Origin of the sequence: Stenotrophomonas bentonitica (assembly GCF_013185915.1) — a bacterium.
Lineage (GTDB): Bacteria > Pseudomonadota > Gammaproteobacteria > Xanthomonadales > Xanthomonadaceae > Stenotrophomonas > Stenotrophomonas bentonitica.
Map to the genome: position 1 here is coordinate 1,490,134 of NZ_JAAZUH010000001.1, position 114,337 is coordinate 1,604,470.

The 114,337-nt window shown below is 66.1% G+C and carries 100 protein-coding genes, 1 tRNA gene and 1 pseudogene (2 of these 102 running past the window's edge); 30 read left to right on the forward strand and 72 right to left on the reverse strand.

Going from position 1 to position 114,337, the window contains the following annotated elements; genetic code table 11:
* Together otsA and HGB51_RS06585 are read left to right on the forward strand one after the other, a co-directional pair.
* Positions 1-965, forward strand: the 3' portion of a protein-coding gene (gene otsA, locus HGB51_RS06580) for an alpha,alpha-trehalose-phosphate synthase (UDP-forming) (protein ID WP_070208748.1). Its footprint begins 403 nt before the window's first position; only the last 965 of its 1,368 coding nucleotides appear in the window; its start codon lies off the left edge, out of view; its stop codon occupies positions 963-965.
* A 299-nt stretch (positions 966-1,264) separates the two neighbouring features.
* Positions 1,265-2,527, forward strand: coding sequence for an OmpA family protein (locus HGB51_RS06585; protein ID WP_070208747.1), 1,263 nt, complete (start codon positions 1,265-1,267; stop codon positions 2,525-2,527).
* Position 2,528: 1 nt separating this feature from the next.
* On the opposite strand, the gene pgeF is transcribed toward HGB51_RS06585, so the two are convergent.
* Both pgeF and rluD read right to left on the reverse strand, forming a co-directional pair.
* Positions 2,529-3,323 carry a peptidoglycan editing factor PgeF gene (gene pgeF, locus HGB51_RS06590; protein WP_070208746.1) on the reverse strand — a complete coding sequence of 265 codons (795 nt, stop codon included), beginning with the start codon at positions 3,321-3,323 and terminating at the stop codon, positions 2,529-2,531.
* Positions 3,323-4,318: a 23S rRNA pseudouridine(1911/1915/1917) synthase RluD gene (gene rluD, locus HGB51_RS06595; protein WP_070208745.1), complete on the reverse strand. Its 996-nt coding sequence runs from the start codon at positions 4,316-4,318 to the stop codon at positions 3,323-3,325. Before rluD ends, pgeF begins: the two co-directional genes overlap by 1 nt.
* 116 nt (positions 4,319-4,434) lie before the next feature.
* On the opposite strand from rluD, the gene HGB51_RS06600 reads away from it, so the two are divergent.
* On the forward strand, positions 4,435-5,319 hold the full coding sequence (locus HGB51_RS06600) for an outer membrane protein assembly factor BamD (protein WP_070208744.1): 885 nt from the start codon (positions 4,435-4,437) through the stop codon (positions 5,317-5,319).
* Positions 5,320-5,384: 65 nt separating this feature from the next.
* Here the strand turns inward: HGB51_RS06600 and HGB51_RS06605 are convergent, their stop codons facing one another.
* Positions 5,385-5,660, reverse strand: a complete 276-nt coding sequence (locus HGB51_RS06605; RefSeq protein ID WP_070208743.1) for a hypothetical protein — start codon at positions 5,658-5,660, stop codon at positions 5,385-5,387.
* Positions 5,661-5,948: 288 nt separating this feature from the next.
* On the opposite strand from HGB51_RS06605, the gene HGB51_RS06610 reads away from it, so the two are divergent.
* Complete coding sequence (locus HGB51_RS06610) at positions 5,949-7,079, forward strand: protein kinase family protein (RefSeq protein WP_171966762.1); 1,131 nt, start codon at positions 5,949-5,951, stop codon at positions 7,077-7,079.
* On the opposite strand, the gene HGB51_RS06615 is transcribed toward HGB51_RS06610, so the two are convergent.
* From HGB51_RS06615 to sucC, 3 genes are all read right to left on the reverse strand, one after another.
* Entirely contained in the window at positions 7,067-8,701 is a 1,635-nt protein-coding gene (locus HGB51_RS06615; protein WP_070209516.1) for an NAD+ synthase, read from the reverse strand. The two genes, HGB51_RS06610 and HGB51_RS06615, sit on opposite strands and share 13 nt — an antisense overlap.
* Before the next feature lie 601 nt (positions 8,702-9,302).
* On the reverse strand, positions 9,303-10,178 hold the full coding sequence (gene sucD / locus HGB51_RS06620; protein ID WP_017356169.1) for a succinate--CoA ligase subunit alpha: 876 nt from the start codon (positions 10,176-10,178) through the stop codon (positions 9,303-9,305).
* A 21-nt stretch (positions 10,179-10,199) separates the two neighbouring features.
* Positions 10,200-11,369, reverse strand: coding sequence for an ADP-forming succinate--CoA ligase subunit beta (gene sucC, locus HGB51_RS06625; protein WP_070209517.1), 1,170 nt, complete (start codon positions 11,367-11,369; stop codon positions 10,200-10,202).
* Between the two features lie 276 nt (positions 11,370-11,645).
* Here sucC and HGB51_RS06630 point away from each other — a divergent pair, with 276 nt between their 5' ends.
* The 3 genes from HGB51_RS06630 to HGB51_RS06640 all read left to right on the forward strand — a co-directional run bounded on the left by HGB51_RS06630 (position 11,646) and on the right by HGB51_RS06640 (position 15,785).
* On the forward strand, positions 11,646-13,259 hold the full coding sequence (locus HGB51_RS06630) for a sensor histidine kinase (protein WP_070209518.1): 1,614 nt from the start codon (positions 11,646-11,648) through the stop codon (positions 13,257-13,259).
* A 64-nt stretch (positions 13,260-13,323) separates the two neighbouring features.
* Positions 13,324-14,709 carry a sigma-54-dependent transcriptional regulator gene (locus HGB51_RS06635; protein ID WP_171966763.1) on the forward strand — a complete coding sequence of 462 codons (1,386 nt, stop codon included), beginning with the start codon at positions 13,324-13,326 and terminating at the stop codon, positions 14,707-14,709.
* Positions 14,710-15,236: 527 nt separating this feature from the next.
* The gene (locus tag HGB51_RS06640) at positions 15,237-15,785 is read left to right on the forward strand and encodes a hypothetical protein (protein ID WP_070207514.1); all 549 of its coding nucleotides are present in this window, start codon (positions 15,237-15,239) and stop codon (positions 15,783-15,785) included.
* A 206-nt stretch (positions 15,786-15,991) separates the two neighbouring features.
* Here HGB51_RS06640 and HGB51_RS06645 read toward each other — a convergent pair whose 3' ends face one another.
* The 12 genes from HGB51_RS06645 to HGB51_RS06700 all read right to left on the reverse strand — a co-directional run bounded on the left by HGB51_RS06645 (position 15,992) and on the right by HGB51_RS06700 (position 28,524).
* Complete coding sequence (locus HGB51_RS06645) at positions 15,992-16,204, reverse strand: hypothetical protein (protein WP_070207513.1); 213 nt, start codon at positions 16,202-16,204, stop codon at positions 15,992-15,994.
* A gap of 575 nt (positions 16,205-16,779) precedes the next feature.
* Positions 16,780-16,974 (reverse strand): hypothetical protein, encoded by a 195-nt coding sequence (locus HGB51_RS06650; RefSeq protein WP_141739101.1) that lies wholly within the window; start codon positions 16,972-16,974, stop codon positions 16,780-16,782.
* A 32-nt stretch (positions 16,975-17,006) separates the two neighbouring features.
* Positions 17,007-17,330 (reverse strand): hypothetical protein, encoded by a 324-nt coding sequence (locus HGB51_RS06655; protein ID WP_070207510.1) that lies wholly within the window; start codon positions 17,328-17,330, stop codon positions 17,007-17,009.
* Between the two features lie 72 nt (positions 17,331-17,402).
* Positions 17,403-17,636: a hypothetical protein gene (locus tag HGB51_RS06660; protein WP_070207509.1), complete on the reverse strand. Its 234-nt coding sequence runs from the start codon at positions 17,634-17,636 to the stop codon at positions 17,403-17,405.
* Positions 17,637-17,757: 121 nt separating this feature from the next.
* Entirely contained in the window at positions 17,758-18,459 is a 702-nt protein-coding gene (locus tag HGB51_RS06665; protein WP_070207508.1) for a hypothetical protein, read from the reverse strand.
* Positions 18,460-19,162: 703 nt separating this feature from the next.
* A complete protein-coding gene (locus tag HGB51_RS06670; protein ID WP_070207506.1) occupies positions 19,163-19,546 on the reverse strand; it encodes a DUF6869 domain-containing protein in 384 nt (127 codons plus the stop codon).
* A complete protein-coding gene (locus HGB51_RS06675; protein ID WP_141739100.1) occupies positions 19,536-19,826 on the reverse strand; it encodes a hypothetical protein in 291 nt (96 codons plus the stop codon). The genes HGB51_RS06670 and HGB51_RS06675 overlap by 11 nt, the downstream gene beginning before the upstream one ends.
* 159 nt (positions 19,827-19,985) lie before the next feature.
* Positions 19,986-20,474, reverse strand: coding sequence for a tetratricopeptide repeat protein (locus tag HGB51_RS06680; RefSeq protein WP_141739099.1), 489 nt, complete (start codon positions 20,472-20,474; stop codon positions 19,986-19,988).
* A 294-nt stretch (positions 20,475-20,768) separates the two neighbouring features.
* A complete protein-coding gene (locus tag HGB51_RS06685) occupies positions 20,769-21,425 on the reverse strand; it encodes a hypothetical protein (RefSeq protein WP_070207503.1) in 657 nt (218 codons plus the stop codon).
* Entirely contained in the window at positions 21,416-26,059 is a 4,644-nt protein-coding gene (locus tag HGB51_RS06690; protein WP_171966764.1) for an RHS repeat-associated core domain-containing protein, read from the reverse strand. Before HGB51_RS06690 ends, HGB51_RS06685 begins: the two co-directional genes overlap by 10 nt.
* Before the next feature lie 173 nt (positions 26,060-26,232).
* Positions 26,233-27,957: a type IV-A pilus assembly ATPase PilB gene (gene pilB, locus HGB51_RS06695; protein ID WP_070207501.1), complete on the reverse strand. Its 1,725-nt coding sequence runs from the start codon at positions 27,955-27,957 to the stop codon at positions 26,233-26,235.
* 162 nt (positions 27,958-28,119) lie between these two features.
* Complete coding sequence (locus HGB51_RS06700) at positions 28,120-28,524, reverse strand: pilin (protein WP_070207500.1); 405 nt, start codon at positions 28,522-28,524, stop codon at positions 28,120-28,122.
* Positions 28,525-28,881: 357 nt separating this feature from the next.
* On the opposite strand from HGB51_RS06700, the gene HGB51_RS06705 reads away from it, so the two are divergent.
* The 3 genes from HGB51_RS06705 to coaE are packed head-to-tail and all read left to right on the forward strand — an operon-like array spanning position 28,882 to position 31,645.
* Positions 28,882-30,141 (forward strand): type II secretion system F family protein, encoded by a 1,260-nt coding sequence (locus HGB51_RS06705; RefSeq protein WP_070207499.1) that lies wholly within the window; start codon positions 28,882-28,884, stop codon positions 30,139-30,141.
* Positions 30,142-30,148: 7 nt separating this feature from the next.
* Entirely contained in the window at positions 30,149-31,012 is an 864-nt protein-coding gene (locus HGB51_RS06710; RefSeq protein ID WP_070207498.1) for a prepilin peptidase, read from the forward strand.
* Between the two features lie 24 nt (positions 31,013-31,036).
* A complete protein-coding gene (coaE, locus tag HGB51_RS06715; RefSeq protein WP_070207497.1) occupies positions 31,037-31,645 on the forward strand; it encodes a dephospho-CoA kinase in 609 nt (202 codons plus the stop codon).
* Between the two features lie 75 nt (positions 31,646-31,720).
* Here the strand turns inward: coaE and HGB51_RS06720 are convergent, their stop codons facing one another.
* The 6 genes from HGB51_RS06720 to HGB51_RS06745 form a co-directional block, all read right to left on the reverse strand.
* Positions 31,721-33,085 (reverse strand): sensor histidine kinase, encoded by a 1,365-nt coding sequence (locus HGB51_RS06720; protein WP_070207496.1) that lies wholly within the window; start codon positions 33,083-33,085, stop codon positions 31,721-31,723.
* The gene (locus HGB51_RS06725) at positions 33,048-33,725 is read right to left on the reverse strand and encodes a response regulator transcription factor (RefSeq protein ID WP_070207495.1); all 678 of its coding nucleotides are present in this window, start codon (positions 33,723-33,725) and stop codon (positions 33,048-33,050) included. Before HGB51_RS06725 ends, HGB51_RS06720 begins: the two co-directional genes overlap by 38 nt.
* 7 nt (positions 33,726-33,732) lie before the next feature.
* Complete coding sequence (locus HGB51_RS06730) at positions 33,733-34,209, reverse strand: hypothetical protein (RefSeq protein WP_070207494.1); 477 nt, start codon at positions 34,207-34,209, stop codon at positions 33,733-33,735.
* Positions 34,210-34,442: 233 nt separating this feature from the next.
* Entirely contained in the window at positions 34,443-35,348 is a 906-nt protein-coding gene (gene rimK, locus HGB51_RS06735; protein WP_070207493.1) for a 30S ribosomal protein S6--L-glutamate ligase, read from the reverse strand.
* A gap of 77 nt (positions 35,349-35,425) precedes the next feature.
* Positions 35,426-35,587, reverse strand: coding sequence for a hypothetical protein (locus tag HGB51_RS06740; RefSeq protein WP_171966765.1), 162 nt, complete (start codon positions 35,585-35,587; stop codon positions 35,426-35,428).
* Positions 35,588-35,633: 46 nt separating this feature from the next.
* Positions 35,634-35,996 (reverse strand): hypothetical protein, encoded by a 363-nt coding sequence (locus tag HGB51_RS06745; RefSeq protein ID WP_070207517.1) that lies wholly within the window; start codon positions 35,994-35,996, stop codon positions 35,634-35,636.
* 372 nt (positions 35,997-36,368) lie between these two features.
* On the opposite strand from HGB51_RS06745, the gene HGB51_RS06750 reads away from it, so the two are divergent.
* Complete coding sequence (locus HGB51_RS06750; protein ID WP_070207492.1) at positions 36,369-36,950, forward strand: hypothetical protein; 582 nt, start codon at positions 36,369-36,371, stop codon at positions 36,948-36,950.
* Between the two features lie 55 nt (positions 36,951-37,005).
* Here HGB51_RS06750 and HGB51_RS20275 read toward each other — a convergent pair whose 3' ends face one another.
* The 4 genes and pseudogenes from HGB51_RS20275 to HGB51_RS06765 all read right to left on the reverse strand — a co-directional run bounded on the left by HGB51_RS20275 (position 37,006) and on the right by HGB51_RS06765 (position 39,396).
* Positions 37,006-37,347 (reverse strand): hypothetical protein, encoded by a 342-nt coding sequence (locus tag HGB51_RS20275; RefSeq protein WP_246233549.1) that lies wholly within the window; start codon positions 37,345-37,347, stop codon positions 37,006-37,008.
* A 723-nt stretch (positions 37,348-38,070) separates the two neighbouring features.
* Positions 38,071-38,601: pseudogene (locus HGB51_RS20510) on the reverse strand (type 4 pilus major pilin); the annotation flags it as partial.
* A gap of 10 nt (positions 38,602-38,611) precedes the next feature.
* Entirely contained in the window at positions 38,612-39,034 is a 423-nt protein-coding gene (locus HGB51_RS06760) for an ankyrin repeat domain-containing protein (RefSeq protein ID WP_070207491.1), read from the reverse strand.
* Positions 39,031-39,396, reverse strand: a complete 366-nt coding sequence (locus HGB51_RS06765; RefSeq protein ID WP_070207490.1) for a conjugal transfer protein TraD — start codon at positions 39,394-39,396, stop codon at positions 39,031-39,033. Before HGB51_RS06765 ends, HGB51_RS06760 begins: the two co-directional genes overlap by 4 nt.
* A gap of 362 nt (positions 39,397-39,758) precedes the next feature.
* Between HGB51_RS06765 and mobQ the strand changes: the two genes are divergently transcribed.
* On the forward strand, positions 39,759-41,732 hold the full coding sequence (mobQ, locus tag HGB51_RS06770) for a MobQ family relaxase (protein WP_171966766.1): 1,974 nt from the start codon (positions 39,759-39,761) through the stop codon (positions 41,730-41,732).
* Between the two features lie 15 nt (positions 41,733-41,747).
* Here the strand turns inward: mobQ and HGB51_RS06775 are convergent, their stop codons facing one another.
* Genes HGB51_RS06775 through HGB51_RS20280 form a run of 3 tightly spaced genes read right to left on the reverse strand, consistent with a single transcriptional unit; the run spans position 41,748 to position 43,404 of the window.
* Positions 41,748-42,296: a type II toxin-antitoxin system VapC family toxin gene (locus tag HGB51_RS06775; protein WP_070207488.1), complete on the reverse strand. Its 549-nt coding sequence runs from the start codon at positions 42,294-42,296 to the stop codon at positions 41,748-41,750.
* Entirely contained in the window at positions 42,286-43,119 is an 834-nt protein-coding gene (locus tag HGB51_RS06780) for a hypothetical protein (protein ID WP_070207487.1), read from the reverse strand. Before HGB51_RS06780 ends, HGB51_RS06775 begins: the two co-directional genes overlap by 11 nt.
* 51 nt (positions 43,120-43,170) lie before the next feature.
* Positions 43,171-43,404 carry a transcriptional regulator gene (locus HGB51_RS20280; RefSeq protein WP_070207486.1) on the reverse strand — a complete coding sequence of 78 codons (234 nt, stop codon included), beginning with the start codon at positions 43,402-43,404 and terminating at the stop codon, positions 43,171-43,173.
* A gap of 716 nt (positions 43,405-44,120) precedes the next feature.
* Here HGB51_RS20280 and HGB51_RS06785 point away from each other — a divergent pair.
* The 3 genes from HGB51_RS06785 (at position 44,121) to HGB51_RS06790 (ending at position 46,316) form a co-directional block, all read left to right on the forward strand.
* Positions 44,121-44,933, forward strand: coding sequence for a hypothetical protein (locus HGB51_RS06785; RefSeq protein WP_141739098.1), 813 nt, complete (start codon positions 44,121-44,123; stop codon positions 44,931-44,933).
* Positions 44,934-45,864: 931 nt separating this feature from the next.
* Positions 45,865-45,987 (forward strand): hypothetical protein, encoded by a 123-nt coding sequence (locus HGB51_RS20385; protein ID WP_256123597.1) that lies wholly within the window; start codon positions 45,865-45,867, stop codon positions 45,985-45,987.
* Positions 45,988-46,109: 122 nt separating this feature from the next.
* The gene (locus tag HGB51_RS06790; RefSeq protein ID WP_070207484.1) at positions 46,110-46,316 is read left to right on the forward strand and encodes a hypothetical protein; all 207 of its coding nucleotides are present in this window, start codon (positions 46,110-46,112) and stop codon (positions 46,314-46,316) included.
* Between the two features lie 81 nt (positions 46,317-46,397).
* Here the strand turns inward: HGB51_RS06790 and HGB51_RS06795 are convergent, their stop codons facing one another.
* From HGB51_RS06795 to HGB51_RS06805, 3 genes are all read right to left on the reverse strand, one after another.
* Positions 46,398-47,966: a site-specific integrase gene (locus HGB51_RS06795; RefSeq protein WP_070207483.1), complete on the reverse strand. Its 1,569-nt coding sequence runs from the start codon at positions 47,964-47,966 to the stop codon at positions 46,398-46,400.
* A 103-nt stretch (positions 47,967-48,069) separates the two neighbouring features.
* Positions 48,070-48,143 (reverse strand) — tRNA-Gly (locus HGB51_RS06800).
* Between the two features lie 86 nt (positions 48,144-48,229).
* The gene (locus HGB51_RS06805) at positions 48,230-50,059 is read right to left on the reverse strand and encodes an autotransporter domain-containing esterase (RefSeq protein WP_070207482.1); all 1,830 of its coding nucleotides are present in this window, start codon (positions 50,057-50,059) and stop codon (positions 48,230-48,232) included.
* Positions 50,060-50,218: 159 nt separating this feature from the next.
* Between HGB51_RS06805 and thiS the strand changes: the two genes are divergently transcribed.
* Genes thiS through HGB51_RS06825 form a run of 4 tightly spaced genes read left to right on the forward strand, consistent with a single transcriptional unit; the run spans position 50,219 to position 53,868 of the window.
* Entirely contained in the window at positions 50,219-50,419 is a 201-nt protein-coding gene (gene thiS, locus HGB51_RS06810; protein ID WP_070207481.1) for a sulfur carrier protein ThiS, read from the forward strand.
* A gap of 45 nt (positions 50,420-50,464) precedes the next feature.
* Complete coding sequence (locus HGB51_RS06815; protein ID WP_070207480.1) at positions 50,465-51,259, forward strand: thiazole synthase; 795 nt, start codon at positions 50,465-50,467, stop codon at positions 51,257-51,259.
* Positions 51,259-51,993: a tRNA (guanosine(46)-N7)-methyltransferase TrmB gene (trmB, locus tag HGB51_RS06820; protein WP_070207479.1), complete on the forward strand. Its 735-nt coding sequence runs from the start codon at positions 51,259-51,261 to the stop codon at positions 51,991-51,993. Before HGB51_RS06815 ends, trmB begins: the two co-directional genes overlap by 1 nt.
* 27 nt (positions 51,994-52,020) lie before the next feature.
* Positions 52,021-53,868, forward strand: coding sequence for an SLC13 family permease (locus HGB51_RS06825; protein ID WP_070207478.1), 1,848 nt, complete (start codon positions 52,021-52,023; stop codon positions 53,866-53,868).
* Positions 53,869-53,948: 80 nt separating this feature from the next.
* Here HGB51_RS06825 and HGB51_RS06830 read toward each other — a convergent pair whose 3' ends face one another.
* Positions 53,949-54,296, reverse strand: coding sequence for a Rieske (2Fe-2S) protein (locus HGB51_RS06830; RefSeq protein WP_070207515.1), 348 nt, complete (start codon positions 54,294-54,296; stop codon positions 53,949-53,951).
* A gap of 177 nt (positions 54,297-54,473) precedes the next feature.
* On the opposite strand from HGB51_RS06830, the gene HGB51_RS06835 reads away from it, so the two are divergent.
* The 4 genes from HGB51_RS06835 (at position 54,474) to HGB51_RS06850 (ending at position 57,619) form a co-directional block, all read left to right on the forward strand.
* On the forward strand, positions 54,474-54,749 hold the full coding sequence (locus HGB51_RS06835) for a hypothetical protein (RefSeq protein ID WP_070207477.1): 276 nt from the start codon (positions 54,474-54,476) through the stop codon (positions 54,747-54,749).
* Between the two features lie 79 nt (positions 54,750-54,828).
* Entirely contained in the window at positions 54,829-55,536 is a 708-nt protein-coding gene (locus HGB51_RS06840) for a fumarylacetoacetate hydrolase family protein (protein WP_070207476.1), read from the forward strand.
* Positions 55,537-55,595: 59 nt separating this feature from the next.
* Positions 55,596-56,000, forward strand: coding sequence for a large-conductance mechanosensitive channel protein MscL (gene mscL, locus HGB51_RS06845; protein ID WP_070207475.1), 405 nt, complete (start codon positions 55,596-55,598; stop codon positions 55,998-56,000).
* 197 nt (positions 56,001-56,197) lie between these two features.
* The gene (locus tag HGB51_RS06850) at positions 56,198-57,619 is read left to right on the forward strand and encodes a M28 family peptidase (protein WP_171966767.1); all 1,422 of its coding nucleotides are present in this window, start codon (positions 56,198-56,200) and stop codon (positions 57,617-57,619) included.
* 58 nt (positions 57,620-57,677) lie between these two features.
* Here HGB51_RS06850 and HGB51_RS06855 read toward each other — a convergent pair whose 3' ends face one another.
* The 10 genes from HGB51_RS06855 to HGB51_RS06900 all read right to left on the reverse strand — a co-directional run bounded on the left by HGB51_RS06855 (position 57,678) and on the right by HGB51_RS06900 (position 72,341).
* Positions 57,678-59,123 carry an alanine/glycine:cation symporter family protein gene (locus HGB51_RS06855; RefSeq protein WP_171966820.1) on the reverse strand — a complete coding sequence of 482 codons (1,446 nt, stop codon included), beginning with the start codon at positions 59,121-59,123 and terminating at the stop codon, positions 57,678-57,680.
* A gap of 34 nt (positions 59,124-59,157) precedes the next feature.
* On the reverse strand, positions 59,158-60,153 hold the full coding sequence (locus tag HGB51_RS06860) for a hypothetical protein (RefSeq protein WP_070209043.1): 996 nt from the start codon (positions 60,151-60,153) through the stop codon (positions 59,158-59,160).
* 555 nt (positions 60,154-60,708) lie between these two features.
* Positions 60,709-61,542: a TrmH family RNA methyltransferase gene (locus tag HGB51_RS06865; RefSeq protein WP_070209042.1), complete on the reverse strand. Its 834-nt coding sequence runs from the start codon at positions 61,540-61,542 to the stop codon at positions 60,709-60,711.
* Entirely contained in the window at positions 61,535-63,052 is a 1,518-nt protein-coding gene (locus tag HGB51_RS06870) for an alanine/glycine:cation symporter family protein (RefSeq protein WP_070209041.1), read from the reverse strand. Before HGB51_RS06870 ends, HGB51_RS06865 begins: the two co-directional genes overlap by 8 nt.
* Positions 63,053-63,171: 119 nt before the next feature.
* Positions 63,172-63,711 carry a GNAT family N-acetyltransferase gene (locus tag HGB51_RS06875; protein ID WP_070209040.1) on the reverse strand — a complete coding sequence of 180 codons (540 nt, stop codon included), beginning with the start codon at positions 63,709-63,711 and terminating at the stop codon, positions 63,172-63,174.
* Positions 63,704-66,829 (reverse strand): efflux RND transporter permease subunit, encoded by a 3,126-nt coding sequence (locus HGB51_RS06880; RefSeq protein ID WP_070209039.1) that lies wholly within the window; start codon positions 66,827-66,829, stop codon positions 63,704-63,706. The genes HGB51_RS06875 and HGB51_RS06880 overlap by 8 nt, the downstream gene beginning before the upstream one ends.
* On the reverse strand, positions 66,826-68,016 hold the full coding sequence (locus HGB51_RS06885; RefSeq protein WP_084739080.1) for an efflux RND transporter periplasmic adaptor subunit: 1,191 nt from the start codon (positions 68,014-68,016) through the stop codon (positions 66,826-66,828). The genes HGB51_RS06880 and HGB51_RS06885 overlap by 4 nt, the downstream gene beginning before the upstream one ends.
* A 417-nt stretch (positions 68,017-68,433) precedes the next feature.
* On the reverse strand, positions 68,434-70,500 hold the full coding sequence (locus tag HGB51_RS06890; protein WP_070209038.1) for a TonB-dependent copper receptor: 2,067 nt from the start codon (positions 70,498-70,500) through the stop codon (positions 68,434-68,436).
* A 73-nt stretch (positions 70,501-70,573) separates the two neighbouring features.
* The gene (locus HGB51_RS06895; RefSeq protein ID WP_070209037.1) at positions 70,574-71,065 is read right to left on the reverse strand and encodes a DUF2946 family protein; all 492 of its coding nucleotides are present in this window, start codon (positions 71,063-71,065) and stop codon (positions 70,574-70,576) included.
* Between the two features lie 292 nt (positions 71,066-71,357).
* The gene (locus HGB51_RS06900; protein WP_070209036.1) at positions 71,358-72,341 is read right to left on the reverse strand and encodes a LysR family transcriptional regulator; all 984 of its coding nucleotides are present in this window, start codon (positions 72,339-72,341) and stop codon (positions 71,358-71,360) included.
* 205 nt (positions 72,342-72,546) lie between these two features.
* On the opposite strand from HGB51_RS06900, the gene cysK reads away from it, so the two are divergent.
* Positions 72,547-73,506: a cysteine synthase A gene (gene cysK / locus HGB51_RS06905; protein ID WP_070209035.1), complete on the forward strand. Its 960-nt coding sequence runs from the start codon at positions 72,547-72,549 to the stop codon at positions 73,504-73,506.
* 117 nt (positions 73,507-73,623) lie between these two features.
* Positions 73,624-74,178 (forward strand): O-acetyl-ADP-ribose deacetylase, encoded by a 555-nt coding sequence (locus HGB51_RS06910; protein WP_070209034.1) that lies wholly within the window; start codon positions 73,624-73,626, stop codon positions 74,176-74,178.
* Positions 74,179-74,230: 52 nt separating this feature from the next.
* Here the strand turns inward: HGB51_RS06910 and HGB51_RS06915 are convergent, their stop codons facing one another.
* The 6 genes from HGB51_RS06915 to gap all read right to left on the reverse strand — a co-directional run bounded on the left by HGB51_RS06915 (position 74,231) and on the right by gap (position 83,423).
* Positions 74,231-75,235, reverse strand: coding sequence for a class I fructose-bisphosphate aldolase (locus tag HGB51_RS06915; RefSeq protein WP_017356577.1), 1,005 nt, complete (start codon positions 75,233-75,235; stop codon positions 74,231-74,233).
* Positions 75,236-75,354: 119 nt separating this feature from the next.
* Complete coding sequence (pyk, locus tag HGB51_RS06920; RefSeq protein ID WP_102945197.1) at positions 75,355-76,821, reverse strand: pyruvate kinase; 1,467 nt, start codon at positions 76,819-76,821, stop codon at positions 75,355-75,357.
* A gap of 141 nt (positions 76,822-76,962) precedes the next feature.
* A complete protein-coding gene (locus tag HGB51_RS06925) occupies positions 76,963-78,138 on the reverse strand; it encodes a phosphoglycerate kinase (protein ID WP_070209645.1) in 1,176 nt (391 codons plus the stop codon).
* Between the two features lie 53 nt (positions 78,139-78,191).
* Positions 78,192-79,556, reverse strand: coding sequence for a DUF3999 domain-containing protein (locus HGB51_RS06930; protein ID WP_070209644.1), 1,365 nt, complete (start codon positions 79,554-79,556; stop codon positions 78,192-78,194).
* Positions 79,553-82,216, reverse strand: coding sequence for a DUF2339 domain-containing protein (locus HGB51_RS06935; RefSeq protein WP_171966768.1), 2,664 nt, complete (start codon positions 82,214-82,216; stop codon positions 79,553-79,555). Before HGB51_RS06935 ends, HGB51_RS06930 begins: the two co-directional genes overlap by 4 nt.
* Before the next feature lie 205 nt (positions 82,217-82,421).
* Entirely contained in the window at positions 82,422-83,423 is a 1,002-nt protein-coding gene (gene gap, locus HGB51_RS06940; protein ID WP_070209447.1) for a type I glyceraldehyde-3-phosphate dehydrogenase, read from the reverse strand.
* A 198-nt stretch (positions 83,424-83,621) separates the two neighbouring features.
* On the opposite strand from gap, the gene HGB51_RS06945 reads away from it, so the two are divergent.
* The 3 genes from HGB51_RS06945 (at position 83,622) to HGB51_RS06955 (ending at position 86,019) form a co-directional block, all read left to right on the forward strand.
* Positions 83,622-84,248 (forward strand): OmpW/AlkL family protein, encoded by a 627-nt coding sequence (locus HGB51_RS06945; RefSeq protein ID WP_070209445.1) that lies wholly within the window; start codon positions 83,622-83,624, stop codon positions 84,246-84,248.
* 138 nt (positions 84,249-84,386) lie between these two features.
* The gene (locus tag HGB51_RS06950) at positions 84,387-85,202 is read left to right on the forward strand and encodes a S1/P1 nuclease (protein ID WP_070209444.1); all 816 of its coding nucleotides are present in this window, start codon (positions 84,387-84,389) and stop codon (positions 85,200-85,202) included.
* A 10-nt stretch (positions 85,203-85,212) separates the two neighbouring features.
* On the forward strand, positions 85,213-86,019 hold the full coding sequence (locus tag HGB51_RS06955) for an MBL fold metallo-hydrolase (protein ID WP_070209443.1): 807 nt from the start codon (positions 85,213-85,215) through the stop codon (positions 86,017-86,019).
* 10 nt (positions 86,020-86,029) lie between these two features.
* Here HGB51_RS06955 and HGB51_RS06960 read toward each other — a convergent pair whose 3' ends face one another.
* The 3 genes from HGB51_RS06960 to HGB51_RS06970 are packed head-to-tail and all read right to left on the reverse strand — an operon-like array spanning position 86,030 to position 88,183.
* Positions 86,030-86,584, reverse strand: a complete 555-nt coding sequence (locus HGB51_RS06960) for a hypothetical protein (protein ID WP_070209442.1) — start codon at positions 86,582-86,584, stop codon at positions 86,030-86,032.
* Positions 86,581-87,825 carry a TonB family protein gene (locus tag HGB51_RS06965; RefSeq protein WP_070209441.1) on the reverse strand — a complete coding sequence of 415 codons (1,245 nt, stop codon included), beginning with the start codon at positions 87,823-87,825 and terminating at the stop codon, positions 86,581-86,583. The genes HGB51_RS06960 and HGB51_RS06965 overlap by 4 nt, the downstream gene beginning before the upstream one ends.
* On the reverse strand, positions 87,818-88,183 hold the full coding sequence (locus tag HGB51_RS06970; protein WP_070209446.1) for a BlaI/MecI/CopY family transcriptional regulator: 366 nt from the start codon (positions 88,181-88,183) through the stop codon (positions 87,818-87,820). The genes HGB51_RS06965 and HGB51_RS06970 overlap by 8 nt, the downstream gene beginning before the upstream one ends.
* A gap of 125 nt (positions 88,184-88,308) precedes the next feature.
* Between HGB51_RS06970 and HGB51_RS06975 the strand changes: the two genes are divergently transcribed.
* On the forward strand, positions 88,309-90,261 hold the full coding sequence (locus HGB51_RS06975) for an acetyl-CoA hydrolase/transferase C-terminal domain-containing protein (protein WP_070209440.1): 1,953 nt from the start codon (positions 88,309-88,311) through the stop codon (positions 90,259-90,261).
* A gap of 797 nt (positions 90,262-91,058) precedes the next feature.
* Here HGB51_RS06975 and tkt read toward each other — a convergent pair.
* From tkt to HGB51_RS07040, 13 genes are all read right to left on the reverse strand, one after another.
* Positions 91,059-93,068: a transketolase gene (gene tkt, locus HGB51_RS06980; RefSeq protein WP_070207404.1), complete on the reverse strand. Its 2,010-nt coding sequence runs from the start codon at positions 93,066-93,068 to the stop codon at positions 91,059-91,061.
* Between the two features lie 77 nt (positions 93,069-93,145).
* Positions 93,146-94,468, reverse strand: coding sequence for a dicarboxylate/amino acid:cation symporter (locus tag HGB51_RS06985; RefSeq protein ID WP_084738900.1), 1,323 nt, complete (start codon positions 94,466-94,468; stop codon positions 93,146-93,148).
* Positions 94,469-94,529: 61 nt separating this feature from the next.
* Complete coding sequence (locus tag HGB51_RS06990; protein ID WP_070207402.1) at positions 94,530-96,224, reverse strand: BatD family protein; 1,695 nt, start codon at positions 96,222-96,224, stop codon at positions 94,530-94,532.
* Positions 96,221-97,978 (reverse strand): VWA domain-containing protein, encoded by a 1,758-nt coding sequence (locus HGB51_RS06995; RefSeq protein WP_070207401.1) that lies wholly within the window; start codon positions 97,976-97,978, stop codon positions 96,221-96,223. Before HGB51_RS06995 ends, HGB51_RS06990 begins: the two co-directional genes overlap by 4 nt.
* On the reverse strand, positions 97,975-98,979 hold the full coding sequence (locus tag HGB51_RS07000) for a vWA domain-containing protein (RefSeq protein WP_425505361.1): 1,005 nt from the start codon (positions 98,977-98,979) through the stop codon (positions 97,975-97,977). Before HGB51_RS07000 ends, HGB51_RS06995 begins: the two co-directional genes overlap by 4 nt.
* Positions 98,979-99,440 carry a DUF4381 domain-containing protein gene (locus HGB51_RS07005; RefSeq protein ID WP_070207399.1) on the reverse strand — a complete coding sequence of 154 codons (462 nt, stop codon included), beginning with the start codon at positions 99,438-99,440 and terminating at the stop codon, positions 98,979-98,981. The genes HGB51_RS07000 and HGB51_RS07005 overlap by 1 nt, the downstream gene beginning before the upstream one ends.
* Entirely contained in the window at positions 99,437-100,363 is a 927-nt protein-coding gene (locus HGB51_RS07010) for a DUF58 domain-containing protein (RefSeq protein WP_070207398.1), read from the reverse strand. Before HGB51_RS07010 ends, HGB51_RS07005 begins: the two co-directional genes overlap by 4 nt.
* Positions 100,364-100,370: 7 nt before the next feature.
* Positions 100,371-101,402, reverse strand: coding sequence for an AAA family ATPase (locus tag HGB51_RS07015; protein WP_070207397.1), 1,032 nt, complete (start codon positions 101,400-101,402; stop codon positions 100,371-100,373).
* Positions 101,403-101,540: 138 nt separating this feature from the next.
* On the reverse strand, positions 101,541-103,520 hold the full coding sequence (locus HGB51_RS07020; RefSeq protein ID WP_070207396.1) for a type IV pilus secretin PilQ: 1,980 nt from the start codon (positions 103,518-103,520) through the stop codon (positions 101,541-101,543).
* 20 nt (positions 103,521-103,540) lie between these two features.
* The gene (locus HGB51_RS07025) at positions 103,541-104,038 is read right to left on the reverse strand and encodes a pilus assembly protein PilP (protein WP_246233493.1); all 498 of its coding nucleotides are present in this window, start codon (positions 104,036-104,038) and stop codon (positions 103,541-103,543) included.
* A 35-nt stretch (positions 104,039-104,073) separates the two neighbouring features.
* Positions 104,074-104,745 carry a type IV pilus inner membrane component PilO gene (locus tag HGB51_RS07030; protein ID WP_070207394.1) on the reverse strand — a complete coding sequence of 224 codons (672 nt, stop codon included), beginning with the start codon at positions 104,743-104,745 and terminating at the stop codon, positions 104,074-104,076.
* A complete protein-coding gene (locus tag HGB51_RS07035; protein ID WP_070207393.1) occupies positions 104,742-105,581 on the reverse strand; it encodes a PilN domain-containing protein in 840 nt (279 codons plus the stop codon). The genes HGB51_RS07030 and HGB51_RS07035 overlap by 4 nt, the downstream gene beginning before the upstream one ends.
* Complete coding sequence (locus HGB51_RS07040; RefSeq protein WP_038686523.1) at positions 105,581-106,639, reverse strand: pilus assembly protein PilM; 1,059 nt, start codon at positions 106,637-106,639, stop codon at positions 105,581-105,583. The genes HGB51_RS07035 and HGB51_RS07040 overlap by 1 nt, the downstream gene beginning before the upstream one ends.
* A 224-nt stretch (positions 106,640-106,863) precedes the next feature.
* On the opposite strand from HGB51_RS07040, the gene HGB51_RS07045 reads away from it, so the two are divergent.
* Positions 106,864-109,284: a penicillin-binding protein 1A gene (locus tag HGB51_RS07045; protein ID WP_070207392.1), complete on the forward strand. Its 2,421-nt coding sequence runs from the start codon at positions 106,864-106,866 to the stop codon at positions 109,282-109,284.
* 3 nt (positions 109,285-109,287) lie between these two features.
* Here the strand turns inward: HGB51_RS07045 and HGB51_RS07050 are convergent, their stop codons facing one another.
* The 5 genes from HGB51_RS07050 to HGB51_RS07070 all read right to left on the reverse strand — a co-directional run.
* Positions 109,288-109,935, reverse strand: coding sequence for a hypothetical protein (locus tag HGB51_RS07050; RefSeq protein WP_070207391.1), 648 nt, complete (start codon positions 109,933-109,935; stop codon positions 109,288-109,290).
* 276 nt (positions 109,936-110,211) lie between these two features.
* On the reverse strand, positions 110,212-111,915 hold the full coding sequence (locus HGB51_RS07055) for a YadA-like family protein (protein WP_084738899.1): 1,704 nt from the start codon (positions 111,913-111,915) through the stop codon (positions 110,212-110,214).
* Between the two features lie 11 nt (positions 111,916-111,926).
* The gene (locus HGB51_RS07060; protein ID WP_070207390.1) at positions 111,927-112,628 is read right to left on the reverse strand and encodes a pilus assembly protein; all 702 of its coding nucleotides are present in this window, start codon (positions 112,626-112,628) and stop codon (positions 111,927-111,929) included.
* 17 nt (positions 112,629-112,645) lie between these two features.
* Positions 112,646-113,782, reverse strand: a complete 1,137-nt coding sequence (locus HGB51_RS20460; RefSeq protein WP_070207389.1) for a CfaE/CblD family pilus tip adhesin — start codon at positions 113,780-113,782, stop codon at positions 112,646-112,648.
* On the reverse strand, positions 113,779-114,337 hold the final stretch of the coding sequence (locus tag HGB51_RS07070; RefSeq protein ID WP_070207388.1) for a CS1-pili formation C-terminal domain-containing protein. It continues 2,045 nt past the right edge of the window; 559 of the gene's 2,604 nt are visible here — the last part of the coding sequence; its start codon lies off the right edge, out of view; its stop codon occupies positions 113,779-113,781. Before HGB51_RS07070 ends, HGB51_RS20460 begins: the two co-directional genes overlap by 4 nt.

Sequence of the window (114,337 nt, forward strand, 5' to 3'; positions counted from 1 at the left end):
CGCTGGCTTCGCTGCTGCGCGAGCGGGGCATCGGCTGCCGCATCGGTTTCTTCCTGCACGTGCCGATGCCCTCGGCCGACCTGCTGCAGGCCATGCCCGACCACCTGCGCCTGTTCTCCAGCCTCTACGCCTACGACCTGGTCGGCTTCCAGACCCAGCGCGACGCAGACCGCTTCCAGTCCTACGTGCGCCTGTTCGCCGGCGGCCGCGTGCTGCCCGACGGCATGCTGGAAGCACCGGGCGGGCGCCGCTTCCGCGCGGCGGCGTTCCCGATCGGCATCGACACCGCGCACATCGAACGCCAGGCCAAGGCCGGCGCCAGCAAGCCGGCCGTGCGCGACCTGCGCAACAGCCTGCGCGACCGCCAGCTCGCCATCGGCGTGGACCGCCTGGACTACTCCAAGGGCCTGCCCGAGCGCTTCCTCGGCTTCGAACGCTACCTGCAGCGCCACCCGGACCAGCGCGGCAGCCTGACCTACCTGCAGATCGCCCCGGTCTCGCGCGGCGACGTCACCGAGTACCGCCAGCTGCGCAGCCAGCTCGAGCAGATCGCCGGGCACATCAACGGCGGGTTCGCCGCGCCGGACTGGACCCCGCTGCGCTACGTGAACCAGAACTTCGCCCACGCCACCCTCACCGGCTTCTACCGCGCCGCAGCCGTAGGGCTGGTCACGCCGCTGCGTGACGGCATGAACCTGGTGGCCAAGGAGTACGTCGCCTCGCAGGACCCGGAAAATCCCGGCGTGCTGGTGCTGTCGCTATTGGCAGGTGCGGCCGACGAGCTCAAACAGGCCCTTCTGGTGAATCCGCACGACCTCGACGGCGTCGCCGACGCCATCGCCACCGCCGCCACCATGCCGCTGCGCAAGCGGGTGGAGCGCTGGCAGGCGATGATGGAACACCTGCGTACGTACGACATCAACCATTGGCGCCAGTCGTACCTGCAGGCGCTGGAAAACGGCTGATTACGACAGATTTGAAGGGGTCAACCGTGTCGCTTTCGGCACGGAATCGCTTTTGGCCTGTGCATCATTCGGTGTGATGCAGATTTTTTAGGAGTGTGTCGTTTTTCGCACACTCCTTGCGCAAGACCGCGCAGGGGTCTGCCCTCGATATCGATAGGCATCCTAAATCGCCGAAATCAGGGCCGGATTCGCAACCTTCGGCCCCTGCGACTTTCATTTCGCATTGACAGCGCGTCCCGACATTGACGCCCGCAGAGCCCGTGCATGCCGCATGGGTCGTGCATTCGGGAATCAGATTGATGTCACTGCTGGAACGCTTCGTCGAAGACACCGCCCTGCACATGGGCCTGGGCCACCGCGCGCGCAGCCTGGTGGACGTGCTGGTCGACTACATCCGCAGCCTGCCGGACGGCGTGCACGGCCTGCGCCGACGCTTCGATGCGGTGGGCCTGGGCTTCCCCGGCGACGGCCGCCCGCCGCGCCTGCTGGCCAGCCAGCTGGAAGCGGTAGTGGGCCGCGAGGAACTGGCCGTGCTGGCCCGTCGCGCCGCCTTCCCCACCGGCATGTTCGCGGTGGTGGCCTCCGACCTGCTGCCAGGCCTGCTCGACGTGCTGGAACAGGAAGCACGCAGCCCGCAGGCGCCGCCCAGCGCAGCGCGCCAACCGCGCCACGGCCCCACCCTGCGCCTGGTGCGCGGCACCGCCCTGCGTGGCGTGCTGTGGGTGATGGTGGCCGGCGCCCTGCTCTGCCTGACCGGCTGGATCCACCAGAAGACCCGGGTCAGTGCCGGTGCACCGGTGGCCCATGCCGAACAGAAGACCCCGCCGAGGCTGTCGCTGGCCAACAACGACGGGGTGATCGACGTGCGCGGCCGCCTGCCCGGCGAAGCGGACCGGCGCAAGGTGTGGAGCGCGCTGGTGGCCCAGTACGGCCAGCGCGGGGTCAGCGGCGACATCCTGCGCGACCCGCTGGCCGGCGAGCCGCGCTGGCTGGACCGGCTGGTCAGCCTGGCCCCGGTGCTGCGCCACCCCGGCCTGTCGCTGTCGTTCAACGGCGACACCCTGCACGTGGAGATGGCCCGGCTGCCGGAACAGGACCGCATTGCGGTCTCCACGACCTTGCGTCGCGGCTTCGGCCACATGCAGGTCACCGGCCTGTGGGACGCCGGCCGCGTGGCGCTATCGCAGCTGCCTGCCATGCCCGAGCCGGCCGAACTGGTGGCCGCGTTGAACCAGGGCAAGGTGAAGTTCGAACACAAGTCGCCCACCCTGCGCGCCGACGGCCACGACATGCTGCGCGCCAGCGCGCAGGCGATACTGGCGGCCGACCCGGGCGTGAAGCTGGAAGTGGGCAGCCACACCGACAGCCTTGGCAGCGCCGAGACCAACCTGCACCTGAGCCAGCAGCGCGCGGAAATGGTGGTGGCCGAACTGCAGGCGCAGGGCGTGCCGCTGGGCATGCTGGTGCCGCGGGGCTATGGGGAGGAACAGCCGGTGGCCGACAACCGGTGGGAATCGGGGCGGGACCGTAACCGGCGGATCGAGTATTCGATTTTGCAGTGAATCACCGGCGTGGCGCGATCCAGGCCAACGTGGCCATGCGCCCCGTCCGACGATCCCGCCGATGCGAATAGAACCGCCCCGGCTCGGCAATGGTGCACAACTGCCCACCACTGATCGCCGCCGGGTCCACCCCAGCCGCCACCAGCCGGCGCCGTGCCAGCGCGTACAGGTCCACCTTCCAGTGTCCTGGACGGGTCGCAACGAATGCCCCCGCCGCGCCCGCATCGCGCTCCACGAACGCGTTGAACACGTCTTCACCAATCTCGTAATCGGCCGGCCCGGCCGCGGGCCCCAGCCACGCCTGCAGCTCACCCGGCGCCGCCTCCATCGCCGCCACGGTCGCCTCCAGCATGCCGTCGGCCAGCCCGCGCCACCCGGCATGGGCGGCGCCGATCTCGCGGCCGTCGCGCGCCGCCAGCACCACCGGCAGGCAGTCCGCCGTGAGGATGGCCAGCACCACGCCCGGCACAGAGGTCACCGCCGCATCGGCAGTGGGCTCGAACTCAATCCCCTGCCCGGCAGGCGCCGCCTCGAAACGCAGCACCGCCGTACCGTGCACCTGGCGCAGCCAGTGCGGCGCAGAGGGCAGCCCCAACCCTTCCTCCAGCAGCGCGCGGTTGCGCGCCACCTGGGCCGGGTGGTCGCCGTCGGCGGCGGTGCGGTTGCCCATGTTGAACTGGTCGAACGGCGCCACCGAGCCCCCCGCGCCGTAGCGCAGGGTGGTCAGCGCATGCACGCCGGGCGCCGCCGGCCAGTCGGCCGCCAGCACCGGCAGCGGGGCAGACGGCGTGGCCATCAGCGGCGCCCGCGTTCCAGTTCGGCGATGCGCTTGGTGTCCTCACGCAGCGCGTCCATCAGCGCCACCATGTCGGCCGGCACCGGTGCGCTGTTGCGGATCGGCTCACCGGTGATCGGGTGGGCGAACTCCAGCGTTTCCGCATGCAGCGCCTGGCGCTTGAAGCCGCGCAACTGGGCCACCAGCTCGTCGCTGGCGCCCTTGGGCAGCTTCAGCGCGCCGCCGTACAGCGAATCGCCCACGATGGCGTGCTTGAGGTGTGCCATGTGCACGCGGATCTGGTGGGTACGGCCAGTTTCCAGGCGGCACTCCAGCGCGGTGTGCGCGCGGAAGCGCTCGCGCAGGCGGTAATGGGTCACCGCGTCCTTGCCGTCTTCGCGCACCGCCATGCGGATGCGGTCGCGCGGGTGGCGGTCGATCGGCGCATCGGCGGTACCGCCGGAGACCAGCGCGCCCACCACCACCGCCAGGTACTGGCGGTGCACGTTGCGCGCGGCCAACTGCTCCACCAGCGCGGTCTGCGCCTGGATCGTACGGGCCACCACCATCACCCCGCTGGTGTCCTTGTCCAGGCGGTGCACGATGCCCGCACGCGGCAGCACCGACAGGCCCGGGTCGCGGAACAGCAGCGCGTTGACCAGGGTGCCGCTGGGGTTGCCGGCGCCCGGGTGGACCACCAGGCCGACCGGCTTGTTGATCACGTAAACGTGTTCATCCTCGTACAGGATGTCCAGCGGGATGTCCTCGGGCTCGGCGTGGGTCTGGGTGTCGAGCACGACATGCAGGCTGGCCACCTCGCCGCCGCGGACCGGGTCGCGGCCGCGCACCGGGTTGCCGTCCAGCAGGACGTCGCCGGACTTGATCCACTCGGTCAGCTTGGACCGGGAGAACTCCGGGAACAGTTCGGCCAGCACGGCGTCGAAACGCCGCCCGGCGGCGGTATCAGGCACGATGGCCTGGCGGTTGGAGTCGGTTTCTGAAGGGGTATCGGACATGGGGGGCACACCGCAGGAAGACAATTTTGGGGTCCGGGCGACCACTTTCAGTCGCAGGACAGGCCACTAGGCTATCATCGACCCTTCGTATTCCAGCCGCGTCCCGCCCTGACCCCATGATCCGACGCTCTTCCCTGCTGTCCGCGCCCGTCCGCACCGCGGCCCTGATGCTGGTCCTGGCCCTTGTTTCCACCGGCTGCCACCGTGGCGCCAAGGGTGACAACCCGGAAGAAGGCCAGCCGGTCGAAACGATCTACGAAAAGAGCCACGGCCTGATGGAGAAGGGCAACTGGAGCGGGGCCGAGGCCACCTTCCGCCGCCTGATCGCCCAGTACCCGTATGGTCCGTACACCGAGCAGGCGATGATCGAAACCGCCTACGCCCAGTACAAGGCCGGCAAGCACGACGACGCGGTGTCCAGCATCGACCGCTTCATCCGTACCTACCCGACCCACCGCAACATCGCCTACATGTACTACCTGCGTGGCCTGGCCAACAGCAACCGCAACACGGTGTTCCTCCGCCGCGTGTGGTCGCTGGACCCGAGCCGCCGCGACCTGTCCACCCCGCGCCAGGCCTACTCCGACTTCAACGTCGTGGTCGAGCGCTACCCCAACAGCCGCTACGCCGCCGACGCGCGCAGCCGCATGCTGGAGCTGCGCGACGTGTTCGCCCAGCACGAGCTGGACAACGCCCTGTACTACCTGCGCCGCGAGGCCTACGTCTCCGCCGCCGGCCGTGCCAACTACCTGCTGGAAACCTACCCGCAGAGCGCCTTCCAGTACGACGCGGTGGCCGCCCTCGGTGAGGCCTACACCCACCTGGGCAACAAGACCCTGGCCGACGACGCGCGCCGCGTGCTCGAGCTGAACCAGCCGGAGCACCCGTGGCTGCAGGGCAACTGGCCGAAGTACCCGTGGATGGTCCGCAAGCTGAACCCGTTCGCCGGCGAGAAGTCCGCCAGCACCGGCCAGCGCAACGCCACCATGAACCGCCGTTGATTCCAGCGGCCGGTTGAAACGAAGAAGGGTCCTTTGCGGGACCCTTTTTTGTTGCCGGTGGCAGCTCAGAGGCGCGGAGGCGGCGCCTGCTGCACGGTGGCCTCTGAGACAGGCGACACCTGGAAGCGCATGCCCTCGAAGTCGCTGGCGGGGGGCGCGGGTGCAACCTGCACCTCGGAGGAGAACGTCACCCGCCGGGGCTGCAGCGCCGGACCATTGGCAACCGATACCGGGCTGGGGCGCGTGATTTCCTGTACTCCGGGTTGCTGCGGTTCTGCGGCGGCGGGAACCCGGTAGGGCGCGTGGCCGGGAGTGAGGGTTAAGGCGGTAGGAAGCTGCATCGGGGTGTCTCCAACGGAAAAACCTGACTCTATCCAGCTGCGACCGGCGCGCTTTCGCATTTCGCGCGGATTCGGGCGACGACGGCGTAGCCGCCCTGGGCGAGGCCTGCACCCACCTGGGCAACAAGGTCCTGGCCGACGATGCCCGCCGCGTGCTGGAACTGAACCAGCCCGAGCACCCGTGGAACGCCACCTCGAATGCAGAGGGGGCTGTATGCATGGATCTTGAAAGCTTGTGCCGGTGAAGGCGGGTATTTCTAGAATCCTTTCCCAACCGGCCCTTTCGCCATGCCACACCCGCGCATCCAGCCCGCCACGTCTTTGGTCCCGCAAGGCTTCACCCACGCGCGACGCACCGAAAACACGGGCGTGCCGGGGCGGCTGGACATCAAGGAAATCGAGAATCGCTTGGCGGTCCCAACACCCACCACAGTTCCGAAGCTGCCCACACCAAGCCGCGACATTGCCCGGACGCTTCTGGCGGCGCGCAGCACTGCGCCTGTGTATGCCGCCCCCAACCCGCGCACTGTCGACCCTTGCTGGCAACCGGGTACGTTGATCGCGAGTGGGGCTGAGGCAGAGATTCGCGAGGCCGCTCACATGCACGGGCAAGTACTGAAACTGTTCAAACCCGGCATTGCCGCCATCGACATCCGCGCCGAGCTCGATGCGATGAACGGGTACCACGGCGCCGGATTCGTCCATGTGTCGCCCGATGGACGCGTGCTGCGCATGCCGAGGATCGACGGCGTACCGCTGCACTGTTTGACGCCGGGACAGGCCCTGCCCGACCTGAGGGACCGGATACTGGCGTGTGTTGAGCGGATCATCGATGCGGGTATCTACCCGGAAGATCTATGCGAAGCCAACTTCATCTATGACATCCGTACGGGCAATCTGGCGCCGATAGACCTGAAGAGCCGCGCCCCTGCGGCAGGTCAGTGGCAAAGCTGGATTGAGAGCTTCCGCGGCGAAGTGAGGAACCTGATGGCGGTGGCAGAGCGTGCTGCGGCGCCCGATCATGCCGACAAAAGCGTGCGCTTCGCACAGCAGCCACAGGGAGGAATCACCGGCGGCTCCTGGCGCGATGTCTCCAGCCGTGTCGCCGTGCGCTTCCGCACGTTGACCAAAGCACTATCGGTACTCAACAGCGGCCTGCCGATCCCCACCCGGAACCTGCGCAAGCTGCTGCTGATGTCGCTTGCGGTAAACACCGACCATCAGCTGGTTTCGCCACGGTCGGAGAAATTTTTGCTGAAGGCGCTGGATGAGGTACATGAGGGCACGAAGGATACGTACGCTGCGGGGTCGCTTCCCATCGACGTACTTCAAAGCTTCGTCCGGCGTGGTCAGCAGGTGCGCCCGGACCTGTTCCCGATAGAACCGGGCGTGCCCAGGGCTTCCGCTCAGCCCTTATAGCCATTGCTGATCGGGTAACGCCGCTCGCGCCCGAACGCGCGGCGCGACACCTTCGGCCCCGGTGCGGCCTGGTGGCGCTTCCACTCGCTGGTGCGCACCAGCCGCAGCACGCGGTCCACCACTTCGGCGGCATACCCCGCCGCCACGATCTCCTCGCGCGACTGTTCCTGGTCCACGTAGCGGTACAGGATGCCGTCCAGCACATCGTAGGCCGGCAGCGAGTCCTGGTCGGTCTGGTTGGCGCGCAGCTCGGCCGATGGCGGGCGGGCGATCACCGCCGGCGGAATCACCGGGGCGCCGCCGACCGTGTTGCGCCACTTGGACAGGCCGAACACTTCGGTCTTGTACAGATCCTTCAACGGCGCGTAGCCGCCGCACATGTCGCCGTAGATGGTGGCGTAACCCACCGCGTATTCGCTCTTGTTGCCGGTGGTGAGCAGCAGCCCGCCGAACTTGTTGGACAGCGCCATCAGGATCACGCCGCGCGCGCGCGACTGCAGGTTCTCCTCGGTGACATCCGCTGCCTGGCCTTCGAACATCGGGCCCAGCGCGGTCATCAGGCCTTCGAACACCGGTTCGATCGACACCGCTTCCAGCTTCACGCCCAGCGCGCGGCACTGCTCGGCGGCCAGGTCGTTGGACATGTCCGCCGTGTAGCGCGAAGGCAGGCGCACCGCCGTGACGTTGTCCGCGCCCAGCGCGTCCACCGCCATCGCCAGCACCAGCGCCGAGTCGATGCCGCCGGACAGGCCCAGCCACACCTTCTTGAAACCGTTCTTGCCGCAGTAATCGCGAATGCCCCGGGTGACCGCGCGCCAGGCCAGCGCGTCCATGCTTTCGTCGCCGTCGTCCATCCACTCGCGCGGCAGGAAGCGGCGGCTCTCGGCGTCGTAGTCCACCACCAGCCACTGGTCGGTGAACGCGGCCGCAGCGGGGTGCACGGTGCCGTCACCATCGGCCACGACCGAGGCGCCGTCGAACGTCAGTGCGTCCTGCCCGCCCACCATGTTGAGGTACAGCAGTGCCGCACCGCTTTCGCGGGTGCGCTCGGCCAGCAGCGCATCGCGCTGGGCGTGCTTGCCGCGCTCATACGGCGACGCGTTGGGAATCACCACCAGCTCGGCGCCATTGCGCACGGTATCGGCCAGCGGTTCGGGGAACCACAGGTCCTCGCAGACCAGCACGCCCACCGGCACGCCCTTCAGCTCGAACACACAGCTGCCGCCGTCCGGGTCGATGTCGAAATAGCGGCGCTCGTCGAACACCGCGTAGTTGGGCAGTTCGCGCTTGCGGTAGGTGTGCAGGATCCTGCCGTCGCGCAGCACGTTGGCCGCGTTGTACACCACCGCCCCGGTCGCCTCGGGCCAACCGACCACCGCGGTGATGCCGTGGGTGCTGGCCGCAATGCGGGCCATGGCCTGCTGGCAGTCGTACAGGAAGCGCGGGCGCAGCAGCAGGTCTTCCGGCGGGTAGCCGCTGATCGCCAGTTCCGGGAACACCACCAGCTCCGCCCCGAACTCATCGCGCGCCTCGGCGATCATCTCGATGATGGTGTCGGTATTGCGCTCGACCGCCCCCACCGGGAAATCGAACTGGGCCATCGCAATGCGGATCGAGGTCATGGGTGCGGCCTGTGGATGCAGTGGCCCATTGTAACGCTGGTGGTTTGACCGGTACGAACAGTGCGGGACCGCCTGGGTCGGCCAACGGCCGACGTTACCGGACTGGGGACTCGGCCGGGGGCCATGAATCAGGCGCTGCGCATCCCCGGTAGGTCGGTCCCCAGACGACTGCCGATAACGGTGATCGGTGCAAGTGACGCATGAACCTCGTCGGAGAAGCGCGCGACCCCAGTGACGGTCATGCGTCCCAGCTTCGATCATTGCTGTCGGCGGTCGTCTGGGGACCGACCCTACCAAATCAGCCTCTGCGCGCGTCAAACCTGAAAGCGCCGGCATCGCTCGTACCGTATCCAAGGCGAGGGTGATCGTCCTATTGGAGGTGCGTTGTGAAAAGCATTATCGAGTCCCTGCGCGATGACCTGGCTGCGCTGCAGGAAACGGGGGCAGTCAGCGACGAGACTGTGCGCGTATTCGATGCGCGGTGCCTTCCACGGGAAATTTCGAACCCCGAAAACAAACAACGCCCCTGACGGGGCGTTGTTTGTTTCTGGCTACGTAAAGCCAGGCAGGGCCTGGCTCTACCCGTAAGGCGCGTTGCGCCTTACTTGACCAGCTTGGCGATGGCGGCGCCCAGGTCGCCCGGGGAGCGGACGGTGACGACACCGGCGGCTTCCATGGCGGCGAACTTGCCTTCTGCCGTGCCCTTGCCGCCCGATGCGATCGCACCGGCGTGGCCCATGCGCTTGCCGGCCGGAGCCGAGGCGCCCGCGATGAAACCGACAACCGGCTTCTTCACGTGGTTCTTGATGTACTCCGCACCGGCTTCTTCAGCGTCGCCGCCGATTTCGCCGACCATGATGATGCCTTCGGTCTGCGGGTCTTCGTTGAACAGCTTGAGGCAGTCAACGAAGTTCAGGCCGTTGATCGGGTCGCCGCCGATACCGATGCAGGTCGACTGGCCCAGGCCCACTTCCGTGGTCTGCTTGACCGCTTCATAGGTCAGGGTGCCCGAACGCGACACGATGCCGATCTTGCCCGGCTTGTGGATGTGGCCCGGCATGATGCCGATCTTGCACTCGCCCGGGGTGATCACGCCGGGGCAGTTCGGCCCGATCAGCACGGTGTCCGGATGCGAACGGGTCAGCACGTTCTTCACGCGCAGCATGTCCAGCACCGGAATGCCTTCGGTGATGCACACGATGACCTTGATGCCGGCAGCCGCAGCTTCCAGGATCGCGTCAGCCGCGTACGGCGGCGGGACGTAGATGACCGACGCGTTGGCGCCGGTGCTCTGCACCGCATCGGCCACGGTGTTGAACACCGGCAGGTCGATATGGGTGGTGCCGCCCTTGCCCGGCGTCACGCCGCCAACGACCTGGGTGCCGTACTCGATCATCTGAGTGGCGTGGAAGGTGCCCTGCTGGCCGGTGAAGCCCTGCACGATCACCTTGGTGTTCTTATTGATCAAAACAGACATTGTTTTTCCTTCGGTGTCGGATCAGGCGGCGTTCTTGACAGCTTCGACGACCTTCTTGGCACCGTCGTTGATGTTGTCAGCCGGGATGATGGCCATGCCGCTGTCGCGCAGCAGCTGCTTGCCTTCTTCCACGTTGGTGCCTTCCAGGCGCACCACGACCGGAACCTTGACGCCCACTTCCTTCACCGCGGCGATGATGCCCTCGGCGATCATGTCGCAGCGGACGATGCCGCCGAAGATGTTGACGAAGATGCCTTCGACCTTGTCCGAGGACAGGATCAGCTTGAAGGCTTCAATGACGCGCTGCTTGTTCGCACCGCCGCCCACGTCCAGGAAGTTCGCCGGCTCGCCGCCGTTGAGCTTGATCACGTCCATGGTGGCCATGGCCAGGCCGGCGCCGTTGACCATGCAGCCGATGTTGCCGTCCATGGTGACGTAGTTGATGTCCAGCTCCGAAGCGGTCACTTCGGTTTCGTCTTCCTGGGTCTTGTCGCGCATGGCGACCAGGGCCTTCTGACGGAACGCGGCGTTGTCGTCGCTGTCGAACTTGCCGTCCAGCGCGTACAGGTTGCCGTCGTCCAGGATGGCCAGCGGGTTGATTTCAACCAGCGCCAGGTCCTTTTCGTTGAACAGGCGGTACAGGTTCACCATGATGCTGGCGAACTGGCCGGCCTGCTTGGCGGTCAGGCCGAGCTTGAAGCCGAAATCGCGGCCGTGGTAACCCTGCACGCCTTCAACGAAGTCGACGTTGAGCGAGTGGATCAGCTCCGGGGTTTCAGCAGCAACCTGCTCGATCTCCACGCCGCCTTCCGAAGAGGCGATGTAGGTGATGGTCTTGGTGCCACGGTCGACCAGCACCGACAGGTACAGTTCCTTGACGATCTCACCGGCGGTGGTCACCAGCACCAGGTTGACCGGCAGTTCAACGCCAGCGGTCTGGTAGGTGGCCATCTTGGTGCCGAGCATCTTGGCCGCAGCGGCCTTGACGTCGTCGGTGGTCTTGCAGAACTTGACGCCGCCAGCCTTGCCGCGACCGCCCGCATGGATCTGCGCCTTCACCATCCAGGGGCCCTGGCCCAGGGAGTTGGCCGCTTCGACCGCTTCATCGGGAGTCGCTGCGACCTTGCCGGCCGGGACCGGAATGCCGTACTCGGCAAGCAGCTGTTTTGACTGGTATTCGTGGAAATTCATGCGTCACCGTGGGAATAGGAACGACCGCACGCACGGACCGCGGCGGGCCCACTATTGTGGACGACCCAGCCGCGTGGCGCAAAGACACGGCCCCCCAACGGCCGCCCCGGCCAGTTTTCCAACGCCATTCAGGCAGTTGCGAGCCCCACCCGACCCGCCCCCCGGGGTCGTGAATGGGCAAACTGCGCAGCTTCGGGCCATACTGGCCGGACCAACGGTAGAGCCGGGCCCTGCCCGGCTGCACCACCACCCGACAGCCAGAAGGGGAGTTCCGGCGTGTCACCCAGCGCTTCATTGATCGACCGCATCGAGTCCCTGCCGAAGCGGGAGCTGTACTTCTTTGCCCTGTACCGGGTGCTGATCGCCGCGGTCATTGCCGCCCTGCTGTTCAGCCCGTTGAGCGGAATGGTGGGCGAATCCACCCACCCCGAACTGGCCGGCGTGGTCAGCGTCAGCTACCTGGTGATCTCGCTGATCATCCTGGTCATCGGCCGCAACGACCGCTGGCTGCGCCGCACCGTGGTCACCAGCCTGCTGGTGGACATCACCGCTACCGTCCTGCTGGCCCACGCGCTGCCCGGCGCGAGTGCGGGCCTGTCCATGGCCCTGCTGTTCAACATTGCCGCCGCCGCCACCCTGCTGCCGCTGTCCTGGGGCATGGCCATTGCGGTTACCGCGGGCGCCGCTACCGCCGGCGAGTACGCCTGGAACCTGCTGGAAACCGGCCAGCCCACCCGCACCCTGGCCGAGCTGGCCATGTTCATCACCAGCTTCCTGGCCCTGGCCTTCGTCAGCTACCAGGTGGGCAACCGCGCCCGCCGCAACCAGCAGCTGGCCAACCAGCGCGGCGACGAAGTGGCCAACCTGTTCCAGATCAACGAACTCATCATCCGCCGCATGCGCACCGGCGTGCTGGTGGTGGACGCGGGCAACCGCATCACCCTGGCCAACGAAGCGGCCTCCACCCTGATCGGCGACAACGAAGGCAACAGCGGCACCGGCCAGCTCGAACTGGGCAGCGCCGCGCCCGACCTCAGCCGCCGCCTGCAGCGCTGGCGCAATGGCTGGAGCAACGAAGAAACCCCGCTGCAGCTCTCGCCCGACCAGCCCGAAGTGCAGCCACGTTTCGCCCGCCTGCTGGCCGGCAGCGACCTCACCATCATCTTCCTGGACGACTCCAGCGTGGTCTCCCGCCGCGCCGAGTCGCTCACCCTCTCGGCCATGGGCCGGTTCTCGGCCAGCTTGGCCCATGAAATCCGCAACCCGCTGGCCGCCATCAACTACGCCGCCCAGCTGCTGGAAGAGTCCACTGCCATCGGCGACACCGACCGCCGCCTGCTGCAGATCATCCACCAGCAGTGCCAGCGCACCAACGGCATCGTCGAAAGCGTGCTCGGCCTGGCCCGGCGCGAGCGGGCCAACCCCGAAAACCTGGACCTGGCCGCCTTCGTGCGCCGCTTCGTGCTGGAGTACAAACAGAGCCTGACCCTGGAAACGGACAGCATCGAGCCGATCATCAACGAATCGTCCGTGCATGGCCTGGTCGACCCGCGCCACCTGCACCAGATCCTCACCGTGCTGGTCCACAACGCCCTCAAGTACGGCCGCACCGGCCAGGACCCGGCCCGGGTGCGCCTGCGCGTGGCCCGCCAGGACCGCTCGGCGGTGATCGACGTGATGGACCGCGGCCCCGGCATTCCCGAAAGCGTGGCCCAACAGCTGTTCCGGCCGTTCTTCACCACCTCCGAGCACGGCACCGGGCTGGGCCTCTACATTGCCCGCGAGCTGTGTCGCGCCAACCAGGCCAATCTTGAATACGTGTCCGTGCCGGCCGGCGGTGCCTGCTTCCGGCTGGTCCTGCTGGGCCCGCACACAATGCTGCCGCAATGACGCGCTACCCTGCGGGCGTCAAGTATTTGTCGTTTTCAACCGCTCTCGGCTATCTTCCCCCCATATGAACGAAAACCGCAGCGCCCTCGTCGTAGACGACGAACGCGACATCCGCGAACTGCTGGTACTGACCCTGGGCCGCATGGGCCTGCGCATCAGTACCGCAGCCAATCTCGCCGAAGCGCGCGAGCTGCTGGCCAGCAACCCGTACGACCTGTGCATCACCGACATGCGGCTGCCCGACGGCAACGGCATCGAGCTGGTCACCGAGATCGCCCAGAACTACCCGCGCACCCCGGTGGCCATGATCACCGCCTTCGGCAGCATGGACCTGGCGGTGGAAGCGCTGAAGGCCGGCGCGTTCGACTTCGTCAGCAAGCCGGTGGACATCGCCGTGCTGCGCGGCCTGGTCAAGCACGCGCTGGAACTCAACAACACCGAGCGCCCCGCCCCCGCCCCGCTCACCAGCGACACCACCGCCCGCCTGCTCGGCGAATCGGCCGCGATGGACGGCCTGCGCGCCACCATCAGCAAGGTCGCGCGCAGCCAGGCGCCGGTGTACATCCTGGGCGAATCGGGCGTGGGCAAGGAGCTGGTGGCACGCACCATCCACGACCAGAGCGCACGTGCCCCGGGCCCGTTCGTGCCGGTCAACTGCGGCGCCATTCCGTCCGAGCTGATGGAAAGCGAATTCTTCGGCCACAAGAAGGGCAGCTTCAGCGGCGCGCATGCCGACAAGCCCGGCCTGTTCCAGGCCGCGCATGGCGGCACCCTGTTCCTGGACGAAGTGGCCGAACTGCCGCTGCAGATGCAGGTGAAGCTGCTGCGCGCCATCCAGGAGAAGTCGATCCGCCCGGTGGGTTCGGCCACGGAAGTGGCGGTGGACGTGCGCATTCTTTCGGCCACGCACAAAGACCTGGGCGACCTGGTGGAAGACGGGCGCTTCCGGCACGACCTGTATTACCGCATCAACGTGATCGAACTGCGCGTGCCGCCGCTGCGCGAGCGTCGCAGCGATCTGCCGCAGCTGGCCGCTTCGATCCTTGCCCGCCTGGCGCGTACGCATGGCCGCCCTACCCCGCTGCTGGCGCCCTCGGCGCTGGAAGCGATGGGCACGTATCACTTCCCCGGCAACGTGCGCGAGCTGGAGAACATCCTGGAGCGTGCGCTGGCGTTGGCCGAGGGTGACAGCATCGGCGCCGGCGATCTACGCCTGCCGCAGCCGGGCGCTGCGCGGCAGACCGGTGCGGCGGTTGCGCACCATGAAGAAGCCGTGGTGGATCTGCCCGCGGGCAGTGGCGCGCTGCCTTCGTACATCGAGCAGATGGAACGTACTGCGATCCAGAAGGCGCTGGAAGAGAACCGCTGGAACAAGACCAAGACGGCCGCGCAGCTGGGGATTACGTTCCGGGCGTTGCGGTACAAGTTGAAAAAGTTGGGGATGGATTGAGGGAAGCGGCGGTGTGTTGCGCCGCCACGCACCGCGGATGACACGCATGGCGTGTCACTACCCCTGCCACGGTCGAACCGCGTAGCGACACGCCATGCGTGTCCCACGCACCGCCCGACCCCCGCGCAAACCCACCGCCATCGCACCACCCGACACCCCGCTGGACACGCGCGGCGTGTTTTTTCACCTCAAAACGCATGACGTGTACAACCCGTCCTGACCGCAACTCCGTCGCACTTCCGCAAAAACCCGTGCCGCTAGCGTCACGTGTTAGGCAATGCCTATCGAAACCCGCAAAACCAACAGAAACAATCAACTAGTCATCCAAGGCATCGCCACGCAAGGTGTGCCACGGAGCTTCAAATCTCCAAGTGTGAGCAAAATTATGGAAGTCCCATGTCGGGAGGGTGGCTAATACAAGACCCCTCAACGGGGGAAATACTCCACGCCGCATGCTCACACGCGGATTTGAACCTCCCGGCTCCCTTGCCCTACCGGCAAGGGAGATTTCCCCTTGGAGGACCGCCATGCACATATCACGCCACACCCCCATGTTTCCCGAGCTCGGCATGCCCACGGCCGAACAACCGCGCCACTACACCGTGCGTGCGCACACCTACCCCTGGATGGACACCTTCGACGGCGGCCTCGTGCCCTGCATAGCCGCACACGGCAGCTGGTTGTACAACGCGGGGTTCAAGCCTGGCGCAAGGGTAACCGTGCAGGCAGTCGAGGGCCGGCTGATCTTCGACCTGGTGGACCCACCCAAAGAGCCCCGCCTGCGCCGCTGCAACGCGTTCGAAAAATACATCGCGGACCGCTACGAACCCAAGCCGGGACATGTCATCCACTACGAACACCCGGGTGTACTCGTCCGCGAGCACATCCTCGCCCCCATGGGCGCCTCAACCCAGGACTTCGCCCATGCCATCGGCGTCTCACAGGACTTGGCCGAATGCTTCTTGGCCGGCGACTACGACGTAGACATGGACCTGGCCGAGCGGCTAGCCCCCTTCGCCAGCACCTCGCAGTGGTTCTGGTGGGAGCTGCAGCAGAAGTACCTCGCCCCCCGGTAACGTCGGGCTCAACCGGTCACCGCACACCCGGGCCGCATCCCGCGAGGTAGAGCCGGGCCCTGCCCGGCTGCTCTGCGGGAGCCGATCACCTACCGCAGCCAGCGAAGTGTCCAGCGAAGACGGATCAAAGCCGTCCACCTCTACCGTCAGTAGAAGATCATACGAAGAGCCGGGACTGAAGAATGACCTTACGGCAAGAGACTCACCTACTCGCGAACCAAATGCGGACCGTGGTTGGAGTGGCACGACACCCAGTCATTCTCTGCGTCAGAGGCGTACGTGCGCAGCACCGCTACAAACGCAAGAAGCCCCGCCGGGGATCCAGTGACGTTCCAGTGTTTGGCGCAATGGTTCAGGTCGTAGTAGAAACCGAGCTTCATCCAATCAGCCCCGTACCAATCATCTGAGAACTTCTTCATACGTATGACGTTCCGCGACTCAGGTAATGATCATCCACCAACGACAGCACTTCCCGCCCCTGCGCGCCTTCACCGCCGGCCAAGCTGCCTCAGGTCAAGGCCCTATCTGCGACGAATGAGAACAAGGTCCTGATCAGGGACAGGGTAATGGACCAGCCCGGCATCGGGCGAGATGACCAATGTGCCCGCCGACAGGTATGACCAGTCTTCGACCAGGTAACCCTGTGAGTACTCCCCGGTATCGATTACCGCAACGACACTCCCTGCCATCTCTCCCCCAAGACTGACGTGATCTCCGAGTAAGACTTCTTGGCCATCGTAATACTTCATACAAACCCCTCAAATGGCAAGGTGACTGATCGGAGCCACTCCGCAGGTGGGGAAGAGACATAAGCACCAGCTGGCTGCCAGAAGCACCGACGACTGCTTCGATTCTGATACCAGTGTCGCCAGGCAGGCGCCGGCAGTAGCGAGACTGACCTGGCGGAAGACCACAGCAAGGCAGAGCCCGGATCCACCCGGCCCATCTACCGCAGCCTGTGTACCACCACAGAGCCCGCCAGCCATGTACCCATCTAGCGGGTCATGAACTTGCTGCAAACAATCAACGCTATCAACCACGCAACGACGGGGTAGACTCCGCTCCAGACTTCATCTGCTGCATCGAGACCTGCGACTGCCAGCACAACAAGGAAGGCAATCAAGAGAGCAGCAAATGCCATTGCGCTCGCCGCGAACACCACGACCGAGTACGCCTTGAGTTTCGCCACGCGGCTCCGGACACGCTCCACATTCGCCCCTTTCAATCAGCGCCAAGAAAATGCTGAATCAAAGGCACGAATCCGATCGCAAGCAACAGCAGGACAAAAACTCCGAGCGAAGCCACGTGAACGAAAGAAACCACCGTGATCAGCTTCGACGCACCCCGCTCTTTCATCACGGCAATGCTCCCATGGAAGCCATCCCGCGCAACTGTCAGATCGCGCGTCGGCATGACGGGAAGCGAAGCCATGACCATCTCGCCGGCCGTTCGATTTAACTCTCGCCTGGCCAGAAAAACAACCCATGATCGACTGATCATATGAGCGACCATACTGTAGAAGAGTCCGGGCACGAGTTCATCCATGACTGCTACGTTACACGCTTGCACCCGATCAAGGGAGGGGTGCCATCGAGGTTCGAAACCCTCCACCAGCGGTCAGCCGATCCGCGAATTCTTCTCCGACTCCCTCTTCTTGGCTCTTCGCCGCCTGATCAGATAGACCGGCCAAAATAGAACCACCCATGTAATGAGCGTGTACTGGTTGATCCGATAGATGGCAAGCTGACCGTCGATGAACACCGGACCAAACGCGAAGTACCCGATCATCAACACGTACGAAATGAAGAGTGACTGGAACAACGAGACGAGAACTTCCTTGATGGTCTTCATTGCAACTCCTGGAGTATTCGTTGAAACAGCTGAACCTCATCGCCCGCACGAACACATGACGCCAGCTGCTTCGGATTGACCCTGCCTTCTGCACGCCTCCCGCTCAAAGCCCTATTCCGTCCTATCCAAACTTCCTCAGCATCACCTGCTCAGCAACGACCTCTACAAAGCCTTCCCTGCAGTAAATCCAGACGATCCCGCCCTTCACGTTCACGCGCAAGGATGCAATGTTCCCGAACCGGACCGAATCCCTCATGGCAGCGACGTCCAATCTCAGATTGCAGGACTTCACTCCGTAGAAGGATAGAACTGCAGGAACGAGGTCAGACGATAGATCACCAACGCGCATCAGGACATGAGCCGTCACCATCCCTAGTGCCGGCAATATGCCTACATGCTGCAGAAACCCAAAATCGAAGTCTACGTCGTACAGCGCTTTATAGTCCGAAAGCAGGACGGGCATCGACTCGCCGGAGTCACTGTCATCTAAAGGCGTCGAATCCCCCAGCGTCAGATTCGTCGCGCCTGCTTCCAGCATCCCTCCTGTCACGTAGGCACGAAAGAGGCCGCTCGCGTAGTAGTGACCATCCTGCACGTTACCTGGCCAGGCGTTGTCCAGCATCTCTGCGAAGTTGAACGACGCAAAGAACGAGTGCAGCCCCTGACAGGTGATCACTACCCGCTCGCCCTTCGGCATCTGGCCGCCAGATCCCTCAACCTCAACCGTGCACACCAGCCGATCAAGCGCGAGTTGGACAGACGTCAGCGCCGTGTCGTGGAGCGCAACGCCCTTCAGAGGATTCCCGGCTTGCCCAGCAACCATAATTCCTCACTCCCAATCAGCAAAAGCTAAGTTACCTACAGCGCTATCGACCATCTGGACCCTATGTGCAGAATCCCGGTGTCCACCGAACATTGCGTGCAAGCTTGAATCTTAATCTAACCGCCGCCCTCCGCCTCCGGGAACACCCTGTCGTCGCCGAACTCCCTGCACAACGCCTGCCTGACCAACCCAGTAACTGCGTACCAGGATGTGTTCGAATGAGAGTCCACTCCATTGGGATAGGACGTCTCCAGCAGATGAAGTGTCTCTGCCCTGGGCATCTTTCGCCTTTCCTCTACAAGGATGGAGCGACGGTGCTTCTTCATCAGTAGTCGAAACTGCTTGAGATTTTCTACACCGAACCCGCGCAACTGGTTGATGACGCCTGAAACGTCAAAGCTCCCATAGTCATTGCGTCTACGGAACAGCGACAGCACGACTCTCCGTAGGGCCGGCGGGTCCAGCGCTTGCAGATCTTTCCTCGCCCTTGCATTCGATCGCCTCATATCCTTCCCCTTCCTACGGCCCGCAAGCCTGTCGCACACTTCTCGAGATGTTCGCATGGGCCAAGCCAAAGGTACGCCAGAATGGCACCCCGGTAGAGCCGGGCTCTGCCCGGCTGCCTCGACGGATCAAGTCACATAACGATCAGAATCCAAAGGCTCAAAGCCGCACCCTTCCGACGAGACCAGAGCCCCCCCCTCTACCAAGACGGCGCGGCAACAGCCCTGATATGCGCCCACAACGCATCGGCCATACCGTTCCGCCAAGTCGCCCCGAGTACCTTCCTAAACTGCTGGTCGCGCCTGCAGGTTGCTTCAATACGGTCTACAAACCGCTCACCGTGAGCAACCAACAGGTCTTCTAGGGGCCCAGCAGCCAGATTGGAAAGAATCAGGTCGCTTCCATCCAGCCGCCGGATCTCCTCAATCATCTCCCACGCCTTCTCCGGATCCTCGAGGACCAGCTCATGGGCACTGCAGAATGCCCAAAACAGCGCTTCGCGTTCCGGCGACGCCTCTGCAAGGCGATGAAGCGCTATCCAGGCAGCAGCGATCTCGCCAATGCCCCGCTCTTCAATGGCCATGTTCGCCCTGTTCATCGTCACCAAGCCCTACGCCCGCTCGGGCAACGAACTCAATTTCATCATCGAGCTCCGGGTAGTGGACCATACCAGCGCCCGCGGTTTCGATCATCACGCCGCTCGACAGAAAGCCACCGCCCACCAATTCTTCCTTGGTAAGCCAGCCTTCGTAGCCGCTCAGGCACTCCCACTGGTCGTAATCGCAGACCACGATGCCCTTATCACCCTCAAGAAGAACGAAGTCTCCGATGCGAATCCTGCGACCATTGCTCACGTAGTTCACAGCACCCTCCAAGCAACTGAGACGTGCATCCACAGGGCGCACCGACTTCCATCCCCTACGGATTCGACACCGCACCACATGGGCCTCGAACGAACGGGCACTCTGTTCACAGCTGGAAAGTAGCAGACCGGAACGTGCATCCGCGTGCGTCCCTGACCTTCAGGCCAAGCCTTCCCTTTCCTGCAGGAACTCCAAGGCTACCTCATTCCCGGCCGCCGCAGCTTTGCGAATCAGCCGCAGCCCCTCTTCCTCGTCCTTGGCAACGCCCATTCCACGGAGGAGCGCGAAACCGTACTCGTACTCGCCTGGTGGGTAGCCGTGAGCTGCGGCGGGAGCCATGAAGCTCATGGCGAGGCCCGGATCCAACCGAACCCTGTCTCCGAACAGGTGGTACATGCCCAGGGTGAACTGCGCGGGCGCATACCCTTTGCCTGCTGCCTCAGCCAAGAGGCGCAGGTGGCGCGCCTCGAACTCGCTGTTGTCCTCGCCGGGGTAACTCGACATCGACGACAGGTAGATAGCCTCAGGGTTGCCTGACTCGACCAACGGTGCCAGTAGTAGCGAAACACTTTGCCAGTCGTTGGACGCTACCAGGCGATCATACTCACCGGTCAGATCGGTAGGGAGGTTACTCGTCAGACTATTCACTCTCACGACCTCTAGCCTTCTGGCGCCGGCCAACGCCTTTGGAACGCAGATGCCGGCGCGCAGTCACGAACAGGACAAATGCGGCGCCGGAGACTACCCACGCCCCACCAATGACCCGATGAGCCGCGACTTCGCCGAATAGGAGCCGAAGTGCACTATTCATCTGGCAGTCCGCCCTGCAGGGCACTGCTTCTGGAGGCACGCCCGTCATCATGAGCAGGGTAGTTCGGCATAGGGTCGCATATCCTTCTGTCGGAAGGTGTCGTGAGTTGCCCATCCAAGAAACACCGAACGTCACACGTATGGATCAAAGTCCAACGATGCACCGCACGACGCAATAGCTTGAATCAGTTCAGCGGGAAGATAGAGGGCTGCATGGATGCCGCGTTCACTGGAGAGACGAACGCCAACCTGCGGGTCCCACAATGCAATGTCTTCCCCCACCTGTTGAGTCGCGCCGGCGATTGCCTCAGCTACAGTGGCTTGTAGATCGTCTAGCGTGTACCACTGACGACTCAAACGAGAGAGGACAACCTCCTTTCCAGAGGTAGGCGAGTCGCCAACAAAAACTACGACGAGTTCCGGCCGTGCTACGGACTCCCCTCGATATGCTTCTTGTGCCTCGTCTTCCTCGATTATTGTGGCAACGGAGCAATGGTCGAAGTCCAAGGAGGCGGAGGCGTACGCTATCTGACGAATCCTCGCTGCGGAAAGGTTAAGGCAAGGCCTGAGCCCCTCGTCGCTCCGGACACGAACTTTAAGGCGTGGGCTAAGCGTTCGCAGCCCGTCTGCCAGAGTTGCGACAGCGTTCCCAAGTACGCACCCAACCAACGACGCCACATTCTCAATCGTGTATTTGTCGCTGTCCATCTGGGCGATGATTACTTCCTGATCACTAGCTGGATGAGTCCCGAGTAACTCTACGAGCACCTCATGACTATTCACTTCCATCGGTAGTTTGTCTCCTCGACTACAGCCCCCCTACATCCCATACGCTTGACAACTATACGCCCGTCGTCGCAACCACATAGATCGTAGAAGGAGATACCCTTGTTGGTCCCGAGCCAATCCTCTTTAACCGCGTGCCCATCAATTCCTGCACGCCGCAGCAATGCCGTATCAAGCTTTTTGTCGCACCGCTCACCATCCTCCGGGCAGAAGGCTTCACCAGCGGCTCTTCCGGCCTTCTGACCTGCAATTCCCCCGACGAATCCACCCGCTGCAGCCCCCGAAAGTCCGCCTGCACCCGCACAAACCAAGGCGCCAGGCCCGGTGACACTACATGCGGCCCCACCACCTGCGGCACCGAGATTGCCACCAAGAACTGCTCCTCCGAGTGTCCCGCAGACCACTCCTACAACCTCTGCCGCAACTACGCACCGCTTGTTTTTCTCGAGTCCGAGCGGATCAGCGAAGCTCAGCGGGGCTGAGCCAACGTATGCATATGTACTCGGGCCACCTTGCAAGCCAATGGGATCACTTTGTGAATAGCGCCCCGACTTGGCCTCGTAGTCTCTGAAATAGTTGTAGCTCAGCCCTGACGTCAACTCGTATCGCTGCCCAGGAAAGCGAAGGTCGAACGTCACCGCTATTCCATTCTGATCAGGATCCTCGGACGGGGCGGCTGATCCGAACGCCTCAGCCAGCATGCTCCAACTCCAAACTGCCACATCACGCTGCGGATCGATTACAGCGCGTGGCGAACCCAGATGGTCGGATTCGATGTAGAGGATTCTTCCGGCTTGTAACAGCCCCACCGGCCGCGATCCGAGCCATACGACCTGCTGGGCAGGGGCACCGCTCTCTGCATATCTGCCCAACCACTCACCACCCTGCCCATGCAGGTGCAGCGCTCTTTCAGCGCCCGCCTGCTGCAGGACACGCTGTCTAGCGGCGTTGTGGCGGTAGGTGGCCTGCACGGAAGCCGCATCGGTCGAACTACTCAGCTGACCAGCAAGGTCATAGGCGTACTGCCACTCACTCCCGATTGTCAGGGTATTGCCCGCTGTATCGTACGTGCGAGTAGCTCCATGCACTGACGTTAAGCGGTGACTATCAGCCGCGTAGACATACAACTGGGTTCCCGCCGAGTTGGCAAAGCTCAGCCGATTGCCAGTAGCGTCATAACTGTACTGCTCAATCGCCACGCCAGTCCGCGCGTCCTTGAACGCAGTCAGGCGCCCCAGTGCGTCATAGTCCAGCGTCGCACCCTGCCCTTGCTGACCCACATCGGTCAGCGAGGTCATGTTGCCCACCGGATCGAACCCAAACGCAACATTCAGCCCATCGCGCGCGTCGCTGATGGCGACCGGGCGATAGTCCTGGTCGTAGCTGCGATCCAGCCGGCGACCATTGCCGAAGGTCCAGGTCGTCACCGGGCCGAAAGGCAGCGTCTTCAGGCCCTGCAGCAGTACTTCGCGGCTACCACCGGCCGGGGTGACCCCCATGCTGATGACCTGGCCAAGCGCATCGTAGCCATAGTCGACCAGACTGCCGTCCGGGTAGGTCATGGACTGCAGTCGGCCAGAGGCCTCGTAGGCATAGCGCAGCGTCAACGCCTGCCCGTCCGTAACCTGCACGCGGCGGACAAGATCGCCCATGAGGTTGTAGCAGTAGTCCGTGCGGCCGCTGGGGTCGATCATGCTGGCGAGCCGGCCCACGCCTGCACGCTCGCCTTCAGTGCATTGGCTGGAAGGCTGGTCGTAGACGTAGTGGATGTCGGCTGCGGGGTCGATGAAGGTTACCGCCGTGGTGCGCCCGAGTGCGTCGTAGCTGTAGCTCGCCGTTACCCCGCGCGCATCCGTCCGGCTCAGCACGTTGCCCGCGCTGTCGTAGGTGAAGGTTGTCGTTCCGGTGTCTGGGCTGACCTGGGTCAGGACGTCGCCGAATCCGTTTCGGGCGTAGGTAGTCTTCAAACCCTTGGGATCGCTGACCTCCACCACGTTGCCTTCTGCGTCGTACTTGAACCCCGTCTCGGCGCCGATGCCACCCACGTCCTGCAGGGTGCGCTTGAGGCGGTTGAGCGAGTCGTACTCCTGCTGAGTCACGTGGCCCAGCGGCGACGTTACCGAGACCTGATTCCCCACAGCGTCATAGGTGAAGTCAGTAGGGTTTGCCTGCCCGTCGGCCAGCGTCACCAGTTGGCTCAGCCCGTTGTACACGCGGGACTGCGTGCGGGTCACCTGTCCGTCGGGGCCTCGGTAGGATTCATGTATCCGGTTGCCAGCGGCATCCAGAGTGTATTGGATAGTGTTGCCCGCTCCATCGCCCACCTTGATCAACCGCTGCGCGGCGTCGTACTCGTAGCTGGCCACGCTTCCGTCCGGGCTAGTTACGCGACTTACCTGGCCCGTGGGCAGGTACTCCATGGCCGTAACGCGATCGTCCGCAGTAGAGGCGTCATCTGCCCCCTTCACCGTAGTGGACGCCAGCCAGCCACGCGGCGTGTACTGATACTCGGTCACGACCCCATTGGGGTCCATCACCAGCTGAGGGCGGCCGTCTCCGTTGTAGGCCAGCACCTCGGTGATGATGCCGAGCGGCTGGATGGTCTTCCAGAGGTCGCCCTTTCGATAGATGCAGGCAGCGCCACCGGAGGCACAACCAGGTGCGTCCTCCGGGTAGTACGTGTAGGTCACGATGTCTGCAGTACCCGGCAGGGGGCCATCCACAGACAGCAGCAGGCCAAGCACCGGGCAGCCCATCTGCGGGTTGATCTGCTCGCAGTAGGTGTTGGTAGTGGTGCGGCTCGCACCGGCCGGCGTGACCGTGGTTTCCTGGACTACCTGCCCGCGCGCGTTGTGCACCCAGGTCTGGGTGCTCGCACTGCTTACGCGCTTTACGATCTGGTTGGTGTCGCGGCGCCGCCATACTTCGGTGACTGTTGCTTCGGCGCGGTTACTGGCTTCGGTTTCGCGCTTGATGACTACTTCGCCCAGCACAGGATCAGTGAGGTCCTGATAGGTGAAAAGATCAATCCGGCCGGAGCGGTGTGCATGCGATTTTACGCGGCGCCGGAAATCGGAACCTGTTCCTGAGTAAGGAGCATACGTCCACGACTCGGTGCCGGCCTGCGTGGTGATCGAGGCGATCTTGCGATATGGATCTGCACCCGTGAATGTGATCCGCTCAACAGCGCCGAGCGCATTGGTATGCACGGTGGCGCCGTCGGATTGGTACTGGAAGTCGGCCTTCTGCGCCATGCCGGCGTGTTCGGATGAGGTGGCCAGGCCGTCTGCGTTGTAGGTGTAGGTGGCGTATCTGGTGCCCGTCTCGTCCTCGATGCCCGTCAGGGCATAGTTGTAGGCGGGATGCTCGTACAGGTAGTGACGTGCTGATCCGTCGCGGTAAGTGGCGCTTACCAGCCTGTCCTGCCCGTCGTAGCCGTACGTTACTAGCGGGCCATTCTGATCCTGGATGTACGCCAGGTCGGACTCCCCGGAGCCAAGAGCGCTCGAGTAGCCGAACTGAATGCTCCGACCGCTGGAGTGCTTTACGCGGGCGATGCGCTTTCGGTCGTCGAACTCGATGTCAATGGTATCGCCGGCAAAGCGTTCGACTCGATACAAACGACCAGAACCGTTGAAGCGGTAGAGGCCATCCTCCAGAGATAGGATGGTGTCAGCGCCGCTTGTGCGAAGTGTTGCGCCAGAACCATCGATGGCTTGGCGGGACATGAAGCCAACCATGGCGCCACTTGGATACAGAACAACCGACCGAGTTGCAACCGCGCCGTAGAGCCTCATGTTCAGGCTATGGGTCCAGTATCGGCCAAGCCCACCTTCGGCCTGATGTGACGAGTTCAGAGTCCGATAGAAATCAAGCCATCCGGTCGAAAAATCACTCTCTCGCTGAACCTTGCTCCCACTGGTGACGCTCACAGGATTGCCGCGCTTATCGCACGGATCACATGGAGGCAACTTGGTGGATGCGTACGCGATATTGTTAGCTACACACTCTCCCCCGCTGTAGGCCATACGTGGAGGACACTCGACCGTTCGCCTCTTAAAGTGCTGCAGCGTCCAAGTTTTAGAGCAACCTGAGCCTTCAGCGGCCTCGGCCTTCAAATTCAGATTGTATGCAGTTGGAATTCCATAGCTCGACTGGGACAACCACCAGTCTTTGACCACTTCGATGGAGGTGAAACCGCATTTTGGATGCTGAGAATTGAGATTGGCCAAGGCGCTGGCCAGAGCAGCCTCCTCAGACGAGAATGGGGAGCCAACGGCATATTGCCCGCTATAGGCCCATTCGCTGATGTTTAGGGGTCGGGGCTTGGCCTTGTACCCATAGCTCACTTTGTCTCCCGCCGCTGATACCGAGACCGATTCAATTACTTCAGCGAGCGCGTATCGCCCGCCCAGAGCACGGATCGCAGCCAATGCGGCAGACTCGCTAGGAAACGTTCCGGAATGTCCGGTTGCCGTCCATTCCTGCGGAGCTTGAGCATGTGCTGACACCACGAAGCCCACTGAAGCCAGCATGGCCAGCACCATGCGAATCGGAGCGGAGAACAACGCCCGGCGCAGCGCCACATTCGCAGAGGCGATCAAGTAGCCCATATTCCATGTGACTGCAGTTTGCATACCTAAATCCATTTAGGGCGACATAGGTTCGGTGTCGCATTCCGTTCGCTCATCTGACCACTGGCACGGATGATGGCATTCGCCGGTGAAACAGTACTGAACTAACCTCACGAAATCAGAGGCCCCGCAGTGCAGGGCCCCTGGTTCGTTGAAGCTTGAGGTCGCCCGCCTGGTCAGTCCTTGGTAACGCGATTGATCTCGGCCAGGCTGGTAGTACCCGCAGCCGCCTTCACCAGCGCCGACTGGCGCAGGTCATTGATCCCCGCCCGCTGCGCCGCCTCGGCGATCTGGATGGCATTGCCCCCTTCCAGCACGATCACCGCGATTTCCTCGCTCATCGGCATGACCTGGTAGATACCGGTACGGCCCTTGTAACCCTCGGTGCACTCTTCGCAGCCCACCGGCTCGTAGAGGTTGATACCCGCATCCAGCTGGGCCTGGGTGAAGCCTTCGGCCAACAGCGCGTTGTCCGGCAGGTTCGCCGGGCGCTTGCAGTTGCTGCACAGGCGACGTGCCAGGCGCTGGGCGATGACCAGGGTTACCGAGCTGGTGATGTTGAACGGGGCGATGCCCATGTTCATCAGACGCGCGATCGTCTGCGGGCCGTCGTTGGTGTGCAGAGTCGACAGCACCATGTGACCGGTCTGCGCGGCCTTGACCGCGATCTCAGCGGTTTCCAGATCTCGGATTTCGCCGACCATGATCACATCCGGATCCTGTCGCAGGAACGAACGCAGGGCCGCCGCGAAGGTCATACCGCGCTTCACGTTCTGCTGCACCTGGTTCACACCGGGCAGTCGAATTTCGACCGGATCCTCGGCCGTGGAAATATTGCGGGTTTCGTCGTTGAGGATGCCCAGCGCGGTGTACAGCGACACCGTCTTACCCGAACCGGTCGGGCCGGTGACCAGCACCATGCCGTACGGCTTGTGGATGGCGTCCAGGAACAACTTCTGCTGCTCGGGCTCGTAGCCCAGCTTGTCGATACCCAGCTTGGCGGCACTGCCGTCCAGGATACGCAGCACCACCTTCTCACCGAATAGGGTCGGCAGCGTGCTGACACGGAAGTCGATCTGCTTGGTCTTGGACAGGTTGAGCTTGATGCGTCCGTCCTGCGGAACTCGCTTTTCCGCGATATCCAGCTGGGACATGACCTTCAGGCGGGCCGCGATACGCTGATTAAGCTTGACCGGGGCCTTGGCCACGTTCTTGAGCAGGCCATCGATACGGAAGCGGACCCGGTAGTCGTCCTCGTAGGGCTCGAAGTGGATGTCCGAGGCGCCCTTGCGGATTGCGTCGACCAGCACCTTGTTGACGAACTTAACCACCGGGGTGTCGTCGCCCTTCGCGTCTACGCCCGATTCGGTGGTAGCGCCGTCCTCGTCGCCAATGGAGACATCCAAGTCACCCATTCCCTCGTCGTCACCGCCGAGCGAACCGCCCAGTGTGTCGTGCTTGGATTGCCACTGTTCAAGGGTGCGCCTGATCTGGTCTTCATCGACCAAGATCGGCTCTACCACCAGATTAGTGTGGAACTTGATCTCGTCCAGCGAATGGGTTGGGTCGCTGGTCCCTACGAAAAGCTTGCCGCCGCGCTTGAACAGCGGCAGCACGTGATGCTTACGAAGTAACTCCTCGCTGACCAGGCTGATCGCACTCTGCGCGCTATCGAAGACATTGACATCCAACAGCGGCATGCCGAACTCGAGCGCATTGGCCGCCGCAAGTTGCGCTGGAGTGACCAGCTTCTTTTCGGCGAACCACTGGGGCAACGGCTGCTTGGCAGCAGTGGCTTTGGCCATCGCATCACGCGCGGCAGCCTCTTCCAAGGCGCCGTCCTGAACCAAGCGACGGGCGATGCCGGTGATCCCCACTAGATTGGCCGTTTGTGCGTTCACGATAGTTCCTTTGCGGTCTTCGTTAAAGGTATCTCAGCGCGCCCAGGCTTGCACGCCTTGGTCGCACAGGATCAACGATAAAAAAAGGGGCCCCGCTTGCGCAGGACCCCTTCAGTCGTCAAGTGATACCGGGCCCTTGGGCCTCAGCGTCGAACTTGTCGATTAACCGCGGCACTCGGCCGGCAGGTACTTATCGTCGCTGGCAGACTCGCAAACCCAAGTGATGCCGGCAGCTGCCAGGTCAGGGGTGTAGGTCAGAACCACGTCCGCAGCCTTGGCGGTGCCGGTCACGGTGATCACGCCATCAGCACACTCAAGGGACTGGGTGTTGGTGGTAGCCGTAGCGAACACAGCAACCCCACGGCAGGCATTGGCATTGATTTCGTTCTCATTGGCAATGTTCTCGCCAATGGTGGCCTTTGCACCCGAAGCCAACACAGCCATTTCCGAGACGCGCGAACGGATGGTGTAGTCCTGGTAAGCCGGCAGTGCGATGGCGGCCAGGATGGCGATGATCGCGACAACGATCATCAGTTCGATGAGGGTAAAGCCCTGCTGCTTCTTCATGTGTACATCCCCTAGAGGTAAGTAATAAGCGAACACCGGTGCGAGGCCTGGCCGGCGGACCGGCTGAGCAAGGCTGACGCCCGTGCGGGTGGTTGATAGCAGGTTGCGTGCCAAGTGCTCAGCAATGCTCCCCAGCATTTCCCCGGCGCAATGATGGCAGCAATCTTGAGAATTGGAACCCCTTCGGCAACAAAGTGCGACTTGACCGGCATTGTGACCCTCTGCGTCACCTTGTGACGGATCCAGACCCTGCCACAGGTCACGGATTGCCGTGCAAGAGGGATGCCACTCCGGCCCGGAACCGGCTACCATTCGGCGAGAAGCCCGCCTGGGGATGGCGCGGCCGGGGAGCCTTACATGTCTGTCAGCCGTAGTGCGATCAAGAAAGAGCCCGTGGCGCGTAGCACCATGGAGATGCAGCCGTTTGTCTGGGAGGGGACCGACAAGCGGGGTGTGAAGATGAAGGGCGAGCAGGTGGCAAAGAATGCCAACATGCTGCGCGCCGAGCTGCGTCGTCAGGGCATCATGCCTGGCGTAGTCAAACCAAAGCCCAAACCTTTGTTCGGGGCGGCCGGTAAGGTCGTGGGACCGAAGGACATTTCATTCTTCAGCCGCCAGATGGCGACCATGATGAAGTCCGGCGTTCCGATCGTGAGCGCCTTGGAGATCATCGGCAGCGGGCACAAGAATCCTCGCATGAAGAAGCTCGTGGACGGTATCCGCACTGATATCGAGGGCGGCTCGTCGTTGTATGAGGCTATCAGCAAGTACCCGGTACAGTTCGACGAGTTGTACCGCAACCTTGTCCGAGCGGGCGAAGGAGCGGGTGTTCTTGAGACGGTGCTGGATACTGTTGCGACCTATAAAGAAAACATCGAAGCTCTGAAGGGCAAGATCAAGAAGGCCCTTTTTTATCCGGCCATGGTGGTAGCTGTCGCGATCATCGTCAGCGCAATCTTGTTGATCTTCGTGGTGCCTCAGTTTGAAGAGGTTTTCTCAGGCTTTGGTGCCGAGCTACCTGCCTTCACTCAGATGATTGTTAGCCTCTCGCGGTTTACGGTGTCCTACTGGTGGTTGATGGGTCTGATGGTCGGCGGTGCGATCTTCGGATTTTTGTTCGCCTACAAACGCTCGCCTAGGATGCAGCACACCATGGATCGCCTGATCCTAAAGGTGCCGGTCATCGGCGAGATCATGAACAACAGCGCCATTGCCCGCTTCGCCCGTACCACCGCCGTGACTTTCAAGGCGGGTGTGCCGCTGGTGGAAGCCCTGGGCATCGTGGCTGGCGCCACCGGCAACAAGGTGTACGAAGAAGCCGTGCTGCGCATGCGCGACGACGTGTCGGTCGGCTACCCGGTCAATATGGCCATGAAGCAGGTCAATCGCTTCCCGCACATGGTCATCCAGATGACCGCCATCGGCGAAGAGGCCGGCGCGCTCGACACCATGCTGTTCAAGGTGGCCGAGTACTATGAGCAGGAGGTCAACAATGCCGTGGACGCCCTGAGCAGCCTGCTGGAACCGATGATCATGGTGTTCATTGGTACCATTGTCGGCGGCATGGTGATCGGCATGTACCTGCCCATCTTCAAACTCGGCGCCGTCGTCGGCTAAGGTAAACATGGCATTTCTTGACCAGCATCCCGGCCTCGGCTATCCCGCCGCGGCCGCACTGGGGCTGTTGATCGGCAGCTTCCTCAACGTCGTCATCCTGCGCCTGCCCAAGCGGCTGGAGTGGCAGTGGAAGCGTGACGCCCGCGAGGTGCTGGAGCTGCCGGACATCTACGAGCCACCACCGCCCGGGATCGTGGTCGAGCCTTCGCACTGCCCGCATTGCAAGCACAAGCTGTCCTGGTACGAGAACATCCCGCTGTTCAGCTGGCTGGCCCTGCGCGGCAAGTGCCGTCATTGCCATGCACCGATCTCCAAGCAGTACCCGCTGGTGGAGCTGGTCACCTCGCTGTTGGTGGTGGCCAGCGTCTGGCAGTTCGGGTTTGGCTGGCAGGGCTTTGGCGCGATCGTGCTGAGCTGCTTCCTGGTGGCCCTCTCCGGAATCGACCTGCGCACCCAGCTGCTACCCGACCAGCTCACCCTGCCGCTGATGTGGCTGGGGCTGATAGGCAGCATCGACAACCTGTACATGCCGGCCAAACCGGCATTGCTGGGGGCGATTGCGGGATACCTGTCGCTCTGGACCGTGTGGTGGCTGTTCAAGCAGATCACCGGCAAGGAAGGCATGGGCCACGGCGATTTCAAGCTGTTGGCGGCGCTGGGCGCCTGGTGTGGCTTGAAGGGCATCCTGCCGATCATCCTGCTGTCGTCGGTGATCGGGGCGATCTTGGGCTCGATCTGGCTGTACTCGCGGGGCCGCGACCACGCCACGCCGATCCCGTTCGGGCCGTACCTGGCCATTGCGGGCTGGATCGTGTTCATGTGGGGGGAGCCGTTGATCGAGGCCTACCTGCGGATGTCCGGCCTGCGCTGAGGACACCCCGATGAGGGCACGGCGATGAGCCAGTTCGTGGTGGGATTGACCGGCGGCGTGGCCGCCGGCAAGAGCGAAGTTAGCCGCCGGTTCGAGGCGCTGGGCATCGTGGTGGCCGATGCGGATGTGGCCGCCCGCGCGGTGGTGGCGCCCGGCAGTGAGGGGCTGGCGCGGATCGTTGATCATTTTGGTTCCGGGATCCTGCTGGCCGATGGCCAGCTGGATCGTGCTGCGTTGCGCGAGCGGATTTTTGCTTCGGCGCAGGAGCGGCAGGCGCTGGAGGCGATCACCCACCCTGCCATCCGGGAGCTGCTGCGGCGGACCTGTGAGGAGGCGACCAGCCCCTACGCGATCGCTGCCATTCCGCTGCTGACTGAAGCCGGTGGCCGGCAGCACTACCCGTGGTTGAACCGGATCCTGGTGGTGGATGCGCCGGTGGCGGTGCAGCATGCGCGATTGATGCTGCGCGATGGTTCAACGGCCGAGCTGGCGGATCGGATGATCGCGGCGCAGGCCAGCCGCGAGGAGCGGTTGGCGTTGGCCGATGATGTGGTGGTGAATGATGGGCACCCGGAGCAGTTGCAGGCCGAGGTGGAGCGGTTGGATGCGGTGTATCGGGGATTCGCGGGGTAGAGCCTCGCCCTGCGTGGCTGGGCGCGGTGTCCAGCGAAGTGCAGCCACGCAGGGCGTGGCTCTACCGTGGTGGGATCACGCGGGTGCGAACGTCAGCGTCGCAACCACGCCACGCTCTTCGCCCGGCCTTACATTCACCTGCCAGCCGTACAGGTCGCACAGGCGGCTGACGATTGAGAGGCCGATGCCGCCGCCCTGCGAGTGGCCTGCATGGGTGCCCCTGTAGCCCCGCTGGAACAGCTTGGCCGCGTCTTCTGCGCTCAGGCCGGGGCCGCTGTCGATTACTTCCACCCGGTTGTCGGTGACGCGCACGCGTACCGAGCCTTCCTGCGAGTACTTCACGGCGTTGCCGATCAGGTTGCCCAGGGCCACGGAAAGCGCGGATTCGGGGGCGTCGATGACCAGTTCGCGGTCGCCCTCCAGGATGAGTTCGAGCGGCTTGCCGCCCAGCTGGGCGCGGTGGGCGTCGAGCAGCTGCTCGGCGACGCGGGCGACATTGCTGCTGCCCTGCCCGCGCTCGTTGCGCGAGAGCAGCAGCAGCGAGCCGATCAAGTCGGTGCACTGCTGTTCGGCGCGCTGGATGCGCTGCAGGCGCTGCAGCACCTTGGGGTCCAGGTCGGGCCGGGTCAGCAGCAGCTCGGTGGCGCCGCGGATCACCGCCAGCGGGGTACGCAGTTCGTGGCTGACGTCGGCATTGAATTCGCGGTCGCGCTGGACCACTTCGGTCAGGCGCGCGGAGTAGTCGTCCAGGGCCTGGGCCAGCTGGCCCACTTCGTCGTCGGGGAAGCGCGGGGCCAAAGGCTCCGGATCGCTGGTACCACCCCGATACGCGCGCAGTCGCGCGGCCAGGTCCGAGACCGGTTTCATCACCTTCGAGGCCGACCACCAGCCCAGCACCAGCGACAAGGCGCTGAACACCAGTACCGAGAAGAACAGCGCGCGGTTCAACTGGCCTTCGCCCTTGAGGCTTTCGGTCATGTCGTAGGCAAGGAAGAACCAGGCCTCAGGGGTCTTGCGTACGGCAAGCTTGTAGGAGAAGCGCTCGCCATGCTCGTCCACGCCGCCGAGGCTGTGGATGCCGTCCTTGAACTCGTACCAGTCCGGCTCTTCCAGGCGCAGCGCTTCGAACTTGTCGGGCCCCACGATGCGCGCGCGCATCTGCTGCACCGGCAGGTCGGGATTCTTGCTGGGATCTTCGAAGAACCGGTGCGCGTATTCGTTGATGTTGCGGTTCATCACGTCTTCGACCAGCTGGTTCTCCACGCGCGCGCGGGCCATGTTGGTGGCGAAGGCGAACAGTGCCGTCAGGCAGAAGCCCAACAGCACGAACGAGACGATGATGCGGCTGCGCAGCCGGCGCCGGTACGGCGCGCGGCGGCGGTTCCCCCTGTCGCTCACCGGATCAGACTTCCGGGGCGGCGATGCGGTATCCGATGCCATGGCGGGTCTGGATCAACGGAACCTCGAACGGCTTGTCCACCACGGCGCGCAGGCCATGGATATGCACGCGCAGCGAGTCGGAATCGGGCAGCTCTTCGCCCCACACGCGGGTTTCCAGCTCCTGCCGGGTGACCACGGCCGGTGCGGCTTCCATCAGCGCCTGCAGGATCTTCAGGGCGGTGGGGTTGAGCTGCAGCAGCTTGCCCTGGCGGCGAACCTCCAGGGTGTCCAGGTTGTATTCCAGGTCACCGGTTTCCAGCACGCGGGTCTGCACGCCCTTGCCGCGTCGCGACAGGGCGTTCAGACGCACTTCCACTTCCTGCAGCGCGAACGGCTTGATCAGGTAGTCGTCGGCACCGGAGTCGAAACCGGCCAGCTTGTTGTCCAGCGAATCCCGTGCGGTCAGCATCAGCACCGGGGTCTGCTTGCGCGCTTCATTGCGAAGCTTGCGGCAGACTTCGATGCCGTCCATGCCCGGCAGATTGAGATCCAGCACGATCGCGTCGAACTCGTGCACAACCGCCAGGTGCAGGCCGGTTACGCCGTCGGCCGCGAAGTCCACGGTATGGCCGCGGTCTTCGAGGTAGTCGCCCAGGTTGGCGGCGATGTCGCTGTTGTCTTCAATTACAAGAATTCGCATGTGACCTCTAGAAGTCGGTGAGTTTGCCACCGCCGCGCTGGACCTTACTCATGTCGCGCTCGGCACTGGCTTTGTCGCGTTCGCGCTGGGCAACGGTCCTGCACTGCGTCGTGGCGCGATTGGAACCGGTTGTCTTTTCGCGCGTACAGATCTGACGGCTATCTTCGCGCGCCTGCGTCAAAACCGTGTTCACAATTTGTTGGTCGTTGTACAGCTCGATCTTGGCTGCCTCGGAAATTCCGTTCTGGCTCGGATACTGGTCGAGCACGCCACGCATGCGCCCCAAGGCTTCGCGGACCCTGCTGCGGTCTTCCAGGCGCAGCTCGGAATAGGTCTTTCCGTCGTTCATTTCCATCTCGATGCGCTGCATCTGCTCGGCAAGCGGCTTGCCCGGAGCGAACACCTCGTCCTTGGCGGCAGCCTGCGCGGTACCGAGTGCCAGCAGGAGGACCGCGGTTCCGGCGGCCAGAATCATACGTTTCATTGCAACCAATCCTTAGTTTTACTGAACGGAACCCCGAATGTATCCCCGCTGCCTTTACCTCAGCAAGTGAGCCAAGGCAGGGATGGAAAAAGGCCCAGGCGGATCCCGCCTGGGCCTGAAGTCATTCCCGATTACCGTTATCTGCTGAGGAGGGCAGAGCTGCGGTCCGTTGAAGCCTACGCGGGGGGCGATTAAACCGGTGTTAAAACCGGCCACGCGCCCACAACTAATTTTCAATGCCTTGATTTTACTGGCTTTTTAATGGCAGCCACCTGCCCTGCCACGTGTTCGATGATGCGCCCGGCAAGGTCGTCCTGGTTGATGCCTTCGATGCCCTCAAGGCCCGGGGTGGAGTTCACCTCCAGTACCAACGGGCCTCGGCTGGAGCGGATCAGGTCGACCCCGGCGACGCCCAGCCCCAGCGCCTTCGCCGAGCGCACGGCCACCTGCTGCTCGGCGCGGGTGGCCTTGGCTGCGCGGGCGCTGCCGCCGGCATGCAGATTCGAGCGGAAGTCGCCTTCCGGCGCCTGGCGCTGCATGGCCGCCACCACGTGGTCGCCCACCACCAGGCAGCGCAGGTCCGCGCCCTGGGCTTCGCCGATGAATTCCTGCATCAGGAAGTTGGCGTACAGCCCACGCAGGGCCTCGACGATGCCGCGCGAGGCGCTGGCCTTCTCGGTCAGGATCACCCCCCTGCCCTGGGTGCCCTCGTTGAGCTTCACCACGTGCGGCGGCGGGCCGAGCATGGACAGCAGGTCCACGGTGTCGTCGGGGTTGTCGCCGAACACGGTGACCGGCATGTCGATGCCCTTGGAGGCCAGGATCTGGTGCGCGCGCAGCTTGTCGCGGGCCCGCAGGATGGCGTCGGAGGGATTAGGGGTGACCGCCCCCATCATCTCGAACTGGCGCAGCACGGCGGTGCCGTAGCGCGTGATGGAGGCGCCAATCCGCGGAATCACCGCGTCCACCCCGGTGATGGGCCGCCCCTTGTAGTGGAGGGTGAAGCCGTTGGCGGCAATGCGCATGTAGCAGCGCAGCGGGTCCAGTACCCGCACGGTATGCCCCCGCGACCGCGCCGCGTCCACCAACCGCCGCGTGGAGTACAGCTTGCTGTTGCGGGAAAGGATGGCCAGTTTCATCGCAGCTTCGGGGGTGGGGAAAGACGCGAAGCATAGCGTGCGGCGTGGAAGATCGGATGAGGTCGGAAAATGGCCTTTCAGGCAGCCGCAGACGCCTTGCACCGGGCGAACGCCGCCGCAAGGTGACTGTCGATGTTGTCGAGCTCGCTGATGACCTCAACTGCCAGCGCAACCAGGTCTTCCCGGCTCTTCGGCTGGGCAAGGGCGTACAGATCAAAGTTCAGGTGGACGCTGTTCATCATCTTCTCCAGGGGTGCTCAAGGATTACGGGTGGGGTCATACCGCTCAGAACTTGGACTGGCTTCTCAGCTCAGACATGATGTTCTCGAACTCCGCCTTGTTGCCTTGGTCCAACGCCAGGCTGAGGCTCTTCATTTTTAGAATGCACTGCTTCGAGTTGATGGCATTGCGCTGCTCGTCGAACTCCAACTTGCCACTCTCGAGGAACCTGGTAAGTGCAAAATCAATGAACGCCAGTCCAGTCAACACGTCAGCCAGCGTTGGATTCAAGTTCTCGTTGAACTGAAAAAAGCCAAACGCTTTGTGTGCATCGATCAACGTGTTGACCTGCCCGACAACCTGAGACCAGATTGTCCCGATCAAATCACTGAGATCGCTAGTGGCCGGCGCGCCTGATCCATCGCTCATGAGTCTTCTCCACACCATCGCGCACAGCGTGGCGGAGTACTGCAAGCGAATCGAGAGGGAAATCCGACAAAAGGAGTCGCAGCGAGGAGGACCCACCCGCACGTCTGAAAACACAGGGAAGAAAAGGTCCCAAACAGCCCCCTTTAGTAAAGGGGGCGCGCCGACAGGCGCGGGGTTGTGGAGGCATGGCCGCCACGCTCCATGGTTTGCCTTGCAAACCGTGGAGCGGGTGAAGGGAACAAGTCCCAAACCCGCCTAACCCATTGATTCTGCACAAAAGGAGCAGGTCGGCGGGCTAGAAAACGATACCTGAAACGATACCTGCGCAGCCTAGCAGGGTCGTGGGTCGTCACTCAAGAACGGAGTGACGCCATGAATCGTTTTGCCGTTGGGACCCTTCTCGCTGCCACCGTGTCGCTGCTCCCGTTCCACGCGTCAGCGGCCCCGCCCCAGCCCGTCGGGGAGTTCGTCAGCGAACCGGGGGAAGCCTTGAACGATTTCCTCCTCCGGATTGCCCCCGCACTGGACCAGCACACCCGCGAAAGCGGTCACGAAGTCTGCGGCATGGTGGCCCAGTCGGCAGGCAGCGAGCGGTTTGGCGTTCGCTTGGGGAGCACCAAAGGCGCGATGACCTGTTCAATGAGCCGGAGCAACGTGCCGGATGGGATGCATGCCCTGAACGTCTCCATCCACTCCCACCCGCATACTCGCTCTGTCTTCCCCACCTCCGCAGACGTATCGTTCTACGCGGAGAATCCTATGGTTTCGGGCCGCATGGTGAAGCGGGGCAGGCCTGAAAAGGTAGGTGGGGCCTATTTCTCCGGAGGCGACTACGCCGCCGGCCCGGGTTACCTCGTTGCGGAGGGCCAGGTGCTTTACCAAGAAGGCAAGGGCACCGAGCGCAACCTGGGCAACTTCACCTTGACCCCGGGCCTACTGGCGCAGACCAACTAAGCCGACCGCAATGCAACAAAAAGCCCCGCATTTGCGGGGCTTTCTGATGCCTAAATCAAGGCAGGACGCGGTAGTAAAACGCAACGTTGCCGCGTATGACGGAGCCGCTGTCTGTAGACGCGCTACCCCTGAACTCAAACTCCACGCGCTTGCCGTTGAAGTTCACCGTCTGATTGCTGGCGGTGAATGACGTTGGGCTGCCAGGACGCGCCGTGTTGCTGCTGCTACCCCCGCCTGCGACGGTAGCCGTTGCTCCGTTGTAGGTGATTTCCAAGCTACCGTTGCCGCGCACCGGCCCCCAGGAACTGGACCAATCCGAGCTTTGCCCGGCGAGATACGTCCAGTTGGCGGATTCGACCAACGTCAACCGGCCGACAGTCCCATAAGCGTTGGCCACGGACAGGTTCACGAAGCCGGAGGTGACTACCAGGCCCTGCGTGGCGCACGTGTTCGTTTCGCTGCGGCGGTTGCTAGTGAAAGCCCAGGCAGACCAGCCGCCAAACGTCGGCCCAGGTGCGACCGTCGTGCTCGCCGGGCAGTTGTAAGAGCGCTGCCGGGTGGCGACTTGCTCGGCCTCCCAGGTGTGCGCCCCGGTCTGTCCCGCAGGGCAGGCTTGCGACGCACCAACCCATTGGGTCGAACTGTCGGTTTCGGGCCCTGGGCAGGCCACACAACTGCTGCCGCTGTTCGCCCAGGGGCCAGGGGTGGCAGATGCCCAAGCTTCGGGACATGTCCACGTGCGCGACTGCTGGACCATGCCCCAGGTGCCGGCGGGACACGCCGCAACGTCTTGGTGGTCGGGGCCTGACGGCGTGCAGCGGCTCAGCGCTGGCGGATTGCTAGGAATCGTGGGCGGAATCCCCACCCCTGGACTAGGCACAACCGGGGCGGCCGGCGGCGCGCCAGGCACAACCGGCGGCACGGGCGCGGCAGAACCTGGGGCCACGGTGACCGGAGTGCCTGGGGTTGCGTCGCCCACATTGGGCGCACCCGTCACCGGGCCCGTGGGCGTGATCGGATTGGCCGGGTCGATAGACGGGGGCGCGGTCGGCAAGGTCGGCGGCAGCGAGGCCACCGCTGAACCACTCGCCAGCCCAGAGAAATAAACGAACCCGACTCGGTCGCCACCATCCCGCTGGCAGGCAGTGGCGGCGGTTGCAGGGTCGTATTTGTTGTTCACATACACGCTTGCGCCGCTGACCCGCACATCCCAGACCCCGGCGTCCCCCGCCATCGCGGCTACGAGCCTCGCGCAAGCGTCTTTGGGCACCCCACGGGTTTCGACTAAGAACGAGTCGTTTCCGCGTTTCATCGTATTGGGCAAGAACGACACGGAGCCACCCCAAGCATTGCGGAGGCTATCGCCCTGCCTCAGCCGCTTGGAGGCAAGCCCGTCGGTCTGGACCAGCGCAGTGGACAGGCCGGAGTATCCGCCCACGACTCCTAGACTGCGCTCGATGGCGGTGGCTGTCTCCCCAAAATCTAGCTGCGTTTGCTTCACGTCTGCGGCCACGCTCGTAGGGCCAAACACCAGCCAGGCGGCGCCGGCTATAGCAGACGACACACCCAGGCCTAAAAGCACCTCGACCAGGGTAAAGCCGCGCGACGGGTTGCGGGCAAAGAAGCGGGGTTCAGGACGAACGATAGACATAGAGGGCTCTCTAGAATCGAGGACGACGAGGGGCGGGCGTGGGCAGCGCTTTGCCCTTCTGCCCCGAGCGCGCCGCGCGCCAGTCGGCGACCGACGGCAATCCAGCGCCGAGGGCGCGCGAACGGACGTGGGCGCGGAACAGCTGGCCCAGCAGCGGGGCGTAAGTGGTGGCGTAGTCCGTAGCAGATACGCCCTCCCCGTTGCTGATGCTGGGATTTGCGCCCGCGTCGAGGAGCAGGGTTGCCGTTCGCATAAGCGCACTGGTTTCGGTGTGGCCGAACGCGTTTACAACGGCGTGAAGCGGCGTGTTCCCCAAGCACCCGATACCGCTGACGTTCGGGTCGAGCCCGCTCGCCAGCAGTGCGGCGGTTTGGGCGGCGCGCCCATTAGCTGCCGCTTCGTGGAGCGGATTGGCTTCTGCATACGTGCTCATGACCGGCTCGCCTCTCGGGCGGCCGCACGCTCTTCCAGGTGTCGAATGCCCTTCTCCCGAAGCGCTTCGCGCCTCTGCGGCTCACGTTCCAACTGGCTCGCTATGACCAGAAGCGCGCCGACAACTTCGGCGGGGTCCCAGTCGTCGGCTTCAGCTGCGATGACCAGGCCGCCCAGAACGATTTTTCGATGAGCGTCTTTTGAGCGGAACAACGCAGCGCGCTCTTTTGCTCTCTCCTTCGCCGCCTGCCGCGCTTTACGTTCCTTCTCCTGCTTCTCAGCAACCAGCAACTTGGCTTGCTCTCTCGCTGCGGTATCCAGAATCTTTCCTAACTTTATTTTTTGTTGCTCAACACTCGCCACGACACGCCCTTAATGAGACTCGATAGACCATGCAATCACAAACTAGGCCGAAGGCAAGTGGGGGCACCGCCCACAACTGGCGCGAGCGGGCAGCGAGCGCCGCCTTTGCTCTTGGCTAAAAATTTGACAGTTTCGACGTGCATGGGAACCTGAAATCAAGGGCAAGCGAGCGAAGCGAGCGACCCGGGTTCTCATGCAGTTTTCGAAGGGTGCGCAGCGCCCAAAGAAAACAACAAGAGCGCACTTAGAGTAATCCCTTCGGGATTACGTGCGGTCAGGGTCTACGCCCCCGACACCCCGGCGCGCTCCGCACGCCAGCCCCCCATTGCTCGCCCCCCAGGGGGCAGCGCTCGGAGACTGGATTGGCGATTTACCACCTCACTGCTAAGGCTTACTCGCGCTCGGGGGGACACTCGTCCACCGCTGGTGCTGCGTATCGCGCAGGGGTGCGGATTGAAGATGCGTTGACCGGGACGGTCCACGACTACACGCGCCGCCAAGGCGTCGCTTTTTCGGCGCTCTGCCTGCCTGGCGGACAGACAGCCGACCGGGCGGAGTTCTGGAACCGCGTCGAGGCCCATCACAAGCGCGGAGATGCCATCACGTGCCGAGAAGTGGAGGTTGCGCTTCCTGCCGAACTTTCCGCCGAAAAGCGGCAAGAACTGGCGCATGGCTTTGCCCGCCATTTGGCCGAGCGCTACGGCGTGGCCGCCGACGTGGCCATACACGAACCGAGCAACGGCGGGGACGAGCGCAATCACCACGCGCACATTTTGCTCAGTGCTTGCAGTGTTAACCCGGATGGCAGCTTAGGAAAGAAAGCCGTGGCGCTGGACCCGATTGCCTGCAAGCGGGCCAAGCAACCCACCCTGACCGACAGAGAGCGGGAGCACTGGGCCAAGTCCGTCAACACCATGCTGGCAGCCGAGGGCGTGGAGGAGCGCGTAGACCATCGTTCACTGTTGAGCCAACAAGCGGACGCTGTCCAAAAGGATGACTTCGCCAAGGCAGCCGAGCTGGACCGGCCGGCCACCAAACACGAAGGCAAGGCCGTCACCCAAGCCCGCCGCCGTGGCGAGCGCTTGCCCCGTGCTAAGCGTAACGACCGCGTGCGCGATGCGTCGACAAACCGAGCAACTGCCCACGCCGAACGCTTCGAAGCACTTAAGGCTCAAGCCGCTGCGGAAGGCCGATTGGCCCAGGTGGATGAGCAGGCATTGCACGCGCAAGCACTCATTGAACGCCGCAAAGAATCTACAGCGCGCTTGCGCGCTGCTGCCCAGCCATCCCCCACCGAGGCCCCGCGCCATGAACCCATCAGACCCACCCGCCAGCCCGGTCGCCACCGCCGTCCCCGCGCCCCCGCTCTCACGCGAAGTGGCGTTGATGCTTGTCGAGTCCGGAACCCAGGAGCTGGGGGCCAGCGCATGCCTGCGCTGCAACCACTCCACAGTCCTAACCCTTGCCTGGCCCCAAGGGGAGAACGAACCAGCGAAACGGGCGGATTTAGTCGTGTATTGCGGCGCGATGAACAGAGACGTCACAGCTCCCGTTCTTCGTTGCTCAACCTTCGAATCCCAACCGTAGGAGCCCAACCCGGGGCCGCCGTCCAGGCGCGTGCACAGCAAGCTGCGCACAAAGCCGGGGCATCCATGCCCCGGCCGGCCGCTGGCGCGGCTGGTCATCAGGTCAAGGGGGCGGCGGCGATTGAGCGCGCATCCCGTAAACACTCACAGAGCAGGCAGGGGGAAACCATGGCGGTAGAACAAACGGCTAAAAATCTTGAGGAGATGATTGAACAGATGTTCAAGGTAGCGCGCCGGGCGCTCCAGTCCGCAGACGCAACCCCAATGCAGAGAGCAACAGCGCGCACCTTTGTTGAGAGGCGCGAAGACATGAAGGAGAAGCAAACCGCATATGAAACGACAGAAGTTCAACGCCAACGCGCCAAGCTGGACCGCCGCGATGCCCAGGGTTTGGCTACGATGACGCCTACCCCTGACGATTGGCGAAGCCGCGCTCTCAGATCCGTCGGCCTACCCACCAATAAGGGCCAGGCTGCACACATGGCGAAAGTGCGGGCCAAGGAGACGAAGCTCCGGGAGCGCGAGCTCATCCAGGCCCGTGACAAAGCGCAGGAGGAACGCGATTGCGCGGCTATGGACCTCGAAAAAGCCCGGCAAAACTTTGCCAGTCAGTTCCCTCGACATTCATTCGGGAACACGGAGCCCAATGCCCCACGACCCGAACCAAAGGTGGAAATCCTACATCGACCTGGCGACAGACCGTCGGAGGCGATCAATGCCAGACGAAAGCCAAGCGGACCGCGTCCATAGTGCTGCCGCTTCTTCCTAACCAATGAGGTCGGTGCCTGGAAGCCCCAATGCAGGTGCCTCAATACGGACAGAACGCAAGTCCGGAACTGGATAGCATTTGCTTACTTGCGTCATACCCAGCTCGCGTCGATTGGTCTTGACGGTTTTGTTGTCGGTGTCAAGAGTTACAAGCACGTCCGCACCGGCTCTCATTGCAGTTGCCACGTGGATGGCATCCGGCATCGTCAATAGGTAGGGCTCCCCTGGCGAAGACGCCTTAAGCCGTTTGTAACAGTGGCTACGCAACCGGGCGGCGTCCCGGGCAATGCTCTCTGTCACCGTGAACGGTTGAAAGTTCCTCCGTCTAATCATCAATTCAAACGCTTCTTCCACGGCGTCGCCAAGGTTCGCGGCGATGACTTCACCAATGGCAACGGTAGAGGTGGCCAACACGATTTCCCCTCGGTCAAAGGCTCCGGCTTGGGACCGGAGGGCAGCAGCCGCATCCGGCCCGTGGACCGCCTCACCCTTTAGAAGAGCGAGAAAGGCACAAGAATCCCAATAAATGATAGGCCTACCACTCACCCCGCAACCCCCTCACAAAGTCAATCGTGCTTTGCTCACCTGTCGCATCAGGAGCACGCCCAGCAATACTGCTCAGCGTTGGGAGCTCATCATCAGCAGGGTGGATTTGGATGGATCGAACTGCGATTTCATGTGGCCAAAGATCGCCCTCGTAAGACTTCAGCTCGCCTTCGACGGTCGCACCATGCTCCACCGCCGATGCAGCTTCATCAAGCATCTCGATTGGAAACACACACTTGATCTCAGTGCCCCCGACAGGAGGGATTAGCTTGAAGTAGGGCTTATCGCCGACGCCAATGTATTTTTTGACAACACCCTTTACCGAACCAAGTTGTCTGACGACGTCAGGAAGCGCGTCCTCAAGTGCCTTAGCTACAACCTCGTCAAGTTGGATCGGGGCGACGGCAGGCCCATCCAACCAAAGCCGTTTAAATTTTTCCCCCCGACCTACAACGAGCTTCCTTAGGTCTCTAACGAGCTTGGCATGGCGCGAGTCCACCTCAAGTGTTCTGCTACCGGCGCGGCGCACAAAGGTCAAGAAATCACTAACAACTTCGCTGGCCGCCTTTGTTTCCCCGAGATCGACTGCGGACAGCTCGATCATGGCTGGGCTGCTATGGGTCAGGTCAGAGACAAGAAAATCAACTTTTGCATCTGGTTGCTCGGCTAGCTTCCCCACCTCTAGAAGAGCAGCTCTTAACGCTTCAAGTTTCTCGATGAAGTGACCCAATCGGACATCGTTGCCGAGCTCATCCACACCCTCGATGTGAAGCCGAAGGATGCTCTGGTTGGGAGGCGGGGACGGCGTCGGCGTGTAGTTCATAGATTGATCTTATGACAGCGGGCCGGCCCAAAGTAGCCTCTCTCAGTCGCCCTAGGTGCGATTGAGGCTTTGCAGAAGATCAGCAAGCACCCTTGCCCGTTCCTCCTCAGATAGCCGGGCCAAGACCAAGAGCAGATCAGCGGTAGCGTCATCCGGAGCCACCAGATAGGCCATTGGAACCCCAAGCACCTCGGCCAACTTGCCCAGCCCGTCGAGGTCTATTCCTCGCGCTTGGCTCTCATACCTGTTGACTCTGTTGCCGGCCAAGCTCTTATCAAGCCCCATGAGCAACCCTAAGGCGCGCTGGCTGGGAACGCCCCGCAGTGCTCGGGCCTGCCGCAACCTGTCGGCGAAGAGCTGGCGGGGGGCTGGAGGTGACTGGGACACGTTGGCAACCGGAAAAAAGACCAACTTTCAGCATGACTGCACGTCTCCCTTTGAGGTAGTCTCTACCTTAAAGGTAGCACCGCGCTACCCGCCCAGGGAACGGCAATGAACCACGCACCAGCCCCCTCCACCTCAGTGATGACCCCGCAGGCACGTTTAACACTCTGCTTCTGCGTCGCTGTCCTGCTAACCGGACCTTTTGGATTCATCATTGGACCGGTGACGTCTCGCCTCCTGCGGAGGCGCGCAGAGCGACTCCAGCCCGTAGCGGCACGCGCGGCCGCAGAGCGCAGCGCTGGACATTTCAATGTGGGCCAGCTGTGGGCAATCACGGCTTGCGGGGTGTTAGGGCTCATAGGCCTCTTGGCCCTGCTGCCGACGGTCGTCTTTATCGCGCTGAGCCTGGTCAGATAAAGCCTTCGGAGCGCAAAAAAGAAGGACGCCACGAGGGCGCCCTTCAAATAGGTCGTCGGGTGTGCGTCACGGCAAGCCGCGCTGCCCACATGATCCCGACGTTTCGATGCCGACTTTACGCAGTTGCTACAATGTTGTCAACAACAAGATGACCCTGAGACTGAACCGGGCTACTCTTAAGCACCAAGTAGGGGGTCAGGATGACAGAAGATGAGCTCGCAGGGATGGCGGCCCTGCTTTCAGCAGAGCGACTTGCCGCCTTTGTTCAGCTAACCGGCACTGAGCGCGATGCGCTTAACGTGCATGATTCAACTATTCAGGTTGCGTCAGCATTGGTGCCTGTCATGTGCTTGGTGGAAATCGCAGTCAGGAACGCGGTGAATGAGCGTCTCCGGTCCGTGTTCGGCACCCATGATTGGCTTATCCAGCCGCCAGCTCCCTTTGCTTGGAAGCCCTCTGAACACGACAAGGTTAAGGACGCCAGGCGGCAAGCCCAGCGCGCCGCCTATACGAAGCTAACGGACAACGCCAGAAGGTCACTTGACTCCATCGCATTTCCCAACGGGGTTCCCGCTGGGACTAAACACGAAAAGCGAGTCAAAAGACGGCAAGAAACCATCGCTATTGCTCATGGTCAGCTGATTGCTCAACTAACTATGTTTTTCTGGAAGCGCCTATTCGCCGCAGACTATGAAGATGCGCTTTGGAAGCGCGGGCTTAAGGAGCTTTTTCCAAAAAAGACGGTAAAGCGCGGGGATGTGGCCGACCATCTTGAGGTTGTCTATCAGGCTAGAAATCGCATAGCCCACCACGAACCTATTCATGGGGCTCGCCTAGGTAGACTTTTATCGTCTTTGGATTTTCTAGTCCTCAACCTCGGGAACAAGTCAGGAGACGAAAGCTCTCCGCTAGCAAGGTTGACTGTGGCACATCGAACCCGCCTCCGAGAGGTTTCCGAAGAAAGTTCAGCTCTTTTCGCCACCTTCGTCGTTCAACCGGCCAGCGTCGTCTGAGCAAAACGCCCCCGGCTTGACAAAAGCCGAGGGCGTCTTAGTTTGGATTCACGGCCCCCGAGACGACGAATCCCGGAGGCGAGCATGGTAGGAGCGAACTACCGAGCCCAGGCACGTGGCCCCTTGAGGACACCTTAGCAAGCCTAGCCCGACCCGCAAGCCCCTCCCTCTCTCCTCCAAATCCATTGCCTCGATGGCCTGCGCGATTGACGCTAGGCGGGGGTGGTTCGTAGCCATCAAACGGTTCTGTCAATCAGCCCTTTACCGGGCAAGCGCGCGGCAACTGGGGACTGGGGGTTTAACTGTGTAGGACACCCCCGCAACCTGGGCCTGCGAGAAACCGTAGGCGAACGCTGGCTGTGCCGCAGCCCGAGAGAGACGCCCACAACAGACCGTGGGCGGCGTGGACCGGGGGCAGCAGCGGCGACGCTGTGAACCATGCTAGGCCGTCACGGGGTCGAACCCCGCCGGCACACCCGCAGTCGCAAGACAAATCAAGCGCGGGCCGACCATCTCGTTTTTCTTGGCCCTTACGGGTGGGGGGCTCGTGCCCAGCGACCCGCAAAACGGGTTGCCCGCCCAAAACGAACAGCGTTTTGAGCGAGCGAACCGGAAGGCCGAGGCCGCCGCCTGGGGCGGCGGACCTCGGAAGCAGGGGGGTCGCAGGGGGGCGCGCTGTCAGCGCCCCCCCGTTGCTTCGGGCCGCCTAACGGCGTCTTTCGCGGCCGGGGGGTCACTATCAGGAGAACACGCGCACGGGCTTCGTCGCTGGGCGGTCTGCGCTTGGGTTCCACAACAACAGCAAGAGCACGGGCGGCTCTGCCGCCCTTCTGACCTCGCTCCCGCTCGGCTCCTCCTGGGAGGAAAGGCAGGGGGCGGCGCGGTGCGCCGCCGGGCTTGCGAATCGGCAGAAATGCGCTAGAAACTGCGGATGAACAACGCACAGAAACGCGCCGCCGAGCGTGCAGCGAACAAACTCTTAAAATCGAAGGGATTCGCCAGCAACGGCGCGAGCCTAAAGTCGAAGCGCCGCAAGGGCAAAGCAAAGAAATAAATCCCGAAGCTGTTAGGTTATATCCCCTGCTCTGGGGCTGGAAGCCGTTGGGGATCTGCGGGTCTGGCGGCGGCTCCGTTAGGTAGGGTATTGTTCGCCCACACCCTGCCAGGAGGCATATCGTGGGCGAATGGTCAGACTATTTCGAGGACTTTCCGGAGGAGAACCCGGCGAACTGGCTCAACGGACGTTTTGACCCGGAAGGGGCGCGGCGAGCGCACCAGAGGGCCAATGTGCTTGAGAAGTCTCAATCAGACTTGAACACCACCATCCGCAAGATGATTGACGACGGCAACCGGCGCGCCCGCGACAAGCAGGGCAAATCGTAGACCGCCCAGAGCGGAGAGATTGAGGCACTCAACCGCCCCGCTTTGCTTGGCAACGCCCCCGCTTACGCGGGGGTTTTGCTTTCATCGAACAGCGGCCTTGCTCTTCTTGCCCCGGTTGTCTCGTTCTGCCACGACCGCTGCCCGCTTCAACTCTTCGGCGAACTGTCCAGGCGTATACGCCGGAAGTTCGACCGGTGCGACGAAGCGAGCCAACGTTGCGACCCGGTCCGGCAGGCTACCGCGGTCGATGTAATGGCGTTCAAGCACCGACTGGCCCCGAGCGTGGCCCGTCAGCGCTCCGATAGCCGATGGGGTTGCCCCAGCAGCGTCCAAGAGGCTCGCAAACGTGTGGCGGAAGCCGTGGAAGCCCTGCCCTTTCTCATCCACCCCGCGCGCTTTGGCATAGGTAGAGAACTGGCGGGAGAGCTGGCGCCCGTAGCTCAAGCCGTTGCCACCCGGCAAGTTAGGAAAGATCCTTTCATGCCCCGCTGCTTTGACTTCGGCGACATAGTCCAAGAAGCCCGCCGCGAGGACAGGAGCGGCCAGGGGAACAAACCGGCGCGAGTTCTTGTTCTTGACCCGCTGGCCCTCCGCTGCCGCGCGGACAAAGAAGCCCTGCACACCATCCACGTCCTCCACGTCCACAACACGCAACTGCGCGACCTCCGTGACACGGGCGCCGCTGTAGAGGCCCAGCATGGTGCCGAACCAGCGGTGCGGCCACTTCGAGGCCCACTCAGTGAAGGAAGCCGGCTCGAACAGGGCCTGCAACTGTGCTGTGGTGAACGGGGCACCCGTGTCCTCCGTATCCGGCGTTTCCAAAGACCGAACGCCTTGGAGCGGATTCCGGTCCAAGTGCCCACCGGCCACAAGTGACACCAAGAACACAGAAAGGCGCTGGCGATGCTTTGCCTGCGTCCAAGCAGCAGGAGCGGGCTCCCCGTTCGCCTTCGCCGCTGAAACAACCTCATGGACGTCGACCATGTCGCGGTAGGGCAACCGCTTGGTTGCATTGGCTGGCCACCAGCGCACAACGTCGAAAAACGCACGCACGTGGTCTTGCGTTAAAGCGGACACCGGCACATCAGAGCCGACCGCCCCAACGAAGAGCCGCAGCGAGTGCCTGCTTTCCAAAACTGTTTTGCTGTGAAGCCCTGCACGCTCCGCATCCGCCAAGTGGTCGGCTACGGCCTTGGACAACCTAAGCGAAAGCACCGCCTTTGGCGCTTCTGGCTCGCACGTCTCCTCGACAAAAAGCCTTGGACGAATGACCCGCGTGGCGGCGTTGTTCAAGATGTCGGAAAACAGTTGGCTATCTTGCGGCGTGTCCACTTGCACATGCCCCAGCAGCGCGCCGCCAGGCAGCCGGACATCTTTCAGGGTCAGCTTGGACAGCTCGCCAGCGGAAGCCTTCCGGAGCAGCTCATCAAGTTCTTTTCTATCCATTTTTGCTCTCGTTGCTTCCATTGCATTGAAGAGCTCGAAGAGTGCCACGCCCATGCGTGCGGCCGCCAGTCTTGCGACGTCGCCAGGAGGCAAATAGAGGGGACGAATCAGGAAGCGCGAACCTATGCACGCACGCAGTTTTGCAGGCACCAAAAAACGAACGTAGAGCCCGCTGGAACGCTGCAAGAAAAAAGGTTTTGGCATTGAACGATACCTAAAACGATACCTCGAAGAGGGCGTTTCAGATACGAATTTCCGACTAAAACCCTTGCACTTTCAGGCACTTACAGGCATGATGAGGGTCGAGTGGAGCGGGTGAAGGGAATCGAACCCTCGTCAGTAGCTTGGGAAGCTACAGCTCTACCATTGAGCTACACCCGCATGGTGCGCCGCAATTCTATGCGGCTGGGGCCCGGAAACGCAACGGGCGGCACTGGGCCGCCCGTTGCATCCACGCTGACCGGGGCTTAGAAGCTGCCGCTGACCGTAGCGAACAGGCTCACGTCACGCGCACGCTTCTGCATGGCGGTGGTGCTCATGCCGATGTTGCTGTTCAGGCCGAACAGGCTCATGCGCGCACCCAGTACGGCGGTGGCGTAGTCCTTGTCGAACTCCAGGCCCGGTACCTGGTACATGCCCACGTCCGGCATGGTCTGCAGCCAGGCGCTGGCCTGCTTGTCGTCTTCGAACTCGTGGTCGTAGGTGACCTGCAGGTACGGCTTGATGCTGCCGCCGTCGAAGCGGGCCTGCCAGCCGATGCGGCCCACGGTGGAATCAGCGTCCTGGTTGGCATAACCCAGTGCGGTGGCGCTCGGGTTGGATTCCACGTAGCCGTCCAGCTTGACCTGCTGCCAGATCACGGCCGCGACCGGACCGTGGCGGAAGCCGCCTTCGGTGCCGAACTCATAGCCGGCGTTCAGGGCCACGGTGAGGTTGCTGCCTTCCGGCGAACCGGTGTGGGTGCGCTCGGCCGGGCCCAGCTGCACGCGGCGGGTCACGTCGTAGTCCAGCCAGCTGTAGCTGACCTGGCCGTTCACCCACACGTTCTCGCCGTACCAGCCAGCGAACAGGCCCAGGGTGGCGTCGGACTGGGTGAAGTCGCCCTTGCTGTTGCCGAAGTCGGCGTCCATGCGGCCGTAGCCACCGAAGCCGCCGACGACCATGCCGTCCTTCGCCCAGTCGATACCGAACAGGCCGGCCGGCGCCAGGCCGTCGTACAGGTCGGCGTGGTCATAGCGCTGCATGTCGCCACGCAGGCCGCCCCACCAGCTCAGGCCATCGGCCGGACGACCGTCAAGGTGCGAACCGACCTGGTCGGCACGCGCACGGCCCACGGTCTGCGCCGAGTGGGTCAGGATCTGCTGGTTGCGCGGGGCTTCCAGGATCGAGAGGGTGTACTGGCCCAGCATCTGGTGGGTGGCAGTGGTCGGGTGCACGCCGTCGGCGAACACGTAGTTGTTGGCCGCGTTCGGGTTGACGTAGGCGGTCGGGTTGCAGGTCAGCGACGAGGCCGTGGTGCAGGCCGTGCCGGTGACGTTGACGAAGCCGTAGGTGGCCGGGCTGGCGACGATTTCCTGCAGGATGTGGAAGGTGTCCACCGGAATCACCTGCAGGCCGGCGGCCTTCAGGCCACCGAACAGGGCGTCGTTGTAGGCCTTGGCCAGGGCGGTGCCCTGCGCCATGCCCACGGCGCCGCCGGCGCGCGCGGCCGGGGTCAGGCCGATGTCCGGCAGGGTCGGCACCACGATGTACTGGGCGCCTGCGTTCTTCAGGGTGCCGACGATGCCGACCTGGTCGGTCACGGCCGCGCCGAGAGTGGCCTGCAGCGGTGCGCCGGCCTGGATGGCGAACAGGTCATTGGCGCCGCCCCACACGGTGTACAGCGCGTTGGCGTCGGCCTTGCCGCCGTTGGCGGCCAGGTACTGCGCGGTCTGGGTCTTGAGCGAGTAGACCGGAATGGCCGGGGTGCCCGGGGCCAGGGTCTGGGTGGTGTCCACGCCGACACGGGCGCCGCCGATGGCGTAGTTGTCGCCATTCTGGCCGTTGCCGTGGGCGGTGGCGTTGGTGCCGTAGTAGTCGGCCACGTACTGGGCCCAGACCCAGCCCGGGTTGGTGGTGAACTGGCCGGTGACCGGCTGGACCGAGGCCGGCAGCAGCGGGCGGAAGTAGCCCTGGTCGGTCAGGCTGTCGCCGATGAAGACGGTGCGCGAGTACGGCGACTGCGCCATCGCCGGCACGGCGGCCAGGGCGATGGCCACGGCCATCAGGGAACGCAGGGGACGCTTGCTGAGCTGCATGAAAAAAACTCCATTTCGGGCGGGGAATGCCGACGTACGCCGGCGCACGGTGCAATGGTTTCACTGCACCCCGGGGACATCACGCTGCATTGCGGCATGGCCGGGGCCAGGGGGTCGCAAGGGTACGCAGAACCGGCCACTTTGGGGGACAATCCCGCCATGAACATCGTGCTCAATGGCGAACCCCGCCAGCTTCCGCAAAGTGCCACCGTCCTGGACCTGCTGCAGACCGAACAACTGACCGAGCGTCGGGTGGCGGTGGAGGTCAATGGGGAGATTGTTACGCGGAGCCTGCATGCGACCCGTGCGTTGGAGGACGGTGACCAGGTGGAGATCGTGCACGCGTTGGGTGGCGGCTGACGGCGGAACCGGACAGGAATGGTCGGGTTGGGCGATAATTCTTCCATGACTGCTCATTCTTCCCCCGATTCGCTGGTGATCGCCGGCAAGACCTATGCATCCCGGCTGCTGACCGGGACCGGCAAGTTCAAGGACCTGGATGAAACCCGCGCTGCCACCGACGCAGCCGGCGCCCAGATCGTGACCGTGGCGATCCGCCGCACCAACATCGGGCAGAACCCGGGCGAGCCGAACCTGCTGGACGTGCTGCCGCCGGACCGCTTCACCATCCTGCCCAACACCGCCGGCTGCTACACCGCCGAAGACGCGGTGCGTACCTGCCGGCTGGCGCGCGAGCTGCTGGACGGCCACAACCTGACCAAGCTGGAAGTGCTGGGCGACCAGAAGACGCTTTACCCGGACGTGGTGCAGACCCTCAAGGCCGCCGAACAGCTGGTCAAGGACGGCTTCGAGGTTATGGTCTATACCTCCGACGACCCGATCCTGGCCAAGCGCCTGGAAGAGATCGGCTGCGTGGCGGTGATGCCGCTGGCCGCGCCGATCGGTTCGGGCCTGGGCATCCAGAACAAGTACAACCTGCTGGAAATCATCGAAAGCGCGAAGGTGCCGATCATCGTCGACGCGGGCGTGGGCACTGCCTCGGACGCGGCGATCGCGATGGAGCTGGGCTGCGACGGCGTGCTGATGAACACCGCCATTGCCGGCGCACGCAACCCGGTGCTGATGGCCAGCGCGATGCGCAAGGCGGTTGAAGCCGGACGCGAGGCGTTCCTGGCCGGGCGCATTCCGCGCAAGCGCTATGCGAGCGCGTCCTCGCCGGTCGACGGGTTGATCGGCTGATGACCAATCCCTTCGACAGCGCCGGCGCCAAGGCGCCGCCCAAGCCCTTCACCGCCACCGAAGGCCGCCGCGAGGTGCGCAGTTTCGTGCTGCGCCAGGGTCGGTTCACCCCCGCCCAGCAGCGCGCCTTCGACGATGCCTGGCCGCGCTTCGGGCTGGACTACACCGGCCAGCCGCGCGACCTGGACGCCACCTTCGGGCGCGATGCGCACAAGGTGCTGGAAATCGGCTTCGGCAACGGTGCCGCGCTGCGCTTTGCGGCGCAGCAGGACCCGAGCCGCGACTACATCGGGCTGGAAGTACACGCCCCGGGCGTGGGCCGCCTGCTCAACGCGCTGGCCGAGGACAACGCCGACCACGTGCGCCTGTTCCACCACGACGCGGTGGAAGTGCTGGAAAAGGAAATCGCCGATGGCGCGCTGGACGAAGTGCGCATCTATTTCCCGGACCCATGGCACAAGAAGCGCCACAACAAGCGCCGCCTGATCCAGCCGGGGTTCGCCGAGCTGCTGGTGCGCAAGCTGCGCGTCGGGGGCCGGCTGCACTGCGCCACCGACTGGGAAGACTATGCCGAGCAGATGTGGGACGTGCTCGACGCGACCGCCGGGCTGAGCAACCGCGCCGGTCCGCGCGGCCAGGTGGAGCGGCCGGAGTGGCGGCCGCAGACCCACTTCGAGACCCGCGGCCAGAAACTTGGCCATGGCGTCTGGGACCTGTTGTACGACCGTACCTGATCCCACCCCAAGGAATCGCACCACCCCATGGAAACGACGCTGACGCTGACCACCGACATGAAGCTCGTTCTCGGGCTGGTCGGCTTCACGATGGCGATGTTCCTGTTCGAGCGCATCCGCGCCGACGTGGTGGCGCTGGTGGTGCTGGTGGTGCTGGGCGTGACCGGCCTGATCGCGCCAGAGGAAATCTTCGGCGGTTTCAGCGGTAACGCGGTGATGAGCATCATCGCCACCACCATCCTCGGCGCCGGGCTGGACCGCACCGGGGCGCTGAACCGGCTGGCGGCGTGGCTGCTGCGACGCGGGCACGGGGTGGAAACGCGGCTGCTGATGATGACCACGGCGATTGCCGGCTTGAATTCGTCGTTCATGCAGAACCCGTCGGTGATGGCGCTGTACCTGCCGGTGGCCTCGCGGCTGGTGGCGCGCACCGGGCTGACCCTGCAGCGGCTGCTGCTGCCGATTGCCGCCGCCATCGTGATGGGCGGCGCGCTGACCATGGTCGGCAACTCGCCGCTGATCCTGCTCAACGATCTGCTGGCCTCGGCCAACAACAACCTGCCCTCCGGCCTTGCCACCATCGAGCCGCTGCGCATGTTCGCGCCGCTGCCGATCGGCCTGGCGCTGCTGGCGGCTTCGCTGCTGTACTTCCGCTACTTCGGCGACCGCAAGCTGGTGGAAGAGGAAACCCTTGCCAACGACGGGGTCACCCCGGCGCGCACCGAAAGCTACTTCGCCAAGACCTACGGGATCGAGGGCGATGTGTTCGAGCTGGTGGTCAGCGCGGAAAGTCCGCTGGTGGGCATGACCCTGGGCGAGGCCGAACTGGTACACGATGCGCCGCTGATGCTGGCGCTGAAAACCGGCAACGACACCCGCCTGGCACCGCCGGCGGAGATGCGGATCTGGGTGGGCAGCGTGCTCGGGGTGATGGGCAGCCGCCAGCAGGTCAGCGATTTCGCGCAGAACCAGTTCCTGCGCATGTCCTCGCGCCTGAAGCACCTGGGCGACCTGTTCAACCCGAGCCGCGCCGGTATTTCCGAAGCGGTGGTGCCGCCCACCTCCGAGGTGATCGGCAAGAGCGCTTCGGACCTGCGCCTGCGCAAGCAGCGCGGGATCAGCCTGCTGGCGATCAACCGCGACAAGCAGGTGATCCGCGAGGACGTGCGCAACGTGCCGCTGCGCGCCGGCGACATGCTGGTGTTCCACAGCATCTGGACCGACCTGGCACAGGCAGCCAAGAGCCGCGACTTCGTGGTGGTGACCGACTACCCGAAGGGCGAGCAGCGCCCGCACAAGTTCAAGATCGCGATGTCGATCTTCGCCATCACCATCCTGATCGCGCTGACCTCCAAGCTGCCGGTGGCGCTGACCCTGATGACCGGCGTGGCCGGCATGCTGCTGACCGGGGTGCTGCGCATGGACGAGGCGTATGCCTCGATCAACTGGAAAACCGTGTTCATGATGGCCGGGCTGATTCCGCTGGGCTGGGCGATGGACAGCAGCGGCGCGGCGGCGTGGGTGGCCGGGCATACCATCGACCGCCTGCCTACCGGCATTCCGGTATGGGTGCTGGAAATCGCGCTGGCGCTGCTGACCACGGTGTTCTCGCTGGTGATCAGCCATGTGGGCGCGACCATCGTGATGGTGCCCATTGCAGTGAACCTGGCATTGGCGGCGGGCGGCAGCCCCACCGCGTTCGCACTGATCGTGGCGCTGTCGGCGTCGAACAACCTGATGACCCAGTCCAACCCGGTGATTTCAATGATCACCGGCCCGGCCAACTACACGCCGCGCGAACTGTGGCGGGTAGGCGCGCCGTTGTCGCTGATCTACACCGCCGTTGTAGTGGTAATGATCAACCTGATGTTCTGACCGGATGCATTCCCGGTGTGAACGGATGCATTCCCGGTAGCGTCGGCCGCTGGCCGACCCAGGCAGTCCCCCACCATTCGCTACGCCAGATACACCTGCCCATCAACTATCTGCACTGCCACCGTGCGCAGCCGGTCCCCCTTGCAGGGCCCAGCCACACACTCGCCATCACTCAACGAGAACGACGCGCCGTGTGCCGCGCATACCAAGGCACCTTCCCTGCTCTTCAGGAACTGCCCCGGCGCCCAGTCCAACCGACGCCCGGCATGCGGGCAGATGTTCAGCCAACCACGCACCTCGTCCCCGTCGCGATACAGCACCAGCGACTCATGGTCGCCATCGACGCACCCTTCCACCTCGGCAAAACCCCCGTCTTCAATACGTTCCAGCGCGATCAGCGGGGTGGTGGAAACATCGGAAACAGACATGGCAACGCGATCCAGCACAGGGAGCGTCATTCTCGCACGCCCTCATCTGGCTGGCTCTGCGATGAACACAAGTGGTTGATTTCAAATGAACCAGTGTCGTGATTAACGTATTTTTCACTCAATGACAGAACGGTGTCGGGATACTGGCACCTCGCTGACTTCAGCCAAAGAACCGCCATGTACAACCGCTTCCAGTTCAACCAGTTCCGCTCCCTGTTTGCGCCGCGCAAGCCGCGCCATCCGTTGGTGCGCGTTGCGGTGGGTCTGCTCGGTCTGGCGATCCTCGCCGCATTGGTGTTCGTGGGTGTGTTCGTGGGCGCGGCAATGATCATTGCCGGCGTGGCCTGGAAGCTGCTGGCCAACCGCAAGCAGGCCGCGCGTGCGGCCGACCCGCAGGTGGTGGAAGGCGAGTACCGCGTGGTGCGCAAGCAGGCACTGCCGTTGTCGCGTTGATGGTTTCGCCCTGATTTGGCGTTGTTGCCGGCCGGCGGCCGGCACTACACTGCGCGTATCCCCGCTTCTGGATGCGCGCATGACTGATGTGATCCCTACGCCCGAACCTACCCGCATTCCGGTTGCGGGCGGCGGTACGTTCCCGGTGCGCCGCGTGTACTGCGTGGGCCGCAACTTCGCCGACCATGCCAAGGAAATGGGCGCTGCGGTTCCCGCTGCGGATGATCGCGGCCGCCCGATGTTCTTCAGCAAGCCGGCCGATGCGATCGTGGTCGGCCATGACGATGTCATCCCCTACCCGCCCGCCACCCAGGACCTGCACCACGAGGTGGAGCTGGTGGTGGCCATTGGCCGCGATGCGCCGGCCGGCGAGCTGCCGGTGGACCAGGCCCAGGCGCTGGTGTTCGGCTACGGCGTGGGCCTGGACCTGACCCGCCGCGACCTGCAGGCGGCGGCGAAAGCCAAGGGCCATCCGTGGGACACGGCCAAGGGCTTCGACTACTCCGCGCCGATGAGCGAACTGGTGCCGGCCGCGGAAGTGGGCGACCTGGCCGCGCTCAATCTTTCGCTGGAGATCAACGGGGAAGTGCGCCAGCAGTCGCTGCTGGACCAGATGATCTGGAACGTGCCGGAGATCCTGCACGAGCTGTCGAAGCTGTGGGCGCTGCGTGCGGGCGACCTGGTGTTCATGGGCACGCCGGCCGGCGTTGCAGCCTTAAAGCCGGGCGACCGTTTCAGCGCGCGCCTTGAAAACGTGGCCGAACGCCACGGCATCATCGCCGGATGACGACATGCGCTGCGCTATGGTGCAGCGTCATTTGATTTCGCCCGCTACAGGAGAACCCGATGGGAATGCTGACTGAGTTCAAGGAATTTGCCATGCGTGGCAACGTCATCGACCTGGCGGTCGGTGTGGTCATCGGTGCTGCGTTCGGCAAGATCGTGACGGCACTGGTGGACAAGATCATCATGCCGCCGCTGGGCTGGTTGATCGGGCGGGTGGATTTCTCGGAGCTGGTGTGGACGCTGGCGCCGGCACGGGTGGCCGCCGATGGCACCGAGATTCCGGCGGTGGTGATCGGCTACGGCGATTTCCTCAACACGCTGGTGCAGTTCGTGATCGTGGCGTTCGCGATCTTCCTGCTGATCAAGGTGATCAACCGGGTCGCGCGCAAGAAGGAGGCTGAACCGGCTGCGCCGAAGGAAGAGATCCTGCTGCTGCGCGAGATCCGCGACAACCTGAAGCATTGATCGGGCCCGCCGTAGTGCCGGCCGCTGGCCGGCTCCAGGCGGTGTTCGGACATTCGGAAGAGCCGGCCAGCGGCCGGCACTACGGAACCCCGCTTCGGCGGGGTTCTGTGCTTATAACCATGACCTTGCGCCCATGTGCGTGGCGGGCAGGCTGCTAAGCTCGAAGGCTTACGCCCTGTTGCCCCGGAGTCCGTCCCATGCGTCGCCGCGTTCTTGCCATCGCATCTTCCCTTGCCCTGCTGGCCGCCCCGGCGTTCGCCGCGACCGGCACCACCACCCTGCCCCCGAAGTCGCTGGCCACCGCCGCCGAGCTGCGCGAGCAGGCCCTGAAGGACGACACCGGCTGGAAGGTGGTGGAGTCGCTGACCACCGAGATCGGTCCGCGCATCGCCGGCAGCGAAGCCGACGCCCGCGCCGTGGCCTGGGCCGAAGCCAAGTTCAAGGCACTGGGCTTCGACAAGGTGTGGAAAGAACCAGTGACCTTCCCGAAGTGGGAGCGCCGGAGTGAACATGCCTCGGTGACCGGCAAGCATGCGCAGCCGCTTTCGATCACTGCACTGGGCGGCAGCCCGGGCGGCACGGTCGAGGCCGAGGTGGTGCGCTTTGCCGACCTGGCCGCGCTGCAGGCCGCGCCGGAAGGTTCGCTGAAGGGCAAGATCGCGTTCGTCGATTACCAGATGACCGCCTACCGCGACGGCCGCGATTACGGCAACGGCGGCGCGGTGCGCAGCAAGGGCCCGTCCGAGGCGATCCGCAAGGGTGCGGTGGGCTTCGTGATGCGCTCGGCAGGTACCGACTCGCACCGCGTGCCGCATACCGGCATCACCCGTTTCGATGACGGCCTGACCCCGGTGCCGTCGGCGGCCCTGTCGGTGCCGGACGCCAACCAGCTGGCGCGCCTGGTCGCGCTGGGCCCGACCACGGTGAAGCTCAGCCTGGATTGCGGCTGGGACGGCACCGCGACGTCGTACAACGTGATCGGCGAGATCACCGGGCGCAGCCTGCCGAAGGAAGTGGTGGTGATCGGCGGCCACCTCGATTCGTGGGACCTGGGCACCGGCGCGATCGATGATGGCGCGGGCGTGGCCCTGACCATGGCCGCCGGCCACCTGATCGGCCAGCTCAAGCAGGCGCCGAAGCGCAGCATCCGTGTGGTGGCGTTCGCCAACGAAGAACAGGGCCTGTACGGCGGTAAGGCGTACGCCGAAGCGCACGCCAAGGACATCGCGCTGCACCAGCTGGCCGCCGAGAGCGACTTCGGTGCGGGCCGCATCTATGCGTTCAACACCGGCTCGCCGAATCCGGAAGGTTCGCGCGAGGCGACCCGCCAGATCGCCGAAGTGCTCAAGCCGCTGGGCATCGAGTACAACGCCGACAAGGGCGGCCCGGGTCCGGATATCGGCCCACTGGCGGCCAAGGGCGGCGCGTGGGCGTGGCTGGCGCAGGACGGGACCGACTACTTCAACCTGCACCACACCGCCGACGATACGCTGGACAAGATCGAGCCGGCCGCGCTGGCGCAGAACGTGGCCGCGTATACGGTGTTTGCGTACCTGGCGGCTGAGGCTGATGGCAACTTCGGCAGCGAAGCGAAAGCGACCACGCCGCCGAACGAATGAGGGTGAAGGCGCAGAGCGGATCTTCGATCCGCTCTGCGCAGCCGGGCAGAGCCCGGCTCTACCGGGCGCCCACCCATACCGTGCAGCTCGGCACGGTGCGCGGGTCAGGACGGAAGACGGGATCCTGACCCTTGCCGCGCGAGGCCTCGTAGTCGCGCAACGCCGCAAACGCCGGCTTCTGCAGCAGCAGCAACGCGATCACGTTGAGCCAGGTCATCAGGCCGACGCCGATGTCGCCCAGCGACCACGCCACCTCGGCGGTGTTCAACGCCGAATACAGCATGGCGCCGATGAAGCCGCAGCGGAACAACGCCATCACCACCGGCGAGTGCCGGTTGCGCACCATGTACACCACGTTGGTTTCAGCGGTGTAGTACAGCGCGAGGATGGTGGTGAAGGCGAACGGGATGATCGCCAGCGCGATGAACGAGCGGCCGAAGCCGGGCAACGCCGATTCCACCGCCTGCTGCACGAAGCGCGGCCCCGCTTCCAGCCCGGGCACGTTGGCGACCATCAACTGCGAGGGCAGCGACGGGTCGTACACGTTGTACGCGCCGGTGGAGAGGATCAGGAACGCAGTGGCGCTGCACACCACCATGGTGTCGATGTACACCGAGCACGCCTGCACCAGGCCCTGCTTGACCGGGTGCGAGACTTCGGCGGCGGCGGCCGGATGCGCACCGCTGCCCATGCCGGCTTCATTGCTCATCACGCCACGGCGCACGCCCCACTGGATGGCGGTACCGATCATGGCGCCGAACGCGGCGTCCTGGCCGAATGCGCTGCGCAGGATGATGCTGAACATTTCCGGCACCGCGTCCAGGTTCAGCGCCATCACCACCGCCGCCACCAGCAGGTAGCCCACTGCCATGAACGGCACGATCACCTGTGCCACCTGCGCGATGCGGCGCACGCCACCGAAGATCACCATGGCCACCACGGTGCCGATGCAGGCCGCGGTGATCCAGCCGGGCACCGCCCAGGCTTCATCCAGCGCGCTGACGATGGCGTTGGACTGGGTACCCGGCAGCAGCATGCCGCAGCCGATCACCGTGCTGATCGCAAACAGCACCGCGTACCAGCGTTTGCCCAGGCCTTTTTCGATGTAGTACGCCGGCCCGCCACGGTACATGCCCTTGCTGTCGCGCTGCTTGTAGATCTGCGCGAGCGTGGACTCCACGAACGCACTGGACGCGCCGAGGAACGCCACGATCCACATCCAGAAGATCGCGCCGGGACCGCCATAGGCAATCGCCATGGCGACGCCGGCGATGTTGCCGACGCCGACGCGGCTGGACAGCGACAGGCTCAGCGCCTGGAACGAGGACACCCCCGCTGCCGAGCTGCGACCCTGGAACATGAGCTTGAGCATTTCCGGCAGGCCGCGCAGCTGGATGAAGCGGGTGCGCACGCTGAAGTACAACCCGACCAGCAGGCACAGGCCGACCAGCGCCGGACTCCAGACGATGCCCAGCAGCTGGGCCACGGTCTTTTCAAGGGTCATATCGAACATGGCTCACTCCCTGGCAGCGCGCGCATCAGAAGAACATGCCCAACGCGATCTGCGGATTGATGTAACTGCCGGTATTGCGGCCGGCCACGGTGAACTCGACACCGGCGATCAGGCCGACGCTGGGGCTGAAGTGGTACTGCACGGCCGGCGCCAGAGTGAGGTTGCGGCTGCCGGGACGGCGCTCGTCGATGCGCAGCATGGCGCCGTCGGCGTCGGCGGCGTAGCCGCTCAGGTGGCGGTCGCTCTGGCGGCTGACGGCGAACTCCATCACGCCGACCCACTTCGAATTGAAGCTGTACTCACCGGCGGCGGAGAGACCAATCAGCGAGCCGGGCGCGATGCTGCCGCGGAAGCCTTCGGGGGTGCCGTACACGCTGTGGTCGTTGATCGCCACGCGCGCCGGCGCGGGACTGGCACTGAGCTGGCCGCGCCAGCGCAGCGGACGGCCGTTGGGCAGCCACACCACCTGCTGCATGCCCAGCCCGAAGGTGGTGCGCTGCACGCCGTCGCCCTGGGCGTTGAGCGGGTTGCCGTCGATGCGGTCGTAGCTGCCGGTGGCGTAGCGCTGGCTCAGCGACACCGAAATGGCCGGGCGGGTGCCGTCGGCGTTCGGCGCCTGCAGCAGGTACTGGACCATGGCGGTGGTGTCGCCGGCGCGGAAGCCACGGCTGCGTTCACTGCCGGTCTCGGCACGCGAGGCGCTCAGGTTGACCTGCGCGGTGACGCGCTGGCCCAGGCCGTAGGCGATCGGGACCACGGTCAGCCAGGCGCTGCTGCGGCCATCGCTGTCATGGCGGCGACCGTCGCCGTCGAAGTGGCTGTCGCTGTTGATCCGGATCAGGTACGGCTCGACGAACGCATGGCCCTTGGGCATGCCGGCCGGGTTGGGGGTGATCAGCGGGCCCATGAAGTTGACGCCGTCCAGCGTGCGCTCGTTGGCGGACGCAACGGCGGGCAGGCACAGGCCGGCGATCAGGGCGAAAGAAACAGGGCGCAGGGCACGCAGCGGGAAGAGCGTCATGGATTGCCTCCGGGGTGACAGGGGTGGTGCGGCAGGCCTATCCGCCGCACCGGCAATCTGCACAGGAAGCAATCTCGGAAAAATCGGTAAATCACGCGAATATCGCGTTCTGTGCGCGAGCGCACGCACGAAAGTGTTCATCACGCCAACGGCTCTTTCGCGCCCGCCGGGCATGCCGGAACCGCTACAGAATTTCCATCGAAAGCGGCACGAAGCGACGCAGCTGAAGGGGTGTTGAAATCGCGACGGCCAGAGCGGCGATGTCGCATTCGGCTGTCGCGATTGCGACAGCAAAAAAAAGCCCGGCCAGAGGGCCGGGCTACCGGGATTCGTCACACCCCACGCGGTGAGCGCCACGGACAGACCGTGATCCGGACAACGGCGCCGCACTGGGTGGGTGTCTCTCCTCACCTACGCAAATGCAGTGCCGCTCTTCACTGTGACGCAGCGCGAACGCTACGCACCATCCGAAAAATCCGAATCCGTTGTAAGCGCGACTTCATTGGAGAAGTCGATCACATCGCGTGGGGCAGCGCGCGATTGCGTTACCCCGAATTACCGTTGCGCATACCAGTGCGACAACAACACCGCCGTTGCCGACGCAACGTTCAGACTTTCCACCGCACCGCTGCCCGGGATGGAGACCTGCATGTCGCAGGTCTGCGCCAACGCGCGGTCCATGCCCTCGCCTTCGGCGCCCATCACGTACACCAGCCGCTCCGGCAGGGTGGCCTTGAACAGGTTGTCGCCACCTTCCACGAGCGTGGCTGCCAGGCCAAAGCCGCCCGCGCGCAGTTCGTCCATCGCCTGTGGCAACGCGGGCAGGCGCACCAACGGCACCGCTTCGGCACCGCCTTCGGCCACGCGTGCTGCCGCGCCGGACAGCGCCAGCGTGGAATCGGGCGGCAGCAGCAGGCCGGCCACGCCGAAGTGCGCGGCCGAACGCAGGATCGCGCCGAAGTTGTGCGGGTTGCCCACGCCGTCCAGCCACAGCGCCAGCACCGGCTTGCCGCTGGGAAGATCAGCCATCCACTCGGCCAGCGACAGCATCGGCGCGCGCAGCACGTCGGCGACCACGCCTTCATGGTGGGTGGTGGCGGCGAGCTTGTTGAGGTCGCCCTCCTCCACCACGCGGTAACCCACGCGGTTGGCCACGCACCACTTCAGCAGCGGCTGCAGGCGCGGGATCAGCGCTTCGGCCAGGTACAGCTTGCGCAGTGCCTGCGGCCGACGTTCGAACAGGGCCTGCACGGCGTTCCAGCCGTACAGGCGCAGCTCGTCATTGCCGCGCCCCGGCGGTGGCGGGGTGCCGCCTTCGCGCGGCGGCAGCGGGGTGGCCCGCGGCGGTCGCGACGACGGACGGCGGGCGTTCTTCCAGGGATCATTCACTACGGGACGGCTCCAGCTTGCGTTGACGCCAGAAATCGGCGTTCTTGATGCCCAGGGCATCGGGGTCGAAGGTCGGGTCGAGGCCGAGCTTCTTCTGGCGCTCGTAATCGCGCAATGCGATCAGCGCCGGCTTCTGCACGATCAGGATCGCGACGATGTTCAACCAGGCCATCAGGCCGACGCCGATGTCACCGAGCGCCCACGCCATCTTGGCGTTGTGGAAGGCGCCGAAGATCACCATGCCGATGATGCCCAGGCGCAGCGCCAGCACGGTCAGCGGGCGCTTGCGGTTGTGGTTGATGTAGCTGAGGTTCGTTTCGGCCATGTAGTAATAGGCCATGATGGTGGTGAAGGCGAAGAAGAAGATCGCGATCGCCACGAAGCCCGAGCCCCAGCCCGGCAGCACGGTTTCCACCGCGGCCTGTGCGTAGCCCGCACCTTCGGCCACGCCGGCCAGGCCGGCAAACACCGGTTCGGCACCGGGCACCGGCGAGTACACGTTGTAGGTGCCGGCGGCCAGGATCAGGAACGCGGTAGCGGTGCACACCATCATGGTGTCGAAGTAGATGGCGAAAGCCTGCACGTAACCCTGCTTGGCCGGGTGCGAAACTTCCGAGGCGGCCGCCGCATGCGGGCCGGTACCCTGGCCGGCTTCGTTGGCGTAGATGCCGCGCTTGACGCCCCACTCCACCGCCAGGCCCATCATGGCGCCGAACGCAGCGTGCGCACCGAAGGCGCTGCTGAACACGGTGCGGAACATGTCCGGCACGCGGTCGTAATTGAGGATCATGATGACGATGGCCATCAGGATGAAGCCGGCGGCCATGAACGGCACCACGACTTCAGCGAAGTTGGCGATGCGCTTGACGCCGCCGAAGATCACCACGCCCAGCAGCAGGGCGACCACGATGCCGATGCCGAGCTTGAGGGCCTGCACCGACTCCATGCCCATGAACTGGCCGTCCAGCGGTCCGCACAGGGCGCCGCCACGGCAGGCGTTGATGATGCTGTCGGCGATGGCATTGGCCTGCACGCCGGGCATCAGGAACCCGGCGGCAACGATCGTGGCCATGGCGAAAGCGAGCGCGTACCACTTCAGGCCCATGGCCTTTTCGATGTAATACGCCGGGCCGCCACGGTAGCGCCCTTCGGCGTCCTTGGTCTTGTAGATCTGCGCCAGGGTGCATTCCACGTACGAGGTGGAGGCACCGAGGAAGCCCATCACCCACATCCAGAAGATGGCACCGGGACCGCCGAAGGCGATGGCGGTGGCCACGCCGGCGATGTTGCCGATACCCATGCGGCCGGCCATGGACATGGCCAGGGCCTGGAACGAGGACACACCGGCGTCTGACTTTTCGCCCTGCACGGTGAGCCGGCACATTTCGAAGAAGCCGCGCAGCTGCATGAAGCGCGTGCGCACACTGAAGAACAGGCCTGCAGCCAGGCACAGGAAAATCAGCGCCTTGCTCCAGATGATGCCATTGATGAACTCAACCACTGATTCCACGCGCTCTCTCCAGTCGGCGGAAAATGAAGGACGTCCCGTCGGCTGGAAGGGACCGGTCGATTCTCCATGATCGAGGCCCGGGCCGATAGGGGCGCAGGGCGGCCGGGCAGAGCCCGGCGCTACGGCAGCCGGTCGCGCACCAACGCAAACCGCCGCAGGTCATGCAGCTGGCCCCGCTTGAACACCGCCGCGCGGGCGGTGCCCTCTTCCCTGAACCCGTTGGCCAGGAGCACCCGGGCCGAGCCCTCGTTGAAATCCAGCACTTCGGCCTGCAGCCTGAACAGGCGCAGCTCGTCCATCACCCACGGCGCGAACAGGGCCACCACCCGGCTCATCCAGCCCTGCCCCCAGTACGCCTGGCCCAGCCAGTAGCCGAGCTCGGCGGTATGCGCGCGCTCGGCCACGCCCGGCTGCGCGCCGATGCTGCCGCAGGCGGCGCCGTCGATCTCGATGGCCAGGTTGAGGGTGCCCGGGGTGAGGATGCGGCCGCCCAGGAAGGCTTCGCCGTCCTCGCGGGTGTACGGGAACGGGAAGCGGTCGCGCAGGCCGCGCGAGACCGCTTCGTCGTTGGCGTGCCGCAGCAGCGCGTCCAGATCGTCGCTGCGCCAGGGGCGCAGGACGAAGCCGGGACCGTGCAGCTGCGGCGCGTGGTCAGGCATGGCCGCCTACAGATGGGGTTTCCGATTCCTGCTGCTCCAGCTCACGCGCCACCGCTTCCGGCGAACGGGTGTACGGAGCGAGCAGCGCGTAGAACGCCGGGACGACGAACAGCGAGAGGAAGGTGGAGACGGTGACGCCGAAGATCACCACGATGCCGATGGTGCCGCGGCTGGCCGAACCGGGGCCGCCGGCGACCACCAGCGGGATCGCGCCGACCACGGTGGCGATGGAGGTCATCAGGATCGGGCGCAGGCGCACCATGCACGACTCGACGATGGCGCGGTGCACGTCGCGGCCTTCGTCGCGCAGCTGGTTGGCGAACTCGACGATCAGGATGCCGTTCTTCGCGGCGAGACCGACCAGCATGACGATGCCGATCTGACTGAACAGGTTGATGGTGCCCCCGCTCACGTACAGGCCGAGCAATGCGCCGAGCACGCCCAGCGGCACGGTGAGCATGATCACCAGCGGGTGGATGAAGCTTTCGAACTGCGCCGCCAGCACCAGGTACACCACCAGCAGCGCCATCGCGAAGGTCAGCAGCACCGCGCTGCCGGCGTTCTGGTATTCGCGGGATTCGCCCTTCCAGTCGATCTGCGCGTGCTGCGGCAGCTCTTCGCGGGCGGTCTGCTGGGCCCAGGCTATGGCTTCGCCGAGCGGGTAGCCCGGGGCCAGGCCGGCGCTGATGGTGATCGAGCGCAGGCGGTTGAAGCGGTTGAGGTTGCCCGCTTCGGCCACTTCGCTGAGCGTGACCAGGTTGGACAGCGGCACCAGTTCGCCACTGCTGGCGCGCACGCGGATGGCGGCGAGGTCGTCCGGGCTGGCGCGGCCTTCGCGACCGGCCTGGACCAGCACGTCGTACTCTTCGCCGTTGTCGACGAAGGTGGTGACGCGGCGGGAACCCATCATGGTTTCCAACGCCGAACCAATCGCGGTGACCGAGACGCCGAGGTCGGCCGCACGCTGGCGGTCGATGTTCACGCGCATCTGCGGGCGGGTTTCCTTATAGTCCGAATCAGGACCGACCAGGCCCGGGTTGTCGGCCATGCGCGCAAGCATGCGGTCGCGCCACTGCGCGATCTCGGCGTACTCGGGACCGCCCAGCACGATCTGGAACGGCTGGCCGCCACTGCGGACCAGGCCGCCACCGACCTGGGTGCGCACGCGCACGCCACGGATGCCGTCCAGGCTCTTCTGCAGTTCGGCGGCGACTTCCGGGGTGTCGGTGGTGCGTTCGCGCCACGGCTGCAGGAACACGCTGATGCGGCCGGTGTGCATTTCTTCGCTGGCACCGAAGCCGCCGGGCACGCGCGGGTTGGCGCGCACGATGGGTTTGTCGTCGCCGACGAACCCGGCCACGATCTTTTCCACTTCCTGCACCTGGCCGACGGTGTAGTCGTAGCCGGCGCCCTCCGGGCCGTCGATCATGATCTGGAACGAGCCTCGGTCTTCGGCCGGGGCCAGTTCGGAGGGCAGCACCTTGAGCAGCAGCGCGCTGGCAGCCAGCGACAGCACCATCACCGCGACATAGACCCAGATCTTGCCGACGTGGGCGTCGAGCACGCGACCGTAGGAAGCCGAGACGCGGTCCAGGTTGCGGTTGATCAGTCCGTGCAGGCCCTTGGGCGCCTGGCCGGTGTGCGGCTTGAGCAGCTTGGAGGCCATCATCGGGGTGAGGGTCAGCGAGACGAACGCCGACAGCGCCACGGCAGATGCCAGCGCGACCGCCAGTTCGCGGAACAGGCGCCCGGTGTTGCCTTCCAGGAAGCCTACCGGCAGGAACACGGCGACCAATACGGCGGTGGTGGCGATGACCGCGAAGGCCACCTGCGCGGTACCGCGCTTGGAGGCGACCAGCGGGGGTTCGCCGAGGTCGATGCGCCGTTGGACGTTTTCGACCACGACGATGGCGTCGTCGACCACCAGGCCGATACACAGCACCAGCGCCAGCAGGGTGAGCAGGTTGATCGAGAAGCCGAAGGCGTACAGCGCGATGAAGGCGGCGACCAGGCAGACCGGGACGGTCACGGCGGGAATCAGCGCGGCGCGGAAACTGCCGAGGAACAGCCAGATCACCACCAGCACCAGCAGCATCGCTTCCACCAGGGTGGCGTAGACGCGGTCGACGGCGGCTTCGATGAAGGTGGTGTTGTCAAAGGCGACGAAGATGTGGGTGCCTTCGGGCAGGGTCTGCCCTACCCGCTCGGCTTCGGCGCGCGCGGTGCGGGCCACGTCCAGCGAGTTGGCGGTGGAGGTCTTGACGATGCCCAGGCCGATGCCGGGTTCGCCGTTGCTGCGGTAATAGGCGCGGCGCTCGGACGAGGCGAGTTCGATCTTGGCCACGTCGCCCATGCGCACGACGTAGCCGTCGCTGCCCTTGCCGAGCGGGATGGTGGCGAAGTCTTCGGGCTTCACGTAATTGCGCTCGACGCGCAGGGTGAAGTCGCGGTCGGCCGATTCGATGCGGCCGGCCGGCAGTTCGACGTTCTCGTTGCGCAGCGCGGTTTCGACGTCGCCGACGGTGAGGCCGCGCGCGGCGAGCTGGTCGCGGTCGAGCCAGATGCGCATGGCGTAGCGCTGGCGGCCACCGATGCGGACCTGGGCGACGCCGTCGAGGCTGGAGAAGCGGTCGACCACGTAGCGGTCGGCGTAGTCGCTCAGCTCCAGCGTGTTCATGCTGGAGCTGGTCATGTTGAACCAGATGATCGGGTCGGCGTCGCTCTCGACCTTGGCGATTTCCGGCGGGCGTGCCTCTTCGGGCATGCGGTCGGCGACGCGGCTGACGGCGTCGCGGACGTCGTTGGCGGCGGCTTCGATGTCGCGGTTGGAGGTGAACTCGATGCTGACCTGCGAGCGCCCGTTGGAGCTGCGCGCGTTGATGGTGTCGATGCCTTCGATGCCGGCCAGGGCATCTTCGAGCACCTGGGTGATGCGGCTTTCGATGACGGCGGCGGAGGCGCCGGTGTAGTCGACCGAGACCGAGACGATCGGCGGGTCGATGGCGGGCAGTTCGCGCAGGGTCAGGCGGGTGAACGACATGATGCCGAGCACCACCAGCAGCAGGCTCATCACCACGGCGAACACCGGCCGCTGGATGGAGATGTTGGAGAGTTTCATCCGGCGGTGCCCGTGCTGGCCGCCGGTGCGGCGGTGGCGCTGACCGGGCTGCGGACGGTGCCGGCCGGTGCCGGGTCGGTGGCCTTTTCAGCCGGTGCCGATGCCGGAGCGTCCGCAGGCGCGGCTGCCGGTGCGTTGCCTGGCGCAGGTGCGGCGCTGTCTTCGACCTTCAGGCCGGGACGCAGCTTGCCGGTGCCGTCGACGACGATACGCTCGCCGGCCTTGAGGCCTTCGCGGATTTCGACGACGCCGGAGCGGCGCGCGCCGCTGACGACGTCGACGCGTTCGACGACGTGGTCGGGCTTGACGCGGTAGACAAAGGAGTCGCGACCGACCTGGACGACGGCGATTTCGGGAATGACCAGGGCCTGGCGTTCGGGACGGAACATGCGCACGTCGAGCAGCATGCCGGGACGCAGGGCGTGGTCGCTGTTGATGAAGTCGGCGCGGACGGTGACGGCGCGGGTGCCGGGGTCGACGCGGGTGTCGATGGTGGCCACTTCGCCTTCGAAGGTGCGGCCCGGGTAGGCAACGCTGGTTGCGCTGACCTTGTCGCCCTTGGCCAGCGAAGCGAGTTCGGCTTCGGGGACCTGGAAGTCGACGTGCATGCGTTCGATGTCGTCGAGGGTGGCGATGACGGTGGTGGGGGTGACCAGCGAGCCTTCGCTGACCTGGCGGATGCCGAGCACGCCGGCGAACGGTGCACGGACGCGGCGGTCGCCGATGTCGGACTGCATTTCGCGGACGCGGGCTTCGGCGGCGTCGCGGATGGCGCGCTGGGTGTCGAGGGTGGCGCTGGCGACGAGCTGCTGGGCGGCGAGCTCGCGCTGGCGCTTGTAGAGCTGGTCGGCTTCGGCAAAGGTGGCCTGGGCCTGGACCAGTGCGGCTTCCTGGGCCTGGCCACGCAGGGTGACCAGGGGGGTGCCGGCGGAGACCTGCTGGCCGCTTTCAAAATGGACGGCTTCGATGATTTCGCTGACCTTGGCGGTGACGGTCACCGATTCGCGGGCCTTGGCGGTACCGAGCGCCTGGAGGGTGTCGCTCCAGGCGGAGGTCTGGACGACCTGGGTGGTCACGGGGACGACTTCGGCCTGCCGGCGGGCGTTCTCGCCTTTGCCGCCGCCACACCCGGCCAGGATGACCAGGCCGAGGCCAGCTACGATGCGCGCGATGTTGCGTCCCGACATGAAAAACAACCCTTGATCTTTCTTGACCGGCAAGTGTAGCCACCGGGCCTGTCGGGTATATGTGCCAAGCGTTTACCGGACCCTTCACATCGGTGGGTGACATGCGCAACCCCTTTCGTGCTGGGGGTTTTCCGGTGTGTAACGGCGTGTGTCAGCGAGTGTCGGATTGCGTCGGAACAGAGCCGTGGACCGGAAGGGATGCCAGCCCGGTAGAGTCGGTTCCCAAACGACTGCCGATAGGGCCAATCGGCACGGTAACGCATGACCCCCGAGCGAAAAAGCGCCTCTGCGGTCCGGGGCCATGCGTCACCGTGCCGATCACCTTCCCGTGCGGTCGTTTGGGAAGCGACCCTACCAAAGCAGTGCCCCCTCATCGTTAGCGGTGCACCGTCCGTGGTGCACCGCCGTTGATCGCTGTCAGTAGGTGTAGTTCACCTTCATCCACAGCGTGCGGCCCGGTTCATTGATGCGTACCGGGTCTGCCGGGAAGCCGAAATCGGCGCTGCCGGCCAGGTTGAGGTGCTCGCTGTAAGCGCGGTCGAATAGGTTGTCGATTCCGGCGCTGAGTTTGAGCGCGTCGTTGAAGCGGTAGGCTGCATTCAATGCGAACGTGGCGAAGCCGGCGCTGGGGCCGAGGTCGCGGGCGACGACGTTGCCCTCGCCTTCCGCCACGCGGTGCTGGTGGGCGACCGCGCGCAGCAGTGCACCGGCGCTCCAGCGCTGGCCTTCCCAGCCGCCGCTCAGGCGCGCTTCCAGGGGCGGCATCTGCGGCAGCGGGGCGCCGTCGCTGCGGTTTTCGCCCCAGGCGTAGGCCAGGGTGCCGCCGAGCTTCCAGCCCTGGCCGAGCGCGAATTCGGCACCGGCTTCGGCGCCGGCGATGCGTGCGTCGACGTTGCTGGCCTGGGTGGTGCTGCCCATCATGCCGCCGTCGCGGTAGGTGAACAGGATGTAGTCCTGGATGCGCCCGGCGTAGGCGGACACCCAGGCATTCATGCGCGCGTCGCGGTACTGCAGGCCGATGTCGAGCTGGGTGGTCTTTTCAGGCTGCACGGCGCTGAAGGCGTTGATGCTGCCGGTCGGTCCCATGTCCGGGGAGAACAGCTCCCAGTAGTCGGGCATGCGCTCGCTGTGGCCGAGGCCGGCATACGTGGTGAGCGCGCTGCTGACATCACGCTCGAATCGCAGGAAGCCGCTGCCCAGGTTTTCGCGGCGGGTCTGGCCGGCGGTGGGGTTGGGCATCGGCATCATGCCCATGCCGCTGGTAGCGCGTTCGTCGGTGACCTCGGCGCGGTCGATGCGCAGGCCACCTACCCAGCGCTGCCGGGTGCCTTCGCCCAGGGTGATTTCGGTGAACACGCCGCGGTTCTGCTGGCGGGCGTCGGTGGACCAGGGCGTCAGCTTGTAGGTGTTGCGGCCCATGCCGTTGCGGCTGCGGTGGCGGCTGTCCAGCGTGTCGATACCTGCAACGATGGCGATGTCCTGCCAGCGCCATTCGGAGGCGATGCGGCCGCCGGTGGTGCGGCGATCCACGTTCGAGGCCATCGGCATCGGCATGCTGCTGTCCGGGTTCGGGTCGCGCAGGGTGTAGTTGTCCATGACGTGGTCGGCGTCGTTGTAGTAGACGTTGGCCTGCAGCTTGTCCCACGCACCCGGCAGGTTGTCGCGCTCGAAGCGCGCGGCGTAGCTGGTGCGCTTGAAGGCGGCGCCGTCCATGCCGCGACCGGCGTAGCGCGCCATGGCGTCGCCGGTTCCGGCGGAGAGTTCCAGCACGGTGTCGGCGTCCGGGGTCCAGCCGACGGCGACGTCGCTGTTCCACTTGCGCCACTTGGAGGGGACCACGTCGCCGTTGCCGTCCTTGTAGTCGTCGGCTTCGGAGCGGTTGCCGTTGACCCGCACGTAGCCCTGCGATGCGCCGGCGGTGAGGTCGAGCACCTGGTCGTTGCGGTTGCGCGAGCCGACCAGCGCGCTGGCGTCGAGGTCGATGCCGGGCGCGTCGAAGCGCGGGGTGTCGCGTTCGAATCGCACGGTGCCGGCCGAGGCACCTGCGCCCCAGCGCACGCTCTGCGGGCCCTTGATGATGGTGAGGCGGTCGAAGGTTTCCGGTGCGATGTAGGACAGCGGGTTGTCCATGCGCGAGGGACAGGCGCCGATCAGGTTGCCTTCGTTGCTGACGATGTTCAGGCGCGAACCGAACATGCCGCGCAGTACCGGGTCGCCGTTGGTGCCACCGTTGCGGATGGCGGCGAAGCCGGGCACGGTCTTGAGGTAGTCGGCACCGTCGCTGGCCGGGACCGGCTGGCGCGGCAGGCGCGGGTCGGTGACCCAGTGCAGCGGCGAGGACGGCGCGCTGGCGGTGACCACCATCGTGTCGAGGGTGCGGGCATCGTCGCGCTCGGCGGCGTGCAGGGGCAGCGCGGCCAGCGCCAGGGACAGGGAAACAGACAGGCGCGTCACTGCGCCCGCGCTGCGGGAAACAAGGATCATGTTGGAACTCCGGAAAACGCACAGGCGCACGGCGCCTTCAAGGCGTCGCGCGGCAGGAAAAACGAGGGCGGTTTCAGGCGTAGAGCGGGGGGCCACGCGCGGCGTGGGCAGGCCAGCGCAGGCTGCGCGGGGTGGCGACGGTGCGGGGCACCGCCGGGGCAGACAGCTGCAGCGCGTGCAGCAACACGAACAGCACGGCCAGCCACGGCATCAGCCGCGAGGCCATCATGCAGTATTCGCAGGCCTCGCCATGCCCGGCATGGGGGTCGATAGACGGGCTGGGCGCAGGATCGTTGGAGGCAGCGCGCGGTGCCGACATGTCGTGCGTCGACATGTCGTGCATGGCCATGTCGTGGTGGCCCATGGCGTGATGATCCATCGCGGGCGCCGGCTCCTCAGCGACAATCGCGGCGGCCATCACGTGCGCCATGCCGCCAGGCATCAGCATCACCTGCGGGCCCTGCGCCTGCTGCCAGCGGCTGACCAGCGGCGCCAACGCCATCAACAGCGTCGCCACGAAGGCGAGCTGGAGCAAGGCGGCGTAAGGGGCGCGGCGGCGGTTCACGGCGCCATGATAGCGCCCGGCATTCGCGGGGGCCTCAGTATTTCGTGCGACCAACCGTCGCAGCGAACCGGGCGGTGGTTGGTTTATCCGGATCCCAATGGGCCCGTAGCAATTCGTAGGGTCCGACCCCGGTCGGACACCGCGCGCCGCGCGGCCCAAGGATCCGGAGCACGGGACGCATTCGGTCGTGGCCATGCATCCGGGTGTACAACCCAACCGAAATCATCCATCCGATCTCATGAACGCTCGAACGAAGAGCCGCCGGGCAGAGCCCGGCGCTACGCCAGCGGGCTCAAACCGTAATCGTCTGCGTCAACGACTCCCACGTCGGCGGTACCGGCCAATCCGCTTCCTGGTTTCCATCAATCACCCGCCTCAAATCCCGGGTGTCGATCTGCGGGGCCAGCACATGCACCAGCTCCAGCGCGTAATCGCGCAGCACGCGGTCGCGCGGCAGCACCGCCCAGGCGATGCATTCGTCGATAGGCGCCGGGGCCGGCCACGAACGCAGGTCTTCATCCCCCGCATTCACTGCCATTTCCGCCAGCAGTCCCACGCCCAGGCCGGTACGCACGTAGGTCTTGATCAGGTCCGCGTCCAGCGCGGTCAGGGCGATGTCCGGGGTCAGTCCGGAGGCGGCAAAGGCGCGCTGCAGCGAGGAGCTGCCGCGGGTGGAGGATTCGTAGCTGATCAGCGGCTGGGTCGACAGCGCCTGCAGGTCCGGCGCCGCGCCCGGGCGGTCCAGCGCGTGCCCGCGCGGCACCAGCACCAGCCGCCGCCAGCGATACAGCGGAATGGCGATGCCGGCGGTGGGCTCGGCGCCGGCGGTGCTGATGATGGCAATGTCCGCGTCGCCCTGGCTGAGCAGGTCCAGCGCGTCGCTTTCGGCGGCCTGCTGCAGGTGCACGCTGACCTGCGGGTAGGCCTGCTTGATGCGCGCCACCGCCGGCGGCAGCACGAAGCGCGCCTGGGTGTGGGTGGTGGTCAGGACCAGCTGGCCCTGGCTTTCGCGGCGCTGGTTGGCGGCGTAGGTGCGGATGTTGTTGGCTTCCGCCAGCACCGCGCGGGCGCGGCCGATCACCTCGACCCCGGCCGGGGTCACCGCCTCCAGGCTGCGGCCCTTGCGCACGAACAGCAGGAAGCCCAGTTCATCTTCCAGCTGCTTGAGCTGCTTGGACAGCCCCGGCTGGGTGGCGTGCACGCGCGACGCGGCCAGGGTGATGTTGAGCTCGGCGTCGGCAATGGCGACCAGGTAACGGAGTTGGGTCAGCGTCATGGGCGTGCGCACGGCAGGAAGGAAGGGGTCAGGCCGACTGTAAGGCAGTTGCCGTCACCAGCTTATAACCAAACGTTGTTTAAGAAGGTAATCAGGTGATTTCGCGTGGTCATATGCGGGCGCTACGGTCTGGCGGAGACCCGGTGGCGCGCCGTGCGCGAATGCCGCCTGCGCCCTTCCTGCCACCCTCCTGCGGAGCGTTCCCATGGCCCTGTACAACTCGATCCTGGACACCATCGGCAACACCCCGGTTGTCCGCCTCAACCGCATTGCCCCCGACCACGTGACCCTGTACGCCAAGGTCGAATCGTTCAATCCCGGCGGTTCGGTGAAGGACCGCCTGGCGCTGGCGATCATCCTGGACGCCGAAGCGCGCGGGGTGCTCAAGCCCGGCGACACCATCATTGAGGCGACCTCCGGCAACACCGGCGTCGCTCTGGCCATGGTTGCGGCCGCACGCGGCTACAAGTTCGTGGCGACCATGGTGGAGACCTTCTCCATCGAGCGCCGCAAGCTGATGCGCGCCTACGGCGCCAAGGTGATCCTGACTCCCGCCGCCGAGCGCGGCTCGGGCATGGTGCGGCGCGCGGCCGAGCTGGCCCAGGAGCATGGCTGGTTCCTGGCCAGCCAGTTCACCAATCCCGCCAACCCGGCCTACCACCGCAACACCACCGCCGCCGAGATCCTGCGCGATTTCGCCGGCAAGCAGCTGGATTACTTCGTGACCGGCTGGGGCACCGGCGGCACCCTCACCGGCGTCGGTGAGGTCCTCAAAGTGGCCCGTCCCGAGACCCGCATCATCGCCACGGAGCCGGAAGGCGCGGCGCTGCTTGGCGGTGCCGAATGGAAGCCGCACAAGATCCAGGGCTGGACCCCGGACTTCGTGCCGGACGTGCTCAACCGCGGGGTGTTCGACGAGCTGCTGAGCATCGACGACGCGCGCGCAATCGAGACCTCACGCCGGCTGGCGGCCGAAGAAGGGATCTTCGTGGGCATCTCGGCCGGCGCCACCGTGGCCAGCGCGCTGGACGTGGCGGCCAAGGCCGCGCCGGGCAGCGTGCTGCTGGCGATGCTGCCCGACACCGGCGAGCGTTACTTCTCCACGCCGCTGTTCGCCGACATCAACGAGGGCTCGGACGACGAGTGGCTGGCCGGCCTGCCCTGAATCGGGCATTCCTTGCTGAATGCGACACGCCGGGTCGCATGGCCTGAGACGATGATGACGCAACCTTGATGCCCTGGCCGCCACCTTATGAGGCGGCAGATACAAGGAGCGGCACGCATGAAGATCGAAGTGTGGCAGGGCGACATCACGACCCTGGCGGTGGATGCGATCGTCAATGCGGCCAACGAATCCCTGCTCGGGGGTGGCGGCGTGGATGGCGCGATCCATCGCGCCGCCGGGCCGCAGCTGCTGGCCGAATGCGCGGCGCTGCCGGAGATCCGGCCGGGCATGCGCTGCCCTACCGGCGAGGTGCGGGCAACCGCCGGTTACAACCTGCCGGCGAAACACGTGCTGCACACGGTGGGCCCGGTTTGGCAGGACGGCCAGCGCGACGAGCCTGCATTGCTGGCCAACTGCTACTGGAAATCGCTGCAGCTGGCTGAGCAGATGGGCCTGCGTTCCATCGCGTTTCCCGCCATCAGCTGCGGGGTGTTCGGTTATCCACTGCACCAGGCCGCGCGCATTGCAGCGACCGAAACGCTGGCCTGGCAACGTTCGCACCGCGAACCGCAGCGGATCATCCTGGTGGCCTACAACGCGGCGACCTTCAAGGCGTACCACCAGGCGCTGGTGGAGTCGGGACAACCGCTGGATTTACCGGCAACCGCATGAAAAAACGCCGGCATTGCTGCCGGCGTTCTTCATTTCGCGGTGACGGCGAGGATCAGCCGTTCCACTTGCCCAGTGCGGCCTGGCCGTTTTCCTTGGCGCGGTCGTACACGGTCTGCTGTGCCTTGGCGACGTTGGCCTTGGTGTCCTTGGCCCACAGCTTCAGCGCGGCCTGCTGCATGGCGCGGCCGTAGGAGAAGCTCAGCGGCCACGGCAGGTTGCCCATCTGGTTCATGGCATTGAGGTGGGCGGTGGACTGCTCGTCGCTCTGGCCGCCGGACAGGAACACCACGCCCGGCAGGATCGCCGGCACGGTGCTCTTGAGGCACATCACGGTGGACTCGGCGACTTCCTCGACGTCGGCCTGCTCGTCGCAGCCCTTGCCGGAGATGACCATCGAGGCCTTCAGGATGGTGCCTTCCAGCAGCACGTTCTGCTGGTACAGCGCGTCGAACAGCGAGCGCAGGGTGGCTTCGGTGACTTCGTAGCAGGTTTCGATGTCGTGGTCGCCGTCCATGATGACTTCCGGCTCGACCATCGGCACCAGGCCGCATTCCTGGCACAGCGCGGCATAACGGGCCAGCGCGTGCGCGTTGGACTCGATGCAGGTGCCGGACGGAATGCTTTCGCCGATGTTGATCACCGCACGCCACTTGGCGAAGCGCGCACCCAGCTTGTAGTACTCCTGCAGGCGCTCACGCAGGCCGTCGAGGCCTTCGGTGACCATCTCGCCCGGGCAGCCGGCCAGGGGGTGTGCACCCTTGTCGACCTTGATGCCCGGGATCATGCCGTGGTCGGCCATGTACTTGGCGAACGGCACGCCGTCCTTGGTCGACTGGCGGATGGTTTCGTCGTACAGGATTGCGCCGGAGATGTGCTCGTTGAGCTTCGGCGTGGTCAGCAGCAGCTCGCGGTAGGCACGACGGTTCTCTTCGGTGTTCTCGATGCCCACGCTGGCGAAGCGCTTGGCGATGGTACCGGTGGATTCGTCGATGGCGATGATGCCCTTGCCCGGGGCGACCATGGCCTGGGCGGTTTCGGCCAGCTGTTCGATGCTCATGTATTTCCTGTGGCGGGTGCGGGAAAACAGCAATTATAGACCCGCCATTCCGTGAACTGGCCGTCCACGGATTCTGGAACCGGTTTCAGGAGAAAAGCCGGGCGGAGCCCGGCTCTACGTCACAGATCGCCCAGCCCGCTGGCGCGGCCGTCTTCACCTACTTCCAACAAACGCAGGGTGTTGGTGGCGCCGTGGGTTTCCATGTGCTCGCCGCTGGTGAACACCACGCGGTCGCCAGCCTGCAGCTGGTTGGCTTCGACCAGCAGGCGGATGCTGCCGCGCGCGGCTTCGCGCGGGGTCAGGCCGCGGCTGTCGAAGTTGATCGGGAACACGTCGCGCATCAGCGCCATCTGGCGGCGGGCGCCGTCGTGGCGGGTCACTGCGTACACCGGTGCCGAGGCACGGAAACGCGACAGGTAACGCGCGGTGCCACCGGATTCGGTCATCGCCACGATCGCGCGCACGCCCACGTGCTGGGACAGGAACATGGTGGCCATGGCGATGGCCTGGTCGGCACGTTCCAGGTTGCGCGGCGAGGCGCCGAAGTCGGTTTCGGTCTGGAACTGGCGCTCTGCACCCAGGCAGATGCGGGCCATCGCCTCCACGGCCTTGATCGGATAGGCACCGGCGGCGGTTTCGGCCGAGAGCATCACCGCATCGGTACCGTCGATGACCGAGTTGGCCACGTCCAGCACTTCGGCACGGGTCGGGATCGGGCTTTCGACCATCGACTGCAGCATCTGGGTGGCGGTGATCACCACCTTGTTCTGGGCCAGCGAGGCCTTGATGATCTTCTTCTGCAGGCCCGGCAGTTCGGCGTCGCCGATTTCCACGCCGAGGTCGCCACGCGCCACCATCACCACGTCGCTGGCGTCGACGATTTCCTCGAGATTCTCGATCGCTTCGGTACGCTCGATCTTGGACACCAGCGCGGCGTAGCAGCCGTGCTTTTCGGCGATCTCACGGGCGTCGTTCATGTCCTGCGCGTTGCGGCAGAACGAGACGGCGATGAAGTCCACGCCGATCTTGGCGACGATGCCGATCAGTTCCTTGTCGCGCTCGGTCAGCGCGCCCAGCGAAAGGCCGCCGCCCTGCTTGTTGAGCCCCTTGCGGTCGGACAGCACGCCGTCGTTGAGCACGGTGTTGACGATGCGCTCGCCCTGCACTTCCACCACCTGCAGCTGCATCAGGCCGTCGTCGAGCAGCAGCACGTCGCCCGGGGCCACGTCCTGCGGCAGGCCGAGGTAGCTCACGCCCACCTGGGTGGTGTCGCCGGCCGGCGCGGTCGGCGACGCGACCAGGTCGAAACGGTCGCCCGCCTTGAGCTGAATCTTGCCTTCGGCGAAGCGCTCGATGCGGATCTTCGGGCCCGGCAGGTCGGCCAGGATGCCCACTTCCACGCCCACGCGGGCGGCGGCGGCACGCACGTCGGCGGCACGCTTGGCCTGGCCGGACGGGTCGCCGTGGCTGAAGTTGAGGCGAACCACGTTCACGCCGGCGCGGAACAGATCCTCCAGCACGCCCGGCGGGTCGGTAGCCGGACCGAGGGTGGCAAGGATCTTCGTACGGCGCTGACGCTCAATCATGGTTCATGGGCTCCCGGGAAAGGATCGAAATTACCACACCCTTCACGTCCCATGAATACGTTTACAGCATTGTCGCGTCTGGGTTTCGACGATGTCCTGCAGACACGACGAGACCCGGACGCGACATGCGGCGGCGTACGGTCAGGCGCCGCGTGCTTCCAGTGCGGCCACGGCCGGCAGGGTCTTGCCTTCCAGGAACTCGAGGAACGCGCCGCCACCGGTGGAGATGTAGCTGACCTGGTCGGCGATGTCGTACTTGTCAACGGCGGCCAGGGTGTCACCACCGCCGGCGATGGAGAACGCCGGCGAGCTGGCGATGGCGCGGGCCAGCGCTTCGGTACCGTGGCCGAAGGCTTCGAACTCGAACACGCCGACCGGGCCGTTCCAGACCACGGTACCGGCCTTGGCGATCAGCGTGGCGTAGTGCGCAGCGGTCTGCGGGCCGATGTCGAGGATCAGGTCGTCTTCGGCCACGTCATTGACCGCCTTGACCGTCGCTTCGGCGTCCGGGAGGAACTGCTTGGCCACCACCACGTCGGTGGGCAGCGGAATGTCGGCGCCGCGCGCCTTGGCGTCGGCCACGATCTTCTTCGCGGTGTCCAGCAGGTCCGGCTCGTACAGCGACTTGCCCACGGCATGCCCGGCTGCGGCGATGAAGGTGTTGGCGATGCCACCGCCGACGATCAGCTGGTCGACCTTACCAACCAGGTTGGCCAGCAGTTCCAGCTTGGTGCTGACCTTGCTGCCGGCCACGATCGCCAGCAGCGGCTGCGCCGGTGCGTGCAGGGCCTTGGCCAGCGCGTCCAGTTCGGCCATCAGCAGCGGGCCACCGGCGGCAACCGGAGCGAAGCGGATCACGCCGTGGGTGGAGGCCTGGGCGCGGTGCGCGGTGCCGAAGGCGTCCATCACGAACACGTCGCACAGGGCGGCGTACTTGCGCGACAGCGCTTCGTCGTCCTTGCCCTCGCCCACGTTCATGCGGCAGTTTTCCAGCAGCACGATCGAACCCGGGGCCACGTCGACGCCGTCGACCCAGTCACGCACCAGCGGCACGTCCACGCCAAGCAGGGTGGACAGGCGCACGGCGACCGGCGCCAGCGAATCGGCTTCGCTCCACACGCCTTCCTGCGGGCGGCCCAGGTGCGAGGTGACCATCACCGCGGCGCCCTTTTCCAGCGCCAGCTTCAACGTCGGCAGCGAGGCGGTGATGCGCTGTTCGGAGGTGATGCGGCCGTTCTCGATCGGCACGTTCAGGTCCTGGCGGATCAGCACGCGCTTGCCGGAAAGGTCGAGGTCGGTCATGCGAACGATGGACATGGGGCAGCAACTCTTTGGCGGAAAGGGAAATGCGCCGCGCACGGCGCAGAGGGTCATTGTAGCGGTGCGCGCCCAGACGGTCGCAGCAGGCTGACTGCGAATCCACCTACCACCAGCACGCCGAGCAGCAGCAGGCCCCACAGCAGCCACCGCTTCCAGTCGCGTTGCGCCTGCACGGCGGCGTCGCCGGCCAGCACCTGCGCCGGCCCCTGCACGGTCGCAGCGGCCGGCTGCCACTGCGCGCCCTGCTGCTGGCGCAGCTGCGCGATCACGGTGCCCACCGGTGCGTCGGTACGCTGCGCGCGCACGCTGCCGGCCGCGACCGTGAACGGCGCTTCGCCTTGGCTGAGGAACACCAGCGCTTCGGGCTGGTAACCCAGCTTGAGGGTCGGCGCCTGGCTGGGCTGGGCCTGGCCGGCCATCAGCTTCCAGTAGCGGTCGCGGCTGGGCACGGCCAGCGACTGCGCCTGCGACTGGCGCCGCGCGGCGCTGTCCTGCAGCTGGTAGGCCACCCACGGGCCGGCCCGCACCTGCCACGGCCGGCTGGGGTCGTCCCGGCTGAGCAGGGTCCACTGCACCACGCTGTTGTCGGCGGTGGCGATGTCGACCTGGGCCACCGGGAAGCGGCCGTCCAGCGTGTATTCGAATTCGCCGGGCGTGCCGGCAGTACCGGCCAGCGTGCGCCACTGCCATTCGATCGCCTGCGCGGCCGCCACGCGTTCGACCTGCACGGCGGTCAGCACCGGCAGGCGCGCGCCCGCCAGCGGCACGATGCGGAAGTACTTCGCTTGGTGGCCGATCTCGATGCGTCGCTGCTGCAGGCGGTTGCCGCCCTGCTCCAGGTCGACCAGCGGCACTGCGTCGGCCACGCGCTGCCAGTCGCGCAGGTCGTCGCTGGCGTCCACCGCCACGCGCAGTTGCAGCGGTTCGGTGGACTGCCAGTCCAGCTGCAACGCCTGCACGCCGGTGCGCAGCGCGCTGGCGTCGACCAGCCAGCCGCCCGGCTCGGCGCTGGCGCCGCTGCGGCCCAGCCGCGCTTCCACCCGGCGCACGCTGCCGTCGGTGTTGCGTTCGGTCAGCAGCTGCAGGTCTTCGCCTGCACCGCCGCCCTGCGCCGGCAGCGCGAACCACGGCAGCGGCTGCCACTGCGCCGGACGCGCCAGCGGCTGGTCGGCCGAGAACAACGCCGCCGGCAGCGCCTGGCCCTGCGCGTTGAAGACCTGCACGTCGGCCAGCTGCGGCGACACCGCGCTGCGGTACTGCGCCTCGCTCAGGATCAGCCGGTAGGCGCCGGCCTGCGGCGCGGACAGCTGCAGCGGCCACTGTTCGCGGTAGTCCTGGCGCGCGTCGGCGGCCCACAACGCGGGCGCGGCCAGGGTCAGTGAAGCGGCGGCGATCAGGCGGCAGAAAAGGTTCACGGTTGTGGCTCCAGGGTAGCGTCCGGCGCGCGCGGCGGCGCCGGGGCCAGGTAGCCCACGACCGTGCACAGCAGGCCGTAGGCGATGAAGGAAGCAATACCCAGCAGGTTGCCCAGGTGCTGGCGGTCGATCAGCACCAGCTTGGCCAGTACCACGCCCATCAGCACCGCGCCAACCAGCCACAGCGCGCGTTGCCCACGTCGCGAGCCCCACACCCAGCTGATCACGCCGAGCACGCTCCAGACCACGGTCAGGCTGGTCTGGGCCAGCGTGGACGACCACAACCGCTCGTTCCACGGCACCCCGCCCCAGTGATGCACGGCATGCAGGGTGATGCTGGTCAGCGCGACGAAACCGGCCAGCGCCAGCAGCGGCACGCGCCGTGCCTGCAGTGCGGCCGGCGCCTGGCCGCGCCACAGCCAGCGCGCGAGCAGGGCGAGCACGGCCAGCTGTGCGAGTTCCAGCGGGTTCAACAGCGGAATCCACGGCAGCGGCGCTGCGCCACCGCGCGCGAACAGGTAGCCGACCCAGGCCAGCCCCAGCACCGCGAACAGCGTGCACTGCAATGCCGGGCGGGCCGCATCGAAGCGCTCGCCGAGCGGCACGCTCAGCCAACGCCAGCGCTGCAGCGAGATGGCAGCGACCACAAGCCACGGCAGCAACATCGCGGCCAGTGCCCAGCCTTCGGCCAGTGCGAAGCGGTCGGCGAGCCAGCTGGCGGTGAGCGAGACCACGGTGGGCCACAGCAACCACCACACGAACTGCGCGACCACGGCGACGCGGTCCTGGCCGCCGCGCAGGCACCACAGGCTGCGCACGCCGAGCACGGCGAACACCACCCAGGCCAGCGCGCCGTAGCCGGCGAACGGCTGGCGGTGGACGTCGGCCTGCCACAGCGCCAGCGGAAACGCGCACAGCAGCATCGCCAGCGTGGTCAACACCAACGCACGTGCCGGGAAGCGACGCTGGGTTTCCGCAGCGATCCAGCCGGTGACCGCGACCAGGATCAGCAGCGCATCCGGCCGACTGTCGAAGGCGATGAAGCGGCTGATCTCGTGGCTGGCGCCGCCCAGCCACCACAGCAGGCCCCACAGGTAGTACACGATGGCCGGTGCGTCGCGCCCGCTGCGGCGGTAGCTGAAGGCCGAGGCGAAGCCGGCCAGCGCCAACAGCAGGCCGCTCATGAAGGTTGGGTTGGCGATCGCGGTGGCGTCCTGCAGCCAGTAGTCGGCGCCGACCACGAAGCCGAACGCCGCACCCAGCTGCAGCAGCGCACCGGCAATCTGCGGCAGCCACCGCGACTGGCGCAGGCCCAGCCAGACCAGCGCCGCGCCTTCCAGCGCGAACACGCTGGCGGTGGCGCGTGCGGACAGCGCCAGCGGCACGGCCAGTGTGGCGAAGCCCACCGCCAGCACCGCGTGCGACTGGCCGAGCGCGGCATAGCGGTCGCGCCGGATCAGCACCCAGCCCAGCGCTGCATACAACGCCGCCAGGCCGAGCGCGCACAGCGCCAGCAGCAGGCGGTCGTCATGCAGCATGCCGGCCTGCAGCGAGAACGCGATCAGCGGCGTGCCGAACACCAGGCTGCCGTCGACCAGATCGCGCTTGTCGGCCGGTTGGCGGCGCGCGTAGAGGATCGGGATGAGCAGGTAGAAGGCGAAGAACAGCAGCAGGAACGGTTCGGTGCTGTTGAACTTGTCGGCGTTGTACTGCAGCACGCCCCAGGCGGTACCGATGCCGAAGGTGAAGGCGAAGCCCAGCAGGTTGAGCGCGCGCCACGGGCGCCACCAGGCGATGGCAAGGATGGCGGCGTTGAGTACTGCGTAGTACGAGAACAGGGCCACGTGGTTGCCGCTGCCGGTGGACAGCCAGATCGGTGCCATGAAGCCGGCGAGGATGCCGAGCACCGCCAGCGTGCGCGAATTCTGCACGACCGCGAGCACGCCCATGCCGGCGATCAGCACGATGCTCATCGCAAACGCGATGCCGGGTTCGATCAGTTCGTAGCGTTTGAACGCGGCAAAGATGGTCAACAACAGGATGCCGATCGCGCCGCCCTGCAGGGCCAGCGCGAACATCCGGCGGCGCTCGCGCTGCACCCAGCCGAACACCAGCCCGGCCAGTGCACCGGCGGCGATGGCGGCCAGGCGCAGTTCGATGGGCGCGTTGAGCCAGCCCTGGTCGCTGGCGTACTTGAGCAGTGCTGCGACACCGGCCAGCAGCACCAGCATGCCGATCTTGACCGGCACGTTGCCTTCGGTGAACCAGCGTTTGATCGTGCCGACGATGCGCTCGCCCAGGTCCGGGCCGCGCGGCGGCGGAACGAAGGGTTCGGGTCGGGCAGGCGGCGGGCCCGGGGGAAGCGGCGGTGGCGCGACGCGGGCGGCGGCGGCGAGTCGCTCGGGCTGGGGCGCTGGCTCGAATTCGGGCTCGGGCGCAGGTACGTCAGCGCGGAACGGCGATACCACGGGCGCCGGCGCCGGCGCGCGGGCGTCCCAGTCTGCAACCACCGGTTCGGCAGGCGCCGCAACGGTCCCTGCCTGCGCCTGTTCCAGCGCGGCAACCCGCCGGCGCAGGCCGGAAATCATCACCAGGGCAACGATCAGCAACACCGGCACGGCCAGCAACAGCAGTACCGCCAGGACAATCAGTGCTTCCATTCCGCGTCATCCTCGTGGGAACGCCACGGCCCACCTGGACGAGCATGGCGCCTGCGGCACGGGGACATCGTAACTGAATTGGCGGGGGTAAAAAAAAACGCCCTTCCTTGCGGTCGGGCGTTCTTTTTCGATCGTTGCGGCGTGGAGCCGGGCAGAGCCCGGCTCTACCGGGTGGGCGACACGTTGCGCGGGCGAACCCGGCGTCTTACGCGGCGACGACCTTGGCCATTTCCAGGCACTTGTTGGAATAGCCCCACTCGTTGTCGTACCAGGAGACCAGCTTGACGAAGGTGCCGTCCAGCGCGATGCCGGCTTCGGCGTCGAACACCGAGGTGTGGGTTTCGCCGCGGAAGTCGGTGGCCACGACCTTGTCTTCGGTGTAGCCGAGGATGCCCTTCAGCGCGCCTTCGCTCTGTGCCTTCACTTCAGCGCAGATCTCGGCGTAGGTGGCTTCCTTTTCCAGCTCGACGGTCAGGTCGACCACCGAGACGTCCGAGGTCGGCACGCGGAAGCTCATGCCGGTGAGCTTCTTGTTCAGTTCCGGAATCACCACGCCGACGGCCTTGGCCGCGCCGGTGGAGGACGGAATGATGTTTTCCAGGATGCCGCGGCCGCCGCGCCAGTCCTTGTTGGACGGGCCGTCAACGGTCTTCTGGGTGGCAGTGGCCGCATGCACGGTGGTCATCAGGCCGCGCTTGATGCCCCACTTGTCGTTGATCACCTTGGCCAGCGGCGCCAGGCAGTTGGTGGTGCACGAGGCGTTGGAGATGATCGCCTGGCCGGCATAGGTCTTGTCGTTCACGCCGTACACGAACATCGGGGTGTCGTCCTTCGACGGCGCCGACAGGATCACCTTCTTCGCGCCCGCGTCGATGTGCTTCTGCGCGGTTTCCTTGGTCAGGAACAGGCCGGTGGATTCGATCACCACGTCCACGCCGACCTCGTCCCACTTGAGGTTGGCCGGGTCGCGTTCCTGGGTCAGGCGGATCTTCTTGCCGTTGACCAGCAGGTCGTTGCCCGAGACCGACACGTCGGCCTTGAAGCGGCCGTGCACGGAGTCGTACTTCAGCATGTAGGCCAGGTAATCCGGCTCCAGCAGATCGTTGATGGCGACGATTTCGATGTCATTGCCGAAATTCAGCACGGCCGAACGCAGCACGTTGCGACCGATGCGGCCGAAACCGTTGATGCCAACCTTGATTGCCATGTTCACAAGCTCCTGCAGCCGCAACGATGCGGCCCAATGGAAAGGGGCTGTCATTCTAGCAAAGGCCACTCGCAAGCGGCCCCCGGCTGCCGACGGGTAAGCGGTTACAACGAAAATTTCACGATTTGATCCGGATCAAGGCGCGGCAGGGCACGGACGGGAAGACTGGCCCTATTCCACCCGCCACGAGACTGCACCATGCGTACCCCCTCCCCCCTCCTGCTTGCCAGCCTTGCCGCCGCCCTCGCCCTGGCCGCCAGCCCCGCCATGGCCCAGTCCAAGGGCGACTGGACCATTGCCGCCGGCGTGCACCAGGTTGCACCCAAGTCCAACAACGGCACCCTGGCCGGCGGCCTGCAGGTCGACGTGGACAGCGACATCAAGCCGACCATCACCGGCGAGTATTTCATTGCCGACAACCTGGGCATCGAGATCCTGGCCGCGCTGCCGTTCAAGCACGACATCAACATCGACGGTCTGGGCCGCGTCGGCAGCACCAAGCACCTGCCGCCGGTGGTCTCGCTGCAGTACCACTTCAACAGCAAGGGCAAGGTGTCGCCGTTCGTCGGTGCCGGCCTGAACTACACCACCTTCTTCAGCGAGGAGACCGGCGGCGCGCTGACCGGCAGCCGGCTGAAGCTGGACGACTCCTGGGGCCTGGCCGCCCATGCCGGCCTGGACTTCGCCGTCGGCGAGAAGGGCGCCCTGCGCGTAGACGTGCGCTGGATCGACATCGACACCGACGTGAAGCTGGATGGCGCCAAGCTCGGCACGGTCAAGATCGACCCGCTCGCCTACGGCCTGGCCTACGTGTTCAAGTTCTGATCGCCGATCAGGACCGCACCGCGCAACACCCGTCGCAGCACGAGATTGCCCCGGCCTGGCCGGGGCTTTTTTATGCAGGACTGCACACCGACACCGACGGCAAATGCCCCGATGCGGGTGGGTCGTTAGAATGGGCCGATGAAAATCGCCTCCCTGCTCTCTTCTTCCGCGCTGCTGCTCACGCTTACCCTGGTTTCCACCGACGCCCTGGCCTGGGGCGCACAGGGCCACCGACTGGTGGCCCGTGTCGCCGAACCGCGGCTGACCGCGCAGACCCGCGCCGAGGTGGCCCGCCTGCTCGCCAACGAACCCACCCCGACCCTGGCTGCGATCGCGCCGTGGGCCGATGAACTGCGTGCCAAGGACCCCGGGCTGGGTAAGCGCTCGGCCGGCTGGCACTACGTGAACATCGGCGAGGACGACTGCCAGTACGAGGTCGAGCGCAACTGCCGCAACGGCAACTGCGTGGTGGAAGCGCTGAAGACCCAGACCGCCATCCTCGGCGACCGCAGCCGTACCGATGCCGAACGTGCGCAGGCGCTGAAGTTCGTGGTCCATTTCGTCGGCGACATCCACCAGCCGATGCACGCCGGCTACGGCCACGACAAGGGTGGCAACGATTTCCAGGTGCAGTTCAACGGGCGCGGTACCAACCTGCATTCGCTGTGGGACAGCGGCCTGCTGAACACGATGAAGCTCGATGACGACGCCTGGACGAAGCGGCTGGCCGCGTTGCCCAAGCCGAAGTTCGGCAAGCGTTCGGCGATCGACACCGACGCGGTGCAGTGGGCGGAAGCCAGCTGCCGGATCGCGATTGCACCTGGTGTTTACCCCCCGAAGCGTACGCTGGATGCAGACTACGCCGCGACCTGGCTGCCGGTCGCCGAACGCGAGCTGCGCCTGGCCGGCGAACGCCTGGCGGTGCTGCTCAACGACACGCTGGGTAAACCCTGAGGTCATCGCCATGACGCCGCACGTTGCCAGTTTCTTCCACCCCGACAGCCACACCTTCAGCTACGTGGTGCATGACCCGGCAACGCGGCAGGCGGCGGTGATCGACCCGGTGCTGGATTACGACCCGGACACCGATGCGCTGGGTGCCGGGCCGCTGCAGCCGCTGCTGGCGCATGTGCGCGAACAGACACTGGACGTTCGCTGGTTGTTGGAGACCCACGCCCATGCCGACCATGTCAGCGCCGGGCGCTGGCTGAAGCAGCAGTGGCCACAGGCGGCGCTGGCGATGGGTGCGGGAATCGTGGAAGTCCAGCGCACGTTCGCACCGCGCTATGCGCTGGACGTGCCCACCGACGGGTCACAGTTCGACCGTCTGTTCGCCGACGGCGAAACGTTTGCGTTGGGCGATGTGGCGGCTGAGGTCATCGCCGTTCCAGGGCATACCAGCGACAGCGTGGCCTATCGCATCGGCGATGCGCTGTTCACCGGCGATTCGTTGTTCATGCCCGACGGCGGCACCGCCCGCTGCGATTTCCCGGGCGGCGATGCGGCGCTGCTGTACCGCTCGATCCAGCGGCTGCTGGCGCTGCCCGAGGCCACCCGGGTGTTCATCTGCCATGACTACGGCCCGGGTGGTCGCGCGGTGGCCAACGAGACCACCATCGGCGAGCAGCGCGCGCGCAACATCCACCTGCGCGACGGGGTGGGCGAAGCGGAATTCGTTGCGACCCGACAGGCAAGGGATGCAACGTTGGCCGAACCCAAACTGATGCATCCCTCGGTGAAGGCCAACCTGCAGGGCGGCGCGGAACCCTGAAGGCCCGGTTTTACCGCCGATGCACGACGTGCTCGCCTTTCACGATCTCGAAGGTGAAGGCGTAGAACAGGCTGACCGCCACCGGCTCGATGCGTTCGGCATCGTTGCAGTCACCCGGATCGCGCGGGGTGGTGCCGATGGCGAAGTGGCACACCGCTGCGGGTGTATACCGCCACGCCGCCACCGCTTCCTGCGCGGCAACCACCAACACCTGGTTCTCTGCCTCGCTGCCGGCGGCACAATCGCTGCGTTCGGCTACCGGCGCGCTGCGCTCCACCCTGCCCTCTGCGTCCACCACGACCTGCAGGCACACCGTGGTCGGTGCCAGTTCCCGTCGCGGGTCGCGGTCGCCCACCACCGGGTCCGGTCCGGCATACAGCTGCGGCATGCGATACCCCTCGCTGGGCTGCAGCGTGTACGCCTGCACGGCACCGGCGCCACCGGCCGCGTCCATCTTCAGGCGCTGGTAGCCGACATTCTCGGCGCGGGTTTCCACCCGGGTCACTGCCGGCTGGCTGGCGCAGCCGGCCAGCAGCAGGACCAGGGCGCCGTAGGTCGCCCTCACGGCGCGGGCGCCGGCTCGGGTTGGTCCAGGGCGAAGGTCAGCGGAATCTGCAGCGCGGATGCCACCGGCTTGCCGTCCCTGCGCGCAGGTTCAAACGTCCACTTCTGGGCGGCGGCGATCGAGACCGCGTCGAACACGCCGGCCGGGGTGGAGCTGATGACGCTTACGCCGGAGGTACGCCCTTCGGCATCCACGTTCACGCGCAGCACCACCTTGCCGGAAATGTTCTGCTCGAACGCGCTCCTCGGGTAAGCCGGCGGCGACATCAACTTTGCCTGGGCGCCGACGGTGGCCGCGTCTGGCGGGGTAGAACCGTCCGTCCCGGCGGCCGGTTCGGCCGTGATCTGCGTCTGCATCCCGGTGACACGCTGGCTGGCCCACGCCATCGTGCTGATGCCCACGCACAACCCCAGCACCAGCAGCTGGCCCGACCACCGCGGCACTGCGTTTCGCTTGTGTTCCTTCAACATGCCTATCCGCTCCTTCAACATCGGTTGGCTGCGCCAGTGGCAGGCCATGGGCGCAGCCGGGTGGACCAACTGCGCCTTGAGCAGGGCGTTGGCGTAAAGCCGGCGCAGGGCCGGATGCGGGTCGACCGTGCGCGCGTCGCAGGCCAGCTCCTGGTCGAACAGGAAGCGGCGCGTCGCCCACGGCAACAACGGGTGGAACCAGAACAGGCAGCGCAGCAGGGCAAGTGCGGCGTTGGCCCAGTGGTCGCCGTGGCGACGGTGCTGGTGTTCGTGCTGCAGGATCAGGTCCTGCTCGGCGACGGCGAAGCGCTGGTCGAAATCCGGGCCGACCACCACGCGTGGGGCGAGCAGGCCGACCAAGGCCGGCAGGCCCGGGTCGCCACTGGCCTGCCAACTGCCATCACTGCGCGGCTGCAGCGTGCCGAGGGCGCGCTCGAAACGGCGCTGGCCACGCCACTGCACGACCGCAACCGACACAGCGCCGGTCGTCCAGAGCGCGATCAGCAGGGTCGGCCACAGGACCGCATCGGTCGGCACGACGTTGGCATGCAGCACCGCTCCCAGCGCCAGCAGTGGCGCGCTGTCGGTGAACGCAGGTGCGGGGGATGGCAACAACGGGGCGACCAGCACCAGCGGCAGCAGCCACCAGCTGCGATACACCAGCGCGGCACCGCCGAGGCGCTGCAGCAGTGGCCGCACCGCGCCCAGCAGCAGCACCGCCAGCGTGGCCCACGCGCTGGCCTGGAGCAGTCCATGCAGCGCGTCAGTCATGGTCGAGCTCCTGGATCAGCTTTTTCAGCTCGGCGATGTCCTGCGCACTGAGTTCGCCGCGCTGGCTGAAATGCGCCACCAGCGGGGCGACCCGGCCGGCAAACAGCTTGTCGAGCAGGCCGCTGCTCTGTTCGGCCACCCAGGCCTGGCGCTGCAGCACCGGCGAGTAGAGATAGCGCCGCCCTTCCCGGCTGGCGCTGATGGCGCCCTTGGTGAGCAGGCGGTTGAGCAGGGTCTTGATGGTGGGCTCGGCCCAGTCGCGGTCGGCCAGTGCGGCGACCACGTCGTCGGCGCCCAGCGGGTTCCGGTTCCAGAGCACTTCCATGACAACGGCCTCGGCTTCGCTGATCTGGCTCATCATTTACATCCGTAATCGACGGATCGATTACGCGCGTAATCCAATCCGGTGTCAAGCCCCCATGTCGAGAGCCGTTCAAACCGGAAATGCTGTAATGCCGGAAAGCCTTTGCAGGAACGCACCGCATGACCGAGCACCTCACCGACCTGGACGCCGCCACCGACTGGTTGCTGCAGCGCGTGGAGGGGCCGCTGCGCATCGGTGCGCCGCTGGCGCTGGGCAAGCCGCACCGGCTGCTCAACGCGCTGTATGCGCGGGTGGAGAACGATCCGTCGCGGCCGCTGCAGATCTACACGGCGCTGTCGTTGAACCCGCCCAAGCCGGGCGGCGGTGGGTTGGAGGCGCGCTTCATGGGGCCGTTCGCGGCGCGCCACTTCGGCGAGGATTTTCCGCGCCTGGCCTATGCGGACGCGATGCTGCGCGACCGCCTGCCGGCGCACGTGCAGGTGGAGGAGTTCTACATGCAGTCGGGGGCGCTGCTGAATTCGTCGCAGGCGCAGCGCGGCTATACGAGCTTGAATTACACGCATGCGGCAGACGCGGTGGCGCAGCGTGCGCCGCACGCGATCGTGCAGAAGGTGGCGATGCGTCCGGACGACCGGCGGCTGTCGCTGTCGTGCAACAACGACATCACGCAGGACACGATCGAGGCGATGCTGGCGCGCGGGCTGCCGCGGCCGCTGCTGATCGCGGAAATCGATCCGCAGTTGCCCTATCTGGGCGGCACGGCGACGGTAGATGTGTCGTTCTTCGATCTGGTGATCACGCCACCGGCGCCGTACCCGGCGCTGTTCGGGCTGCCGCGCCAGCCGGTGAGCGATGCGGACTATGCAATCGGGCTGTACGCGAGTGCGCTGGTCCGCGACGGCGGCACGCTGCAGATCGGGATCGGGACGCTGGCCGATGCAATCAGCCATGCGCTGGTGCTGCGCCACACGGACAATGCGCGCTACCGGCAGATCCTGCATGCGCTGGATCCGACGCTGGCGAGCAATCCGACGGTGCTGGAATGCGGTGGGCTGGAGCCGTTCGAGGTGGGGTTGTACGGCTGCAGCGAGATGCTCAACGAGGGCTTCCGGCGGTTGGTGCAGACGGGGGTGATCCGGCGCAAGGTGCATGATGACCTGGCGCTGATGGAGCGGATCGAAAGCGGCAGCACGCTGACCATCGACCACGCGACGCTGGAGGCGGAGGGCGAGTACCTGCACGGGGCGTTCTACCTGGGCTCGCCGGAGTTCTACGAGTGGCTGCGCGAGCTGCCGGAGGAGGAGTCGCGGGCGATCGGGATGCGCCGGATCAGCGAGATCAACCAGCTGTACGGCGGCAACGAGGCGCTGGAACGGCTGCAGCGGCGGCATGCGCGCTTCTTCAATTCCTGCATGATGGCGACGGCGCTGGGCGCGGCGGTGTCGGACGCGCTGGAAGACGGCCGGGTGGTGTCGGGGGTGGGCGGGCAGTACAACTTCGTGGCGATGGCGCATGCGCTGCCGGAAGCACGCAGCGCGCTGATGTTCCGCGCGGTGCGCGAGGACAAGGGCGGGCTGCAGTCGAATGTGCGCTGGAACTATGGGCACACGACGATTCCGCGCCACCTGCGCGACATCTACATCAACGAGTATGGGATCGCGGACCTGCGCAACCTGACGGACGAGGACTGTGTGATCGGGATGGCGTCGATCACCGATGCGGGGTTCCAGGCGGGGTTGCTGGAGACGGCCAAGGCGTCGAAGAAGCTGGCGACTGCCTTCGTTGCACCGGAGCAGTGGGCGCGGCGCAACACGGGCGCTGCGGTCAGCGCGGCACTGGCGCCGTTCCGGCAGTCGGGCGCCCTGCCCGACTATCCGCTGGGCAGCGATTTCACCGAGGTCGAGCAGCACCTGGTGAAGGCGTTGGGGTGGTTGAAGCAGAACACGCAGACACGGAGCGCGAAGTTGCGCACGGTACTGGCGGCGCTGACCCAGCCGGCTGGCGATGGCGACGTGGTGTATCTGCAACGGATGGGGTTGGATGCGCCCTCCAGCATTGGCGAGAAGCTGGAAGCGCGGTTGGTTCGATTGGGGTTGGCGCGTACGGCGTAACGCGTCCGACCTGTTGAATCGCACACCGGTAGTGCCGGCCGCCGGCCGGCTCCCCGGATTGCACGCGATCTGTAGAGCTGGGCTCTGCCCAGCTGCTGTTGGATTCAGGCGAACAGCTGCAGGGTGCGCGGTTTCCCTGGCTTGGGCCGCCCGGTGCCGGTTTGCGGGGGCGCCGTAAACCCATTCATGGGGGCTACGCGGACGCCATCCATGGCGCCGAGTCCCCCGCAAACCGACCCCGGTCGACCCTTTGACAGTTTTCAGGTGGCCTGGGGAAACGCGGCTGTCGGCCGTTGGCCGACATCGGGTTTCGTTCGATTCTCAGTCGTTACCGGACGTTGGTTTGTTCACGGCGGTTGTTTGGGAACCAACCCTACCGCCTGAAGCGAAGCGCGTAGTGACACGCCATGCGTGTCCACCGTAGACCATCACCCCGCGCATTCGTGTCGACCAACGGTCGACACACCGGCTTTTCCCATGGCCTGCGACCCACTATCGGAGGGTCGGCGGGGTGGGTTTGAGGGGGCACGAGCCGCATGGATGCGGCGATGAGCTTACATGGACGTACTTGCAGCGTCCCCCACAAACCCACACCCGACGGCCCTGACCAGGGAGACCCGCAGACAAGGGCTGTTCGCCTGAATCCAACAGCGAGCCGGGCAAGGCCCGGCTCTACCGGACTTCATGCAATCCGGGGAGCCGGCCGGCGGCCGGCACTACCGGCGCTACCGCGCATCCCAAAAAACGGCGCTTCCGTTTCGGGAAGCGCCGTTGCTTTTCGCGTCAGTGACGAACGCTTAGTTGGCCAGCTGGGCCTTGGCTGCTGCCACCACGTGTTCGGCGGTGATGCCGAAGTGCTTGTACAGCGCTTCGGCCGGGGCCGAGGCGCCGAAGGTGTCGATGCCTACCACGGCGCCGTCCAGGCCCACGTACTGGCGCCAGAAACCGGTGACGCCGGCTTCCACCGCCACGCGGTTGCGGATCGCGTTCGGCAGCACCGACTCGCGGTAGCCCGCGTCCTGGCGCTCGAACACGTCGGTCGACGGCATCGACACCACGCGGGTCTTGATCCCGGCCGCGTCCAGTTCCGCCTTGGCCGTCATCGCCAGGCCCACTTCCGAACCGGTACCGATCAGGATCACGTCCGGCACGCCGCCTTCCGCATCAGCCAGCACGTAACCACCGCGCGCGATCTGCGCCACCTGCTCGCTGCTGCGCTGCTGGTGCGGCAGGTTCTGACGGCTGAACACCAGGCAGCTCGGGCCGTCCTGGCGCGTGATCGCCGCCTTCCAGCTCACTGCCGATTCAACCGCATCGCACGGTCGCCACACGTCGTTGTTCGGGATGTAACGCAGCGACGCCAGGTGCTCCACCGGCTGGTGGGTCGGACCGTCTTCGCCCAGGCCGATCGAATCGTGCGTGTACACGTGGATCGCATGCGCCGGGATCAGCGCGCTCATGCGCACGCCGTTGCGCGCGTAATCGCTGAACACCAGGAACGTCGCATCGAACGGAATGAAACCGCCGTGCAGCGCCAGGCCATTGGCAATGGCCGTCATGCCGAACTCGCGCACCCCGTAGTACACGTAGTTCGCGTTCGGATCGTCCGTGGCGACCGACTTGCTCGCCTTCCACAGCGTCAGGTTCGAGTGCGCCAGATCGGCCGAACCGCCCACCAGTTCCGGCAGCAACGGCGCGAACGCCTCGATGGCCAGCTGCGACGCCTTGCGCGACGCAATGGTCTGGCCCTCGGCCTGCACCTGCGCGATGTACGCGTCCGCCTTGGCCACGAAATCGGCCGGCAGCTCACCGTTCGAACGACGGGTCAGCTCTTCGGCTTCCGCCGGGAACTGCGCCGCGTACTTGTCGAACTGCTGCTCCCACTCCGCCTGGCGCAGCGTGCCGGTAGCGCCCGCACGCCAGCCCGCGTAGATCTCTTCCGGGATCTCGAACGGACCGTAGTTCCAACCCAGCTGCTTGCGGGTCGCTTCCAGCTCGTCCTTGCCCAGCGGCGCGCCGTGGCTCGATTCCTTGCCCGCCTTGCCCGGCGAACCGAAACCGATCGTCGTGCGGCAGCAGATCAGGGTCGGCTTGTCCGACTGCGACAGCGCGCTTTCGATCGCCGCCTTGATGCTGTCCGGGTCGTGGCCATCGACGCCGCGCACCACGTTCCAGCCATAGGCCTCGAAACGCTCGGGGGTGTTGTCGGTGAACCAGCCTTCGGTGTTGCCGTCGATCGAAATGTGGTTGTCGTCCCAGAAGCAGACCAGCTTGTCCAGGCCCCAGGTGCCGGCCAGCGACGCCGCTTCATGCGACACGCCTTCCATCAGGCAGCCGTCGCCCAGGAACACCCAGGTGCGGTGGTCCACGATCTCGTGTTCCGGACGGTTGTAACGCTGCGCCAGCAGCTTCTCTGCCAGCGCGAAACCCACCGCATTGGCCAGGCCCTGGCCGAGAGGACCGGTGGTGGTCTCCACCCCGGGGGTTTCGTGGTGTTCCGGGTGGCCGGCGGTCTTGCTGCCGAGCTGGCGGAACTGCTTGAGCTGCTCGATCGGCAGGTCGTAGCCGCTCAGGTGCAGCAGCGCGTACTGCAGCATCGAGCCGTGGCCGTTGGACAGCACGAAACGGTCGCGGTTGAACCACTTCGGGTTGTTCGGGTTGTGACGGAGATAGTCGTTCCAGAGGACTTCCGCGATGTCCGCCATGCCCATCGGCATGCCGGGGTGACCGGACTTGGCGGTTTCGACCGCATCAGCGGCAAGGAAGCGGATGGCGTTGGCCAACTGGCGGCGGGTGGGCTGCGTCATGATTCAGGGGTGTCGGGAGGCTCCCGCTGTTTGCGGGCCGCCCATTGTCCCATAGTCCACCCGCCGGGTCAGGCGGGTCAGGCTTGTGAAGACGTCCCCGGCACCGGGCTTTCTTCAGTTTCGCCCTTGGCCACCAGCGTGGTCAGGGCCAGGTCGCCGGTGACGTTCAGCGCGGTACGGCACATGTCCAGGAAGTGGTTCACGCCCAGGATCAGGCCGATGCCCATCGGGTCCACGCCGACCATGGCGCAGATCATCGCCACCACCGGCAGCGAACCGGACGGCACGCCGGCCGTGCCGATGCCGCCCAGGATGCAGACCACCATCACCATCAGCTGCTGGGTGATGCTCAGGTCCACGCCGAAGAACTGCGCCAGGAAGATCACCGTCACGCCTTCGAACAGCGCGGTGCCGTTCTGGTTGGCGGTGGCGCCCACGGTCAGCACGAAGCGCGACACGCGCTGCGGCAGGCCCATCTGGTCGGCCACGCGCAGCGCGGTCGGCAGGGTCGCATTGCTGGAGGCGGTGGAGAACGCCATCACCGTCGCTTCCTGGGTGTCGCGGAAGAACGCCAGCGGCGAACGACCCGACAGCCACACCGCCACGCCATAGCTCACCACCATGTGCAGGCCCAGCGCCAGCACCACCACGCCCACGTACGCGCCCAGGCGGATCAGCAGGTCGAAGCCGAAGATCGCCGCCAGGTTGAACATGAAGCAGGCCACCGCGTACGGCGCCAGGCGGATCACCAGGTTGATCAGGGTCATCGAGACCTCGAACACGCCTTCGATGACCTTGCGCAGCGGCGCGGTCTTCTCGTCCGGGGACAGCACCATGCCGATGCCGAACATCAGCGCGAAGAACATCAGTGACAGGATCGCGCCATTGCTCGACGCCGCCGCCAGCACGTTGCTCGGCACGATCGACAGCAGCATGTCCATGCCCTTGGGCTGCTCGCCGATGTTGGCCACGATCTCGCGGCTGCGCTCGACGTTTTCATGCAGCAGCTGCTGGGCCATGGCCGGGTCAACGCCCACGCCCGGCTTGAGCAGGTTGACCAGCACCAGGCCGAGGCCGACCGCCACGCCCGAGAGCAGCACGGTGTAGGCCAGGGTCTTCCAGCCGATCCGGCCGAGCGCGCGGATGTCGCCCATTTCCGACACGCCCATCACCAGCGCCGAGAAGATCAGCGGCACGATCAGCATGAAGATCAGGTTGAGGAACAGGCCCGACAGCGGCGTGGTGAGGTAGGTCATCACCGCGCGGGCGGCGTCGGGCAGCCACGGAATGCCGCCGCCAATGGCGTGCACGATCAGCCCAAGCACCAGGCCAAGCCCGAAGCCGATACCCATTTTCCAGTGCAGTGGCAGCTTTTGCCGGGGTGTTGCGGCGTCGGTCATCGGAGCGGCATTCCTTGAAGATAAGTAAAAGAGCTTAGCAAAGCCGGCCGTCCCGCCCGCTTCAGCGGGACGGCGGGTACAGCGGCGGCAACGGAGTATTCGACGCGGCCGGCGCCGGCTGCCAGTGCGGTCCGTCATGGAAGGCACGGCGCAGCGCCTGCCGGGCCTGGCCCGCATCGCCGCCATCGGCACTCCAGCGCGCGGCCTGCAGGTCCTGCAGGGCCTGGCGCTGGGCCGGGTCGGCCAGCTGCGCCAGTACCGTTTCCAGGCCACCCCGGATCCCGCCCATCGCCGCCAGCAGCGCGACGATGTCATCCAGCCCGTCCTGATCCAGCGCGCGGCGCAGCTCGGCGCGCGAGGGCCGGCCGGCGACCGGTGCGGCCTCGGCGCTCGTAAGGCCGCCAACCGCCGCCGGCGCGCGGCGGCGACGCCACGCCCAGGCCAGGGTCAGCAGCCACAGCGCTGCGAAGCCGCCTGCCGCCGCGATCCAGCCCCACGGCGGACCGCCCGGAGCGCCGCCGCCCAGGGCCACGCTGTCGCCCGTGGGCGCCGTGGCGCCGGGCAGCGCCGAGGTGGTGTCCAGCGCCACCGGCGCCGGCGCGGTGCCCGGCGCGCCTTCGGCCACGGTCACGCGCAGGTCGGGCAGCGTGGCGGTGCGTGCCTGCCCGGCGCGCACGTCCCACCAGCCCATGCGCGGGCCGGGAATGGCCAGGGCGCCAGGCTGGCGCGGCACCACCGAGTAGCGCCGGGTCAGGGTCAGGCGCGGGGTGCCGCCGTTGAAGGTCTCGTCGTACTGCGGCGGCTCGGCGAACACCTGCGCGGCGGGGCCGACGTCCAGCGGCGGCAGTTCCGGGAACTGCGCGCGGGTGGCACCCTCGGCGACCGCTTCGACCACCACGGTGACCGCTTCGCCGGCACGCCCGTGGGTGGGCGCGGCGGTGTAGCGCAGGCGCAGGTCGTGCAAGGGCAGCCACGGCTGCGGCGCCGCGTCCGGTTGCGCACGGACCTGCAGGGTGCGGTCGGGCGCGTTGGCGCGCAGCCGGCCGTCGCCGCCGAACAGGTCGTCGAAGAAGCCGCCGGCGCTGCGCCCTTCGAAGCGCGCGCCCTTCAGCACCATCGGGCCGCTGCGCTCGGGAATCAGCAGGTAGCGGCGCTCCACCACGTTGTAGCGACGGCCGTTGACCTCGCGGACCAGGCTGCGGTCTTCGCCCACCCGCTGCAGCGATGCGCCTTCCGGCGCGTCGAACCCCAGCTCGCCCGACAGCAACTGCGAGGCGTAGTAAAGGCGCACCACCACGCCCACGCTCTGCTGCACGTAGGGGTTGGCATCGTCCACTTCGGTTTCGACGAAGGCCTTGGCATTGCCGGGCACCGCGGCCGATGCGCCGCTGCTGGCCGACACCGTCAGCGGTATCGGCGCGGTCAGCACGTTGCCGACCCGCAACGACGGGATGGTCAGCACGCCGCTGCGGCGCGGGGTGAGCGCCACGCCGTACAGCGAGCGCGACTGCATCGCGCCGTTGCTCCATTGCACCTGGCGGCTGCTGGTCTGGCCACTGAGTTCGAAATCGGCCTGCAACGGCGTGTAATCGGGCGCGCCACCATCGGACTCGATGTTGAGGGTGACTGTCTCGGTGTCGCTGATCGCATCGCGGTCCAGCCAGGCCCGGGTCTGCGCGTTGGCCACGCCGCTCACGCACAGCAGCAGCCAGACGCAGGCGCGCCACCCGAGCCGCGTGGAGGTTGCTGGGTTCATGGTCCTTCCCGTTTCCTGCGTTCGTTTTCCAGTTGGAACTTGGCCCGCAGCAGGCTGCCCGGGTCATCCGGCACCCGCCGCATCCAGGCCTCCACGGCCTGGCGCTGCTCGCGCTGCTGCGGCGTTTCGTTGGCCTGAGCGCGCTGCGCCGGGGTCTGGTCGGCCTTGCCCTGCTGGCGCTGCATCGCCTCGTCCATGCGCTGGCGCTGCGCGGCGTCGGCGCGCGCCTGCTCGGCCGGATCCGGCTTGCCCGGCTCGTTTTTCTGCTCTGCGTTGCCCTGCCCGCTCTGCGGCTCGCCCTGGTCGCCCTGCTTGCCCGGGTCCTGCTTCTGCTGCTGCGGGCTCTGCTGGTTCTTGCTCTGCTGGTTCTGCTGGTTCTGCTGGTTCTGCTGGTTCTGCTGGTTTTTCTGGTTCTGCTGCTGGTTCTGCTGCTGGTTCCCACCCTGCGGCGGCTTGCGCTTGCGCGCGGCGTCCACGGCGGCACGGTTGGCCACCGCATCGGGCATGCCCGGGCGCTGGCGCAGCGCATCGTCATAGGCGGCGATGGCAGCGTCGTACTGGCCCTGGCGGGCGAGCGCGTTGCCCAGGTTGTAGTGCGCTTCGGGACCCTCGATGCCCTCGAACTGCTGCTGGGCAGCCGCGAAGTCGCCGCGGCGATAGGCGTCCACGCCGGCGGCAATCCGCTGCTGGTCGCGCTGGTCGTCGCGCTGCCACAGCGAGCGTTCGGCCGCGTGCACGGGCGCCGGCGCGGCCAGCGGCAGCAGCACGCACAGCACTGCAACAGCGGCGAGGCCGCGACGCCGGAAGGCCCACAGCGACAGCAGCATCAACGGCGGCAGCAGCCAGAAGCCTTCATCGCGCCAGGCCATGCGCTCGCCCTGCCGGCTCTGGCCTTCGCCGGCGCTGCTGCGCGGGGTGAGCACGCCCAGTGCACGCAGGTCGCCGTCGTCGTTGGCCACGGCGGCGTAGCGACCGCCGCCGGCATCGGCCACTGCACGCAGGCTGCCCGGCTCCAGCTGGGCGCGTTCGATCTGCCCGTCGCTGCTGCGGTAGGCGGCACCGGACGGCGTGCCCAGCCCCAGCACCGAGACCTGGAAGCCCTGCGCGCGTGCGGACGCGGCGGCGGCACGTGCCGCGTCGTCGGCGCGGTCGGTCAGCAGCAGGATGTCGCCGCCCTTGGCGCCGGACTGCTGCAGCAACAGCACGGCGGCTTCGATGGCACGGTCGGCGCGCTGGCCATCGCGCGGCATCACGTCGGGTGCGAGGGCGTCGAGGTACAGCGCTACGTTTGCGCGGTCGCCGGTCAACGGCGCCACCGTGTACGCGTCATCGGCATACGCCAGCAGGGCCAGTTCGCCGCCGCTGCGCTCGCGCAGCAGGGTGGCCAGCTTGGCCCGCGCCTGCAGCAGGCGCGACGGCGGCAGGTCGGTGGCGGTGACCCGCGAGGACAGGTCCAGCGCCACCACCAGCGGGGCCGGCGCCTGCCATAGCGGCTGCGGCAGCTGCCGCCAGCCCGGGCCGGCCAGCGCCAGCACGGCGAGCGTCCAGCCGAGCAGCAACAGCAGCAGGCCGCCCCATGCACGGCGACCGCCTGCGACCAGCAGGTGCGGCAGCAGGTGCGCGTCCACGTTGTGCCGCCATACGCTGCTGCGACGCCGGCGCCAGTGCCAGAGCAGCGCGATCAGCGGCAGCGCGGCCAGCGCCCACAGCGCCTCGGGGCGTGCCAGGTGCAGCGGGATATCGAACAGGTTCATGCCCAGCGCCTCGGCAGCAGCCAGGCCAGCGCGCCCAGCAGCATCGCCAGCGCAAGCGGCCACCCGTAGCGCTCGATGCGCGGGCGCACCGCGGCACCGGCGGCGGTGATCGGTTCCAGCCGGTCCAGCTCGGCGTAAATGCCGGCCAGTTCGTCGGTGTTGCGTGCGCGGAAGGCGCGTCCGCCGGTCAGCTCGGCAATGCGGCGCAGGGTGGCTTCGTCGACCGGATCCTCCCCTGCCGCGATCTGCACGCCGAACAGGCTCATGCCACCGTCGCCGCCGAACGCCACCGGGTACACCCGCACGCCTTCGGCCTTGGCCAGCTCGGCCGCGCGCAGCGGCGGCAGCACACCGGCGTTGCTCACCCCGTCGGTGAGCAGGATCAGTACGCGCTGGCCTTCGGGCTGCTCGCGCAGGCGCTTGACCGCCAACGCGATGGCGTCGCCGATCGCGGTATCGCGCCCGGCCAGGCCGACCTCGCTGTCGGTGAGCTGGTTGCGCACGGTGGTCAGGTCGGCGGTGATCGGGGTCAGGGTGTAGGCGCGCTCGCCGAAGATCAGCAGACCGACGCGGTCGCCGGCGCGGCGGTCGAGGAAGTCGGCCAGCACCGCCTTGGCGGCGGACAGGCGCGGCACGACCTGGTTGCCCAGGGTCATGTCCGGCTCGCTCATGCTGCCGGAGACGTCGACCGCGAGCATCATCTGCCGGCCCTGTTGCGGCGGTGCGATTGGTTCGCCCAGTTGCTGGGGGCGGGCCAGCGCCACGCACAGGCAGGCCCAGGCCAGCCACAGCAGCAGGCGGCCGATGCGCCAGGCGGCGACGCCGTGGGCCTGGCCGAGGTCGGCCAGCGCGCCAGCGGCATACGGCACGCGCAGCGCGGGTCCGGCTACCGCGCGACGCGGCCACCAGCGCATCAGCCACGGCAACGGCAGTGCGAGCAGCGCCCACGGCCAGGCCAGGTCGTCCAGCCACGGCAACAGCGACACCAGGCTCTGCGGCATCATCGTTTGCGCCCGCTGATCAGGGTCAGGAAACGCGCCCGCGCCAGGCTGCGCAGCCGGTCCACCTCATCAGGGTCCAGCGTGGGGCGGTAGGCGCCGTCCAGCAGCAGGCGGCCGTCACCATCGGAGAATGCGCGGCTGCCGGGGGCATCGAGGAATTCCAGCCAAGCCTGGCCCTGCAGCAGCTCGGCACCGGCCTGCCGACGGCGCGCGGCGCGGCGCAGCAGTTCGGCGATGGCCGCCACCTGGCCTGTGCCCGGCGCGGCGTCCTCGACGGTCGTGTCGAACAGCTGCAGCCAACGCCGCTCGCGACGACGACGCAGTGCGCGCCAGGACCACAGCGCGAGCACGATGAGGGCCAGCACGCCCAGCACCAGCCACCAGCCCAGCGGCAGCGGCCACCACGACGGGTACGGTGGCAGGTGCACGTCGCGCAGCGGCAGCGAGGTGGCCGTGCTCATGACACCACCGCCGATGGCAGCGGACCCAGCCAGCAGTCGCTGGCGTCGTCGGTGCTCACCACGTGCACCTGGATGCGGCGCGCGCCGAGGCTGCGCTGCAGCGCTTCCAGCGGTTCAACGAAACGGGCATGCCAGTGCGCACGCACGGCGCTGTCGTGCAGGTCGAGCACCACCGGGCGTCCCTGCGACAGAAACGGCAGCACCGCGTCGGGCGGCGCCAGTTCGAGCGGGTCGGCCAGCAGCATCAGCTGCACTTCGTGGTGCATGGCCAGCGCGGTCCAGCGTGGAATGTCGATGGCGGCCGCGCGTGCAGGATCGGCCAGCACCACCACCCGGGCTCCGGGCCGGAGCACGCGCGCAGCCTGCTGCAGGGCGGCGTCCAGGCCGGCGTCGTCGGCCGGCGGTGCCGCGTACCAGCGGGTCAAAGCATCGAGCACGCGCAGCACGCCACGGGTGCCACCGGCGGGTGCGATCGGCGCTTCGCTGCGGCTGCCGCGCAGGGCGCTGAGGCGGTCGCCCTGGCGCTGCGCCAGCCATGCGGCGACCGCGCCGACGCGGGCGGCCTGCACCGACTTGAAGCGCACGCGGGTGCCGAAGTACAGCACCGGGTCGGTGTCGGCCACCAGCAGGGTCAGGCGTTCGCGTTCGGCCTGGAACAGCTTGGTGTGGGCACGGCCGGTGCGCGCGGTCACCCGCCAGTCGATGTGGCGGGCGTCGTCTCCGGGGACGTACTCGCGCGACTCTGCGTATTCCATGCCGCGCCCACGCATCGGCGACGGCGCCTGGCCGGCATGGGCCAGGCGTCCGCGTCGCGCCGGTGCGAGCCGGTGCGCGCTGCCGCGCAGCGCCACCAGCTCGGCCAGGCTCGGCTGCACGCCATCGCCTGCCAGCGCGGTGGCCGGGGTGTGGTCGGGACCGTGCATGCCGGGCTCAGGGCACCGGCACGCGGGCCAGCAGTTCGGCCACCAGGCGTTCGCCGTCCCAGCCTTCGGCCGTGGCTTCGTAGCTGGGCAGCACGCGGTGGCGCAGGACATCGGGCGCTACGCTGCGCACGTCGTCGGGAGTGACGAAGTCGCGGCCGGCCAGCCAGGCGCGCGCACGCGCGCAGCGCTCCAGCGCGATCGAGCCGCGCGGGCTGGCACCCCAGGCGATGCGACGCGCCAGCGCCGGGTCGTAGCGCGCCGGGTCGCGGGTGGCGAGCACCAGTTCGATCAGGTAGCGCTCCAGCGCGGGCGCCATGTGCAGCGAGAGGATCGCGCGGCGGGCGGCGAATACATCGTCCAGCGGCATCCGCGAGGGTGCCGGCGCTGGTGTGCCCAGCGCGTCGCGGGCGCGCTCGCGCGCCAGCCGCAGGATCTCGGCTTCGGCGGTGGAGTCGGGGTAGCCGATCCGGACGTGCATCAGGAACCGGTCCAGTTGCGCTTCGGGCAGCGGGAAGGTGCCCTCCTGCTCGATCGGGTTCTGGGTCGCCATCACCAGGAACAGCGGCGGCAGGGCGTAGGTGTGTCGGCCCACGGTGACCTGGCGTTCGCCCATGGCCTCGAGCAGGGCCGACTGCACCTTGGCCGGGGCCCGGTTGATCTCATCGGCGAGCAGGATCGGGTGGAAGATCGGGCCGGGCACGAATTCGAAGCGGCCTTCCTGCGGGCGCCAGATCTCGGTGCCGGTCAGGTCGGCCGGCAGCAGGTCGGGGGTGAACTGGACCCGGGAGAAGTCGGCCTCCAACCGTGCCGCGAGGGCGCGGATGGCAGTGGTCTTGGCCAGGCCGGGCGCGCCTTCGACCAGCAGGTGGCCATCGGCCAGCAGCGCGGTCAGCAGGCGTTCGACCAAGGCGTCCTGGCCGACGATCTCCGCCGAGAGCGCCGCGCGCAGTGCGCGGAAGCCGTCGTGCAGGCGGTCGTGCTCCGGGGCCGGGGCATCGGGCGTGGGGTCGGGTGCGGGCATGGGGGGTGGCAGGTTCATGGGTCCATCTGACCACGCGACAGGCGTAAGGTTCCGCACCCATGATGGCAGGCCCGGCCCGGCTGCGGGATCAAGATTGCCTGAACGCGAAAAGGGCCGCACGGTGGCGGCCCTTTCGCTGTACTGCGGTGGCGGGACTCAGTTGGTCTTGGCCACGCGCAGCACCTTCGGGGTGACGAAGACCAGCAGTTCGGCCTTGTCCTTGTTGCGGCTGCGCTTCTTGAACAGGTTGCCGAGGAACGGCACGTCGCCCAGGAACGGCACCTTGTTGACGCTGTTGCGGTCGGTGAACTCGTACACGCCACCGATCACGACGGTCTGGCCATCGTCGACCAGCACCGCGGTGTTCACTTCGCGGCGGTTGATCGTCGGCACCTGGCCGTAGCCTTCCAGCACGATGTAGCTTTCGACTTCATCCTTCTTGACCGACATGTTCAGGAACACGCGATTGTCGTTGGTGATGGTCGGGGTGACCTTCAGTTCCAGCAGCACTTCCTTGAACTGCACGTTCGGGGTCGCCGCCTGGCCACCGGTGCCGCCGGTGATGGTGACGTAGCCGATTTCCTTACCCTGCTTGATCACCGCTTCGCGCTGGTTGGTGGTGACCACGCGCGGGTTGGAGATCACTTCACCACGCGATTCCTGCTGCATGGCCGACAGCTCCACGTCCAGCAGGTAGCCGGCGTTGAGGATCGACAGTGCCAGCGAACCCGGGTTGAGGGTGCTTGCGACCGGCAGGTTCCAGTTCAGGCCACCGGTGTTGATGGTGCGCGGCGGACGCACCGGCACGGGACCGGTACCGCCACCTGCAGCCCACTCGTTCAGCGCTTCCTGGTACTCGGTGGCGTTTTCGCCGTCGCTGGTGATGTTGCTGTGGTTGGTGGTGGTGTTGCCACTGAAGTACACGTTGTCGCGGCTGCCGGTGATGCCGAACTTGGCACCCAGTTCACGCGCGAAGGTGTCGGTGGCGATCACGATGCGGCTTTCGATCAGCACCTGGTCGACCGGGCGGTCAATCACGCTGATCAGCTCGCGCATGCGCGCAACCTTCTTGGGGATGTCGCTGATCATCAGCGTATTGGTGCGCTCGTCGGCCACCAGGCGACCGCGCGAAGACAGGAAACCGCTGTCTTCCTGCGACGAGCCGCCGCTACCGCCACCACCACCGCCACCGCTGCTGCCGCCGATGCCCTTGGCCTCGGTCAGCGCTTTGAAGATCTGCGCGGCGTTGTGATAGTTGATCTGGACGTACTCGGTAACCAGGTCCACGCGCTGGTCGATCGCGATGCGCGCGTCTTCCTTGTCTTGCTCGAACTTGGCCAGCTCCGGCTGCGGTGCGACCCAGATCACGCCGCCTTCGCGACGCTTGTCCAGGCCCTTGGCACGCAGCACGATGTCCAGTGCCTGGTCCCACGGCACGTTGACCAGGCGCAGGGTGACGTTGCCCGCGACGCTGTCGGAGGCCACGATGTTCAGGTTGGACTCTTCGGCGATCAACTGCAGCACGGTGCGCACCGGCACGTCCTGGAAGTTGAAGGTCACCGGCTTGCCGCTGTAGCCGCGCTGGGCAACCGCCGCAGCCGCCTGGGTCACCGTGGTCGCGTTGATCGCACCGGTGGCAGGAGCGCTCTTGCGCGGGCTGATCTCGACCACGTACTCGTTGCCGGTCTGGTAGGCCAGCGACTCGAACGCGGTGCTGGTGTTGAGCACCAGCTGGGTACCGCCGCCATACGGCTTCGGGTCGATGCGCTGCACCGGGGTGGCGAAATCGACGACGTTGATCGACTTCTGCAGGGTGTCCGGCAGGGTCGCGTTGCCGATGTCGACCACGACGCTGTTGCCCTGGGTGCGAAGGTCCGGGTTGGCGCCGGCACCGTCGAACTGCAGGATGAGGCGGCCGCTGCCGTCTTCACCGCGCTTGAAGTCGATCTTGGACACCGCCAGCGAAGCCGGTGCGGCGGCCGGCGTGGCGCCGGCCCCCTGGGTGGTTGCCGCTGCGGCCGGCGTGGCCGCCAACAGCGTGCCATTGGCCACCATGAGCGCGACTCCCAGCGCGCACAGGTGGATCAGCTTCGGGCGCCGGACGGAGCGCTGCAGCATGGCGTTGGAAAAGGTCATCGTGCTATCCCCATAATCATTCATTGATCTTCAAGCGCGATCGATGCAGGCCGTTCCAGCCAGCCGCCCGCGCCATCCGGCACCAGTTCAATCAGTTCGATCCGGTCTTCGAAGACCCCGGTCACGCGACCATCGCTCTGCCCCATGTAGACCCCCGGACGCACCCGATAGGTGACCTTGTCCGGTGCCATCACCAGCGCGACCAGTCCGCCACCGTTGCCGATCGAACCGACCATGTCCAAGGCATCCAGCGGGAAGGCTTCCAGCGGCTCCTTGCGGCGGTTCGGATCCGGGCGCAGGCCCGAACCACCGGCCTGGGGGTTGGCCCAGGCGTCGGTGAACGGGTCACGCATGCCCTGCGCGGAGTATTCGAAGGTCTCGAACTGCTGCATGACCGGCAGCGGTTCGAGCGGCGGTGCCGGGCGTGCGCGCACGTCGGCGGTCCACTTCTCCAGGTTCGGCGCGTCGCCGGGGGTGCTGGAGATGCTGCGCGCGCAGCCCGCCAGCAGCACCAGCATCAGCAGTCCACAGATGCGTGCGGTGTAGGCAAGGTTCATGGCTTGCCTCCGTTCGCAGCAGCGGTCTGGGCGGCAGCTTTTTCCTGCGCTTCCATTTCCACGTCGTCCAGGTACCGGTAGGTCTTGACCGTACCGGACAGCTCCAGCGCGCCACTGCGTGCGGTGATGCCGGTCTTGGGGTCCTTGGGCTTGAGGTTGATGTCGTGCATGGTCAGGATGACCACGCGCGGCAGCGAGGCCACGCCGCTGACGAAGGCGCCGAACTGGTGGTAACTGCCCACCATGCGCAGGGCGATCGGCTTTTCGGCGTAGAACTCCTTGGGCACTTCCTCACCGGGCTGGAACAGCTCGTTGACCAGGCCGCTGGACAATGCGGTCTGCGAGATGTCGATGATCAGGTCCGGCATTTCGGTCTTGCTGGGCAGCTGGCGCAGCATCTGCTGCAGCACCTGCTCCATCTGGGCCAGCTGCTGTTTCAGCGGCTCCAGGTTGACCGCGCGGCCCTGTTCCTTCTCGAAGTCCGCGCGCAGGCCGACTTCGGTGCGTTCCAGGGTTTCAAGCTCTTCGCGCTTGCCGCTGATGAGGACGAACCAGGCCAGGACGATGATCAGCAGCGACAGCAGCGCGCAGAAGACGATCTTGGCCTGCTGCGGCCAGCTGCCGATGTTGTTGAAGTCCAGGTCCTTCATGTTGACTTTCTTGCTCATGCGGCCCCCTTCTGCGGCGCGCTGGACGCCGCCGGTTGCGTTGCCGGGGCAGGAACGATGCGGCTGCCAGCGGGTGCCGGTGCGGCCGGAGCCGGAGCCGGAGCCGGAGCCTGCGCCGGTGCATCAGCAGGTGCCGGAGCGGTGCCCGGCGCCGGGGCCAGCGGTGCCACGGCCGGGGCGGTGGCCGGGGCGGCATTCGGATCGGCACCCGGCGTGACCGCGCTGCCGTCCGGCGCCAGGCCGTCGACCGCTTCGCTCTGTGCCGGCAGCGTCACCTTGACCACGAACACGTACGGCAGCGCCGAGATGTCCGCGACCGGGCCGACCACCTTGTCCTTCTCTTCTTCCGGCTTGCGGGCTTCGATCACCGACAGTTCCGGCTTGGTCATCCAGCCCGAGCTTTCCAGGTTGCGCATGTACGCGCTGACCCGGGCGTTGGACTGGGTGCGGCCTTCCAGGGTCAGGATGTCGCCTTCCTGCTTCAGCGCGGTCAGCACAAGCCCATCGGGGATGGTCCGGACCAGCGCGTCGAACAGGTGCACCATCTGCGAACGCTTGGCCTGCAGCTGCTCGATCACCTTCTTGCGGGCCAGCAGGCGATCGCGCTGGCGGTCCAGGCGGTCGATCTCCTTGTTCTGCTCCTTGACCTTGGCGATCTCGGCCTGCAGGAACATGTTGCGATCTTCCTGGCCGCTGATCTGGCGGTCGTAGTAGAACCAGATCAGCCCGGACAGCACGACGCCGGCGATGGCGGCGAAGCCCAGCATGGTCATGAACTCGCGCTGGCGTTGCTTGCGCCGTTCGGCGCGCCAGGGCAATAGATTGATTCTTGCCATCAGTCGAAGCTCCTCAGCGCCAGCCCGGTGGCAATCATCAGCGCCGGGGCGTCCTGGGCCAGGGCATGTGCCTGCACCTTCGGACCCAGCGTCATCTGCGCCAGCGGGTTGGCCACCACGGTAGCCACGCCCAACTGCTCTTCCACCATTTCCGGAAGACCGGCCAGCGCCGCGCAACCGCCGGCCAGCACGATGTGGTCGACCCGGTTGAACTCGCTGCCTGCATAGAAGAACTGCAGCAGGCGGCTGATCTGCTGGACCGTGGCTTCCTTGAACGGCTCGAGCACTTCCATCTCGTAGCTTTCCGGCAGCCCGCCCTGGCGCTTGGCCAGGCCGGCTTCCTCGTAGGTCAGGCCGTAGCGGCGCATGACCTCGTCGGTGAGCTGCTTGCCGCCGAACACCTGCTCACGGCTGTACAGGCTGCGCCCGCCGCGAAGCACGTTCAGGGTGGTCATGGTGGCGCCGATGTCGACCAGCGCGACCACGCCATCGCTGGCGATCGGCAGTTCGCTGGCGACCAGGGCGAAGGCGTTTTCGACCGCGAACGCCTCCACGTCCATCACCCGGGCGGTCAGGCCACCGAGTTCCAGCGCCGACTGGCGCAGCTCCACGTTCTCCGAGCGCGAGGCCGCCAACAGCACCTGGACCATTTCCGGGTTGTTGGGGATCGCTCCGAGCACCTCGAAGTCGAGGTTCACTTCCTCGATCGGGTACGGGATGTAATTGACCGCTTCGAGCTCGACCTGGGCTTCCATGTCGTTCTCGTCCAGGTCGGCCGGCATCGGGATGAGCTTGGTGATGACCGCAGAGCCGGCCACGGCCGCGGCGGCATGCCGGGCCTTGGTACCGGAACGGTTCACCGCGCGGCGGATGGCCTCACCCACGGCCTCCACTTCCACGATGTTCTTTTCCACCACCGCATTCGGCGGAAGTGGTTCCACAGCGTAATGTTCCACACGGAAACGATTGCCGCTGCGGGAAAGCTGCAGAAGCTTTACTGCAGTCGAACTGATGTCGACGCCGATAAGCGGCGACTGGCTTTTTGGGATAAGCCCCACGGTTTCTCCCCTGCCGACGGGCACTTGAACGCATAACCTGCGTCCGCGCATTAATAACGTTTTTTTTGCAAATGGCAACCGTCAACGTTCAAAACGCGCAGCAGCGCACGCTTTGCCCGTCCCCTGACGGTCACCGAAATGCTCTCCCCGGGAACAACCCCAGCCGTTCCCTTGCGTAATCTATACTCTGCGGCCACGAAATTCGCAATCGGAATCTGTCACTGATGACTCGTCTTCGACGCTGGCTGCGCTGGATGCTGGTGGTTTTCCTGGTCCTGGCCCTGATCGGCGCGGCCGTCGCCGGCGGCCTGTACTACGCCATTTCCGCGCGGCTGCCGGACGTCCAGACCCTGCGCGACATCGAAATGCAGGAGCCGATGTACGTCTATGCGGCCGACGGCCAGCTGATGGCGGTGTTCGGCGAGTCGCGGCGGACCCCGATCACCATGAAGGAGGTCCCGGAGCGCCTCAAGCAGGCCTTCCTGGCCACCGAGGACGCCCGCTTCTATGAGCACGGGGGGGTCGACTACAAGGGCATCGCCCGCGCGGTCTGGCTGCTGGCCACCACCAACGACAAGCGGGTCCCGGGCGGGTCGACCATCACCCAGCAGGTGGCCCGGCAGTTCTTCCTGAGCTCGGAGTACAGCTACACCCGCAAGCTGGCCGAGATCCTGCTGGCGCGCAAGATCGAACAGGAACTGAGCAAGGACGAGATCTTCGAGCTGTACCTGAACAAGAGCTTCTTCGGCAACCGGTCCTACGGCGTGGCCGCGGCGGCCCAGTTCTACTACGGCAAGACCCTGGCCGAGCTGGACCTGGACGAGATGGCCTCGCTGGCCGGCATCCCCAAGTTCCCCTCCAGCGGCAACCCGATTAGCAACCCCGAGCGCGCCCGCGAGCGCCGCGACTTCTACGTGCTGCAGCGCATGGCCAACCTGGGCTTCATCAGCCAGGCCGAGGCCGACGCGGCCAAGGCGGTGCCGATGCACGCCACCGCGCATGAGCCGCCGGTGCAGGTCGACGCCCCGTACGTGGCCGAGCTGGTCCGCCAGGAAATGATCGCCCGCTTCGGCGGCGACGTGCTCAACAAGGGCTACCACGTCACCACCACCATCAACGCCGAGATGCAGGCGGCGGCGAACCTGGCGGTGCGCGACGGCCTGCTGCAGTACGACCACCGGCATGGCTGGCACGGGGTGGAGCAGCAGGTGCAGCTGGGCGCGGGCGACGATGCAGCGGCGCTGGCTGGCCACCTGCGCGGGATCAGCGCCCAGTCCGGGCTGCTGCCGGCGATCGTGGCCTCCACCGGCGCCGACGGCAGCGCCACGGTGGTGCTGGCCAACCGCACCGAGGTGGTGCTGCCGGCCTCGGCGGCCAAGTGGACCAACAAGACCCCGGCCAAGCTGGTCCAGCGCGGCGACATCGTGCGCGTGCGCACCGGCGAGAAGGAAGGCCAGTGGCTGCTCGACCAGATTCCGCGCGGCCAGTCCGCGCTGGTCTCGCTGGACGCCCAGAACGGCGCGCTGAAGGCGCTGGTGGGCGGTTTCAGCTTCTCCGGCAACAAGTTCAACCGCGCCACCCAGGCGCGCCGCCAGCCGGGTTCGAGCTTCAAGCCGTTCATCTACGCGGCCGCGTTCGACAAGGGCTTCAACCCGGCCTCGATCGTGCTGGACGCCCCGGTGGTGTTCCGCGACCGTCGCGGCAAGACCTGGCAGCCGCAGAACGACGGCGGCGGTTTCCGCGGTCCGATGCGCCTGCGCGAAGCGCTGGTGCAGTCGCGCAACCTGGTGTCGGTGCGCCTGCTCGACGGCATGGGCGTGGAGTACGCGCGCAAGTACATCAGCGAGTTCGGCTTCGCCGAGGCCGAGCTGCCGCCGAACCTGTCGATGTCGCTCGGTACCGCGTCGCTGACCCCGCTCTCGGTGGCACGCGGCTATGCGGTGTTCGCCAACGGCGGTTCGCGCGTGGATACGTGGCTGATCGACCAGGTCAGCGACCGCGACGGCAACCTGGTGTTCAAGGAAAACCCGGCCCGGGCGTGCCGTGAGTGCGTCGGCACCAGCGGCGGCGCGCCGGTCAGCCAGGTGGTGGACGGCTTCAACTTCGGCGCGGCCGCCGCGCCGGCTCCGGCCGGTGCGCCCACGCCCGAGCAGGCCGCCGCTCCAGTGGTGCCGGTCGACCCCAATGCGCGCACCGCGCCGCGGGCGATCGATGCGCGCACCGCCTACCAGCTGGTCTCGATGATGCGCGACGTGGTCCAGCGCGGTACCGGCACCGCAGCCAAGGTGCTCGGCCGCGAGGACGTGGGCGGCAAGACCGGCTCCACCAACGACCACCGCGATGCATGGTTCTCCGGTTTCGGTGGCCCGTACGTCACCACCGTGTGGGTGGGCCGCGACGACTTCCGTTCGCTGGGCTACCGCGAGTACGGCGGCCGTGCGGCACTGCCGATCTGGATCGACTACATGCGGGTGGCGATGAAGGACACCCCGGTGGCGCAGAACGAGCCGCCGACCGGGATGGTGCAGGCCACGCTCAACGGCGCTACCGAGTGGGTGAAGGTGGAGGACATGGAGAAGCTCGCCGAGTACGACTTCAACACCCAGACCCAGCAGGCCGACGACGCAGCGTTCGATATTTTCTGAGGATCAGGGGCTGTCCAGATAGCCCCTGATCTCGTCTTCGGCCAGCAGCGTGCGCAGCTGCGCGGCCGACGCGCGCCGCATCGGTTTCTCGTCAATGCTCGACAGCGGCGGCTGGCGCAGCGCGTCGTAGGGCAGCACCGCCACGTCGAAGGTCAGCCCTTCGGCGCTGAACACCCACACCGGTACGTCCAGGGTGCGTTCGCGATCCAGCCGCAGCCGCCGCATGCGCGACTCGGCCGGAAACCGGTGTTCTTCCAGGAAGCGCTGCACGGCATCGGCATCGTCGCTGTGCACCTGCAGCTGCACGGGGCTGTTGGCGTCGGCGGTGCCGTCCAGCACCGGGCCGCACAGGCGCGGCGCAAAACCGTGCAGGAACTCCAGCGCACGCAGCCCGGCCTCGCGGCGCTGGCGCAGCTGCGTGCCATGCCCGGCACCGGCGAACAGGCGCTGGTACTCGCGCAGGGCGTCTTCGATCTCGGTATTGCGCGGCAGCGAGGCATCGTCATGGATGCCCAGGCGCCCGGCGGCCTTCAGTTTGGCCTGGTGGTAGTCGCGGATTCCGCCTTCGGCCATCAACCGGGCTGCCTCGTGGGCAAGCCGGTGGCGGCGTTCGCGGGTCTGGCTCTCGGCATGCTGTCGTGCACGATGCATGAGCGTGTCTCCCCTTTACGACCTGCCACCGACGATACACCCTCCGTGTGACGGCCAGGACACGCATGGCGTGTCCCTACGCGACGAGCGCAGCCAACCGTCAACGTTCGACGGTCGACACCTGCAACCCACCGCCAACGTTCGACCCCAATCCCGAGCGACCAAGGGTCGTAGTGACACGCCATGCGTGTCAAAGCCATGACCCTGCGCACGTAAATCGCCATGCGTGTCAAAGCCATGACCCTGCGCACGTACACACGCCCAATGCCCCCGCCCTCACCAGCCGATGCCCACGCCCACCGCCACGGTGCTCTCGCCGCCCTGGCTGAAGGCGCCGTTGAGGCTGAAGGTGGTGGTGGCGCGCCGGTCCAGCACGCGCTGGTATCCCACCGCGAGTGCGGACTCGCCATCGGCATGGCCGACGCCCGCGCCGAGCCGGTTCCAGGTGGGCAACCCGGCGGTATTCATCGCCATGGCCGCCTGTGCGCTGCCCATCGCCGCCATGCGGTTCATGCGCCGGTCGAGCCGGTCGAAGCGGCGGTCGACGCCGGCCAGCGCCTGGTCGGTGTAGGCGTTGGCGCGCTGCACGGCGTCGTCCACGGCACGTGTGTCGACCGGCGGCAGGGGCGCTTGGGCCTGCTGCGCGCCGCGCGCCGCAGCCTCGGCCGGACCTGCGGCGGACGCGGGCGCAGGCGCAGGCGCATCCTCTGCGGACGCTGCCTCGCGGCCTGCATCAGCGGTCGCCTCCACGGACGCCGCCAGCATGGGGGCCGCCTCCACGCCTGCACTGCCCTGCCCGTCACTGCCCTGCTGCGCGGCCAGCGCGCTGACCTGGTGGTCGATCTCGCCCATCCGGTCATGCGCGGCACTCACCGCGTAGTCCAGCGCATCCAGCGCACTGGCGACCGTGCCGTGATACCGGCCCTGCACCGCAAAGCGCAGGCCGCGCACGCCGCCTTCGGCGTTGACGCCGGTGCCGATCACCCCCGCCAGGTCCGAGAGCTGCCGCAGCGACACCACGTCGTCGGGAGCGATGCCCGGCATCGCGTTGGTGATCCGCCGACGGATGCCCTGCCCGCCCACCGACACTTCGAACGGTCGCTGCACGATCGAGCCAAACCCCAGCGCCACGCTGTCGTGGGCGCCTTCCCAGACCTGGGTGGAGGCACCGATGGCCATGCCGTTCTCGGCCAGCACGCGCGACCGCGAACCGAGTGCGAAGCCGTCGTCGGCACCTTCCAGAATGATCGCAGCGCGTCCCAGCGCCACCGAATTGCTGCCCAGCGCGGTGGCGTAACTGCCGATCGCGGTCGAACCCGAGGCCACTGCGCGGGCGTCACTGCCCATTGCGGTGCTCAAGTGACCGGCATAGGCGGGGAAACTCTCATCGTCGGCGCCGACCCGCGCGTACAGCTGGGTGTACTCCAGCGCCGCGACCCGTTTTTCGGTGGCATGCAGCTGCTTTCCGTTGACCGCGTGGCGGCTGTCGGGACCCACATCGCCCTCGCCAAGGGCGATCAGGCGTGCGCCACGCAGGTGCACGGTAGCGTCCTTGTCGAAGCGCACCACATCGCTCAGGTCGGGAACGACCGCCTGCATGTCGTCGCGCAGCAGGTCGATGTCGAGGCGGTTGCGGGCGATCCGCTGGTCATTGTCGCTGACCTGCCAGAGCGCGTCGGACCATCCCGGCGGCAGCACGCCTTCGGCCGGCAACGGCGGCGGCGGTGCCGGGCACTGGATCACGCGCTCGCGCACGTGGTCGCGGCCGAACACGCCGGCCACGCCGACCCCGACCCCCAGCCCACCGGCGAACGACAGCGCGCGCGCAGACGCAGGCGCGTCGTCGTCGCGCACCTCCACGCCAGCCGGGCTGGACGCCTGCGGCGGCGTGGCCGCGACGCCCCCCGGCAGCGCTACGATCAGTGCGGCGGCAAGGCGGGCGTGGCGGCGCAGAAAAAGTGCGTGTTCGAAACGGTGCATGGTGGTTCCCTTCAAGGCAGCAGGACCTGCTGGTGTTCGCGGTAGCCGTCGCGGCTGAGCCGGTAGTCCACGCGCAAGCGCGCGCCGGACGTGGGCTGGAAAGGCAGCGCCAGCGCTGCGCCGGGATAGACGCTGCGCTCGATGTCGTGGGTGGTGCAGGCGCCGGCGAGGCACTGTTCGATGCGGCGGATGCCCAGCCGCAACGTGCCGCGGTTGTGCAGGTGGCCGTCGACCAGTTGCATCGCGACACGGCCGTCTGCGGGCAGCACGTTGACCAGCACGCCCCACACCAGGCTGACCCCGATGGTGGCGCTGGCGGTGGGCCCCACCGCCGCCGATGCCTCCGGGTCTTCGCCGCGCACGCCTTCGAAGTACACCCCGAACGCGGTTTCCTCGGCCACCGGCGCCAGTGCGATCGCCCGCACAAGGCGGCTGCCGCCGCCGGCCAGCGCGAACATGCCCGGGGTGACCGCGAGCGCGGCAGCGTCGCCGGGCGGTTCGTCGACCTCGTGTTCGGCGTCGCCCGCCGGGTCGACCACGCGCTTGACCGTGGCGCGGACGTACTGGGTGCGTGGCGACTGCGCGTGCACGCGGATGCTGGTGGTGCGCCCGCTGTCGACGTGCACGCGCATCGGATGCACGTCCAGGTTGGCAGACACCGGCGTGGCGAACAGCATGGAAAGCAGCAGGAAAACGGCTCGATGGAAGCGCATGGAAGGTCTCGGCGAAATCAGGGGCGACGGGTCGGCAGGCGCATTTCCAGGCTAAGCTCGCCCTGGTAACGGCCATCGCGTTTGTCCGCAGCGGGAAACGGCGGGGTCAGGAAGGTCAGCGGCGTGGGCACGCAGTGCACGGCCTGCTCCATGCCCGGCAGCAGCACCGGCCGCAGCTCGGCGCTGTCGATCCCGTCCAGCACGGTGTGCACGTCATGCGCCAGGTCGATGCGCCGGCCCGCGTGCAGCAGGTGCAGGCGGTAATCGATCCGGTCATGCGCGGCGCGCCCGCCACGCTGATGCCAGACCGAGAAGTGACCGTGCGGTCGGCCGGGCGCTTCGGGGCCGTCGTCACGCGCGACCAGTACCAGCTGGCTGCTGAGCGAACCCAGGCCGTCGTACAGGCACATGTCCAGCACCCCTTCCCCGCCGACGCTGGCCGGCAGCGGCCGCGTGCGCATCTGCAGCTGCAGGTCCATCGGCGCGACCGAGGCGCCATGTTCGGGAAAATGGATCGCGGCGCGCTCGGGATCGGTGACGGTCACCGCCAGCACGAACACATGCCGGCCCAGCATCGCACCGGCCAAGCCGCTGCGCACGTCCAGGTGCAGCTCGGCCTGCCAGTGCCCGGCCACCAGCAGCGCGATGTCGCGGGCCGCGATCTCCAGCGTCGCCGCCGTGCCGGCGGGTGCGATGTGACACTCGCGGGTGGCCGAGGTCCACAACGGGTACTCCGACTTGTCCCAGTAGTCGTTGCTGCAGGCGCGCTCCCATTCGACCCGCTCCAGCCAGCCGATGACCGCGATGTCGCGGCGCTGGCCACTGCGCTGTTCGTGGAACTCCAGCTGGATCGGGCTGCGCCCGGTCGGGCCTTCGCCGCTGTCGGTGCGGGGGCAGCGTCCGCGCGCCGGCGTGTCCGTGCAGGTCACATGGATACGTCCGTGCCCGTGGTCCACTTCCTGGAAACCGAGCACGGTACGCGGCGCCCACAGCTGCAATGACTGCGGCGCGGCCCGGTCGAAGGCGTGGTGATGCGTGGTGACGGTGGTGCCCGGCGTGGGCAAGGTCACCGGCGGCCGCTGCGCAGCGGCCGGCCCTGCCGGCAGCAGCGATGCCAGGCCGACCACGGCCAGCCAATACGCCGTGCGGCTCACGGGCGACCCAGTGCGATCGGCGCGGCCGCATCGAGCAGCTGCTGGACCCGCGGCTGCTGGCTGATGCGCTCGGGCAACGCGTCGCGTTCCAGTGGCGCGCAGGCCAGCGGCCCGACCAGCAGCACCACGCTGCGCTGCTCGCGCACCCGCAGCGGGCACTGCAGCAGCTGCTGCTGCCGCAGCAGGTACAGCACGGCTTCGCGTTGCGGGAACTCGGCAATGAAGCCGCCGTCGTCCCCCAGCGGCGCCGCAGCCGCATTGAGGATGCGCGCGCCGGCCAGCGCACTGCCAGCGGCATCGCGTCCGCTGCCGATGTAGGTGTAGGTGGCTTCGACCCCGACCGGCAGCGCGATCACCCGGCCCGGTAGCAGGAACGGCTGGTGTGCGGTGCCCGGACGGGTCACGCGCACGCCGGCGTCCTGCACCGCGTGGGCGACATCGTGCACGTCCACCCGATGGCGCTGGTAGCCGCTCAACGGCAGCAGGCGGCGTTGCCCGAAGCGCAGGATCTGGCGTCCCTGCGCACCGGCCTGCACTTCGGCGGCGGCACCGTCC

Excerpts from the sequence above, each read along its gene's own strand:
- HGB51_RS06585 (WP_070208747.1), top strand. The coding sequence starts at position 1,265 with ATGTCACTGCTGGAACGCTTCGTCGAAGACACCGCCCTGCACATGGGC.
- pgeF (WP_070208746.1), bottom strand. The coding sequence starts at position 3,323 with ATGGCCACGCCGTCTGCCCCGCTGCCGGTGCTGGCGGCCGACTGGCCG.
- rluD (WP_070208745.1), bottom strand. The coding sequence starts at position 4,318 with ATGTCCGATACCCCTTCAGAAACCGACTCCAACCGCCAGGCCATCGTG.
- HGB51_RS06600 (WP_070208744.1), top strand. The coding sequence starts at position 4,435 with ATGATCCGACGCTCTTCCCTGCTGTCCGCGCCCGTCCGCACCGCGGCC.
- HGB51_RS06605 (WP_070208743.1), bottom strand. The coding sequence starts at position 5,660 with ATGCAGCTTCCTACCGCCTTAACCCTCACTCCCGGCCACGCGCCCTAC.
- HGB51_RS06610 (WP_171966762.1), top strand. The coding sequence starts at position 5,949 with ATGCCACACCCGCGCATCCAGCCCGCCACGTCTTTGGTCCCGCAAGGC.
- HGB51_RS06615 (WP_070209516.1), bottom strand. The coding sequence starts at position 8,701 with ATGACCTCGATCCGCATTGCGATGGCCCAGTTCGATTTCCCGGTGGGG.
- sucD (WP_017356169.1), bottom strand. The coding sequence starts at position 10,178 with ATGTCTGTTTTGATCAATAAGAACACCAAGGTGATCGTGCAGGGCTTC.
- sucC (WP_070209517.1), bottom strand. The coding sequence starts at position 11,369 with ATGAATTTCCACGAATACCAGTCAAAACAGCTGCTTGCCGAGTACGGC.
- HGB51_RS06635 (WP_171966763.1), top strand. The coding sequence starts at position 13,324 with ATGAACGAAAACCGCAGCGCCCTCGTCGTAGACGACGAACGCGACATC.
- HGB51_RS06640 (WP_070207514.1), top strand. The coding sequence starts at position 15,237 with ATGCACATATCACGCCACACCCCCATGTTTCCCGAGCTCGGCATGCCC.
- HGB51_RS06645 (WP_070207513.1), bottom strand. The coding sequence starts at position 16,204 with ATGAAGAAGTTCTCAGATGATTGGTACGGGGCTGATTGGATGAAGCTC.
- HGB51_RS06655 (WP_070207510.1), bottom strand. The coding sequence starts at position 17,330 with ATGGATGAACTCGTGCCCGGACTCTTCTACAGTATGGTCGCTCATATG.
- HGB51_RS06660 (WP_070207509.1), bottom strand. The coding sequence starts at position 17,636 with ATGAAGACCATCAAGGAAGTTCTCGTCTCGTTGTTCCAGTCACTCTTC.
- HGB51_RS06665 (WP_070207508.1), bottom strand. The coding sequence starts at position 18,459 with ATGGTTGCTGGGCAAGCCGGGAATCCTCTGAAGGGCGTTGCGCTCCAC.
- HGB51_RS06670 (WP_070207506.1), bottom strand. The coding sequence starts at position 19,546 with ATGGCCATTGAAGAGCGGGGCATTGGCGAGATCGCTGCTGCCTGGATA.
- HGB51_RS06685 (WP_070207503.1), bottom strand. The coding sequence starts at position 21,425 with ATGGAAGTGAATAGTCATGAGGTGCTCGTAGAGTTACTCGGGACTCAT.
- HGB51_RS06690 (WP_171966764.1), bottom strand. The coding sequence starts at position 26,059 with ATGCAAACTGCAGTCACATGGAATATGGGCTACTTGATCGCCTCTGCG.
- HGB51_RS06700 (WP_070207500.1), bottom strand. The coding sequence starts at position 28,524 with ATGAAGAAGCAGCAGGGCTTTACCCTCATCGAACTGATGATCGTTGTC.
- HGB51_RS06705 (WP_070207499.1), top strand. The coding sequence starts at position 28,882 with ATGTCTGTCAGCCGTAGTGCGATCAAGAAAGAGCCCGTGGCGCGTAGC.
- HGB51_RS06710 (WP_070207498.1), top strand. The coding sequence starts at position 30,149 with ATGGCATTTCTTGACCAGCATCCCGGCCTCGGCTATCCCGCCGCGGCC.
- coaE (WP_070207497.1), top strand. The coding sequence starts at position 31,037 with ATGAGCCAGTTCGTGGTGGGATTGACCGGCGGCGTGGCCGCCGGCAAG.
- HGB51_RS06720 (WP_070207496.1), bottom strand. The coding sequence starts at position 33,085 with ATGGCATCGGATACCGCATCGCCGCCCCGGAAGTCTGATCCGGTGAGC.
- HGB51_RS06725 (WP_070207495.1), bottom strand. The coding sequence starts at position 33,725 with ATGCGAATTCTTGTAATTGAAGACAACAGCGACATCGCCGCCAACCTG.
- HGB51_RS06730 (WP_070207494.1), bottom strand. The coding sequence starts at position 34,209 with ATGAAACGTATGATTCTGGCCGCCGGAACCGCGGTCCTCCTGCTGGCA.
- rimK (WP_070207493.1), bottom strand. The coding sequence starts at position 35,348 with ATGAAACTGGCCATCCTTTCCCGCAACAGCAAGCTGTACTCCACGCGG.
- HGB51_RS06740 (WP_171966765.1), bottom strand. The coding sequence starts at position 35,587 with ATGAACAGCGTCCACCTGAACTTTGATCTGTACGCCCTTGCCCAGCCG.
- HGB51_RS06745 (WP_070207517.1), bottom strand. The coding sequence starts at position 35,996 with ATGAGCGATGGATCAGGCGCGCCGGCCACTAGCGATCTCAGTGATTTG.
- HGB51_RS06750 (WP_070207492.1), top strand. The coding sequence starts at position 36,369 with ATGAATCGTTTTGCCGTTGGGACCCTTCTCGCTGCCACCGTGTCGCTG.
- HGB51_RS06760 (WP_070207491.1), bottom strand. The coding sequence starts at position 39,034 with ATGAGCACGTATGCAGAAGCCAATCCGCTCCACGAAGCGGCAGCTAAT.
- HGB51_RS06780 (WP_070207487.1), bottom strand. The coding sequence starts at position 43,119 with ATGAACTACACGCCGACGCCGTCCCCGCCTCCCAACCAGAGCATCCTT.
- HGB51_RS20280 (WP_070207486.1), bottom strand. The coding sequence starts at position 43,404 with ATGGGGCTTGATAAGAGCTTGGCCGGCAACAGAGTCAACAGGTATGAG.
- HGB51_RS06785 (WP_141739098.1), top strand. The coding sequence starts at position 44,121 with ATGACAGAAGATGAGCTCGCAGGGATGGCGGCCCTGCTTTCAGCAGAG.
- HGB51_RS20385 (WP_256123597.1), top strand. The coding sequence starts at position 45,865 with ATGAACAACGCACAGAAACGCGCCGCCGAGCGTGCAGCGAACAAACTC.
- HGB51_RS06795 (WP_070207483.1), bottom strand. The coding sequence starts at position 47,966 with ATGCCAAAACCTTTTTTCTTGCAGCGTTCCAGCGGGCTCTACGTTCGT.
- HGB51_RS06805 (WP_070207482.1), bottom strand. The coding sequence starts at position 50,059 with ATGCAGCTCAGCAAGCGTCCCCTGCGTTCCCTGATGGCCGTGGCCATC.
- thiS (WP_070207481.1), top strand. The coding sequence starts at position 50,219 with ATGAACATCGTGCTCAATGGCGAACCCCGCCAGCTTCCGCAAAGTGCC.
- HGB51_RS06815 (WP_070207480.1), top strand. The coding sequence starts at position 50,465 with ATGACTGCTCATTCTTCCCCCGATTCGCTGGTGATCGCCGGCAAGACC.
- trmB (WP_070207479.1), top strand. The coding sequence starts at position 51,259 with ATGACCAATCCCTTCGACAGCGCCGGCGCCAAGGCGCCGCCCAAGCCC.
- HGB51_RS06825 (WP_070207478.1), top strand. The coding sequence starts at position 52,021 with ATGGAAACGACGCTGACGCTGACCACCGACATGAAGCTCGTTCTCGGG.
- HGB51_RS06830 (WP_070207515.1), bottom strand. The coding sequence starts at position 54,296 with ATGTCTGTTTCCGATGTTTCCACCACCCCGCTGATCGCGCTGGAACGT.
- HGB51_RS06835 (WP_070207477.1), top strand. The coding sequence starts at position 54,474 with ATGTACAACCGCTTCCAGTTCAACCAGTTCCGCTCCCTGTTTGCGCCG.
- HGB51_RS06840 (WP_070207476.1), top strand. The coding sequence starts at position 54,829 with ATGACTGATGTGATCCCTACGCCCGAACCTACCCGCATTCCGGTTGCG.
- mscL (WP_070207475.1), top strand. The coding sequence starts at position 55,596 with ATGGGAATGCTGACTGAGTTCAAGGAATTTGCCATGCGTGGCAACGTC.
- HGB51_RS06850 (WP_171966767.1), top strand. The coding sequence starts at position 56,198 with ATGCGTCGCCGCGTTCTTGCCATCGCATCTTCCCTTGCCCTGCTGGCC.
- HGB51_RS06855 (WP_171966820.1), bottom strand. The coding sequence starts at position 59,123 with ATGACCCTTGAAAAGACCGTGGCCCAGCTGCTGGGCATCGTCTGGAGT.
- HGB51_RS06860 (WP_070209043.1), bottom strand. The coding sequence starts at position 60,153 with ATGACGCTCTTCCCGCTGCGTGCCCTGCGCCCTGTTTCTTTCGCCCTG.
- HGB51_RS06875 (WP_070209040.1), bottom strand. The coding sequence starts at position 63,711 with ATGCCTGACCACGCGCCGCAGCTGCACGGTCCCGGCTTCGTCCTGCGC.
- HGB51_RS06880 (WP_070209039.1), bottom strand. The coding sequence starts at position 66,829 with ATGAAACTCTCCAACATCTCCATCCAGCGGCCGGTGTTCGCCGTGGTG.
- HGB51_RS06885 (WP_084739080.1), bottom strand. The coding sequence starts at position 68,016 with ATGTCGGGACGCAACATCGCGCGCATCGTAGCTGGCCTCGGCCTGGTC.
- HGB51_RS06890 (WP_070209038.1), bottom strand. The coding sequence starts at position 70,500 with ATGATCCTTGTTTCCCGCAGCGCGGGCGCAGTGACGCGCCTGTCTGTT.
- HGB51_RS06900 (WP_070209036.1), bottom strand. The coding sequence starts at position 72,341 with ATGACGCTGACCCAACTCCGTTACCTGGTCGCCATTGCCGACGCCGAG.
- cysK (WP_070209035.1), top strand. The coding sequence starts at position 72,547 with ATGGCCCTGTACAACTCGATCCTGGACACCATCGGCAACACCCCGGTT.
- HGB51_RS06910 (WP_070209034.1), top strand. The coding sequence starts at position 73,624 with ATGAAGATCGAAGTGTGGCAGGGCGACATCACGACCCTGGCGGTGGAT.
- HGB51_RS06915 (WP_017356577.1), bottom strand. The coding sequence starts at position 75,235 with ATGAGCATCGAACAGCTGGCCGAAACCGCCCAGGCCATGGTCGCCCCG.
- pyk (WP_102945197.1), bottom strand. The coding sequence starts at position 76,821 with ATGATTGAGCGTCAGCGCCGTACGAAGATCCTTGCCACCCTCGGTCCG.
- HGB51_RS06925 (WP_070209645.1), bottom strand. The coding sequence starts at position 78,138 with ATGTCCATCGTTCGCATGACCGACCTCGACCTTTCCGGCAAGCGCGTG.
- HGB51_RS06935 (WP_171966768.1), bottom strand. The coding sequence starts at position 82,216 with ATGGAAGCACTGATTGTCCTGGCGGTACTGCTGTTGCTGGCCGTGCCG.
- gap (WP_070209447.1), bottom strand. The coding sequence starts at position 83,423 with ATGGCAATCAAGGTTGGCATCAACGGTTTCGGCCGCATCGGTCGCAAC.
- HGB51_RS06945 (WP_070209445.1), top strand. The coding sequence starts at position 83,622 with ATGCGTACCCCCTCCCCCCTCCTGCTTGCCAGCCTTGCCGCCGCCCTC.
- HGB51_RS06950 (WP_070209444.1), top strand. The coding sequence starts at position 84,387 with ATGAAAATCGCCTCCCTGCTCTCTTCTTCCGCGCTGCTGCTCACGCTT.
- HGB51_RS06955 (WP_070209443.1), top strand. The coding sequence starts at position 85,213 with ATGACGCCGCACGTTGCCAGTTTCTTCCACCCCGACAGCCACACCTTC.
- HGB51_RS06965 (WP_070209441.1), bottom strand. The coding sequence starts at position 87,825 with ATGACTGACGCGCTGCATGGACTGCTCCAGGCCAGCGCGTGGGCCACG.
- HGB51_RS06970 (WP_070209446.1), bottom strand. The coding sequence starts at position 88,183 with ATGAGCCAGATCAGCGAAGCCGAGGCCGTTGTCATGGAAGTGCTCTGG.
- HGB51_RS06975 (WP_070209440.1), top strand. The coding sequence starts at position 88,309 with ATGACCGAGCACCTCACCGACCTGGACGCCGCCACCGACTGGTTGCTG.
- tkt (WP_070207404.1), bottom strand. The coding sequence starts at position 93,068 with ATGACGCAGCCCACCCGCCGCCAGTTGGCCAACGCCATCCGCTTCCTT.
- HGB51_RS06985 (WP_084738900.1), bottom strand. The coding sequence starts at position 94,468 with ATGACCGACGCCGCAACACCCCGGCAAAAGCTGCCACTGCACTGGAAA.
- HGB51_RS06990 (WP_070207402.1), bottom strand. The coding sequence starts at position 96,224 with ATGAACCCAGCAACCTCCACGCGGCTCGGGTGGCGCGCCTGCGTCTGG.
- HGB51_RS06995 (WP_070207401.1), bottom strand. The coding sequence starts at position 97,978 with ATGAACCTGTTCGATATCCCGCTGCACCTGGCACGCCCCGAGGCGCTG.
- HGB51_RS07000 (WP_425505361.1), bottom strand. The coding sequence starts at position 98,979 with ATGCCGCAGAGCCTGGTGTCGCTGTTGCCGTGGCTGGACGACCTGGCC.
- HGB51_RS07005 (WP_070207399.1), bottom strand. The coding sequence starts at position 99,440 with ATGAGCACGGCCACCTCGCTGCCGCTGCGCGACGTGCACCTGCCACCG.
- HGB51_RS07010 (WP_070207398.1), bottom strand. The coding sequence starts at position 100,363 with ATGCACGGTCCCGACCACACCCCGGCCACCGCGCTGGCAGGCGATGGC.
- HGB51_RS07015 (WP_070207397.1), bottom strand. The coding sequence starts at position 101,402 with ATGAACCTGCCACCCCCCATGCCCGCACCCGACCCCACGCCCGATGCC.
- HGB51_RS07020 (WP_070207396.1), bottom strand. The coding sequence starts at position 103,520 with ATGACCTTTTCCAACGCCATGCTGCAGCGCTCCGTCCGGCGCCCGAAG.
- HGB51_RS07025 (WP_246233493.1), bottom strand. The coding sequence starts at position 104,038 with ATGCTGGTGCTGCTGGCGGGCTGCGCGCGCAGCATCTCCAGCACCCCC.
- HGB51_RS07030 (WP_070207394.1), bottom strand. The coding sequence starts at position 104,745 with ATGAGCAAGAAAGTCAACATGAAGGACCTGGACTTCAACAACATCGGC.
- HGB51_RS07035 (WP_070207393.1), bottom strand. The coding sequence starts at position 105,581 with ATGGCAAGAATCAATCTATTGCCCTGGCGCGCCGAACGGCGCAAGCAA.
- HGB51_RS07045 (WP_070207392.1), top strand. The coding sequence starts at position 106,864 with ATGACTCGTCTTCGACGCTGGCTGCGCTGGATGCTGGTGGTTTTCCTG.
- HGB51_RS07050 (WP_070207391.1), bottom strand. The coding sequence starts at position 109,935 with ATGCATCGTGCACGACAGCATGCCGAGAGCCAGACCCGCGAACGCCGC.
- HGB51_RS07055 (WP_084738899.1), bottom strand. The coding sequence starts at position 111,915 with ATGCACCGTTTCGAACACGCACTTTTTCTGCGCCGCCACGCCCGCCTT.
- HGB51_RS07060 (WP_070207390.1), bottom strand. The coding sequence starts at position 112,628 with ATGCGCTTCCATCGAGCCGTTTTCCTGCTGCTTTCCATGCTGTTCGCC.